This window comes from Mesorhizobium sp. CNPSo 4661, from assembly GCF_057784215.1.
Map to the genome: position 1 here is coordinate 114,493 of NZ_JBWGIO010000010.1, position 115,087 is coordinate 229,579.

General features: G+C 64.5%; 103 protein-coding genes and 2 tRNA genes (2 of these 105 running past the window's edge). 76 read left to right on the top strand and 29 right to left on the bottom strand.

Annotation, left to right across the window (positions count from 1 at the left end; all coding sequences use genetic code 11):
* The 6 genes from AC0YKC_RS16665 to AC0YKC_RS16690 all read left to right on the top strand — a co-directional run.
* On the top strand, positions 1 to 1,132 hold the 3' portion of the coding sequence (locus AC0YKC_RS16665) for a TadE/TadG family type IV pilus assembly protein (RefSeq protein ID WP_488511821.1). Its footprint begins 326 nt before the window's first position; 1,132 of the gene's 1,458 nt are visible here — the last part of the coding sequence; the start codon falls outside the window, past its left edge; the stop codon is at positions 1,130 to 1,132.
* 4 nt (positions 1,133 to 1,136) lie between these two features.
* A complete protein-coding gene (locus AC0YKC_RS16670) occupies positions 1,137 to 1,634 on the top strand; it encodes a TadE/TadG family type IV pilus assembly protein (RefSeq protein ID WP_488511822.1) in 498 nt (165 codons plus the stop codon).
* Positions 1,628 to 2,263 carry a TadE/TadG family type IV pilus assembly protein gene (locus AC0YKC_RS16675; RefSeq protein WP_488511823.1) on the top strand — a complete coding sequence of 212 codons (636 nt, stop codon included), beginning with the start codon at positions 1,628 to 1,630 and terminating at the stop codon, positions 2,261 to 2,263. Before AC0YKC_RS16670 ends, AC0YKC_RS16675 begins: the two co-directional genes overlap by 7 nt.
* On the top strand, positions 2,260 to 3,423 hold the full coding sequence (locus tag AC0YKC_RS16680; protein ID WP_488511824.1) for a CpaE/TadZ family protein: 1,164 nt from the start codon (positions 2,260 to 2,262) through the stop codon (positions 3,421 to 3,423). The genes AC0YKC_RS16675 and AC0YKC_RS16680 overlap by 4 nt, the downstream gene beginning before the upstream one ends.
* Positions 3,424 to 3,523: 100 nt before the next feature.
* Positions 3,524 to 4,042, top strand: coding sequence for a L,D-transpeptidase (locus tag AC0YKC_RS16685; protein WP_488511917.1), 519 nt, complete (start codon positions 3,524 to 3,526; stop codon positions 4,040 to 4,042).
* Positions 4,039 to 4,599 (top strand): hypothetical protein, encoded by a 561-nt coding sequence (locus tag AC0YKC_RS16690; protein WP_488511825.1) that lies wholly within the window; start codon positions 4,039 to 4,041, stop codon positions 4,597 to 4,599. The genes AC0YKC_RS16685 and AC0YKC_RS16690 overlap by 4 nt, the downstream gene beginning before the upstream one ends.
* 40 nt (positions 4,600 to 4,639) lie before the next feature.
* Here the strand turns inward: AC0YKC_RS16690 and AC0YKC_RS16695 are convergent, their stop codons facing one another.
* On the bottom strand, positions 4,640 to 5,176 hold the full coding sequence (locus AC0YKC_RS16695) for a hypothetical protein (protein WP_488511826.1): 537 nt from the start codon (positions 5,174 to 5,176) through the stop codon (positions 4,640 to 4,642).
* A gap of 201 nt (positions 5,177 to 5,377) precedes the next feature.
* On the opposite strand from AC0YKC_RS16695, the gene AC0YKC_RS16700 reads away from it, so the two are divergent.
* Together AC0YKC_RS16700 and AC0YKC_RS16705 are read left to right on the top strand one after the other, a co-directional pair.
* A complete protein-coding gene (locus AC0YKC_RS16700) occupies positions 5,378 to 6,088 on the top strand; it encodes a thermonuclease family protein (protein WP_488511827.1) in 711 nt (236 codons plus the stop codon).
* 316 nt (positions 6,089 to 6,404) lie between these two features.
* On the top strand, positions 6,405 to 7,100 hold the full coding sequence (locus AC0YKC_RS16705) for a GGDEF domain-containing protein (protein ID WP_488511828.1): 696 nt from the start codon (positions 6,405 to 6,407) through the stop codon (positions 7,098 to 7,100).
* 217 nt (positions 7,101 to 7,317) lie between these two features.
* Here the strand turns inward: AC0YKC_RS16705 and AC0YKC_RS16710 are convergent, their stop codons facing one another.
* Positions 7,318 to 7,929: a hypothetical protein gene (locus tag AC0YKC_RS16710; RefSeq protein WP_488511829.1), complete on the bottom strand. Its 612-nt coding sequence runs from the start codon at positions 7,927 to 7,929 to the stop codon at positions 7,318 to 7,320.
* Positions 7,930 to 8,407: 478 nt separating this feature from the next.
* Entirely contained in the window at positions 8,408 to 8,782 is a 375-nt protein-coding gene (locus AC0YKC_RS16715; RefSeq protein ID WP_488511830.1) for a hypothetical protein, read from the bottom strand.
* A gap of 1,178 nt (positions 8,783 to 9,960) precedes the next feature.
* On the opposite strand from AC0YKC_RS16715, the gene AC0YKC_RS16720 reads away from it, so the two are divergent.
* The gene (locus AC0YKC_RS16720) at positions 9,961 to 10,875 is read left to right on the top strand and encodes a helix-turn-helix transcriptional regulator (RefSeq protein WP_488511831.1); all 915 of its coding nucleotides are present in this window, start codon (positions 9,961 to 9,963) and stop codon (positions 10,873 to 10,875) included.
* 13 nt (positions 10,876 to 10,888) lie between these two features.
* Here the strand turns inward: AC0YKC_RS16720 and AC0YKC_RS16725 are convergent.
* Positions 10,889 to 10,963 (bottom strand) — tRNA-Thr (locus tag AC0YKC_RS16725).
* 224 nt (positions 10,964 to 11,187) lie between these two features.
* Between AC0YKC_RS16725 and AC0YKC_RS16730 the strand changes: the two genes are divergently transcribed.
* The 20 genes from AC0YKC_RS16730 to AC0YKC_RS16825 all read left to right on the top strand — a co-directional run bounded on the left by AC0YKC_RS16730 (position 11,188) and on the right by AC0YKC_RS16825 (position 27,551).
* A complete protein-coding gene (locus tag AC0YKC_RS16730) occupies positions 11,188 to 11,412 on the top strand; it encodes a hypothetical protein (RefSeq protein ID WP_488511832.1) in 225 nt (74 codons plus the stop codon).
* A 152-nt stretch (positions 11,413 to 11,564) separates the two neighbouring features.
* Entirely contained in the window at positions 11,565 to 12,857 is a 1,293-nt protein-coding gene (gene murA, locus AC0YKC_RS16735; RefSeq protein ID WP_488511833.1) for a UDP-N-acetylglucosamine 1-carboxyvinyltransferase, read from the top strand.
* Between the two features lie 341 nt (positions 12,858 to 13,198).
* A complete protein-coding gene (locus AC0YKC_RS16740; protein ID WP_320298771.1) occupies positions 13,199 to 13,633 on the top strand; it encodes a DUF2948 family protein in 435 nt (144 codons plus the stop codon).
* Between the two features lie 7 nt (positions 13,634 to 13,640).
* A complete protein-coding gene (gene hisD, locus AC0YKC_RS16745) occupies positions 13,641 to 14,933 on the top strand; it encodes a histidinol dehydrogenase (RefSeq protein WP_488511834.1) in 1,293 nt (430 codons plus the stop codon).
* Positions 14,934 to 14,935: 2 nt separating this feature from the next.
* Complete coding sequence (locus tag AC0YKC_RS16750; protein ID WP_488511835.1) at positions 14,936 to 15,421, top strand: UPF0262 family protein; 486 nt, start codon at positions 14,936 to 14,938, stop codon at positions 15,419 to 15,421.
* A gap of 121 nt (positions 15,422 to 15,542) precedes the next feature.
* Positions 15,543 to 15,995 carry an arsenate-mycothiol transferase ArsC gene (locus AC0YKC_RS16755; RefSeq protein ID WP_488511836.1) on the top strand — a complete coding sequence of 151 codons (453 nt, stop codon included), beginning with the start codon at positions 15,543 to 15,545 and terminating at the stop codon, positions 15,993 to 15,995.
* 171 nt (positions 15,996 to 16,166) lie between these two features.
* Complete coding sequence (gene infA, locus AC0YKC_RS16760; RefSeq protein ID WP_006200926.1) at positions 16,167 to 16,385, top strand: translation initiation factor IF-1; 219 nt, start codon at positions 16,167 to 16,169, stop codon at positions 16,383 to 16,385.
* A gap of 19 nt (positions 16,386 to 16,404) precedes the next feature.
* Positions 16,405 to 17,031 carry a Maf-like protein gene (locus AC0YKC_RS16765; protein ID WP_320298767.1) on the top strand — a complete coding sequence of 209 codons (627 nt, stop codon included), beginning with the start codon at positions 16,405 to 16,407 and terminating at the stop codon, positions 17,029 to 17,031.
* On the top strand, positions 17,028 to 17,249 hold the full coding sequence (gene yacG / locus AC0YKC_RS16770; protein WP_320298766.1) for a DNA gyrase inhibitor YacG: 222 nt from the start codon (positions 17,028 to 17,030) through the stop codon (positions 17,247 to 17,249). The genes AC0YKC_RS16765 and yacG overlap by 4 nt, the downstream gene beginning before the upstream one ends.
* A gap of 165 nt (positions 17,250 to 17,414) precedes the next feature.
* Positions 17,415 to 17,490: transfer RNA gene (locus AC0YKC_RS16775), tRNA-Phe, on the top strand.
* Positions 17,491 to 18,449: 959 nt separating this feature from the next.
* Positions 18,450 to 19,898 (top strand): multicopper oxidase family protein, encoded by a 1,449-nt coding sequence (locus tag AC0YKC_RS16780; protein ID WP_488511918.1) that lies wholly within the window; start codon positions 18,450 to 18,452, stop codon positions 19,896 to 19,898.
* A complete protein-coding gene (locus AC0YKC_RS16785) occupies positions 19,895 to 20,389 on the top strand; it encodes a YncE family protein (RefSeq protein ID WP_488511839.1) in 495 nt (164 codons plus the stop codon). Before AC0YKC_RS16780 ends, AC0YKC_RS16785 begins: the two co-directional genes overlap by 4 nt.
* 44 nt (positions 20,390 to 20,433) lie before the next feature.
* Positions 20,434 to 20,802, top strand: a complete 369-nt coding sequence (locus AC0YKC_RS16790) for a hypothetical protein (protein WP_488511925.1) — start codon at positions 20,434 to 20,436, stop codon at positions 20,800 to 20,802.
* Positions 20,705 to 21,031 carry a Spy/CpxP family protein refolding chaperone gene (locus AC0YKC_RS16795; RefSeq protein WP_488511840.1) on the top strand — a complete coding sequence of 109 codons (327 nt, stop codon included), beginning with the start codon at positions 20,705 to 20,707 and terminating at the stop codon, positions 21,029 to 21,031. Before AC0YKC_RS16790 ends, AC0YKC_RS16795 begins: the two co-directional genes overlap by 98 nt.
* A gap of 209 nt (positions 21,032 to 21,240) precedes the next feature.
* Positions 21,241 to 21,762: a permuted SH3 domain-containing protein gene (locus tag AC0YKC_RS16800; protein WP_488511841.1), complete on the top strand. Its 522-nt coding sequence runs from the start codon at positions 21,241 to 21,243 to the stop codon at positions 21,760 to 21,762.
* A gap of 212 nt (positions 21,763 to 21,974) precedes the next feature.
* A complete protein-coding gene (locus AC0YKC_RS16805; RefSeq protein ID WP_488511842.1) occupies positions 21,975 to 24,008 on the top strand; it encodes a YgiQ family radical SAM protein in 2,034 nt (677 codons plus the stop codon).
* A gap of 238 nt (positions 24,009 to 24,246) precedes the next feature.
* Positions 24,247 to 25,251, top strand: coding sequence for a LacI family DNA-binding transcriptional regulator (locus AC0YKC_RS16810; protein WP_488511919.1), 1,005 nt, complete (start codon positions 24,247 to 24,249; stop codon positions 25,249 to 25,251).
* A 66-nt stretch (positions 25,252 to 25,317) separates the two neighbouring features.
* Entirely contained in the window at positions 25,318 to 26,115 is a 798-nt protein-coding gene (locus AC0YKC_RS16815; RefSeq protein ID WP_488511843.1) for a 3-methyl-2-oxobutanoate hydroxymethyltransferase, read from the top strand.
* Between the two features lie 8 nt (positions 26,116 to 26,123).
* The gene (locus tag AC0YKC_RS16820; RefSeq protein WP_488511844.1) at positions 26,124 to 27,134 is read left to right on the top strand and encodes a sterol desaturase family protein; all 1,011 of its coding nucleotides are present in this window, start codon (positions 26,124 to 26,126) and stop codon (positions 27,132 to 27,134) included.
* A gap of 90 nt (positions 27,135 to 27,224) precedes the next feature.
* Positions 27,225 to 27,551: a MocE family 2Fe-2S type ferredoxin gene (locus tag AC0YKC_RS16825; RefSeq protein WP_488511845.1), complete on the top strand. Its 327-nt coding sequence runs from the start codon at positions 27,225 to 27,227 to the stop codon at positions 27,549 to 27,551.
* A gap of 132 nt (positions 27,552 to 27,683) precedes the next feature.
* Here AC0YKC_RS16825 and AC0YKC_RS16830 read toward each other — a convergent pair whose 3' ends face one another.
* From AC0YKC_RS16830 to AC0YKC_RS16855, 6 genes are all read right to left on the bottom strand, one after another.
* Positions 27,684 to 28,991, bottom strand: a complete 1,308-nt coding sequence (locus AC0YKC_RS16830; RefSeq protein ID WP_488511846.1) for an RsmB/NOP family class I SAM-dependent RNA methyltransferase — start codon at positions 28,989 to 28,991, stop codon at positions 27,684 to 27,686.
* A 117-nt stretch (positions 28,992 to 29,108) separates the two neighbouring features.
* Positions 29,109 to 29,771, bottom strand: coding sequence for a TetR/AcrR family transcriptional regulator (locus AC0YKC_RS16835; protein ID WP_488511847.1), 663 nt, complete (start codon positions 29,769 to 29,771; stop codon positions 29,109 to 29,111).
* Positions 29,772 to 29,822: 51 nt separating this feature from the next.
* The gene (locus AC0YKC_RS16840) at positions 29,823 to 30,347 is read right to left on the bottom strand and encodes a hypothetical protein (protein ID WP_488511848.1); all 525 of its coding nucleotides are present in this window, start codon (positions 30,345 to 30,347) and stop codon (positions 29,823 to 29,825) included.
* Entirely contained in the window at positions 30,340 to 33,222 is a 2,883-nt protein-coding gene (locus AC0YKC_RS16845) for a sarcosine oxidase subunit alpha family protein (protein ID WP_488511849.1), read from the bottom strand. Before AC0YKC_RS16845 ends, AC0YKC_RS16840 begins: the two co-directional genes overlap by 8 nt.
* Positions 33,219 to 33,488: a sarcosine oxidase subunit delta gene (locus tag AC0YKC_RS16850; RefSeq protein WP_320298742.1), complete on the bottom strand. Its 270-nt coding sequence runs from the start codon at positions 33,486 to 33,488 to the stop codon at positions 33,219 to 33,221. The genes AC0YKC_RS16845 and AC0YKC_RS16850 overlap by 4 nt, the downstream gene beginning before the upstream one ends.
* 14 nt (positions 33,489 to 33,502) lie before the next feature.
* Positions 33,503 to 34,756: a sarcosine oxidase subunit beta family protein gene (locus tag AC0YKC_RS16855; protein ID WP_488511851.1), complete on the bottom strand. Its 1,254-nt coding sequence runs from the start codon at positions 34,754 to 34,756 to the stop codon at positions 33,503 to 33,505.
* Between the two features lie 223 nt (positions 34,757 to 34,979).
* Between AC0YKC_RS16855 and AC0YKC_RS16860 the strand changes: the two genes are divergently transcribed.
* Complete coding sequence (locus AC0YKC_RS16860; RefSeq protein WP_434725270.1) at positions 34,980 to 35,153, top strand: hypothetical protein; 174 nt, start codon at positions 34,980 to 34,982, stop codon at positions 35,151 to 35,153.
* An 85-nt stretch (positions 35,154 to 35,238) separates the two neighbouring features.
* On the opposite strand, the gene tssH is transcribed toward AC0YKC_RS16860, so the two are convergent.
* Complete coding sequence (gene tssH, locus AC0YKC_RS16865; RefSeq protein ID WP_488511852.1) at positions 35,239 to 38,055, bottom strand: type VI secretion system ATPase TssH; 2,817 nt, start codon at positions 38,053 to 38,055, stop codon at positions 35,239 to 35,241.
* A 334-nt stretch (positions 38,056 to 38,389) separates the two neighbouring features.
* On the opposite strand from tssH, the gene tssA reads away from it, so the two are divergent.
* The 18 genes from tssA to AC0YKC_RS16955 all read left to right on the top strand — a co-directional run bounded on the left by tssA (position 38,390) and on the right by AC0YKC_RS16955 (position 59,055).
* The gene (gene tssA / locus AC0YKC_RS16870) at positions 38,390 to 39,565 is read left to right on the top strand and encodes a type VI secretion system protein TssA (RefSeq protein WP_488511853.1); all 1,176 of its coding nucleotides are present in this window, start codon (positions 38,390 to 38,392) and stop codon (positions 39,563 to 39,565) included.
* Between the two features lie 6 nt (positions 39,566 to 39,571).
* Positions 39,572 to 40,108, top strand: a complete 537-nt coding sequence (tssB, locus tag AC0YKC_RS16875; RefSeq protein WP_320298737.1) for a type VI secretion system contractile sheath small subunit — start codon at positions 39,572 to 39,574, stop codon at positions 40,106 to 40,108.
* Between the two features lie 3 nt (positions 40,109 to 40,111).
* Complete coding sequence (tssC, locus tag AC0YKC_RS16880) at positions 40,112 to 41,617, top strand: type VI secretion system contractile sheath large subunit (RefSeq protein WP_010910844.1); 1,506 nt, start codon at positions 40,112 to 40,114, stop codon at positions 41,615 to 41,617.
* Positions 41,618 to 41,666: 49 nt separating this feature from the next.
* Complete coding sequence (locus AC0YKC_RS16885; protein WP_320298736.1) at positions 41,667 to 42,122, top strand: Hcp family type VI secretion system effector; 456 nt, start codon at positions 41,667 to 41,669, stop codon at positions 42,120 to 42,122.
* Complete coding sequence (gene tssE, locus AC0YKC_RS16890) at positions 42,109 to 42,861, top strand: type VI secretion system baseplate subunit TssE (RefSeq protein ID WP_320298735.1); 753 nt, start codon at positions 42,109 to 42,111, stop codon at positions 42,859 to 42,861. The genes AC0YKC_RS16885 and tssE overlap by 14 nt, the downstream gene beginning before the upstream one ends.
* Position 42,862: 1 nt before the next feature.
* Positions 42,863 to 44,737, top strand: coding sequence for a type VI secretion system baseplate subunit TssF (tssF, locus tag AC0YKC_RS16895; protein WP_488511854.1), 1,875 nt, complete (start codon positions 42,863 to 42,865; stop codon positions 44,735 to 44,737).
* Positions 44,701 to 45,768 (top strand): type VI secretion system baseplate subunit TssG, encoded by a 1,068-nt coding sequence (gene tssG, locus AC0YKC_RS16900; protein WP_488511855.1) that lies wholly within the window; start codon positions 44,701 to 44,703, stop codon positions 45,766 to 45,768. The genes tssF and tssG overlap by 37 nt, the downstream gene beginning before the upstream one ends.
* On the top strand, positions 45,765 to 47,219 hold the full coding sequence (gene tagH / locus AC0YKC_RS16905; protein ID WP_488511856.1) for a type VI secretion system-associated FHA domain protein TagH: 1,455 nt from the start codon (positions 45,765 to 45,767) through the stop codon (positions 47,217 to 47,219). The genes tssG and tagH (AC0YKC_RS16905) overlap by 4 nt, the downstream gene beginning before the upstream one ends.
* Positions 47,220 to 47,223: 4 nt before the next feature.
* Positions 47,224 to 47,676 (top strand): type VI secretion system lipoprotein TssJ, encoded by a 453-nt coding sequence (tssJ, locus tag AC0YKC_RS16910; protein WP_320298731.1) that lies wholly within the window; start codon positions 47,224 to 47,226, stop codon positions 47,674 to 47,676.
* A gap of 36 nt (positions 47,677 to 47,712) precedes the next feature.
* A complete protein-coding gene (tssK, locus tag AC0YKC_RS16915) occupies positions 47,713 to 49,047 on the top strand; it encodes a type VI secretion system baseplate subunit TssK (RefSeq protein WP_488511857.1) in 1,335 nt (444 codons plus the stop codon).
* Between the two features lie 4 nt (positions 49,048 to 49,051).
* Positions 49,052 to 50,380 carry a type VI secretion system protein TssL, long form gene (gene tssL / locus AC0YKC_RS16920; RefSeq protein ID WP_488511859.1) on the top strand — a complete coding sequence of 443 codons (1,329 nt, stop codon included), beginning with the start codon at positions 49,052 to 49,054 and terminating at the stop codon, positions 50,378 to 50,380.
* 1 nt (position 50,381) lies between these two features.
* Positions 50,382 to 53,918: a type VI secretion system membrane subunit TssM gene (tssM, locus tag AC0YKC_RS16925; RefSeq protein WP_488511860.1), complete on the top strand. Its 3,537-nt coding sequence runs from the start codon at positions 50,382 to 50,384 to the stop codon at positions 53,916 to 53,918.
* Positions 53,900 to 54,442, top strand: coding sequence for a type VI secretion system-associated protein TagF (gene tagF / locus AC0YKC_RS16930; RefSeq protein WP_320298727.1), 543 nt, complete (start codon positions 53,900 to 53,902; stop codon positions 54,440 to 54,442). The genes tssM (AC0YKC_RS16925) and tagF overlap by 19 nt, the downstream gene beginning before the upstream one ends.
* Positions 54,442 to 55,506 carry a DUF2169 family type VI secretion system accessory protein gene (locus AC0YKC_RS16935; protein WP_320298726.1) on the top strand — a complete coding sequence of 355 codons (1,065 nt, stop codon included), beginning with the start codon at positions 54,442 to 54,444 and terminating at the stop codon, positions 55,504 to 55,506. Before tagF ends, AC0YKC_RS16935 begins: the two co-directional genes overlap by 1 nt.
* 50 nt (positions 55,507 to 55,556) lie before the next feature.
* Positions 55,557 to 56,573, top strand: coding sequence for a beta-ketoacyl synthase N-terminal-like domain-containing protein (locus AC0YKC_RS16940; RefSeq protein ID WP_320298725.1), 1,017 nt, complete (start codon positions 55,557 to 55,559; stop codon positions 56,571 to 56,573).
* Positions 56,573 to 57,523: a DUF4150 domain-containing protein gene (locus tag AC0YKC_RS16945; RefSeq protein WP_320298724.1), complete on the top strand. Its 951-nt coding sequence runs from the start codon at positions 56,573 to 56,575 to the stop codon at positions 57,521 to 57,523. The genes AC0YKC_RS16940 and AC0YKC_RS16945 overlap by 1 nt, the downstream gene beginning before the upstream one ends.
* A gap of 13 nt (positions 57,524 to 57,536) precedes the next feature.
* A complete protein-coding gene (locus AC0YKC_RS16950; protein ID WP_488511861.1) occupies positions 57,537 to 58,094 on the top strand; it encodes an SMI1/KNR4 family protein in 558 nt (185 codons plus the stop codon).
* A 67-nt stretch (positions 58,095 to 58,161) separates the two neighbouring features.
* Positions 58,162 to 59,055, top strand: a complete 894-nt coding sequence (locus AC0YKC_RS16955) for a type VI immunity family protein (RefSeq protein ID WP_488511862.1) — start codon at positions 58,162 to 58,164, stop codon at positions 59,053 to 59,055.
* A 24-nt stretch (positions 59,056 to 59,079) separates the two neighbouring features.
* Here AC0YKC_RS16955 and AC0YKC_RS16960 read toward each other — a convergent pair whose 3' ends face one another.
* Genes AC0YKC_RS16960 through AC0YKC_RS16970 form a run of 3 tightly spaced genes read right to left on the bottom strand, consistent with a single transcriptional unit; the run spans position 59,080 to position 62,928 of the window.
* Positions 59,080 to 60,162 carry a HEAT repeat domain-containing protein gene (locus AC0YKC_RS16960; RefSeq protein WP_320298721.1) on the bottom strand — a complete coding sequence of 361 codons (1,083 nt, stop codon included), beginning with the start codon at positions 60,160 to 60,162 and terminating at the stop codon, positions 59,080 to 59,082.
* Positions 60,163 to 60,169: 7 nt separating this feature from the next.
* Positions 60,170 to 60,595: a DUF6484 domain-containing protein gene (locus AC0YKC_RS16965; protein WP_320298720.1), complete on the bottom strand. Its 426-nt coding sequence runs from the start codon at positions 60,593 to 60,595 to the stop codon at positions 60,170 to 60,172.
* Positions 60,596 to 60,603: 8 nt separating this feature from the next.
* Positions 60,604 to 62,928 carry a type VI secretion system Vgr family protein gene (locus tag AC0YKC_RS16970; protein ID WP_320298719.1) on the bottom strand — a complete coding sequence of 775 codons (2,325 nt, stop codon included), beginning with the start codon at positions 62,926 to 62,928 and terminating at the stop codon, positions 60,604 to 60,606.
* A gap of 307 nt (positions 62,929 to 63,235) precedes the next feature.
* On the opposite strand from AC0YKC_RS16970, the gene tagH (AC0YKC_RS16975) reads away from it, so the two are divergent.
* The 8 genes from tagH (AC0YKC_RS16975) (at position 63,236) to AC0YKC_RS17010 (ending at position 78,317) form a co-directional block, all read left to right on the top strand.
* A complete protein-coding gene (tagH, locus tag AC0YKC_RS16975; RefSeq protein ID WP_488511863.1) occupies positions 63,236 to 64,315 on the top strand; it encodes a type VI secretion system-associated FHA domain protein TagH in 1,080 nt (359 codons plus the stop codon).
* A 399-nt stretch (positions 64,316 to 64,714) separates the two neighbouring features.
* The gene (gene tssL, locus AC0YKC_RS16980; RefSeq protein ID WP_488511864.1) at positions 64,715 to 66,247 is read left to right on the top strand and encodes a type VI secretion system protein TssL, long form; all 1,533 of its coding nucleotides are present in this window, start codon (positions 64,715 to 64,717) and stop codon (positions 66,245 to 66,247) included.
* Positions 66,247 to 69,774 carry a type VI secretion system membrane subunit TssM gene (gene tssM / locus AC0YKC_RS16985; protein WP_488511865.1) on the top strand — a complete coding sequence of 1,176 codons (3,528 nt, stop codon included), beginning with the start codon at positions 66,247 to 66,249 and terminating at the stop codon, positions 69,772 to 69,774. The genes tssL (AC0YKC_RS16980) and tssM (AC0YKC_RS16985) overlap by 1 nt, the downstream gene beginning before the upstream one ends.
* A 117-nt stretch (positions 69,775 to 69,891) precedes the next feature.
* The gene (locus AC0YKC_RS16990) at positions 69,892 to 70,671 is read left to right on the top strand and encodes a PP2C family protein-serine/threonine phosphatase (protein ID WP_320298715.1); all 780 of its coding nucleotides are present in this window, start codon (positions 69,892 to 69,894) and stop codon (positions 70,669 to 70,671) included.
* Positions 70,668 to 73,175 (top strand): serine/threonine-protein kinase, encoded by a 2,508-nt coding sequence (locus AC0YKC_RS16995; RefSeq protein ID WP_488511866.1) that lies wholly within the window; start codon positions 70,668 to 70,670, stop codon positions 73,173 to 73,175. Before AC0YKC_RS16990 ends, AC0YKC_RS16995 begins: the two co-directional genes overlap by 4 nt.
* Positions 73,176 to 73,186: 11 nt before the next feature.
* The gene (locus AC0YKC_RS17000; protein ID WP_434725248.1) at positions 73,187 to 73,681 is read left to right on the top strand and encodes a DUF1036 domain-containing protein; all 495 of its coding nucleotides are present in this window, start codon (positions 73,187 to 73,189) and stop codon (positions 73,679 to 73,681) included.
* The gene (locus AC0YKC_RS17005) at positions 73,678 to 76,119 is read left to right on the top strand and encodes a M23 family metallopeptidase (RefSeq protein WP_488511867.1); all 2,442 of its coding nucleotides are present in this window, start codon (positions 73,678 to 73,680) and stop codon (positions 76,117 to 76,119) included. The genes AC0YKC_RS17000 and AC0YKC_RS17005 overlap by 4 nt, the downstream gene beginning before the upstream one ends.
* A 578-nt stretch (positions 76,120 to 76,697) precedes the next feature.
* On the top strand, positions 76,698 to 78,317 hold the full coding sequence (locus tag AC0YKC_RS17010) for a caspase family protein (RefSeq protein ID WP_488511868.1): 1,620 nt from the start codon (positions 76,698 to 76,700) through the stop codon (positions 78,315 to 78,317).
* A gap of 78 nt (positions 78,318 to 78,395) precedes the next feature.
* On the opposite strand, the gene AC0YKC_RS17015 is transcribed toward AC0YKC_RS17010, so the two are convergent.
* Positions 78,396 to 78,926, bottom strand: a complete 531-nt coding sequence (locus tag AC0YKC_RS17015; RefSeq protein WP_434725245.1) for an OmpA family protein — start codon at positions 78,924 to 78,926, stop codon at positions 78,396 to 78,398.
* A 353-nt stretch (positions 78,927 to 79,279) separates the two neighbouring features.
* Here AC0YKC_RS17015 and AC0YKC_RS17020 point away from each other — a divergent pair, with 353 nt between their 5' ends.
* Positions 79,280 to 79,771 carry a DUF6931 family protein gene (locus AC0YKC_RS17020; protein ID WP_434725244.1) on the top strand — a complete coding sequence of 164 codons (492 nt, stop codon included), beginning with the start codon at positions 79,280 to 79,282 and terminating at the stop codon, positions 79,769 to 79,771.
* A gap of 41 nt (positions 79,772 to 79,812) precedes the next feature.
* On the opposite strand, the gene AC0YKC_RS17025 is transcribed toward AC0YKC_RS17020, so the two are convergent.
* The 4 genes from AC0YKC_RS17025 to AC0YKC_RS17040 form a co-directional block, all read right to left on the bottom strand.
* Positions 79,813 to 81,051: a caspase family protein gene (locus AC0YKC_RS17025; RefSeq protein ID WP_434725243.1), complete on the bottom strand. Its 1,239-nt coding sequence runs from the start codon at positions 81,049 to 81,051 to the stop codon at positions 79,813 to 79,815.
* Positions 81,052 to 81,058: 7 nt separating this feature from the next.
* Positions 81,059 to 82,144, bottom strand: coding sequence for an OmpA family protein (locus AC0YKC_RS17030; protein ID WP_488511871.1), 1,086 nt, complete (start codon positions 82,142 to 82,144; stop codon positions 81,059 to 81,061).
* A 152-nt stretch (positions 82,145 to 82,296) separates the two neighbouring features.
* Complete coding sequence (locus AC0YKC_RS17035) at positions 82,297 to 82,431, bottom strand: hypothetical protein (protein ID WP_320327897.1); 135 nt, start codon at positions 82,429 to 82,431, stop codon at positions 82,297 to 82,299.
* A gap of 144 nt (positions 82,432 to 82,575) precedes the next feature.
* Complete coding sequence (locus AC0YKC_RS17040) at positions 82,576 to 85,125, bottom strand: caspase family protein (protein WP_488511872.1); 2,550 nt, start codon at positions 85,123 to 85,125, stop codon at positions 82,576 to 82,578.
* 330 nt (positions 85,126 to 85,455) lie between these two features.
* Between AC0YKC_RS17040 and AC0YKC_RS17045 the strand changes: the two genes are divergently transcribed.
* From AC0YKC_RS17045 to AC0YKC_RS17080, 8 genes are all read left to right on the top strand, one after another.
* Positions 85,456 to 88,191, top strand: coding sequence for a winged helix-turn-helix domain-containing protein (locus AC0YKC_RS17045; protein ID WP_488511873.1), 2,736 nt, complete (start codon positions 85,456 to 85,458; stop codon positions 88,189 to 88,191).
* A gap of 206 nt (positions 88,192 to 88,397) precedes the next feature.
* A complete protein-coding gene (locus AC0YKC_RS17050; RefSeq protein ID WP_488511874.1) occupies positions 88,398 to 89,498 on the top strand; it encodes a class II histone deacetylase in 1,101 nt (366 codons plus the stop codon).
* Positions 89,499 to 89,522: 24 nt separating this feature from the next.
* On the top strand, positions 89,523 to 90,872 hold the full coding sequence (locus AC0YKC_RS17055; RefSeq protein WP_488511875.1) for an ABC transporter substrate-binding protein: 1,350 nt from the start codon (positions 89,523 to 89,525) through the stop codon (positions 90,870 to 90,872).
* Positions 90,873 to 90,876: 4 nt separating this feature from the next.
* Complete coding sequence (locus AC0YKC_RS17060) at positions 90,877 to 91,677, top strand: ABC transporter ATP-binding protein (RefSeq protein WP_488511876.1); 801 nt, start codon at positions 90,877 to 90,879, stop codon at positions 91,675 to 91,677.
* Positions 91,670 to 92,380: an ABC transporter ATP-binding protein gene (locus AC0YKC_RS17065; protein ID WP_488511877.1), complete on the top strand. Its 711-nt coding sequence runs from the start codon at positions 91,670 to 91,672 to the stop codon at positions 92,378 to 92,380. The genes AC0YKC_RS17060 and AC0YKC_RS17065 overlap by 8 nt, the downstream gene beginning before the upstream one ends.
* A gap of 3 nt (positions 92,381 to 92,383) precedes the next feature.
* Complete coding sequence (locus AC0YKC_RS17070; protein ID WP_488511878.1) at positions 92,384 to 93,262, top strand: branched-chain amino acid ABC transporter permease; 879 nt, start codon at positions 92,384 to 92,386, stop codon at positions 93,260 to 93,262.
* The gene (locus AC0YKC_RS17075) at positions 93,259 to 94,233 is read left to right on the top strand and encodes a branched-chain amino acid ABC transporter permease (protein ID WP_488511879.1); all 975 of its coding nucleotides are present in this window, start codon (positions 93,259 to 93,261) and stop codon (positions 94,231 to 94,233) included. The genes AC0YKC_RS17070 and AC0YKC_RS17075 overlap by 4 nt, the downstream gene beginning before the upstream one ends.
* Before the next feature lie 283 nt (positions 94,234 to 94,516).
* Entirely contained in the window at positions 94,517 to 94,954 is a 438-nt protein-coding gene (locus AC0YKC_RS17080; protein WP_488511881.1) for an acyl-CoA thioesterase, read from the top strand.
* A gap of 25 nt (positions 94,955 to 94,979) precedes the next feature.
* Here AC0YKC_RS17080 and AC0YKC_RS17085 read toward each other — a convergent pair whose 3' ends face one another.
* The 4 genes from AC0YKC_RS17085 to AC0YKC_RS17100 form a co-directional block, all read right to left on the bottom strand.
* A complete protein-coding gene (locus AC0YKC_RS17085; RefSeq protein WP_488511882.1) occupies positions 94,980 to 96,080 on the bottom strand; it encodes an alcohol dehydrogenase family protein in 1,101 nt (366 codons plus the stop codon).
* Between the two features lie 22 nt (positions 96,081 to 96,102).
* On the bottom strand, positions 96,103 to 97,482 hold the full coding sequence (locus tag AC0YKC_RS17090; protein ID WP_488511883.1) for an aminotransferase: 1,380 nt from the start codon (positions 97,480 to 97,482) through the stop codon (positions 96,103 to 96,105).
* A 35-nt stretch (positions 97,483 to 97,517) separates the two neighbouring features.
* Positions 97,518 to 99,011 carry an NAD-dependent succinate-semialdehyde dehydrogenase gene (locus tag AC0YKC_RS17095; protein WP_488511884.1) on the bottom strand — a complete coding sequence of 498 codons (1,494 nt, stop codon included), beginning with the start codon at positions 99,009 to 99,011 and terminating at the stop codon, positions 97,518 to 97,520.
* A gap of 360 nt (positions 99,012 to 99,371) precedes the next feature.
* Positions 99,372 to 99,860 (bottom strand): Lrp/AsnC family transcriptional regulator, encoded by a 489-nt coding sequence (locus tag AC0YKC_RS17100; protein WP_320298693.1) that lies wholly within the window; start codon positions 99,858 to 99,860, stop codon positions 99,372 to 99,374.
* 83 nt (positions 99,861 to 99,943) lie between these two features.
* Here AC0YKC_RS17100 and ehuR point away from each other — a divergent pair, with 83 nt between their 5' ends.
* The 10 genes from ehuR to doeB all read left to right on the top strand — a co-directional run bounded on the left by ehuR (position 99,944) and on the right by doeB (position 109,990).
* Positions 99,944 to 101,329, top strand: coding sequence for a MocR-like ectoine utilization transcription factor EhuR (gene ehuR, locus AC0YKC_RS17105; RefSeq protein ID WP_320298692.1), 1,386 nt, complete (start codon positions 99,944 to 99,946; stop codon positions 101,327 to 101,329).
* A gap of 137 nt (positions 101,330 to 101,466) precedes the next feature.
* Entirely contained in the window at positions 101,467 to 102,252 is a 786-nt protein-coding gene (gene ehuA, locus AC0YKC_RS17110) for an ectoine/hydroxyectoine ABC transporter ATP-binding protein EhuA (RefSeq protein ID WP_140844064.1), read from the top strand.
* 163 nt (positions 102,253 to 102,415) lie between these two features.
* Complete coding sequence (gene ehuB / locus AC0YKC_RS17115; protein ID WP_434725628.1) at positions 102,416 to 103,216, top strand: ectoine/hydroxyectoine ABC transporter substrate-binding protein EhuB; 801 nt, start codon at positions 102,416 to 102,418, stop codon at positions 103,214 to 103,216.
* Between the two features lie 202 nt (positions 103,217 to 103,418).
* Positions 103,419 to 104,078, top strand: a complete 660-nt coding sequence (ehuC, locus tag AC0YKC_RS17120; protein ID WP_488511885.1) for an ectoine/hydroxyectoine ABC transporter permease subunit EhuC — start codon at positions 103,419 to 103,421, stop codon at positions 104,076 to 104,078.
* Positions 104,079 to 104,094: 16 nt separating this feature from the next.
* Positions 104,095 to 104,754: an ectoine/hydroxyectoine ABC transporter permease subunit EhuD gene (ehuD, locus tag AC0YKC_RS17125; protein WP_488511886.1), complete on the top strand. Its 660-nt coding sequence runs from the start codon at positions 104,095 to 104,097 to the stop codon at positions 104,752 to 104,754.
* A 5-nt stretch (positions 104,755 to 104,759) separates the two neighbouring features.
* Positions 104,760 to 105,536, top strand: coding sequence for an ectoine utilization protein EutA (gene eutA, locus AC0YKC_RS17130; protein WP_488511920.1), 777 nt, complete (start codon positions 104,760 to 104,762; stop codon positions 105,534 to 105,536).
* Between the two features lie 5 nt (positions 105,537 to 105,541).
* Positions 105,542 to 106,528, top strand: coding sequence for a hydroxyectoine utilization dehydratase EutB (gene eutB / locus AC0YKC_RS17135; protein WP_488511887.1), 987 nt, complete (start codon positions 105,542 to 105,544; stop codon positions 106,526 to 106,528).
* A 232-nt stretch (positions 106,529 to 106,760) separates the two neighbouring features.
* Positions 106,761 to 107,753, top strand: a complete 993-nt coding sequence (locus tag AC0YKC_RS17140) for a cyclodeaminase (RefSeq protein ID WP_488511888.1) — start codon at positions 106,761 to 106,763, stop codon at positions 107,751 to 107,753.
* Between the two features lie 37 nt (positions 107,754 to 107,790).
* Complete coding sequence (gene doeA / locus AC0YKC_RS17145; RefSeq protein WP_488511889.1) at positions 107,791 to 108,981, top strand: ectoine hydrolase DoeA; 1,191 nt, start codon at positions 107,791 to 107,793, stop codon at positions 108,979 to 108,981.
* 4 nt (positions 108,982 to 108,985) lie between these two features.
* Positions 108,986 to 109,990, top strand: coding sequence for a N(2)-acetyl-L-2,4-diaminobutanoate deacetylase DoeB (doeB, locus tag AC0YKC_RS17150; protein ID WP_488511890.1), 1,005 nt, complete (start codon positions 108,986 to 108,988; stop codon positions 109,988 to 109,990).
* A 16-nt stretch (positions 109,991 to 110,006) separates the two neighbouring features.
* On the opposite strand, the gene AC0YKC_RS17155 is transcribed toward doeB, so the two are convergent.
* The 3 genes from AC0YKC_RS17155 to AC0YKC_RS17165 are packed head-to-tail and all read right to left on the bottom strand — an operon-like array spanning position 110,007 to position 112,529.
* The gene (locus tag AC0YKC_RS17155) at positions 110,007 to 110,540 is read right to left on the bottom strand and encodes a response regulator transcription factor (RefSeq protein WP_488511891.1); all 534 of its coding nucleotides are present in this window, start codon (positions 110,538 to 110,540) and stop codon (positions 110,007 to 110,009) included.
* A complete protein-coding gene (locus tag AC0YKC_RS17160) occupies positions 110,530 to 111,882 on the bottom strand; it encodes an ATP-binding protein (protein WP_488511921.1) in 1,353 nt (450 codons plus the stop codon). The genes AC0YKC_RS17155 and AC0YKC_RS17160 overlap by 11 nt, the downstream gene beginning before the upstream one ends.
* Positions 111,879 to 112,529: an SURF1 family protein gene (locus tag AC0YKC_RS17165; RefSeq protein ID WP_488511922.1), complete on the bottom strand. Its 651-nt coding sequence runs from the start codon at positions 112,527 to 112,529 to the stop codon at positions 111,879 to 111,881. The genes AC0YKC_RS17160 and AC0YKC_RS17165 overlap by 4 nt, the downstream gene beginning before the upstream one ends.
* Between AC0YKC_RS17165 and AC0YKC_RS17170 the strand changes: the two genes are divergently transcribed.
* On the top strand, positions 112,464 to 112,604 hold the full coding sequence (locus AC0YKC_RS17170) for a hypothetical protein (protein WP_488511892.1): 141 nt from the start codon (positions 112,464 to 112,466) through the stop codon (positions 112,602 to 112,604). The genes AC0YKC_RS17165 and AC0YKC_RS17170 overlap by 66 nt on opposite strands.
* A gap of 82 nt (positions 112,605 to 112,686) precedes the next feature.
* Here the strand turns inward: AC0YKC_RS17170 and cyoD are convergent, their stop codons facing one another.
* The 3 genes in view from cyoD to cyoB are tightly spaced (at most 2 nt apart) and all read right to left on the bottom strand, a layout consistent with a single transcriptional unit that may run on beyond the window.
* A complete protein-coding gene (cyoD, locus tag AC0YKC_RS17175; protein WP_488511893.1) occupies positions 112,687 to 113,061 on the bottom strand; it encodes a cytochrome o ubiquinol oxidase subunit IV in 375 nt (124 codons plus the stop codon).
* Positions 113,058 to 113,684: a cytochrome o ubiquinol oxidase subunit III gene (gene cyoC, locus AC0YKC_RS17180; RefSeq protein WP_488511923.1), complete on the bottom strand. Its 627-nt coding sequence runs from the start codon at positions 113,682 to 113,684 to the stop codon at positions 113,058 to 113,060. Before cyoC ends, cyoD begins: the two co-directional genes overlap by 4 nt.
* Positions 113,685 to 113,686: 2 nt before the next feature.
* Positions 113,687 to 115,087, bottom strand: the 3' portion of a protein-coding gene (gene cyoB, locus AC0YKC_RS17185) for a cytochrome o ubiquinol oxidase subunit I (RefSeq protein ID WP_488511894.1). The gene runs 606 nt beyond the window's last position; 1,401 of the gene's 2,007 nt are visible here — the last part of the coding sequence; the start codon falls outside the window, past its right edge — the gene reads right to left on this strand; its stop codon occupies positions 113,687 to 113,689.

Sequence of the window (115,087 nt, forward strand, 5' to 3'; positions counted from 1 at the left end):
GAGCGACAGCACCGCGCTGACAGCAGCCGGCGTAGATTCCAACGGCGTTAACTGGGCCAGCACCGATCCGAAACTTGTAAAATTCGCCGAAGTCACCGTGAACGCCTCCGGTACTACAACGGATGGCGCCGGCGCTTTCGAGTCGCTTTTTCCGGTCAACTTTTCCAACATAAGCAGGATGGACATGCGGCCGCAGGCCGTGGCGGGATTCACAAACGCGCTCTGCCAGTTCACGCCGATGTTCATCTGCAATCCGTATACGTCCCTTGGCGCGCTTCAGACAGCCGTTTCGGGGACAAGCAAGCCGATGATCCTGCTCAAGGAGCAGACCGGCGGGAACAACGCCCAATATCTGCCCGGCAATTACGGGTTCCTGTCCTCGCCGGAGGGCGACAAATCCACGGCAACCCTTACCGAAATGTTCGCCGTGACAAACCCACCGGCTTGTTATGGTCAAAACGGCGTTACAACGCGCCCAGGCAACATTCCGCCCGTCGATGCCGGCATCAACACTCGCTTCGATCTCTACGACAACAGCGGGCCTTACAAGACCGATCCGACCCTCAACCCGCCAGCGCCCAACGTCCGCAAAGGCATGGTCGTCTCGAATCCCGGTAAGAAGAATTGCGCCTATGCCGCGCCGGACAGCAATCAGGCCAGCAAATACATGGCGCTCCCACATGACACCGGCTGCTGTGCGCAGGCCGGCGTGCCCGGCAGCGGTCTATGGAACTTCTCCGGTTATTGGAGCGTCAATCACGGCAATGCGAGCACTTCCGGAGTTCTAACCGCGTGTGGCGCAAATCCCAGCCGTTACTGCGTCTACAAATACGAGATCAACAATCCGACGCTGAAAAGCGGGCAGGAGAAGACTGCCCCAGAGTGCAACACGACGACTCAGGGTGCCGACAGGCGACTCCTCTACGTCGCCATTGTCGACTGCGTTAACAATAACGTCAAAGGCGGCAATCAGACATTACCGGTGCAGGCTTTCGCCAGCATGTTCGTCACCGAACCGGCGGGAGGGCCACCCGACGCCAACATATACGCCGAGTTCGAGGATATCAGCACCTCTGTTGGCCAAGGCACGCTGAAAAAACTCCAGCGCAACGAAGCGCAGCTTTACCGGTAGAGCCATGCTGACCGCGCTCAGACAAATCCTCCACCAGTTCAAGCGCGACGACGATGGCGCCATCTTGGTCGAGATGACTCTTGTGACCCCTTTTGTGTTGCTGTTGTCGGCCGGCGTCTTTGAGTTCGGGAACATACTGAACACACGCATGCTACTCGACGCCGGCGTCAGGGACGCGGCTCGCTATATGGCGCGTTGCAGCAGCGATTGGAACACTTGTTCGGGATTGGCAAAAAACCTCGCGGTGCAGGGAGCCGTGACCGGCGGCAGCGCAAGGGTCACGGGGTGGACCGTCAACCAAGTTACCATCATCCCAGCATTATCCACTCCAGCAATCGACCTCGCTACCGGTACCGAACTTTACCTTAGCAGCACTGCCAATGTCGTTGTCGTAGAGGTCAGCACGTCATACCCCTACACTGGCGTCGGGCTGTGGTCCTATCTCGGCTTCGGTCAACTCAACCTGACCGTAGCCCATCAGGAGCGCGTCCTCGGATGGTGAAGCTGCGCCGGAAATTCTGGGCGGCAGATTCCGGTGCCGCGATGGTCGAAGCGGCGATAGTCATGCCGCTGCTGCTGACCCTTTTGCTCGGCTTCGTCGACTTCGGCTATGCCTTCTACCAATGGAACGCGGCCAACAAAGCCGTGCAGGCTGGAGCAAGGCTGGCGCAGATTTCCAGTCCAGTCGCCAGCGGGCTGGCCCTCGAGGCAAAGACACCCAGCAACTCGCTCGATGTCGGCGCCGCTGTCCCGGCCAACACCTATAATTACATCTGCTCCGCCAATACCGCGGGAACAGTCTCGTGCACCTGCGGAACGGGTGCGACCTGCCAGGATCTCACTGCAAGTCAGGCTGCCTTCGACTTCATTTTCAACGGCAGCGCCGGCCGGGCTGGAATGCATTCATACCTGCCGATGCTGACGAAGTCCCAGGTCCGGATTCAGTATCAGGCTTCCGGCCTTGGCTACTGGACCCGCCCCAATGGCCCCGTCCCGACCATCACCGTCAGCATCGTCAATCATCAATTCCAATTCTTTTTCCTGGCCGGGTTGCTCGGGTTCAACAACATCACCATGCCCTCCATGCTGAGCACGGTCACGGGCGAAGATCTAAAGAGCACCTATCCATGAACGCCATCGACACAAGAGTTCTCCCGACCAAGCGCAAGCAGGTGGCGCTGTTTTCCGCCGATGCCAATTTCAAGCGCGACGTCACCACGCGGCTCGACGCGCTGGCGATCTATGACGTCAGGATCTCGGACGCGGCGGAGTTCCTGAAGGGGCCGCCTGCCGACAGCCGGCCCGGCATCATCATCCTCGATCTCGGCAATGGCGAGCTGCTCGGCAATCCGGCGATCGTCGAGGCGCGTGCGGCCTGGGCCGCGGTGCCGCTGATCGCGATCTCCGACGAGCTCACCTCCGAGCAGACGCGCGTCCTGGTGCGCATGAACGCGTCCGACTGGCTGCACAAGCCGCTCGACGCCAAGGAGCTGCTCAACGCCGTCACCTTCCACGACACTGGCAGCCAGGGCACCAAGAGCCGTATCATCACCTTCATCGCCGCCAGCGGCGGCGCCGGCGCCACCACGCTGGCGATCTCGGCGGCGGAGCACCTTGCCTCGAAATCGGCCGAGCGGGCGGCCTCGACCTGCCTCGTCGACCTCGATTTCCAGAGCGCCAATTGCGGCGCCTATCTCAACCAGTTCAATCAGTTCGACCTCTCCGGCATCATCGGCCAGCCCGATCGGCTCGACGTCGAGCTCATGGACGTCATCAAGCTGTCGCGGCCGTCCGGCCTCACGCTCTATTCCTTCGAGCGGCCGCAATTGCCGTTCGAGCCGCACGGTTCCGACTTCGTCTTCAGGCTGCTCGATCTCGTCGCCTACCGCTTCGACGACATCGTCATCGACCTGCCCAACATCGAGACGCCGTGGCACGATTCGGTGCTGCGCACGAGCGACGAGATCTTCATCGTCTTCGAGCTCAACGTCGCTTCGCTCAGGCAAGGCAAGCGACTCTACAAGAAGATCCGCGAGTTGCGCGGCAACAAGGTCAGCATCACGCTGGTCGCCAACAAGCACAAGCGCAAATGGTTCGGCAACCACTTCTCGCGCAGCGAGCTGGAGAAGATCTTCAAGGCGCCGAACATCAAGTCCCTGGCGCTGGACAACGCGCTCTTGGCCGACGCGCTGAACCGCGCCATCCTGCCCTCCGAGGTGGACGGGCGCGCACGCTTCAACAAGGACTTGAAACGCATGCTCAAGGAGCGGCTGGACAATGCCCAGCGCTAGAGCAATTCCAGGAAAAGTGCGAAGCGGTTTTCCGTCCGGAATTGCGGCAAAGCAAGTGCGTCGCACCGCCACGCATTTTGCGGCCGCTTGCCTGATCGGCATGGCGTCGATATCGGCCTGCGGTTTGGCGGAGGCCGGATCCGGGCTGCCGCCGCTGCCGGCGATGGGCCCCAGCCTGCGCAAGGCGGTCGCCTTCCACACCGGCGAACAGCCGGGCACGATCGTCATCCGCAAAAGCGAGAAGGCGCTCTATCTGGTGACGAGCCAGGGCCAGGCGCTGCGCTATCAGATCAGCGTCGGCCGCGACGGCTTCGGCTGGACCGGAACGGTCAAGGTCGCCTCCAAGACCGAATGGCCGGAATGGCGCCCGCCCAAGGAAATGCGCGCGCGCCGACCCGAACTGCCGGCAATGGTGCCGGCCGGACCCTACAATCCGCTTGGCGCCAGGGCGCTTTATCTGTCGCGCGACGGGCGCGACACGCTCTATCGCATCCATGGCACCAACGATCCCAAGGGCGTCGGTTTCGACGGCACGTCCGGATGCTTCCGGCTGACGAACACCGATGTGATCGATCTCTTCAAGCGCGTCGCGGTGGGCGCAAAGGTGGTGGTTGAATGACAATGATCAGCGAGCCGGACGTTCCGGCAATCGAACTCGGTCTGAGGGAAGTCGCTCCGGGAAAGCCCAGCCGGGCCAAACTGATCGGCGTGTTCGTGGTTGGCGCCGCGCTCATCACCTTCGTCAACGTGACGGCCGCCGTCTATCTCTATCGAGGCGTCAACGACCTCAAGACGATGGAGGCGCGGCTGGAACAGCTCGGCCAGTTCGAGCAGCGCATCGGCGCCCGCATCGACACCGTCAACAACGGTTTCCAGAGCCGGTTCGAGACGCTGGACCGCCAGCTGCAGGCAAATTTCGGCCAGATCAACGGCAACATCGCCAAGCTGGAGCAGGGCCAGCCCGTCGCGGCAAGCGAGCCAGCGCCGGGGGCAGTCGAGCCGGTCCTGCTCGACAACACAACGGTGGCGGATGCCTCAGCGGCCGACGTAAGCGGAGGCGATGCCGCAAACGCACAGCCCTCATTCAAGCGCAAGGTCGCGCCTCCAGGCCCCAACCCCTCCTACCAGCGCATCCAGCAGCCCGACGGCAAGGTCTATTACAAGAAGATCAACTGAGCCCGCGGGCCATCCGGCTGCTTGAGCCGAGACCGGCGGATTACAGATCGCGCTGCAGCGAAAGCATGCGCACCGTGCGGGCTTCGGCGCGCGCCCTGGCCTCGCGCAGGAAAGCGACATGGCAGTACGCGCAGGCGGCGAGACCGAGACACAGCACCAGGCAGTTCTTCAAGCTGAAGTCGAGCATAAGTGAAAAGTGCCAGCCGTTCGGTACGGTGAAGGCGGCGATCGTGCTTGCCGTCTCCGCATGGCTGCTGAGCGCCATCATCTTGCCCGCAAAGAGCAGCGCGGCATGATTGGCGAGGAAGAATCCGGCGGACCTTTTTGCCTGGCAAATCATCCAGCAGGCGCCTGCCGCGAAGACGATAATGGCCGCATCGAGCGCCATCGACCCGCCGAGATAGACGTGCGCCTGCTGCCAGAACATGGTCGAGAACGGGCGCAGTTCGAGCCAGGCGTGCCACACGGCGGGGCTGGCCGGGTAGAAACCGAGCAGCAGCGCCGCCACCCGCTCCGCCGCCAGCAGCAGCAGCATCAGGGCCGGAAAGGCAAAAAGCAGTATCGGCTTGCGCATCATGTCATCCCCTCGACATCCGATGACCGATTCTACGCCGCATTGGTTGCTCGACACTTAACGCAACGCCTTGCTTTTCAAGGAATGTCGCTCATGTCTAATGTGTGATCCGGTTCAATGGGGTGGCGCCGTGTCGACAGGAGCTAACGGGTTGGGCCCGGGTGGCAGCATCGACAGTCGCCGCTATCCCGCGAGGTTCCGCGCGTGAGCCAGGCGAATCCGCCTGGACGTCCGCTGCTGGCGTCGGCGCTCGGCGGCCTCGGGCTGCTCGCAGGCATGGTGCTGATCGCCGAGGGCGGGCGCCGGCTGCCGCCCGATCCGCCGTCGATCGCACCGGCTCAGGGCGCCGGTCATCTGAACGCGGCTTCCCATGCCCCTCTGCATGACGCGCGGCCGGGCCGGTCGGCGCGCAGGATCGCCGAGGATCTCATTGCGCCGCCGCCGCTCGACCCCTCAGGGATCGAGCGCACGGAGCCGCGTCCACCGCTTGGCGAGCTCGGGCTTGCGCCGCGACCAAAGACACCGATGCCGCGGGATTGGCGCGAGACGCTGCTTTTCCGTCCGGTCGCGACCTCCTCGGCGGTCTTCGAAGCGATGGGACGAACGGTCGCCATCAGCGGGACGGTCGACATAGACCCAGACAGGACCTGCATGTTCGACCATACCGCATGGCCCTGCGGCCAGCGGGCGCGGGCAGCCTTCAACGCCTGGCTGCGCGGCCGGGCGCTGAAATGCTTCCTGCCGCCAGATGCCGACCGTTTCGCCATCGCGGCGCCCTGCGCGCTCGGCAAGCAGGATGTCGGCGCCTGGCTGGTTTCCAACGGCTGGGCGATGGCCGTTCCGACCGGCATTTACGGCAAGGCGGAGATGGTGGCGAGAAACGCCCGGATGGGCATTTTCGGCCCACCGCAATAACGCGATAGCGTGAAAGTCGGTGGCCGGTTCCGTCCCGGACCCTGCGTGAAAGCAGAATGGCCAGAGCTGTTCAGCAATTCTAAAACCTGCACTGTTCCACCGACCGGGCTGGCCATCAATGGGCGCCGCCGGCCGCGATATCCTTTGTGCTGGACCCAGCGCTTGCCATGGAGAAGATGCCGACTTGCATCAAATTGTACGCTTCGTGAAACCGAAATTGCAACGGACCTCCTGTAAGCCATTGCGTCGAACAGGAGATCGGCCCTTGACCGCGAAAACACCGACCGCGCCTATTCAGACGTGGAGGCACCTCATCTTGCTGGCCGTACTTGGCACCGCCGCCTGCGTCGGCCTTTCGCTCGCGCTGAACTACCTGATGCTTTTCAGCGACAGCCTCACGCCATTCGGCCGCGGGGCCGTTACGGCAATCGTCGTGCCGATCGTCATCGGTCTGCCGCTGTTTGCCGTGCTCGGCTGGCAACAGATCGAGATCCGCCGCTACCGGCAGGAACTCACCAAATCCGGCACCTATGACCAGCTGACCGGCTGCCTTAACGGCAAGGTGTTCACCTCGATGGTCGACAGGAGGGCGGCGAGACCGGTCGGTCCGCGCTCGGGCGCCTTTCTGGTCATCCATCCGGAACACCTGGCCTCGATCAACCTGCGTTTTGGTCTCGAATGGGGCGACGAGGCCTTGCGGCTGATCGCATCTGCCATCCGATCCGCAGTGCGCAAGGACGATCTGATCGGCCGGATCGGAACCTCAATGTTCGGCGTCTTCCTGCCGGGCGCTAGCGAAGAGGACGCCAAGGACGTTGGCGAGCGCATTCGCGGCACGGTCGGCGAGATCTATTTCGCGCCGAAAGGCGACAAGGACGTGCTTGCGATCAGTGTCGGCGGCGTCATTTTCGAGCGTGAGCTGGATTTCGAGGACATGTTCCGCTTCGCTGAGGAAGGCATGGCCGAGGCCCCGGACGAAGCCGGCCTGCGGCTATCGCATGTCACCAACTGAGCTGCAACACCGGAGCTATGAACTGCGGAGTTCAGTTCGGCCGCTACGCCTGTCTCTCCGCGGTTCCCTCTAGAGGTGTCGGTAGCTAATCAGTTGTGGGGTTCGGTAGCGCATCATTTGTCGGCTCCAGTTTTGCGTCGAAGCGGAACACTTGGTCAGCCCGACCACGCTCAGCTTGCGGGCGATGAAGTCGGCTCCTAGGCACTTCAAACTTAGATCACGCGCGCAGACAATTTGCTGCTCCCGGGGCTTCTTCCAATTCCAAAGCGGCAACGAGCTTCGCGGCCTCCTTCCAATGCAGCGCCACGTCCGCACGCGTATTAGCGCGGTCCGGTCGATAGGCTGGCAGATCGCCCGCAAGTGCCTTGAGGTCGCGCAATACGGACGCAATGTGCGGCCATGGGAAATCCGTCGGATCGCCGATGTCCCGGTCGGCGCCAACAATCATGTCCAGCTTTGCGATGATCCCAGCGAGCGACAGGGCAGCAACACTTGGGATAGCATCCTGAAATTTGAGTGCCTCGGTCATGGCAAACACCTCTGCCTCGTGAGCCGCCGCATATTCGGCGCTTGCCTCCGACGCGGCCACCGACATCCGCCAAGACGCGGATTCGCCTGAGATCAATACCGGAATTCCGGTATCGGCCATCATTCGTGCCTCCAAACGCTGCTGCACCCGACACAATAGTAAAGAGACGTATCGAGCTTGATGCCACCCGGCCCAGAGGCTCAAAGCGGGGTCCATTTCTGCCCCTGCCGGCGCGTTGCGCTTGCGGCCTTGCTGGCCGATGACGAAAGGCAAACTCGTGGTATTGTCGGAATCAGCCATGATCCGAGCTCCAGTCAGCTTGGGATGTGGTCAGGCCGGGCGACGTGTTGAAGGCACGTCGTTCGGCTGCGGGTAGTGACCACCTACGTACATACCGTACATTACGGATATTGAGATTGTCAAATACACCGAACCCATCGGAAGTAAAAAATGAGCGTTTCGAGTTGCGCCTGTCGGGCGACTTGCTAACCCGGATTGACGAATGGCGTCGCAAACAACCGGACTTGCCTACTCGATCGGAGGCGATTCGTCGGTTGGTGGAAATGAGCTTGGACCGGAAGTGATTGGAGGGCCGATGCGAAAATTGCCGGCCACGGCGGACACGCACCGACTCCCCATTCATCCGTGTTGGGCTAAACCGTCGGACCTACCTTGGCCGGATCGCAGTTCTTCGGGTGGACGAACATCCGTTAAGACTAATCAACCTCCCCCTAGCGAGTGCGCTCTTAAACGGCGCCCGAGCGAACAGCTAATTTACCTAGTCGGTATCTTTCCAAACGATGACGCCATCATCCGCACGGTCGGCGCCTCCTCCTCGAACAGAACGACCAATGGGCCGTGCAGTTGCCCGTGAGTGAACCTCGGAAAGCGTCGGCCAGTTGAGCGATGATCCGCTCAACTGATAACCTTCGTATGCGAAGTTGATGACGAAGAGCAGCGCCACATTCGCGAGGGCTTGAGCGAGGAAGGGCTCGCGATCTTCGACATTCTGACCAAGCCCGAACCGAAGCTGACCGAGACCCAGGGAGATTGAAGTGAAGAAACTGGCGCGCGAACTGCTCGCCAAAAAACGAGAAGCTCGTTCTCGACTGGCGGTCCAAGGAAACTGCAAAGGCAGGCGTGCGGCAGACAATCGGGGAGGAGTTCGACGCTCACCTGCCCGATGCCTACGATCGCAAGCTGTTCGAGGAAAGGTGCAGCGCACCTATCATTTCGTGTTCGAGCGGATGGGAGCGGCCGCCGAACGCGCAACGCAGTAGACCGGCAATAGCGTTCGCCGCTCACGCAGCCTTCGATTTGCCTTTTCGGCGCTCGCGCTGGGCTTGAGCCGGGACGGCTTCGTTCGACGGCCTCCAAGTCGTCTCCTTGAGCGACAGCTTCTTGATCTCCCTCGCAAGGGCACTGGGCCGCCAATCGTCGTACCCTTCGCGCGCATCCTCGGCGCCACTGCCAAGCATGAAGTCACGATGCTGCCCTGAAATGGGACGAGGTCGGTGAGCAGGCATAATTCCTAACAACTGGAGCGATATTAGGGCTGCTCTAAAAGCAGAACGTTTCCGCTCATTTCGAGAACGAAAAAGCCCATCGCGGCTAGTAAGCGTAAGCGATGGGCTTTCTGCGATTGGCCGAGCGGTGTCTATTGACGCGCTGATCTGGACAGGCTCCATCGGGTGTTTGACCGCTTGTGCGATGAACGCCGGCTGGCCAAAAAAGATCGGGACCAGCGCGAATTCCTGGCTATGGAAGTCCTTCAAGTTTTCGATGACGGAACGAGAGATGGAGCGGACCTTTTGCGGTCGGTTTCCAAGCGGCGAAGGGCCTAAAGCGCAGCCGGCTTTGCCAAATACATATCGCCTACCCTGCTAATTCCTGGTTGAGGTTGCAGAGCACTGTCCCCTCAGTTGGCTCCGTCGGCAGGGCGCGGCTGCCATTGGATGCTGACCTCCAAGTGCGGCCTCGTCGAGCCCACGTGGGCCCACTTAATCAGCTGCATGGTCGTCCTGGGATGGAAATCGGCGGCAAACGACGGTGAATAGCTATTTCGAATTCGAAGAGAACCAGCGAAACTTTGCGAATGTCCAAGTTGCTCAACCATTGCAGTCCTATATGTCGCGGGCATCCTCAGCGCGACGAGCTTGATCACTCTGACAATCCCGCGCCTCCATCCTGCAGCGGCCGGGCCGCCAGGTGCGACGTCTCGGGCGCATCCTGGATATGCAGGCCGAAATCGACATGGTCGCGGCCCGGCTCAGGGATTCGTTCACTGAGTTTTTCAGACCAGAGAAGTGAGTTGAGAAGGAGATATGCGCGATGACGGCCGCCCAGCTTTCGAATGGGATGCACCTTGCCCTCTGTCTTCGCGAGGTTCGGACTCGACTGGGTGTCACCCAAAAAGCTTTGGCGAAAGATATGAGAACGACCCCTCAGATCGTGTCCCGATGGGAAACAGGAAAAGAGCCCCTGAATACTGAGCAGGCGAAGGATCTCTGCGTGGCTTTAAACTGCACAACGGATCAGTTGTTTGGCCAGAAGAAACCTACTGATCATGAACTCGATAATTATTCACCAATCTCTGGTGCCAACATACGATACGGCACTTTCAAGATAAACACGACGATTGGAATACGCAAATATCCAATCACCGAGCACGCTCGTGCCCTGATTTTATGCCAATTAAGATTACTTTGTAATATTCGCGCACAACATAATAATATAAGATGGATGCATTGCCTAAGCCTCGATAACAAGATGGTTATCGTTAATCCGAAGCACATCCACTCCGTCGAGCTGATTGGGGACGACGTGATAGCAATGCCACAATATTATCGGACCGAACTGTATCGAGCGCTCGATGACTTGGATGAAGCCAACGTTCCTGAAAAAATCAGAAACGAATGCGAGGCTATCATCGCAGAGATCGGCGAGGAAGAGGCCATGCGGATGGTTTCTTATGTTCGTGTCACTTACGACAATGGAGAGGATGAGTGGAATTTTCTAGATATCGGAAGCGCCGCCACTTTGTTCGGATTGGAAGCTGCGACTTTTGACGTTCCCACACGCACTTTCGCTGAAGTTGAGGAGGAGGGCTACTACCGTGCGCGATACGCCAACCTTGACCATGTCGCAGTAATGGAAGTCCCGAGCGACCGTTACCGCAAACTGACCCGCAATCGACCAAGCGCACGTCGACTAAGGATGACGCCCCAGTCCGATTTTTCAAGCTGAGACGGCGATAAACTGGTGCTGCGAGAGAGGATTGAACTCTCGACCTCTCCCTTACCAAGGGAGTGCTCTACCACTGAGCTACCGCAGCCTATGATGGCGGCGCTTCTGCCATATCGAACCGGCAAGCGCAAGGCCAAGAAAAACCCAAAGCGTCGCATATGATTCCTGGCCGCCATTCCGCAGTTTAAAGCGGCATGCGCGGCTGATCCACAGCGTGAAACCCGCCTGACGGCCGGCTTTCATGACAAGCCCGCGTTAAAATGCTAGCCATTGCGGAATCGCGGCCGGCTGACCGCCGGTCAGGGATGGACGATGAACGACAAGGCAAATCCACCGAAAAAGAGTGACGGCGAGCGTAAGGACCGGCTGGCCGAGGCGTTGCGCGCCAATCTGCAGAAGCGCAAGGCGCAGGCGCGCTCGCGCCGGGTTGGCGACGTTGACAAGCAACGCGCGGGCGACATTGGCAAGCAACGCGCCGGCAGTGCCGACGAAAGGCCGGAGGGGTTGCCGGCTGCTGGAAAAATGCACAAAGGCTGACCAAAACAGCCATACTGGCCGGCCACAGTTGGCCGGGCTTGTTGGTAAGGAGTCGGGGAAATCCTATTTCTTGAACCAAGCCGGCCAATGGTCTAAGCCGGGCGCATCAACCGATTGAAACCGGCCTGTTCTGGCCGAGGGGACGTTTTCTTATGGATCGCATCAGAATTGTCGGCGGCAATAAGCTTGCCGGCACCATTCCGATTTCGGGCGCCAAGAACGCGGCATTGCCGCTGATGATCGCCTCGCTTCTCACCGACGACACGCTGACGCTCGAAAACGTGCCGCATCTGGCAGATGTCGAGCAGCTGATCCGCATCCTCGGCAATCACGGCGTCGATTATTCCGTCAACGGCCGGCGCGAAAAGCAACAGGAAGGCTATTCGCGCACGATCAATTTTTCCGCCCGCAACATCGTCGACACCACCGCGCCTTATGAGCTGGTCTCGAAGATGCGCGCTTCCTTCTGGGTAGTCGGGCCGTTGCTTGCCCGCATGGGCGAAGCCAAGGTGTCGCTGCCCGGCGGCTGCGCCATCGGCACGCGTCCGGTCGACCTGTTCCTCGAGGGCCTGCAGGTTCTGGGCGCAGAGCTCGATGTCGACAATGGCTATGTGATCGCCAAGACCAAGAACGGTCGCCTGATCGGCAATCGCTACGTATTTCCGAAAGTCTCGGTCGGCGCCACCCATGTGCTGATGATGGCGGCCTCGCTCGCCAAGGGCGAGACCGTGCTGGAAAATGCCGCGCGCGAGCCGGAGATCGTCAATCTCGCCGAGTGCCTGATCGCCATGGGCGCCAAGATACACGGCGCCGGCACATCGACCATCACCATCCACGGCGTCGAGGCGCTGTCCGGCGCCCGCGTGCGCGTCATTCCGGACCGCATCGAGACCGGCACCTATGCCATGGCCGTGGCGATGACGGGCGGCGACGTGATGCTGCACGGCGCCCGGCCCGATCTGTTGCAGACCGCGCTCGACGTGCTTGTCGAGACCGGCGCCGAGATCACGCCGACCAATGAAGGCATCCGCGTCAAGCGCAACGGCGCCGGCATTGCGCCGGTCGACGTGGCCACCGCCCCGTTCCCCGCCTTCCCGACCGACCTGCAGGCGCAATTCATGGGCCTGATGACGATGGCCAAGGGCAAGTCGCGCATCACCGAGACGATTTTCGAGAACCGCTTCATGCATGTGCAGGAGCTCGCACGCCTCGGCGCCCACATCACGCTTTCCGGCCAGACGGCGATCGTCGACGGGGTTTCCAAGCTGAAGGGCGCGCCCGTGATGGCGACCGACCTGCGCGCCTCGGTGTCGCTGGTGATCGCCGGCCTTGCCGCCGAGGGCGAGACCACGGTCAACCGCGTCTATCACCTCGACCGCGGCTTCGAGCGGCTGGAAGAAAAGCTTTCCGGCTGCGGCGCGGTGATCGAGCGGATTTCGGGCTGATACGCGCGAAGCGGGTGCACCAAAGTAAGTCTCGCGCGCGTTGGGGCCAATTTTTTGAAGCTGGCGCCGCCCCTCATCTGCCTGCCGGCATCTTCTCCCTGTAAACGGGGAGAAGGGCTGTCCGCGCCCTTGGCGCCTTTGCTGCAACGTTCGCGATTGGCGAAATCCTCGGCGAAGGCCTTCCTTCTCGCCGTCACCATACGCGGAGAAGTGCCCGGCAGGGCGATGAGGGGCGGCGCGGACCTGACGTGATTGCCCTTGGCCGGATCCGTGCCGAGGTTGCACGGACCGGAAAGACCGCATAACAGAGGCTGAAACCAACCTTCAGGTGCGCATTCGGCATGGCAGTTCTCAAGCTCATCGCGCTCGACGAACAGGATCTGAGCATCGTCTCGGCGCACGTCCAGGACGCCGTGATGAAGGTCTCCGACCTGGAATATCTGCCGGCGGCCAAGCGCTTCGTGCTGACGATGAACCGCTTCGTCTGGGAAGCGAAGTCCGGCCTGTTGCGCCAGCACAATGAACGGCGCCAGAGCGTCCTGCATTTCGATCGCGTGCTCGGCGCCAAGACCAGCGGCATTCAACGCGACAAGCCGGCCGAGGTGCTGTCGCTGCTGGCGATCAGCTTCATCGCCATCAGCAAACCGGCAGGCATCGTCGAACTGGTGTTTTCGGGCGGCGGCACCATCATGCTCGACGTCGAATGCGTCGAGGCACGGCTTGCCGATGTCGGCGGCGCCTGGGAAGCCACCTCGCGACCCGTGCACAGAGGCTAAAAGCGCAATGGCGATTACGCTCCGACAGCAGGACGCCGATTTCGAACAGCGTTTTTCGGCCTTCCTCACCACCAAGCGCGAGGTGTCGGCCGACGTCGAGGCCGTGGTGCGCGGCATCATCGAGCGCGTGCGCGCCGAGGGTGACAAGGCGCTTATCGATTACACGCTGAAGTTCGACAAGGCCGATCTCAGCGCGCTCGGCATCGCCGTCTCGAAGGACGACATCGCCAAGGCCTATGAGGCAGCCGATCCGGCGACCGTCGAGGCGCTCAAATTCGCGCGTGAGCGTATCCATTCGCATCACGAGCGGCAGAAGCCCAAGGACGACCGCTATACGGATGCCGCCGGGGTCGAGCTCGGCTCGCGCTGGACGGCGATCGAAGCGGTCGGCCTTTACGTGCCGGGCGGCACGGCCAGCTATCCGAGCTCGGTGCTGATGAACGCCGTGCCTGCCAAAGTCGCCGGCGTCGAGCGCATCGCCATTGTCGTGCCGGCCTCGGGCGGCGGCGTCAATCCGCTGGTGCTGGTGGCCGCCGACCTTGCCGGCGTTTCGGAGATCTACCGCGTCGGCGGCGCGCAGGCGGTTGCAGCACTTGCCTACGGCACCGAGACGATCAGGCCCGTCGCCAAGATCGTGGGGCCGGGAAATGCCTATGTCGCGGCCGCCAAGCGCCAGGTTTTCGGCACCGTCGGCATCGACATGATCGCCGGGCCGTCGGAAGTTCTGGTGGTGGCCGACGCCGACAACGATCCGGACTGGATCGCGGCCGACCTTCTGGCGCAGGCCGAGCACGACATATCGGCGCAGTCGATCCTGATCACCGACAGCGCCGAATTCGGCAAGGCGGTGGAGCAGGCGGTCGAACGCCAGCTCAAGGTGCTGCCGCGCGCCGAGACGGCGGCCGCGAGCTGGCGCGACTTCGGCGCGGTTATCCTGGTGCCGACGCTGGAAGCCTCGCTGCCGCTGGTCGACAGGATCGCGGCCGAGCATGTCGAGCTCGCTTTCGACGATGCCGAGGGCTTTCTTTCGAGGATGCGCAACGCCGGCGCCGTGTTCATCGGTCGCCATACACCGGAGGTCATCGGCGACTATGTCGGCGGCTCCAACCACGTCCTGCCGACGGCACGCTCGGCGCGTTTCTCGTCGGGTCTGTCCGTGCTCGATTTCGTCAAGCGCACCTCGATCCTGAAGCTCGGGCCGGATCAGCTCAAGACGCTGGCGCCGGCCGCGATCGCGCTCGCCAAGGCGGAAGGCCTCGATGCCCATGCCCGCTCCGTCGAGATCAGGTTGAACATGTAGCGATGTCTGGCCACAACCAAACCCGTGACAGGCTGATCGACGTCGAGCTCGACGAATCGATCGGGCGTTCGACGCCCGACGTCGAGCACGAGCGGGCCGTGGCGATCTTCGACCTCATCGAGGAGAACAGTTTTCGGCCGGTCAATGATGGCGGCGCCGGTCCATACAGGCTGAAGCTTTCGCTGGCCGAGCAGCGCCTGGTCTTCGCCGTCAGCCGCGAGAACGACGCGGAGGTGGTCACCCACATCCTGTCGCTGACGCCGCTGCGGCGCATCGTCAAGGACTATTACCTGATCTGCGAAAGCTATTACGAGGCGATCCGCTCCTCGACGCCCAGCCATATCGAGGCGATCGACATGGGCCGGCGCGGCCTGCACAACGAGGGCTCGCAAACGCTGATGGACCGGCTCGCCGGCAAGATCGAGATCGACTTCGACACGGCGCGCCGGCTGTTCACGCTGGTCTGCGTGCTGCACTGGCGGGGCTAGATCAGGATGACGTTTCGTTGAATCGCCATCCTGATCTAACTCTTTGTTGGAGCATGATCTTCTCCGAAAACCGGCTCCCACTTTTTGCGTGCGCTGACCTCCGGTTCGGGACCATGCTCTAGTGCTGGCCGCCCTGCCGCATTCGATCCTGTTCCTGTGCGGCATGAACGCCGTGCGCTCGCCGATCGCGGAACAGTTGGCGCGCCGCATGCTTCCCGCCACCACCTTCGTCGCTTCGGCCGGCGTGCGCGCCGGCGAGCGGGACCCGTTCGTCGACGCGGTGTTGGCCGAAGAGGGCCTGTCGCTCGGCGAGCGCCAGCCCAGGACATTGGACGAGCTGGAAGACGACTATTTCGATCTGATCGTCACGCTGGCGCCTGAAGCGCACCACGCGGCGCTCGAGCTCACCCGATCGCTGGCAGTCGAGGTCGAATATTGGCCGATGCCCGACCCGACCGACACCGGCGGCACGCGCGAGCACATCATGGCCGCCTATCGCGACGTGCGCGAGCGGCTGAAAGCGCGCATAAGCCGACGTTTTGCGGCACCAGGGGCTGAAAGCGCCCCGGATTAAGCTTGTTCACAAGCGGACGATTATCATATAGGTTCCGCGCAAATTCCGGTTGGAGTCGGAAATCATCCGACTCCAGATCAAGAGTAGAGCATGATGTCGTCCGAAAACCGCTTCACACTTTTCGGCATCATGCTCTAGGCGCCGGAACGCCCATCCAAGCAAAGGTATCGAATGCCGAAGGAAGAAGTCCTCGAGTTTCCAGGTGTGGTCACCGAACTGCTGCCCAATGCGATGTTCCGGGTGAAGCTCGAAAACGAACACGAAATCATCGCCCACACGGCCGGCCGCATGCGCAAGAACCGCATCCGCGTGCTGACCGGCGACAAGGTCCTGGTCGAGATGACGCCTTACGACCTGACCAAGGGCCGCATCACCTACCGTTTCAAGTAACAGCCTGGCGCCGACCGCGATGAGCATCCTGCAGAAGCTCGTGCTTGCCTCGGGTTCGCCGCGCCGCATCGAACTGTTGCAGCAGGCCGGCATCGAGCCGGACCGGGTGCTGCCCGCCGATGTCGACGAGACGCCGCTGCGCGCCGAGCATCCGCGCTCGCTGGCCAAGCGCCTTTGCAAGGACAAGGCCGAGAAGGCGCTGGCCTCGCTGAAGAGCGAGGAGGACTATGCGCCCGCCTTCATCCTCGCCGCCGACACGGTGGTGGCGGTCGGGCGGCGTATCCTGCCCAAGGCCGAGACGATCGACGACGCCATCAACTGCCTCGGCCTGCTTTCCGGCCGCTCGCACCGTGTCTATTCCGGCATCTGCCTGATCACGCCCGGCGGCAAGCTGCGCCAGCGGCTGGTGGAGACAAGGGTGCGCTTCAAGCGGCTGCCGCGCGAGGAGATCGACGCCTATGTCGCCTCGGGCGAGTGGCGCGGCAAGGCCGGCGGCTATGCCGTGCAGGGCCTGGCCGGTTCCTTCGTCGTCAAGCTCGTCGGGTCCTACACCAATGTGGTCGGCCTGCCGCTCTACGAGAGCGTGGCGCTGCTTTCCGGCGAAGGCTTCAAGGCGCACCAGAACTGGCACGCCGCGCGCTCATGAGCCTGGACGACAAGGTGACGCCGCTGCGGCCGAAGCGGCCCTGCCCCGAATGCGGCAAGCCGTCGGCGCGCGAGCATTATCCGTTCTGCTCGGCGCGCTGCAAGGACATCGACCTCAATCGCTGGCTGAAGGGCGCCTATGTCATTCCCGGCCGCGACGGCGAAGAGGAAGAAGACGACAGCCCGAAGCCGGGCCCGACGTCCAAGGACGAGCCGTGAGCGCAGCCGGCGACCGACCGTTTCCCGGCGATTTTTCTTTCCTGACGAAATCAACACCTAGGCGCTGGACAGGCAGAATTCCCGTGCTATAACCCACGCGCTTTCAAGGGGCGCCGCCTGGTGCCTTCGTGAAACCCGGCGGGCGCATCCCGTTAGCCGGCACAGGCCCAGATAGCTCAGTTGGTAGAGCAGCGGACTGAAAATCCGCGTGTCGGTGGTTCGAATCCGCCTCTGGGCACCAAGCCCTCTTGGTCCGTTCTGGACACATAGGTTAGGTCCGTTCCGGACACATAGGCTACGGGTAACACTCTTGGCCCGAAATTGAACTTGTTATTCCCTGATTGCCGCAGATATCCCACACCCAGGCAACTGAGTTGAGCGCATGGCTATCGGCGATTCAGCCCGCGTCCTCGCCTTCAGGCCCGATACATCGACGTCAATCGGGAGTTCTCGCGTTGTGCTAGGCTATGGGCTGGCACTCTCTGGTTCAGGCCTCTGATGCAGGTGGCCTCGCGGCAGCGGGCCTCGCCGCGCACGAGTGGCTCGGGTTGCTGACCTATCGGTCGACGGGGAAGACCACAGAACTCTTTCCAGAGCCCTGGACTCTTTGATCTAGGACAAATCGCTGTCCAGGTCTCCAGGGTATGATCAGTTCCAAGATGGCCTCTGCTGCCGCTATGGAAGGGTATGATCGTGGATCGGCATAGCATCCGATCAAGGCTGGACCGTACAATGAAGCGCTCGTCACGATTGGGCGGGTCGCGTTGGGTCTCCGTCTGCCTCGCCCTGCTGGTGGCGTTCACCACGGCCTTTTATGGCCATGCCAACGCGGCCGCGGCTCCGGGTGGCACCCAATGGACGGTGGAGCACATTCATGGCTCCGCGGCGGTCCGACATGATGGTCATCGCGCTCCATGCAAGGACGTTGGCCACAACCACGATCAAGGAATATGTTCCGATTCCGCTTCGAGTTGCTCGTTCTGCGTTCCGGTTGACGCCCAGGCATTCGTAGCGACGTCGCAGGCCCAGCCAGTCGCGACTGCGCCGCCCTTCGTTTCCTCTCCCGCCGACATACCGATGCGCCTGCGCCCCCCAAAGCTCGCTGTGACCGCCTGAGCGCACGGGCCCTCGCGTTCGTGCGCTTCGCCGCCGGTCAATCCGGCCTCGAGTCACGAACATGAGAGCTTTGTTATGCAATCCATATCCCGTCGCCAGTTCCTGGCGTCTGCTGCGGCTATTGGTGCGGCGAGTGCCGTACAGCCGTTGATCATTCCACCAGCCGCCTGGGCAGCTGCACCTAAAATCATCCGGGCCGATACGCGCGTCATCGAGGTCGCCGGCCGCGCCGCCAAGGTCTTTGGTCTCATGCAGCCCGACGGCACGCATGGGCTTACCATGTCGGCAGCCGATGGCTTCCAGGTCCGGCTCGAGAACGCGCTCGCCGCGCCGACCTTGATCCATTGGCATGGCCTGACGCCGCCCTTCGGGCAGGACGGCGTGCCGGACCTGCCGCAGCCCTTGCTTCAGCCCGGCCAATCCTATGACTATAACTTCCCGATCGCGACGCCGGGCACGCATTGGATGCATGCGCATACGCTGCAAGAGCAGCAACTGCTTGCCGCGCCGCTGATTGTCACCGACCCCGCTGAAGATGGCGCGGACGAGCAGCCCGTCGTGGTGTTGCTCCACGACTTCAGCTTCAAGACGCCCGAGGAGCTGCTCGCCGGACTGGCCGGATCAGCGGCTGCGTCGGGAACTGGCGGCATGGCCGGACACGCGATGTCGGGCATGCAGGGCACGGATATGCAAGGCATGTCGGGCGGGCAGACCATGACCATGCCAACGGACCTCAACGACATCGAGTACGACGCTTATCTCTCAAACGACCGTACGCTCGATGACCCTCAAGTCTTCACCGTCGAAAGAAACGGAACGGTCCGGCTGCGCCTGATCAACGGGGCGACCGCCACGGCGTTCTGGATCGATACCGGGACGCTCGAAGGCGAGGTCATTGCCGTCGACGGCAATCCCGTCGTTCCCCTCCGCGGCCGCGGCTTCCCGCTCGCCATGGGCCAGCGCATCGACATCAGGCTCAGCATTCCCGGGGACAAGGGAGCGTGGCCGATCCTGGCCCTGCGCGAAGGCGGCGTCCAGCGCACCGGGTTCGTGCTGGCGACCAAGGGAGGCGGGGTCAAGCGCATCGCGTCCGCCGGCGATCGGGCCGGGCCTCTCGATCTCTCATTCGAGACCAGGATTACGGCCGCCAAACCGCTCGCGGAGCGGGTGGCCGATGTCCATGAACCCGTCGAGCTCGGCGGAACGATGCAGGGCTACTCCTGGACCCTCAACGGCAAGACATGGAGCAACCACCAGCCGATCCCGGTCAAGAACGGCGAGCGCGTCGAACTCACGATGCGCAATGCCAGCATGATGGGCCATCCCATGCATCTGCACGGCCACCATTTCCAGGTGGTCGCCATCGATGGGCGCCGCTTCGCGGGAGCCGTGCGCGACACCGTCTGGATGCCGCCGATGCGCGAGGTGACGGTGGCGTTCGATGCCGTCAACCCGGGGACATGGGCCTTCCACTGCCATCACCTCTATCACATGGCGACCGGCATGATGACCGTCGTCGACTACATCGCGTGACCGATTTCGAGGATGAGACCATGAGAAACAATCGCAGAAACAATGCCGTCGCCCAGGCGGTCGACAACCGCTCGGGTATCGCCCGACGCATGACGCTGTTGGCCCTGATGGCAGCAGCAGCCGTCGCCGCGGCTGCGTTGATCGTCAGGCCAGCGGGAGCCGAACCCGCTGCTTCAGGCTTCGTCTACACTGCCGACGAACATGGTGGCTTCATCAGCCGGACCGACCTCTCAGCTGGGAAGGTCGACTCCTTTCCGGTCGCCATTACGCCGCACGACGCGGCCAAGCGCGGCAAGGTCGTCAAGACAATCCGCACTGGGCTGGGTGCTCATGGAGTCGCCGTCAGCAACGACGGTGCCTTCGTCTTGGTGACCAACATCGTCGACGGCACCGTGTCGCTGATCTCGGTCCTGAAATCCTATGCAGTCGGCAAGGGGCCGAACGGCATCACCTTCCAGTCCGCGAGCCCAGCATCGGGCGATGCAGGCTGAACGAGGCGCTGATGAAGCCGCAATACCAACAAGGAGACATAGTCATGAAAACCCTCTTTAGTGCCCTGGCGATCGGGACGATGCTTGTATTCTCGGTGCCTGTTCTCGCGAACGAAGCCCATCATAAAACCGGCGGCGGAGACGGCTCGCCGCCCGCCGCCGCGACGGAGAAGGCGGAGGAGGCAGCCCCCAGCTCGGCCATGCCCATGATGATGGGCAGCTCGATGTCCAACAACATTGTGTCGAACGGCATGATGAAGATGATGATGGACTCGGGCGACGATAGCCCCATGGGGCAGATGATGTCGCCCGAGCATGTCGAGGGACGAATCGCCTTTCCTCTCGACCGAACTGAAGCTCACCAAGGCCCAGCGGCCCTTATGGGACGCCCTCGCCGAGGCGCTGCGGGCTAACGCCAGCTCGGCCAAGGACGCGATGGCGAAAATGCCGGCCGGCATGATGAGCGGAGATTCCGGAACGCCAGTGAAGCGGATCGAGCTTCAAGAGCGAGTGCTGTCGACGCGACTCGAAGGACTGCGACGGCTCAAGGTCGCGCTGGAGCCCTTCTACGCGTCGCTGGATGATGCCCAGAAGGCGGTGGCCGACAAGCTGCTCATGCCTGCGCCAACGGGCATGATGTAAGCGTCAATGCGGCTGTGGCCGACGGCGTTGTCACAGCCGCATCCCTGGATCTCGACAGTCGTACAGGGTCCCTGAGCACCTGGAGAAAGCGATCGTGCCATGAAGGCGGCAGCGTTAGCACTACAAGAACCGGCTCCGTTGCGCGCTCGGCGTCTCGGCATCCACACGCAACATGAAGCCGTCGTCTTCATGCGGACAGACTGCCACGTATGCCGTTCAGAAGGCCTCACCGCCCATTCGCGCGTGCTCCTCTCGGCTGGCGGCCCCGAGGTCCTTGCGACACTCTACCAAGTATCGTCGGACCTCCTGGCCACCGGCGAAATCGGCTTGTCGGAATCAGCCTGGTCCCGACTGGGCGCCGACGAGGGCGCCGCCATCCACGTGCGGCATCCCGAACCGGTCGAATCCTTCAGCCACGTTCGATCAAGGATGTTCGGCAATCGACTCGGCGACCAGAATTTCGCGTCAATCCTTTCCGATGTTTCCTCCGGACGCTATTCGGATATCGAGCTGGCCGCCTTCCGGTGGCGGCCCTGTTTCGAAAGGGTGATGACTGGGCCGTGTATCTCCTCGAGAACGGACGAGCGCGCACGACCGTGGTCAAGATCGGTCACCGGAACAACAGGGTGGCCGAGGTCGAGTCGGGCCTGTCGGAAGGCGACCGGGTTGTCCTGCACCCGAGCGACCGTGTGGGCGACGGCGTAGCCTTACGTGAGCGGAACGCGGAATAGACCACGGCTCTTTCGCCCCTAGTCTAGCCTGCGATCGATCGCGCCGCCCATGGCGGTTCCAACGCCCTGCGAAGCCCCCCGTGATCTGCAGGCGCTATTTGCACAATTTGGATTCCGCCTCCGGTACCATACTTTCAAGCTGCCCAACTCTTTCCGCGGCCCAAATCGAGCTTAATTGAATTCGCTTTGGCGGCGGCCTATACGTCGAGGCCATGGAAACCATAGCCAGCGCCCAAAAACAAATCATCCCGCCGTCCGGCAGCAAGCCTCGTGCCGGACGGGCAGCGCCGTTCCTGCCGATGAGCCGCGCCGAGATGACGGCGCTCGGCTGGGACGAATGCGACATCGTGCTCGTCACGGGCGACGCCTATGTGGATCATCCGAGCTTCGGCATGGCGATCATCGGCCGTCTGCTCGAATCCCAAGGTTTTCGGGTCGGAATCATCTCGCAGCCCGACTGGCAGTCGGCGGAGCCGTTCAAGGCGCTGGGCAGGCCCAGACTGTTCTTCGGCATCACCGGGGGCAACCTCGATTCCATGGTCAACCGCTATACGTCGGACCGCAAGCTGCGCCATGACGACGCCTATACGGCGGGCGGTGAAGGCGGCAAGCGGCCGGACCGCTGCACGATCGTCTATACGCAGCGCTGCCGCGAGGCCTACAAGGACGTGCCGATCGTGCTGGGCGGCATCGAAGCCTCGCTGCGCCGCATCGCCCATTACGACTACTGGTCCGACAAGGTGCGCCGTTCGATCCTGGCCGATGCCAAGGCCGACCTCTTGATCTACGGCAATGCCGAGCGCGCCGTCGTCGAGGTGGCGAACCGGCTTGCGGCCGGCGACACGCCACGCCAACTCGATTCGATCAGGGGCGTCGCCTTGTTCCGCCGCGTGCCCGAGCACTTCACGGAGCTCCATGCCGACGATCTCGATTCCGCCGACGAGGGCGCGAGCCGCAAGCCCGGCGACACCGTGATCCGGCTGCCATCCTTCGAACAGGTCGAGGACGATCGCGACGCCTATGCCCGCGCTTCGCGCGTGCTGCACCGCGAGGCCAACCCCGGCAATGCCCGCCCGCTGGTCCAGCGCCACGGCGACCGCGACCTGTGGCTCAATCCGCCGCCCATCCCGCTGACCTCCGACGAGATGGACACCGTCTACGACCTGCCCTACGCGCGCGCGCCGCATCCGTCCTATGGCGATGCCAAGATCCCTGCCTGGGACATGATCAAGTTCTCGGTGACGGTGATGCGCGGCTGCTTCGGCGGCTGCACCTTCTGCTCGATCACCGAGCACGAAGGCCGCATCATCCAGAACCGCTCCGAGGGCTCGATCCTGCGCGAGATCGAGAAGATCCGCGACAAGACGCCGGGCTTCACCGGCGTGATCTCCGATATCGGCGGACCGACCGCCAACATGTACCGGATGGCCTGCAAGGACCCCAAGATCGAGGCGGCCTGCCGCCTGCCGTCCTGCGTGTTTCCCGACATCTGCCCCAACCTCAACACCTCGCATGACGACCTGATCCGGCTTTACCGCAAAGTCCGCGAGGTCAAGGGCGTCAAGAAGGTGATGGTCGCCTCCGGCGTGCGTTACGACCTGGCCGTCAAGAGCCCCGAATATGTCAAGGAACTGGTGACCCACCATGTCGGCGGCTACCTCAAGATCGCGCCCGAGCACACCGAGCGCGGGCCTCTCGACAAGATGATGAAGCCCGGCATCGGCACCTACGACCGCTTCAAGGAGATGTTCGACGCAGCGGCCAAGGAAGCCGGCAAGAAATACTATCTCATTCCGTATTTCATCGCCGCCCATCCCGGCACGACCGACCAGGACATGCTGCAGCTGGCGCTCTGGCTGAAGAAGAACCGCTACCGCGCCGACCAGGTGCAGACCTTCCTGCCTTCGCCCATGGCCACGGCGACGGCGATGTACCATACCGGCGTCAACACGCTGAAGGGCGTCCGGCGCGGCGCGACCGACAAGGTCGAGACCGTACGCGGCGGGCGGCAGCGCCGGCTGCACAAGGCATTCCTGCGCTACCACGACCCCGACAATTGGCCGCTGCTGCGCGATGCCCTGAAGGAGATGGGCCGCGCCGACCTGATCGGTCCCCGCCCCGACCAGCTCGTGCCCGCCCACCAGCCTCCCGGAACCGGCAAGGCCGCCGCCACCAAGCGCCCCATGCGCCCGATCGGCAAAGGGCAGCGGTTCACCACCAAGGGCGTGCCCTTTCCAAAGAAGTGAGGCGATGGGGGCCGCCGGTCTCCCTATAGCACACCCTCAGCTGCCGGGTGTCGGTCGAGCCACAAGCAGATCCGATTTAGCTGGCAGCTAGGCGGCCGTTACCGCCCCCGAAAGCCGACGTTTTGGCCGACTATGCTGAGGGTCGCACACGCGCATTCGATGCCGAAGGGAGGCACATGTCTTGGAAAAAGCATGTGCAGCCGGCTAGGCTCCGGCGTACGGACAGCGGAGGATCAAGATTCCTAAGCCCACCTTCCTTGAGATTGCGCGGCGGGCCGGTGTTGGCACGGCCACGGTCGAGCGTGTCCTGAACGACAGGGGCGGAGTGCGGCCGCAGACCGTCGAGAAGGTGGTCGCGGCGGCGCGTTCGCTCGATTATCCGCGCCGACTGCCGGAGGCGCATCGCGGCGTCATTCGCATCGAGGTGATACTGGTCAGGCCGGACGCGACCTTCTTCGCCCGTCTTTCCGATGCCTTCGAGCGCATCGCCGCGACGCTCGACCGCTCGATCGCCGTGCACCGTACCTTTCTCGACGAGGCGAAGCCGGCGGCGATCGCCAAACGCATCCTGGAACCCGATCTGCGCCGCGCGGCGCTCATTCTCGCCGTGCCCGACCATCCGCTGGTCAGCGACGCCTTGCGGAAACTCGAGGCGGAGAACATTCCGACGGTGCAGATCGTCACCCAGATCTCCCGTACCAAGAGCACCTATGTCGGCATTGACAATTACGCCGCTGGCCGCATGGCGGGGCTACTCATGGCCAAGATGCAGCGGCGGCCGGGCAAGGTGATCGCGATCTGCCATAGTCAGATCTACCGCGTGCACCGCGACCGCGTGCGCGGCTTCTTCGATTACCTGATCGAGGAAGGCAGGGAATTCGAGCCGGTCGCGGCCCTTTTCGGCTTCGACGACGGCAACCGTAATGCCGAGCAGTTGCACGAGGCGTTGAAACGCTGGCCCGACCTTGCCGGCCTCTACAATGCCGGCGGCGCCAACACCGCTCTGAACAAGGTGTTGCGCAAGCACGGCAGAGGCCGCGATATCTTCTTCGTCGGCCATGAACTCACCGAGCGCAGCACCAAGGCCTTGCGCGAGGGGACGATGGATGTCGTGCTCGACCAGGCGCCAGACGCGCAAGCGCGCCGCGCCATTGACCTGGTGCTCGCCGCGCTCAACCTGCATAACTTGCCCGTCGGAAACCCGCCGATCCGCTTCATCACCTTCACGGCCGAAAACGTTTGATCTGATTTGATCAAGGAACAAGCGGCGCCAGCGAGCACGCGGTGCTATTCCTTGCGAAACGGGAGGATGACAGTGGCAAGGCGGCTGACGACATACGACCTGCAGAGCGCCAAAGGCAGCCGTAAATGGCTGCAGCTCCATGTCGACACGCCGGCCGAGGCCGCTGCCGCAGCGGCATGCGATATCGTCATCCTCTCCTGCGAGCCCGATCACAATCTGGAAGCCATCCGCCAGGCGGCACCTTACGCGTTCCTCTCCGTCGGCATGCCGCATGGCGCGGTCGCCTCGCCTGAGGAGGCCGTGCGGTTGGGCTTCGCTATGATGAAGCGCGGCGCCGATGCGGTCTATTCATCACACTCGCCGCGCTTTATCGAGGCAATGGCGGCGGAAGGCATTCCCGTCACCGGCCACGTCGGCCTGGTGCCTAACCGCGCCACCTGGACGAATTTCCGCGCCATCGGCCGCACCGCCCAGGAAGCGCTCAACGTACTGCGCGCGGCGAAGGACCTCGAGAATGCGGGCGCCGCCTGCATCGAGGTCGAGGTCGTACCGGTGCGACTCGCGGATCACATCACGCGCTCGACCCCGCTGATCACCATGGGCATGGGTTGCGGCAGCGCCTGCGACACGCAATACCTGTTCTCCTGCGATGTGCTGGGTACCCACACCGGCCACTATCCGCGCCACGCAAAGCGCTATGCCGACTTCGTCACGCTGGAGGCCGAGCTGCAGGAAAAGCGCATCAGCGCCTTCCGCGCCTTTGGCCGCGACGTCGCCGAAGGCAGCTATCCCGAAGCGAAGCACCAGGTGGACATGGACGATGCCGCCTATGACCGCTTCCTCACCCTCTCTCAGTCCTTGTGAGGCTCATCATGGATGACCTGCAATTCGGCACACGCAACAAAAGGGGCGACTGGGCTCCTAACGAACCGGCCGGCACCGCGCCGCTGTTCGTCTTCCCGCCGCGTCCGCTGGCGGTGCTGAAATGGCTGCCGAGCTATCTCCTGCCCTATAATCTGCTTTTCGCCGTCTCGGCGGTGGCATGGTGGCGCTTCGTGCTGCCCGACGTCGAGGTGATGAAGACGCTCTCCGCCGGCTGGATCCTGCGCCTGTTCATCGTCAACTGCGTGGCGCTGCTCGTCTTCTTCGGCGCCTTCGAGCTTCGACTGTACATTTTGAGAGCCCAGGGCAACCGTTTCAAATACAACGGCAAATGGCCCTCGGAACAGAAGAACAAGGCCTTCTTCTTCCAGAACCAAAACATCGACAACATGCTGCGCACCTTCGGCACCGGCATGCCGATCTGGACGGCGATCGAGGTGGCGATTCTCTATGCTTACGCCAATGGCTATGTGCTGTGGCTGACCTTCGCGGAGCATCCGGTCTACCTGTTCTGCCTGGCGCTGGTGGTGCCGATCATCCACGAAACGCATTTCTTCCTGCTGCACCGGGCGATCCATTGGGGTCCGCTCTACAAATGGGTGCATTCGGTGCACCACAATTCGGTCAACCCGTCCCCCTGGTCGTCGCTGTCGATGCACCCGGTGGAGCAGCTCGGCTATCTTGGCGTCGCTTTCTGGCACCTGATCATCCCGTCGAACCCGCTCTTGGCGCTCTACCAGCTCCATTATGCCGGCTTCGGCGCCATTCCCGGCCATGTCGGCTTCGACAAGATCGAGCTTACGGAAGACACGTCGGTCGATAGCCACGCCTATATCCACTACCTCCACCACAAGCATTTCGAGGTGAATTACGGCGACGGCCTCATCCCGTTCGACCGCTGGTTCGGCACCTTCCACGACGGCAGCAAGGAAGCCGCCGCGCGCATGGACGCCCGCTACGAGAAGAAGAAGGCCCGCGCCAATGCGGCGGCCATCAAATGACATCTGCACGCACAGCCGCTTGCGGGGCCTCCGGGCGGCTATGAAGGCTATGCGGAGGTGCGCCGCGATCGAATTTTACGGATGGGAAAAATGACCGATTGGATCAGGGCTTGCGGCCTCGATGACATCGAACAGGAGGGAGCCCGACGTTTCGACCATAAAGGCCGGACCTACGCCGTCTTCCGCTCGCCCAACGACGAGGTGTTCTGCACTGACGGCCTGTGCACGCATGAGGCCGTCCATATCGCCGATGGGCTGGTCATGGACTACGAGGTCGAATGCCCGAAACATGCTGGCGCCTTCGACTACCGCACCGGCGCGGCCACGCGCCTACCGCCATGCATAAATCTGCGAACCTATCCTGCAAAGGTGGAAGGCGGCTCCGTCCTGGTTGCGATGCCGGTGGCAGCTGTCTGAAGACTTCGCGGACCGATCGACTTGCGCCTGACTGCCTTGGGTCTGTTCGCTGGTAAGCAAGCGGCGTGCCTCATCGTCTCTGGCTATTTATACCTCAAGCTGCCGGCCCGCTATTGGCCCCATTCGGGTGGGTCATTCAGGAAATGGATCGCGAATGGCTGTGGGCGGCCCGCCTGGGCGTGGACCTTCTCGCTGCATGACGGCGGCGAAGAAGCCGTCGGTGCCGTTGCGCGCGGGCGTCAGCGACAGGTAGTCGGAATGGGCTGAATTCGTCAGTTGCGGCGCGGCCTCGTTGAGCGGCACGGCGCGAAAAGCGGGATGCGCCGCCAGGAAAGCGGCCACCTGCTCCTCATTCTCCTCCGACAACATCGAGCATGTCGCGTAGACCAGCCGTCCGCCAGGCTTCACCAGACGCGCCGCGCTGGCCAGGATCCGGGCTTGCAGCGACACGAGATTGTCCAGGCCCTGCTCCTCCGGCGCGCGCCAGCGTGCGTCGGGATTGCGTCGCCACGTGCCGGTGCCGCTGCATGGCGCATCGACCAGCACGCGATCGAAACCACCCTTGTGGCGCTTGACCCAGCGGTCAGTCTCGCTGGCTAGGAGCCGGGTCTCGATATTGTGCAGTCCTGCCCGGCGAAAGCGCTCGGCGCCTCGCTTCAAGCGGCCGTCCATCACATCGCAGGCGACAATATGGCCCTTGTTGTTCATCTGCGCGGCGATGGCCAGCGTCTTGCCGCCGGCTCCGGCGCAGAAATCGACCACGCGCTCGCCCGGCCGGGCATCGACCAGCATGGCGACGAGCTGCGAGCCCTCATCCTGGATCTCGACCTCACCGGTTCTGAGCATCGGCAGGCTGGCCAGCGAGGGGCGTTCATCCACGCGAATGCCGTAGGGAGCCATGGCTGACGCCTGTGCCCGCAAGCCGTGATCTCTCAACGCGCCAAGCATGGCCTCGCGCGTCGACTTGATCGGATTGACGCGCAAGTCGAGCGGCGCCGGCGTCAGATGCGCTGCCATCTCTTGCCCAAACGCTTCCCTGAAACGGCGCCGCAACGGATCGACCGCCCAGGACGGACATTCGAGGCGCACCTCTTCCGGCATGCCGGGATGGTCGATCGTGGATCCCTGCAATTTGACCAGCAGCGCGTGCTCGTGATCCGTCAGCATGGCGGGCGCGAATTTCGCGCCATTGAACAGGCGTTCGATCTGATCAGGCGTCTTGCCTTCCTTCAGCGTCAGCCATGCGAGCAGCCGGGTGCGGGGCACATCCTGGCGCCCGTGCCTGGCCAGCCACCAGCCAAGCCGCGCATGATGCCGCAGAAGCGCATAGAGCAGATCTAAAATCTGACCACGGTCCTTGTCGCCGATATAACGTCGGGCGCGAAACCAGGCCGAGACGACAGCATCCGCGGGGCGCGGAGCACTATCGACTTCATGCATAAGTTCGAGGGCGGCTTGCAGACGGATGGCAGGGGTCACGGAACGACGATCAGGCTGAAAACGCCTATATAGTCGACAGGGCTGCTCCTGACCATTGATCGCGGATGGCGGGACTGCTCAGCCAGGACGCCTCGGCAGCATTTTTTTGGCGAAGGCCTCCACCTCGCCTTCGCGAGGCGCTTCGCCCGTATGCGTGAGCAAATAAGCCGGCGTCAGGAAGAGACGGTTGCTTACCGGCTCGACGATCTCTAGCGAGTAATAGCCGATCTGCGTGAAGTAAAGCACGCGCGCGCGCACGAACGCTTCCGTGGCTTCGTAGCCATGGCGTGAAAACATCGCCCGGATGGCTTCGACGCGCGCGTCGTCCTCCTCGGTCACGACCCGGTGCACGTCGGCGGACTGGCGCGACCAGGCGCGCACGGCGAAGTCCAGCCGCGGATTGAAGAGCGATTCGTCGAGCCAGCACTCAAAGATATTGAGCACGGCCTGCGTGATCGACGCGGCCGGCCGGCCGGCCTGCTCGACGATGAAACGGGTGTTGTTGTTGCGCCAGTAATCCAGCAGCTGGTCGAGCAGGTCCTGACGGCTCTTGAAGTACCAGTAGAAACTGGAACGGGAGACATTCAGCTTCTGCCCGAGCGCAAGCACGCGCACCGCCTCGACGCCCTCGGAGATCAGCGTCTCCAGCGCGAGGTTCATCCAGTCCTCGCGCATCACCTTGGTGTTGCCGATCAGACCGGACCGCCGCACGACGTCATCAGCACTGGAATCGGAGAGCATAGCGGTCCGGCCAAGATTGAACGCCGGCTAGATAGACCCGAACCATCCGCGCTACAATACTTGCGCTTGTCCGAGCCATTGCCAAAGATACGGAGCAAGGCCCCGGTCGACATGGAGCCGCGCCCGATCGGATTTGCCGAACCGGTAGAAGAGAACGCCGACGCCGGCAAAAAGGATCGAAGCCGAGGGGCTTGCCGCTCCTGGATCGAGCGCCGTGCCCCTGGCGATCAGGCGTTCCATGTCCGGCCCCTCGATCTCGAACACGTGCAATCCGGCATCCATGACCGTGACCGCGAAACCGGCCGCGTGCCAGCCGGCCGCAATGGGGAACGGCTGTTCGCCAACCGCAAGAAGGCGGTCGCGCGCGATCCGCACCATGTATGTGTCGCCGCCGGCAATTGCGCCGGCTCCGACGCCTTCGCCGGCAAGCCCGGAAGCCTTCGACCAGGCCGCAAGGTCGCCGCTGACCAGAAGCTGGTTCAGCCCGCCAAGCGTTCGCACGCTGACGCTGCCTTTGCTAAGCGTGGCGGTGGCCCACTCGAGCGGTGCCGGCCACTTTTCGGCAAGGTTATGCATGGAGCCGCCTCCCTTCCGGATCGAAGGCGCAAGGCGCGACGATCGTTGCCTGCCGCACGACGCCCAGATGTTGAATGTCGATCGTTTCGCCATGCCGCGCCGCGCCGCGTTCGATGAGCGCCAGCGCGACAGGGCGTCCCAGGGTCGGGCTCTGATAGCTGGAGGTGACGAAGCCGATGCTTTTGGGCCGGCCCTCGCGCTTCTCCACCCCATGCGCGCCGGTCGCCAGCGGCGCCTCGCCTTCGCGGACAGCCAGGCCAACGAGTTGATTGCGGTCCGTGCTGTTGCCCGCTTCCGTGAAAAGCGAGCGCCGGCCGACGAACTCGCTGGCGCGTTTGGTCCGCGGTCCGGCGACGCCCAGATCGTGCGGCATGGTGGTTCCGTCGGTGTCCTTGCCGATGACGATGTAGCCCTTCTCGGCGCGCAGGATCATCAGCGATTCAAGCCCGAGCAGCACGGCGTCGAAGGCGCGGCCCTCCTGCTGCATCCTGGCCCACAGCACCTCCGCCCGATCGGCGCGGATGGAGATTTCGTAGCTGCGGTCGCCGGTGAAGGAGACCCTGGCGATGCGCACCTCGTTGCCGGCGAAACGGCCAACGGCTACTCCCATATGCGGCAGGCTGGCATCGTCAAGTGTTGCACCCAGATCGAGCGCTTCCACGACCTGGCGCGCGTTCGGACCCGAAACGGTCAAGGTGGCGTATTGCGCGGTGGCGTTGTGGATATAGACCGCATCGCGGCCGAAACGATCCTGCCGCCATTCCTCGAGGCGCGCGTGGACCGCGGCGACATGCGACGACGAGCAGGAAACGATGAAGCGATGCTCGTCCAGGCGGACCAGGACGCCATCGTCGAAGACGACGCCGTTTTCCGACAGCATGAAGCCGTAGCGGCAATGGCCCGGCTTCAGGGTCGACATGGTGTTGTAATAGATGAAGTCGACGAACTCGGCCGCGCGGGGGCCGATCACCTCGATCTTGCCCAGCGTCGAGCCGTCGAAGAGCGCGACCGACTGCCGGGCGCGCCGCGCCTCCTCCTGGATCGAGGCGTGGGCTTCGCCGCCGCCATAGTAAGCAGGCCTTAGCCAACCGCCATATTCCTGGAACACCCCGCCGGCGGCGCGGTGGTTTGCCTCCAGTGGCAGGCGGCGGACCGGATTGTGCATGCTGCCCCGGCGCGAACCGACCAGGCTGGCGAACGGGACAGGCGTGAATGGCGGCCGGTAGGTCGTGGTGCCGACCTCCGGAATGCCGCGCCCGGTGATATCCGCCAGCAGCGCCAGACCGTTCAGGTTAGAGGTCTTGCCCTGGTCGGTCGCCATGCCGAGCGTGGTGTAGCGCTTCAGGTGCTCGACCGAGACGAAGTTCTCCCGCGCCGCAAGCTCGACATCCTTGGCGGTGACGTCGCTCTGGTAGTCGATCCAGACGCGGCCCTTGGCCTTGGGTTTCGGCCACAGGCTGACGACGCCGAGTGTTGCCTCCGCTCCCGAGCCGCGAGGCGCGGGCGACGAGAAGGAACCGAACGCATCAAGGGCCGCCACGCCGCTGGCTAGGGTTTCGGAAAGCGAGACCGCGCCGGCCACGGCGCCGGCGACGCCAATCCCTTCAATGGCTTCGCCGGGGATGAAAGCCGCCAGTTGATCGCTCCAGGCGAGCTTGCCTTTCGCCTGCGAAAACAGATGCACGGTGGGTGTCCAGCCGCCGGAGACGAGAACGCAATCGGCAGCAAGCGTCGTGCCGTCGTCCAGCAGGACGCCCTGGACGGCATTGCGCCCCCGCGCTGCTGCGACCGTACGGCCCGCCAGGACGCGAATACCGCCCTTCGCTTGCGCGCCGCCCTCGCGCCGGCAATCGACCACCGTCACGGAAGCGCCGGCCGCGGCCAACGCCGAGGCAGGCTCATAGGCGCTGTCGTTGTTGGTCGCGACCACGATTTCGCGACCGACAAGCACGCCATGCCGGCGCAGATAGCTGAGCGCCGCATCGGCGGACAGGATTCCCGGCAGGTCGTTGTTGGCGAACGGGACAGGCCGTTCGATCGCGCCCGTCGCCAGCACGATGCGACGAGGCCGCACGCGCCACAGCGTGTCCGGCCGACCGTCGGAGTGCCGCTGGTTGAGCGCGAGCAGATTGTGGTCGTAAAGGCCGAAGGCGGTCGTGTCGCTCAGCACCAGCTGGCCACCACTCTTCAGTCTCGCGACTGTCGCGTCGACCCACGCCTTGCCGTCGATGCCATCGACTTCGCCGGCGCGGTGGCGCAGCGATCCGCCTGGATGCGTCCTGTCGTCGACCAGGACAACCGAGTGTCCGGCCGCCGCCGCGCTGGCTGCCGCGGCAAGGCCGGCGGGCCCGGCGCCAACCACCAGCACGTCGCAATGATGGTTGACCTGATCGGAGACCTGGCGCGGCTTCCATTCGCTATCGACGATGCCAAGCCCGGCCATGGCGCGGATGCGCGGCTCGAACAGGTGCCAGTCCGGCCACATGAAGGTCTTGTAGTAGAAGGCGGCGGGTAGGAAGCGGGCGAAGCGATCCAGAACGGCGTTGCGGTCGGTCTCGGCCGTCGGCGAAGCGTTGACGCTCCTGACCTTGATGCCGTCGACGGCTTGCACGGTCGTCGCGCGCGCGTTCGGCACGCGGCCGACCACGCTCTCGACATCGACCAGCGCGTTGGGCTCCTCGACGCCGGAGCCCCAGATGCCGCGCGGCCGATGGTATTTGAAGCTGCGGCCGACCACGGCCTGGCCGCTCGCCAGAAAGGCCGACGCGATCGTGTCGCCTGCAAAACCCTCGACGCGCCTGCCGTCGAAGGTGAAGCTCAGCGGACGAGCGCGGTCGATGTCGCTGCCGCCGGTGGTGAGACGCGAAGCACTCATGCGCCGTGCTCCGCTTCGCCGAGCACGGAAGAGCCCGACACCTTGTGGTTGACGCTGTCGCGGCTCATCGCGAAGAACTCGCCGCAGGTCAGATGCACCCAGATCTCGCGGGTCGGCCCCTTCGGATTGTCGCGCATGTGGAGATAGCCGGCCCAGCGCTCGGCGGTCACATCGCGGCCGTCGGGCCTCAGATTGCCGGCCTCGCCGCCATAGTGAAACTCGCTTTCTTCGCGCGGCCCGCAGAACGGGCAGGGAAAGAGCTGCATCTTCTTCTAGACCTTCAATGGGCAATGCCGGAGCCGGCGGCCTCGTCGACCAGGCGGCCGCGGGCGAAGCGGTCGAGATCGAAGGGCCGGCTGATGTCGTGATGCCTGCCGGTGGCAAGCAGATGGGCAAGCAGGGTGCCGCCGGCGGGTATCGCCTTGAACCCACCCGTGCCCCAGCCGCAGTTGAGGAAAAGCCCGGGCAGCGGCGACTCGCCGATGATGGGCGAGGAATCCGGGACCACGTCGACGATGCCGGCCCATTGCCGCATCATCTTCAACTGGCCGAAGACCGGGAACATGTCGAGCATGCCGGCGATCACGCTTTCCAGCACCGGCAGATTGCCGCGCTGGCCGTATGACGGGATGCGGTCGAGCGCGCCGCCGATCACCAGTTCGCCCTTGTCCGACTGGCTGACATAGACGCCCGTGTCCGGCGAGATCACCACCGTATCGATGATCGGCTTGACCGGTTCGGACACGCAGGCCTGCAGCGCGTAGGAATTGACCGGCAGCCGGAATCCCGCCTTCGCCGCCAGCACCGACGAATGGCCGGCGACCGCCATGCCCGTGCGCTCGGCCCGGATCGCGCCGCGCGAGGTGACGACGCCGCGGCAGCGCCCGTCTTCGATGATGAAGTCGGTGATCTCGCAATTCTGGATGATGTCGACGCCGAGACGACTCGCGGCGCGCGCATAACCCCAGGCGACGGCGTCGTGACGAGCGGTGCCGCCGCTCGGCTGCCAGGTGCCGCCATAGACGGGGAAGCGTGTGTCCGGGCTGAAATTGTAGATCGGCACGACGCGACGCATGTCCTCGATCGAGAACAGCTCGCAATCGATGCCGTTGACCTGGATGGCGTTGACCGACCGTGCGGCGGTTTCCATTGCCGCTTCGCTGTGCGCGAGGGTGAGGATGCCGCGCGCGGAAAACATCACATTGTAGTTCAGGTCCGTCGAAAGCGTCTTGTAGAGGCTGTGGGCCAGCCCGTAGATCGCCGCGCTTTCAGGATAGAAGTAATTGGAGCGCACCACGGTGGTGTTGCGGCCGGTGTTGCCACCGCCGATCCAGCCCTTCTCCAGGAGCGCGACGTTGGTGACGCCATGATTCTTCGCAAGGTAATAGGCGGTGGCGAGACCATGGCCGCCGCCGCCGATGATGATGGCGTCGTAGCGCGGCTTCGGCTCCGGCGAGCGCCAGGCCTTGTCCCAACCGGTCTGGCCGGCGAGGCCTTCCTTGAAGAGCGAAAGCGCCGAATAATGCCTCGTCATACGGCCGGACCTTCGTCGCAGGTCGGAAGCTTTGCCCCGCCGCAAGGGCTTGGCCGCCATGTCTTCAGCTCGTGCTCGTACAACCGAAACGCCCCTTGAAATAGCTGCCTTGCCGTTGGTCGCCGAACACTCCCAAGCAGCGCCAAGTGTACATTTAACGCGAATGTACACCTGTGTCCATTCAAAGCGTATGACGCGCTCCGCGCGTTTCACAGATTTTGGGGTGTTTGGTCCGACAAGCGCCGGCACACTCATTGGAGCCACACCCTTCGACGAGATCATGATCGAGCAATGGCGCGCCGCCTTCGACGGCCCGTTCATGAGCGCGATGGATATCGTGAGGGCGGTGCTGCCTTCAATGCGCGAGAAGAAATGGAGCCGCGTGTGCTGTTCGTGACCTCCATCGCCGCGAAGGAGCCGATCAACCGCTTCGCGCTCTCCAACTCGCTGCGCGCCGGCATCCACCTCCCTACCGTGGAGGCCTATTCGAACGAGTAGGTGAATCCTTCCGGCGACGCGCCCACTGTGACTTTCGCCATCTTCTTGCCTTCGAGCGAGCGGTTGAGCACGCCGCGGCTCAATTCCGGCAGCAGCGTGTTGGTGAGGATGGCGTCGATCATGCGGCCGCCGGATTCGATCTCGGTGCAGCGCGCCTTGACCAGGTCCATCACGCCGTCGCCGATCACCAGCTCGGCGTCGTTGGTGGCCTTGAGCCGCTTGGCGATCTTGCCGAACTGGTGGCGGGCGATCGCCTCGATCATCGCGTCCGACAGCGGATAGTAGGGAATGGTCACGACGCGGCCGAGGAACGCGGCCGGGAAGACCTTCAGCAGCGGGGCGCGCAGCGCAGTGTCGAGATCGTCGATGCCGGTGCGGACCGTGCCGCTCTTCGTGCGGTCCATGATGACGTCGGAACCGACATTCGAGGTGAGCAGGATCAGCGTGTTCTTGAAGTCGATCCGGCGGCCCTCGCTGTCGTCCATCATGCCCTTGTCGAAGACCTGGAAGAAGATCTCGTGCACGTCCGGATGCGCCTTTTCGACCTCGTCGAGCAGGATCACCGAATAGGGTTTCCTGCGCACCGCCTCGGTCAGGATGCCGCCCTTGCCGTAGCCGACATAGCCGGGCGGCGCGCCCTTGAGCGTCGAGACGGTGTGTGCTTCCTGGAACTCCGACATGTTGATCGAGATGAGATTCTGCTCGCCGCCGTAAAGCGTCTCGGCGAGCGCCAAAGCGGTTTCGGTCTTGCCGACGCCGGATGGGCCGCACAGCAGGAACACGCCGACCGGCTTTTCCGGCGCGCCGAGGCCGGCGCGGCTGGTCTGCACGCGCCTGGCGATCATCTCCATCGCGTGGTCCTGGCCGACCACGCGCTCGGACAGGGTCGCTGCAAGCTTGAGCGCTTTTTCGGTCTGACTGGAGAGCATCCGTCCCGTCGGGATGCCGGTCCAATCCTGCACCACGGCGGCGACCGCATTGCGGTCGACCGACGGCAGGATGAGCGGTGTCTCGCCTTGCGCGGCGGCCAGCTCGGCCATCAGCTCGCGCAGCCGTGCGAGGTCGGCGGCGGCTTCATCCGCCGGCTCGGCGGGAGCCGTTTCGGCCTTCGCGGCCTTGGCCGCCTTGGCTTTCGAGGCCTTGGTCTTCTTGGCCTCGGCAGCCTTGCCGTCGCCAGTCTTGTTCTCGGGCGCCTTTGCCGCGCCCTCCGTGCTCTCACTCTCGGCGGCGGTCTCTTCAGCAGGCGCCTCATCGAGCGGCACGCCCTCGCCGCGCAATTTTGCACGCAGGTCGAGTATCTCGGTGACCAAAGCCTTTTCCCGGTCCCACCGCGCCTGGGCGGCGGCCAGACTGGTCTCGGTTTCCGCCAGCCCGGCATCGACGCGGGCCTGCCGATCGGCGACGTCGATGCCGATCGCCGCCTCGCGGCCGATGATGCCGCTCTCGACCTCGAGCGCCTGGCGGCGGCGCAGGATATCCTCGACCTCGGCCGGCGTCGCGTGCTGCGAGACTGCGACGCGAGCGCAGGCGGTGTCGAGCAGGCTGACCGCCTTGTCCGGCAGCTGCCTGGCCGGGATGTAGCGGTGCGAGAGCGAAACCGCTGCTTCGATCGCCTCGTCCAGGATCTGCACCTTGTGGTGCTGCTCCAGCACGCCGGCGACGCCGCGCAGCATCAGCACGGCCACGGCTTCCGAGGGCTCGTCGATCTTGACCACCTGGAAGCGGCGGGTGAGCGCCGGGTCCTTCTCGATGTGCTGCTTGTATTCGGCCCAGGTGGTGGCGGCGATGGTGCGCAACTCGCCGCGCGCCAGCGCCGGTTTGAGCAGATTGGCGGCATCGCCGGTTCCGGCCGCGCCGCCGGCGCCGATCAACGTATGCGCTTCGTCGATGAACAGGATGATCGGCACCTCGGAGGCCTGGACCTCGTCGATGACGGCCTTCAGCCGCTTCTCGAACTCGCCCTTGACGCTGGCGCCCGCCTGCATCAACCCGACATCGAGCATGCGCACGCTGACGTTCTGCAATGTCGGCGGCACGTCACCCTGGGCGATGCGTAGCGCAAATCCCTCGACCGCCGCCGTCTTGCCGACACCCGCCTCGCCGGTGAGGATCGGGTTGTTTTGCCGGCGTCGCATCAGGATATCGACGATCTGCCTGATCTCCGGATCGCGGCCGACCACGGGATCGATCTTGCCGTCGCGGGCGCGCTGGGTGAGGTCGGTGGCGTATTTCGCAAGCGCCGAATCCCCGCCCGGACCGCGCTTCATCGGCGTCTCGGCGGCTGCCGTGGCAGGAGGTGAGCCGGCTTCGAGCGAGCCTTCGGCGACATCGGCGAAGCGGGAAATGACGCCGTCCGCGTCGATCTTGTCGAACTCGGCACTGATCTTCGAGACCAGCCCTTCCAGCACCGGCGTCTTGAGGCAGGCAAGCAGGATATGGGCACTGCGCACCTCTTCGACGCCGAACTCCAGCGTCGCCAGGTTCCAGCCTTCCTGGATGGCGTGGAAGATGTGGTCGGAGAATTCCTCCACCGAGGTGGCGCCGTAGGGCAGCTTGTCGATGGCACGGGTCATGTCCGCCGTCAGCCGGCTGACATCCAGCCCGGCATCGGCGACGATCATCTGCACATCCGAGCGCTCGGACAGCACCAGTTGCTGGATGAAATGGACAAGCTCGACATAGGGATTGCCGCGCAGCTTGGCCGTGTCGGCCGCGGCCTTGAAGGCGCGCACCCCCGTGGCGTTGAGCTTGGCGACCAGTTCCTTACGCTTGAAGCTCTGCGATGACCGGCGCTGTTCCATTGAACCTGCTCCCGCAACCTGCCGACCCGTACCCTGCCATATAAGCGGCTGCTTGACAAAGCCGAGCGAGGATAGAGTGTTTTGAATCCATCCAGGCGGCACCGCCCGGTTACACAAGCCTTGCAAACTCGCTGCAACAAACACCGGATTGCCGTCCCGGCTATGCGAGCCATTTCACATACCGGGTCCGGTAATCGCGCAATGGGTTTGGCCCGAAGAGAACGGTCGCGTTTAGCTTCCGTTAGTTTTTGCGCAGGTGCTCAATTGTCGTTGCGTGAGGCCGGTGATAACGTAACGTCACATAGGGTCTCAGGGCCGCTGGCTGGGGGTTGGTGTGATTGATCTCGCACTCTGGCTGAATCCTCTGAACGGTGAGAAACCGTCGGGAGAGGACTTGCGCAACGACCCGGCTTTTCATGAGCTGGAGCGCCTGACCGAACCTCAGCTAAAAGTTGTCCACGACGGCAATGGCAAGCCCACATCGCAATCCAGCCCGGTGGACTGGGCGGCGGTGCTCGAAGAGGCCGAAGAGCTGCGCTCCCGTGGCCGGGACCTGCGCCTGCTGGTCATCGTCACGCGGGCCTTGGCCAGCGAGGACGGGCTGGCCGGCCTCGCCCAGGGCCTGACGCTCATCGCCAGAACCTTCGACCAGCATTGGGAGACGATGCATCCGGCCTTGCGGGCAAACGCGTCGCCGCGCGAGGCCGCCCTGCGCCGCATCAATGCGCTGCTCGATCTCCAGAACGCCCAGAACGGCCTGCTGGCCAGCCTGCGCGGAACGATTTTCTTTTCGCCGCGCCAGGTCGGGCCGATCAGCGGACGCGATCTGGAACAGGCAGCGCTCGACGAGCGCGTCATGCTGCAGGAAGCGGCATCGGGGCTCAACGCCGCCGAGAAGGCGGCATTGGCAAGCGCGCACAACCAGCTGCTGAACCGGGTGCGCGCCGGATGCGCGGCCCAGATCGATCAAGCCGGCGAGGCGATGACGTCGCTTTTGGCCGATGCGCGTGCCGCGATCGCCGCCCTCGACGCGGTGGACGCCGCGCTCAACGCCCGTATCGAAGGCCATGGCGCCACCGTCCCGGAATTGAAGAAGTTCCTGCAGCGTTTGCTGACGACGCTGGAGCGGAATTCCGGTGCCGGCGCCGCGGCGAACGGTGCCGCGAAGCCCGCTCCGCAGGCAGCGTCGGAACCAGCAATGCCCGCCCGCAACGGTCATGGAGCCGAGACGATGGCAAGTGTGGCAAGTCCCGTGGAAGCGAGCGCCGGCCTGCCGGACCGGATCAGCTCGCGCGACGAAGTCGTCAAATGCCTCGACCTCGTCGTCGCCTTCTACGATCGCACCGAACCCTCCAGCCCCATCCCGCATCTCGCCCGGCGCGTGCGCCGGATGGTGCACATGGATTTCGTGGAACTGATGGAAGATCTCGCCCCGTCGGGGCTGAAGGAGTTCCGGCAGCTTGCCGGCGTCCCCGATCCCAAGAAGCCGGCCCAGAAGGATGAAAGGTAGAAAAGCATGCCAGCAGAGAGCAAAGCGAAGGTCATCGAAAGAAACCGCGCGCCGCGCGTGCAGATCGCCTACGACGTCGAAACCTACGGCAGCCCGACGACGATCGAACTGCCGTTCGTGATGGCCGTGATGGCCGATCTTTCGGGCGCCTCGCAGACCAAGGAAGCGTCGAAGTCGGTGCTCGACCGCAACTTCGTCGAAACCGACGCCAACCGCTTCCCGAAATTCATGGAAGCGATGGGGCCGCGCGTGAAGGCCAGGGTGAAGAACACCCTGCCGCAGGCCGAGGGCCAGGAGCGGGACGAAGAGCTCGCCGTCGACCTCACCTTCTCCAAGATGGGCGACTTCGCGCCGGACAAGGTCGCCGAGCAGGTGCCGCAACTGGCCGAGATCCTGAAGATGCGCCGTCAGCTCGAGGAGTTGCTGGGCTTCATGGACGGCCGCGTCGACGCCGAAAAGCGCATCGCGCAGCTTCTGAACAACGAGCCGCTGCTGAGCAAGATCGCCAGCCAGGCGATGGATGACGGCAAGGGCGAGGAGTAAGTCATGGCCGAACAGCAAAAGACCGCAGCCGCCACCGCCGAGGCGGAAGCCATCGATCTCGGCGAATTCAGCGGCCTCCTTGAAAAGGATTTCAAGGTCAAGAAGGACGACAGCGAGAAGCTGCAGCAACTGGTGCGCAACCTGGCCTTGGCCGCGCAGTCGCGCTCCGAGACCACGACCATCTCGTCCAACGCGATCAAGTCGATCAAGTCGCTGATCGCCGGCATCGACAAGATGCTGACGACGCAGGTCAACGAGATCCTGCATGCGCCGGAAGTGCGTGAGATGGAAGGCACGTGGCGCGGCCTCTGGTACCTGATCAACAACACCGAGACGGACACCAAGCTGAAGATCCGGGTGATGAACATCTCCAAGGAGCAGCTGGCCGACACGCTGGAAGACTATGAAGGCCAGATGTGGGACCAGAGCCCGATCTTCAAGAAGGTCTACACGGACGAGTATTCGATGCTGGGCGGCGAGCCGATCGGCTGCATCATCGGCGCCTACGAGTTCTCGAACCACCCGCGCGACGTCGGCCTGCTGCGCAACATTTCCGGCGTCTGCGCCTCGGCGCACACGCCGTTCATCGCCGCCGCCTCGCCGCGGCTGTTCCGCATGGACAGCTGGCAGGAACTGCCCAATCCGCAGGACCTGCAGATGATCGTGAACAACCCGGCCTATGCGTCGTGGCAGTCGCTGCGCGAAAGCGAGGACGCCCGCTATATCGGCCTCACCATGCCGCGGGTGCTGGCGCGCCTGCCCTACGGCTCCGAGACCGTTCCGGTGAAGGGCTTCACCTTCGAGGAAGAGGTGGGCGGCGACCACAACAAGTATGTCTGGATGAATGCCGCCTTCCCGATGGGCGTGAACATCAACCGCAGCCACAAGCTGTATGGCTGGGGCACGCAGATCCGCGGCGTCGAGAATGGCGGCACGGTGCTCAACCTGCCGGTGCACGCCTTCCCGACCGACGACGGCTCGATCGCGATGAAATGCCCGACCGAGGTCGCCATCGACGACCGGCGCGAGGCGGAACTGGCCAAGCTCGGCCTGATGCCGATCCTGCACCGCAAGAACACCGACCTTGCGGCCTTCATCGGCGCGCATTCGCTGCAGGACGACGAGACGCGCGCCGGGCGCCTGGTCGACCCGGACGCGCAGTCGAACGAGCGGCTGTCCGCCAACCTGCCCTACCTCTTCCCCGTCTCGCGCTTCGCGCACTACCTCAAGGCGATCGCGCGCGACAAGATCGGCTCGTTCAAGGAACGCACCGACATGGAGATCTGGTTGACCGAATGGATCAACCGGTACGTGCTGGCCAATCCAGCCTTTGCCGACGACAAGGCGCGCGCCAAGCGCCCGCTTGCCGCGGCCGAGGTCCAGGTCGACAGCGTCGAAGGGCGGCCAGGTTACTACAATGCCCGTTTCTATCTGCGTCCGCACTACCAGCTGGAAGGCATCAACGCCTCGCTCCGGCTGGTGTCGGAACTGCCGTCGGTGAAGGGCTGAAATTGCAGAAACGTCATCTTGTTTCATTTGAAAGCGGTGGAGAAAGACAATGGCAGTGAAGATCGATGGTTTTTTGAAAGTTCCGGATATCAAGGGGCCCAGCAAGCGCGACGGCCACGAGGACGAGATCGAGGTATACGGCGTCGACTACAAGATGATCGCGCCTTACGATCCCAATTCGCTGTCGCGCCGGGGGCGCGTGTCGATGGGGATGATCAAGTTCACCAAGCACTACGACAAGTCGTCGCCCTATCTGAAGAAGGCCCTGTTTGAGAACAAGGCGCTCGACGAGGTGAAGTTTTCGGCGCGCCGCACCATTGACGGCGAGACCAGCGACTATCTGGTGGTGACGCTCACCGACGCTTCGGTCATGGAATACGACATGCGGCAGGCCCCCGACGAGGCAGACCTGATCGAGGAAGAAGTCAGCTTCGCCTACAAGAAGATCAAGTTCGTCTACAACAAGGACGACGAGATCGAAATGGACGTCTATGTCGGCAAGTGAGGCCAAGCGGCCTGGCGCGAAGGCGCAGCTTGCCGGCAGTTCCCGGGCAAAGCGCGAGGCGGTCCAGCCCTCCCTCTGGGACCGCCTCGTCAACGACTTGCCCGGGCTGACGTCGGAGATCGACGGGCTGCGCCGCCTGCTGGAGGACGAACTCGGCGCCGAACGCGTCGAGGTTCTTCTCGCCGCCAGCGCGCGCGCCATCGATGCCGACGCGGAATTGACGGCCGAGCAGAAGCGACGCCTGCATCGGCTGGTCTTCCAGATCGAGCATCGCACCGAGATCGAAAGCCGGGGCGTGGTGGTTTCGGCACGCGTGCTTCGCGAAGCCGTCCGGCGCGACATCGAGGCATTGTTCAACACCGAGCGTTTTGAATCCGTTCCAATGCTTTCCGACGCCGAGCACGAACAGCCTCTGGACGAATTGCCGCCGCTCGCCGACTTTCCGGAAGTGCGCCGCAGTGTCGTCAATTATGGCGTGCCGTCGTTCTCCGGCCGCTCATCGCGGGATTTCGACCGCGACGCGCTGGCACGCGAGATCCGCGCAGTGCTCGCCACCTTCGAGCCGCGGCTCAAGGAAAGCGCCACGACGGTCAACGTCACGCTCGGCGACAAGACTGTCGGCCTCAAGATCGAGATCGACGCCGTGTTGATCATGACGCCGACGCCCGAACGCATGCGGCTGCGCACCACGATCAATCTCGACAACGGGCTGGCGCGAACCGAATTCCGGGAGACCTGAGATGGATAGGGTCTTCGTGGAGTACTACGAAGAAGAACTGACCCATATCCGGGCGCTGGCCGCGGAATTCGCCGACATGCATCCGGCGGTCGCCCGCAACCTTTCCCTCGACACCGTCCCCTGCCCCGATCCCTATGTCGAACGGCTGCTCGACGGCGTGGCGTTTCTTGCAGCTCGCACGCGGCTCAAGGTCGACGCGGAGCGTTCGCGCTTTTCGCGCGCCGTGCTCGACGTGCTTTATCCGGACCTGGTGACGCCGGCGCCGGCGACCGCAATGGCCGTGCTGAAACCTGGACAGCAGGTGCAGTCGATGATCGCCGGCCACGCCGTCGCGCGCGGCACGCGGCTGGTCTCGGGCCTGCATCCAGGGTTGTCGACGCGCTCGACCTTCACCACCGCGCAAGAGGTCACGCTGTGGCCGATCGCCATCGCTTCGGTCAGCTATTTCCAGGACCGCAGCGCGCTGGCGGCCGCCGGCATCGCCCAGGTCGGCGGCGTGCGCGGCGAAGCGGCATTCCGCATCGCGTTCGCCCGAACCGGAAAAGGCAAGCTCAGCGAATTGTCGCTCGACAGTCTCGACCTCTATTTCGCCGGACGCACCAAGGCGCCGCTCATCTTCGACGCGATCTTCGGCGCCTGTTCGGTCGTCGGCGCACGGGCGGAAGGCAAGACCAATCCGCTCGCGGCGCTGCCCGAGCCCGAAATGATCGGCATCCACGACGACGAAGCGCTGATGCCGCGTACCCGCCCGACCTTTGAGGGATATCGGCTGCTGCGCGAATATTTCATGATCCCCGAGCGCTTCCACTATGTGCGGGTCGCCGGGCTGCAGCCCGTGGTGCGCAAGTGCGATGGGGGATTGGAGATCATCTTCCTGTTCCGGCGTCCGGTGCCCGAGCTCGCCGATGTGGCCGTGGCCGATTTCGAGCTGTTCGCAACGCCGATCATCAATCTCTTCGAACGCGAGTGCAACGTCATCGAGATCGATCCGCGCCGGACGCGCCAGGTGCTGCATGCCGATCGCACGCGGGCGCGCGACTTCGAGATATTCCGGGTCACCCGGGTGGAAGACGCCGAGGCGGAAGGCAGCGAGGCGATAATCCCCGAACTGTTCAGCCTGGGACAGAACCGCGGCAGCGGCTGGGTCTATTCGACGGAGCGGCGCCCGCGACGGGCCACGGAGGACGAGCGGCGCGACGGCCTGACCCGCACCTCCTATACGGGCGACGACGTCTTTCTCACCGTCTCACGGCCGGCCGGCAGCCAGCCCAACCGGCCGCTCAAGCGGCTCGACATCATGGCGCTCTGCACCAACCGCGACCTGCCGATCCTGGACGACACGCCAGCGCTGACGCTGGAGACCGCCGATCCCGTGGAAGCGGTGCGGTTGCTCGGCGCGCTGCGGCCGCCGCAGCCGGCGATCCCGGCAGCGCTGCCGGCCGGCGCCGAAGGCGAATCCCGTGCCGACAACCTCGCCTGGCGGCTGGTGGCGCAGCTCTCGCTCAATTTCCTGAGCCTGGCCAAGGAAGGCCGCGGCGTCGATCCGCTGCACGCCTTGCTCGACCTCTACGCCGATCGCGGCGATCCAAGCGTTGCCCGCAACGTGCACTCGATCACCCGCATCGACTCGCGCCCGGTGATCGAGCGGCTCAAGATCGACGGGCCGATGTGTTTCGGACGCGGCACAGAGGTGACGCTGCATGTCGACCAGTCGGTGCTGGCGGGGCAAAGCACGCTGCTGCTTTCGGCCTTGCTTGCGCGGCTGTTCGCCCGCCATGCCGGGATAAATGGTTTCGTGCGGACGCGTACGCGGCTGCTGCAGAAGCAGGAGGATGTGCCATGGCCGATGACGCCCGGCAATCGCTACCTGATCTAGCGCAGCCGGCCCCAAACGAAGCCGAGGCGCTTTCGGAAGGGTACGACTTCTTCGAGTTGCTGCGCCGCCTGGAGCAGCGGCGCGGGCTGTTCGGCCATTCCGGAACCGCTGACCGTGAGCCGGCAAGGATCGGCCAGCATGTGCGCCTGAGCTTTTCGGCCAGGGACGTGGTCAAATTCCAAGACGCCAGGGACAAGGCTCCGGCGCGGGTGACGGTCGCCAATCTCGGCCTGCTCGGGCCGGAAGGGCCGATGCCGCTGCATCTGACGCGCTGGGTGCTCGACCGGCTCTCGCAGCGCTGGTTCACCGGCGCCGACGCCGAGCAGACCAGCGATACGACCTTCGTCGACTTCGTCAACATCCTGCAGCATCGCATGATCGCGCTCTATTACCGCGCATGGGCGGATGCGCATCCGGCGGTGCAGGTCGAACGTTCGGTCGACGGACGCGTACGCGCCATGCTGGAAGCCATGGCCGGGATCGGCCTTCCCGGCACGCAGGATCCGGAGCTGGACACGGTGCGGCTGCGCCAGGCCGCATCGCTGGCCAACCAGGTCGACGGCGCCGAGCGGCTGACGCTGTTTCTCGCCACCGCCTTCAAGGTGCCGGTGCAGATCAAGGAATTCGTCGCCGCCTGGATCACGATCCCCATGGCGCTGCAGAGCCGCATCGGCAAGGCCTATGCGTCGCTCGGCGGCGGCGCGACGATCGGGCCGCGCGTCTTCAGCCGCCAGAGCCGGATCGAGCTGCGCGTCGGACCGCTCAGCCTCGACGACTTCAAGTCCTTCCTGCCGGGCGAACGGCGCTTAGCCCTGTTCAAGAAGGCGGTGCGCGACATGATCGGCGAAGCGCTCGACGTCGATCTCAGGATCGTGCTCGCGCGCGACGCGGTGCCTGCGCCGAAGATGGGGACCATCCAGCTCGGCCGAACCTCCTGGCTTTCACGCCCCGCCGAAAAGGGCGACGCCGACGATCTCAGGCTGCGCACCATCGTCGGCTGGCGGCCGGAAATGGCGGAGGCAGCCGCATGAGCCTGCTTCTGACCCTGGAACAAGGCCCGCGCTCGCAGGTGGTCAGGCAGGCCCGGCTGGACGAGGGCGAGCTGGTGATCGGCCGCAGCGCCGATGCCGGCTGGCAGATCGACGATCCGGACATGTTCGTCTCGCGGGCGCACTGCAAGATCAGCGGCGGCCGCGACGGCTATTACGTCACTGACACGTCGAGCAGCGGATTGTTCATCGACGATTCCGAGAACCCTCTCGGCACCGGCAGGTCGGCACGACTGCAAAGCGGCATGCGGCTGCGCATGGGCGACTATGTGTTGCATGTCGAGGTCCAACCCAGCGCCGGCCATACGTCGATCGGCCAGGCGCCGATCGCCAACGCCGCACCGGCATGGTCGCCGCCGCAATCGCGCACGCCTCCCAGCATCGGCGGCGACGATTTCTTCTCGGCGAAGGTCGAGGAAGAGCCGCAGCGACCGCGCCCGGCCGGCCTGCCCAATCCGTTCGAACAGCCTGTGCCCGGAGCTTACGACCGCGCCTCGAGCCAGCGCAGCTCGCCCGCCTTCGACGACCCGTTCAGCCTCGATCCGGTGGCGACGCCGGTCTCGGGCGACGAGCCCGCCGCCGGCCGGTCGGATCCGTTCGGCTTCGGCGAGATGCCATCGCGCAACGATGCGCCCGAGCTTGCGCCGAAACCGTCCGGCTTCGACGATTTCAGCTTCGGGCCAGCCGCGACGCCCGCTGCCGGCAACAGCGCCAACGCAGCCGGCCGCGACGAGCGGCCCGCCGAGAAGTCGAAGGCCGCCCGCCCATGGGAGGTACCGGCGCAGGTGGCCGCCCCCCCTGCCCCGCCGTCTCGCCCTGTCGCCGCGCCAAGGCCATCTCGTTCGACGCAACCGGCGCCGAACGACATGGCGCTGCGCGCCGCGTTCCTGCGCGGCATGGGCGTCGAGGAGGCCGATTTCCCCGGACGCGACGCGATCGCCGAAATGGAGAAGTTCGGGCGGGAATACAGGCTGATGCTCGATGGCCTGATGCAGCTTTTGCGCAAGCGCACCGAGGAGAAGGGCAGCGCGCGCGTCGCCCAGACCATGGTCGGCGCCTCCGAGGTCAATCCGCTCAAATTCCTGCCGACGGTCGAGGATGTCATCGTCACCATCATCGCGGAACGCAGTCCGGGCTTTCTCTCCGGCGAGGCGGCGATCGGCGACGCGGTCAAGGATCTCGCGCAGCATCACGTGCGCGCGTGGCGCGGCGTCCAGGCGGCGCTGCGGCGCATGATCGACCGTTTCGATCCGGCCGCGATCGAGGAAGAACTCAAGTCCAATTCGGCGATCGGCAATCTGCTGTCCGGCGGGCGCAATGCCAAGCTGTGGGAGCTTTACCAGAAACGCCATCGCGACATCGCCCAGAGCGCGGAATCGAGCTTCCTGGGCGAGATCGGCGCAGACTTCAGGGATGCATATGAAGAGGAGTAGGGACATGATCGACAGACGCGAATTCATCATTGCCATCGGCGCCACGGGGCTGCTTGCGGCTTGCCAGAGCGGCCCGCCGAAACCGTCGGTCATCTCGGTCAACGTGACCGGCGGCGCCGGCATGAACCCGGGACCGGGCGGCGGCGACCGGCCGGTGACGGTGTTGGTGATGCGGCTTGCCAGCACCGGCAAGTTCAATTCGGCCGATTATTTCGCGTTGCAGGGGGGCGCCAGCGCGGCGCTCGGGGCCGATCTGATCGGCATGGACACGATCTCGGTGGCGCCGGGCAAGACCGCGGCCAAGACCATCACGGTCGAACCGAATGCGACGGCGCTCGGCTTCGTCGCGTTGATCCGCGAACCCGGCGGACGCAACTGGCGCACGACCAAGTCGGTTTCGCCGGGGTCGAAGTTCACCATCAATGTCGGCCTCGGCAAGGGCGGCATTTCCGCCTGACGGCGAGACAACCACGGCAGTGCAGAGAGTGGCAGCATGAGCGACGCAAACAGGGTGCTGTGGTCGGAGGGCCTGTTTCTCAGGACCCAGCATTTCCAGCAGCAGGACCGGTTCTTCGAAGGCATGGTGCGCGGCGCCTTGCAGGCCGGCCAACTCCATACGTTCGGCTTCCAGCAGCTGACGCTCGACCAGTCGCTGCTCGATGCCGGCCAGGTGTCGATCGTGTCCGCCCGGGGCATCTTCCCGGACGGCACGCCCTTCTCCATCCCGGAGCTGATGGATGCGCCCAAGCCGTTGCCCGTCACTGCCGACACCGGCGCCGGGTCGGTGCTGGTGGCGCTGCCGCTCGAGCCGCCCGGCGGCGTCGGGTTCGATCCGGCGCATGCCGCATCGACGGGCGCGCGCTACCACGGCAAGATCGTCCCGGTGCGCGATGCCGTGCAGGGCGGCGCCGACCCGGAGGAAATCGAAGTCGCCCGGCCGCAAGCGGTGCTGCTGGCGCCCGGCAAATCGGTCGGCGGCTACACGGCGCTGCCGGTCGCCGATGTCAAAGGCGTGCGCGCCGATGGCGGCGTCTCGCTCGACCCGACCTTCCTGCCGCCGACACTGATCACCGGCGCCGTGCACTGGTACCGGCAATTGCTGCAGGAGGTCGTCACCGGCCTCGACCAGATCGCCGAGGCGCATGGCAAGATGGTGATGGGCGGGGCCGGCCGCAGCGTCGAGGACCTCTTGATGCTGCACCTCGCCAACGCCGCGCGGCCACGCCTTGCCCATATGCTCGCGCAGGACGTCTTCCATCCGGCCGAGCTCTATCTCGAACTTGCCGGCCTCGCCGGCGAGATGGCGACCTACGGCTCGAGCTCCAGGCGGCTCGGCGAATTGCCGGCCTACGACCACATGGCGCCCGGCCCCGCCTATATGGCGCTGGCGGACGCCTTGCGTTCGCTCATCCTCAGCCTGCGCTATATCGAGCCGAAGTCGCGCGCGCTGCCGGTCATGCGGCACGCGACCAATGTCTGGAAGGTGCGCATCGACAACCCGAAGCTCCTGGTCGCCAGCCGCATCGTCATCCGCGTCGGCTCCGAGCTTTCGGAGGATGCGCTGCGCAAGATCTTCGTCAACCAGGCGACGGTCGGCTCGGCAGACCAGTTCGAAGGCCTGTGGAAGTCGCGCCTGCCGGGCATACCGCTGAAACCGCTTCATTCGCAGCCGCGCGAGATTCCTTATGACGGCGACCGGCTGTGCCTCGAGCTCGACCAGAAGAGCGAGCATTGGGCCTCGCTGCTCGACGCCCCCGGCTTCGTCATCGGCGTTTCCGGCGTGCTGCCGAGCGAGCCGCAGGTCGACTGCTATTCGGTGAACAGGTGAGGCCATGAGCCGGGATGATCCTTTCGGACTGTCGGAGGATCGCGAGCGCACCCGCATCCGGCTGACCGGTGCCGCGCCCCGGCCGATGGCGCCGCTGGCGCCGGGCGCGCCGGTGAAGCGGGCGCGCGCCCATCCCAACACGCTCATCAACATCTTCGCGCCGCTGCTTGAATTCGCGCCGGAGCTCGAAAGCGCGCTGGCGCCGGAGAACCCGGAGGTGATGCGCACGCGCCTGCTCGACGAGCTGGTGCGGGCGCGCGACGCCTCCGTCGCCGCGGGCTCCTCGCTGGAACGCGCCGACCAGGCCGCATGGGCGGTAGCGGCGCTGCTCGACGATCTCGCGCTCAACACGCCATGGGGCGGCGCCAGCGCCTGGCCGCGCCAGCCGCTGGTGGTGATGCTGCGCGGCGACGTCGATGCCGGCACCCAGTTCTTCACCCGCCTCGACGAGCTGGAGCGACATCCCAACCGCGACCGCGAAATGCTGGAGCTGCAATATTACTGCCTGGCGCTCGGCTTCCGCGGCAAGTACCGCGTGCCCGGCCGCGCCGGCGACCGTTCGCTCAATGCCGTGCGCGTGGCGGCGGCGCGCTTCCTGCGCAATGCGGACGCCGAGGACGCCCCGCTGTCGCCGAACTGGAAGGGCGTGATCGCCTCCGACGAGCCGCGGCGTTTCATCGTTCCGATCTGGGTGATGGCGCTGGCCGCAATTGTCGTCGCCGCGGCTGCCTATATCGGCCTGTCGATGGGCTTGAGCAGCCAGGCGGTCGAGCTCTCCGCGCTGGTGCGCACGCTGCCGCCTGCCTCGCGCGGCGACGTTACCCGCGCCGCGCCCAAGCAGGATGCGCCCGAGCCCGAGGCGCCGCAGCCGGTCGATTTCGCGCTGCTGCCCGAGTTCAAGACCGCGGCGCCGGACGAGCTGAAAGCTGCGCTCAGCGGCACCGAGAGCGTCTCGCTGGCCAAGCTGATCATCCAGTCCTCCAACCCCGAGCTGTTCCAGTCTGCGCGGCCGACGCTGACTGAAGGCTACGAGCCGCTGATAGCGTCGATCGCCAAGGTGATCCTGGACAACAAGGAGCTGATCGGAAAAATCACCGTCGTCGGCCATACCGACAATGTGCGCCTGCAAAAGTCCAATCCGTTTGCCAGCAACCAGCGGCTGTCGGAAGCCCGCGCCGAAACCATAGCCAAGCTTCTGGTGCAGGCGGGCGTGCCGCAGGAGAGCATCTCGTCCGAGGGCCGCGCCGAAACCGATCCGGTGGCCGACAACTCGACACGCGAGGGCCGCGCGCTCAACCGGCGCGTCGAGGTCCTGGTCGAGAAGAGGCTCTGAGATGTTCATCCTGCGCTTCCTCTGGGCCGTCATCACCTCGCGTTTCCTGTGGACGCTGATCGGCATCGCGCTGCTTTCGCTGCTGATCTGGGTGTTCGGCCCGATCGTGCAGGTCGGTCCTTACGCGCCGTTCGAATCCGACAATGTCCGCATCGCCATCATCGCCGGGCTGATCATCCTGTGGCTGATCTGGCTGATCGTCGCACAGCGCCGCGCGATCCGCGCCAACCGCATGTTCGTCGCCGAGATCGCGGCGCCCGTCGCCGAGAAGCAGCTCACGCCCGGCGAGGAGAGCGTCGCGGCGGTCGGAGCGAAGTTCGGCGAGGTGATGGCCGAGCTCAAGCGCCGCAAGCTCGGCGGCCGCAAATTCCTGCGCGAAATGCCCTGGTATGTGATCGTCGGGCCGCCGGCGACCGGCAAGACCACGGCGCTGCGCCAGTCAGGGCTCAATTTCCCGATCGACCTCACCGACGATCTGCAGGGCGTCGGCGGCACGCGCAATTGCGATTGGTTCTTTTCCGAGAACGCGGTGCTGATCGACACCGCCGGCCGCTACGTTCAGCAGGAAAGCCAGCCGGATGTCGACGCGGCGGAGTGGTTGGGCTTCCTCGATCTTTTGAAGAAGCACCGGGGCCGACGCGCGCTCAACGGCGTCATCGTCGCGCTGTCGATCGACGCGCTGTCGGAGGGCGACGAGGCGATCAAGGCGCATGGCAGAAAAATCCGCCGCCGGCTGGCGGAGTTGAACGATCGGCTCGAGATCCGCCTGCCCGTCTACCTGATGCTGACCAAGGCCGACCTGATCAAAGGCTTCGAGGCCTTCTTCGGCGGCTTGTCGACGGCGGCGCGCGAGCAGGTGTGGGGAACCACGTTCCCGCTCGATGCCCGCGTCAACGCCGGCACGATCCAGACCGAGCTTGCCAGGCTCGCCGCCGAGCTTGAGCGGCGGCTGGTGCCGCGGCTCGAAGACGAGGACAAACTCGGCCAGCGCGCCGATATCTTCCGTTTCCCGGCACAGCTGGCGAGCCTCTCCGAGCCGATCCAGGTGCTGGTCGAGGCGATGTTCGGCGAAAGCCGCTACGAGGAGGCCGCCTGGCTGCGCGGCCTCTATCTGACCTCGGCGACGCAGGAAGGCGCGCCGATCGACCGGCTGACCGCCGCCCTTTCCTCGTCCTTCGGATTGCCGCCGCGGCGCGCCATGCCGGCGGCGCGCGTCGAGAAGCGCAGCTTCTTCCTCAGGAACCTGCTCACCGAAGTGATCTTCAAGGAAGCCGGCCTCGGCACATTCGATCCGCTGGCGCAAAGGCGCCGCGCATGGATCTGGCGCGGGGCCGCCGCCACCTGCGCGCTCGCCGCCCTGCTCGCCGGCGGACTGTTCACCTGGTCCTATCTCGACAACCGCAATGCGATCACCGAACAGGCTGGCCAGTTCGAGGCGCTGCAGCAACCGCTAACGGATGTCGCGGCGATGCCGGCCGCGGTCGAGCAGCCGACCATGGACGGGGCGCTGGCGGCGATGGACGCGGTGGCGACGGCCCGCACCGCGCCGCCGGACGCGATCCATAATCTGCTCGGCCCGACCGCCTCGGCAGAGCTGGTGCGCGCGCAGACAGACACCTACGACCACGCGCTGCGCAACGTGCTGGAGCCGCATATGGTCGCGCTGCTGGAGGCCACGATGTGGCGGCAGATCCGCGATCCGGATTTCATGCTCGGCGCGCTGAAAACCTACCGGATGATGACCGGCCTGTCGCAGATGGACACCGATTTCGTCCAGAACTGGTGGGTGAACAGCCTGCCGCAATTTGCGCCGGCTGCGCCCTTTCCGACCCCGGATGCCGAAGAGCACCAACTTGCCGCGATCCGCCGCATGGCGGTCGACGACAGCTACATCGCGCCTGACAAGGAACTGGTCGCCGAGGCGCTGAAGACGGTGTGCACCATCTCGCTGCCGGAGCGGGCCTACAAGCAGCTTCTGGCCGACCCGGAAGTGGCGGCGGTCAAGGAATGGGTGCCGGCCAATTTCGCCGGACCGAACGGCGCGAAGGTGTTCGCGCGCCGTTCCGACAAGACGCTGCGCGTCGGCGTTCCAGGCCCCTATACCTATGCCGGCTTCCACGATGCGATCCTCGACCGGGTCGAGGACGTCGCGGGACAGGCAGCACTCGACCGCGCCGTGTTTGCCGGCGGCTGCTCGGAGAATTCGGAGACGTCTGTCTCGGCGCTGTCGGAAGACATACTGAAGCTCTATTACGACGATTACATCTCGCAGTGGGATAGCTTCCTGCGCGACATGCGGCTGGCGCCGCTGACCGACCTCAACGTCGCCAGCGAGAACCTCAAGGATCTCTCCAGCGCCGACTCCGCATTGAAGCGCCTGCTGACCGCGGTGGTACAGGAGACCGATCTGACCCGCTCCGACGATGCGGCGGCGAACGACAAGAACGCCGCCAACACCGGCTCGAAGCTGCTCAGCAAGCTCGGTAAACTCGGCAAGGTGGTAAAGACCGGCGCAAAGCTCCTGCCACGCGCGGGCTCGGCCGATCAGGTCGACATGACCGGCAGCCTGGTGGCCGAGCATTTCAAGCCGCTCAAGGGCACGATCGCCCAGGTCGACGGCCAGCCGCCGGCGCTCGACGCCGCCGTCGTGGCGCTGACGGCTCTGTCCAACGTGCTGCAGACGGTCACCGCCAACCCCAATCCGCAGGACGCCATCAAGAAGCAGGGCGGGCTTGCCGAACTGACTGGCGCGGTCGCGAGACAAGCGCAGATCCTGCCTTCGCCGATCAACGACTGGCTGGGCGGCATTGCCGGCGACACGAGCGGCCTGTCGCAAAAAGCCGTCACCAATGAGCTCAACGCCATCTGGCGCGCCGATATCCTGCCGTTCTGCCAGGCTGCGCTCAACAACCGCTATCCGTTCAGCCCGGACAGCGCGGTCGACGTCAACGTGCGTGACTTCCAACGCCTGTTCGGGCCGACCGGCCTGATCGATGCCTTCACCAACGACCATTTGATCAACTATGTCGACACCGCCAGCGAGCCGTGGAAATGGCGCGCCGATTTCGGCCTCGATCCTGCAGCGCTCGCGGCCTTCGAGCAGGCGCGCCATATCCGCGACGATCTCTTCCCCGGCGGCACCGGCCCGGTGATGAATTTCACCCTGGAGCCAAAGGACCTGTCGCCCAACGTGGCTCGCATGACGCTCAACCTCGATGGCCAGACCATGGAATACTACAACAACGCGACCAGGCCGCAGCCGATGACATGGCCGGGCAAGGACGGCACCGGCGTGATCTCGCTGGCCTTCCAGCCGGTCGACGGCTCCCCCGAAGTGATGCTCAACGAGACCGGCAGCTGGGCGTGGCTGAGAATGCTGCGCGGCGGCCGCTTCAACGCGACCAAGCTCACCGACGTCTACAGCCTGCGGCTCGGCACCAAGGGGATGTGGGCCGATTTCGAGCTCAAGGCGGCCAGCGTCGAGAACCCCTACACGCTTGAAATGTTCAAGAAGTTCACATGTCCGCCGCAGATCTGATCCTGCCCGGCTTCTACGGCAAGATGCCGGCCGCCGGCGATTTCGTGACGCGCCGGCTGCCGGGCGATTTCGTGCGCGTGTGGGACCGCTGGCTGGCGCAGCACATCGTGCCGCTGTTCGGGCTCGAAGCGTGGCCGACAAGCACGGCGCTGCGCTTCCTCAGTGGCCCTGGTGCCTTCGGCGGCTCGGCGGGCATCGTGCTGCAAAGCGCCGACAGGGTCGGTCGGCAATTTCCATTGAGCGTCGTCGCAAGGCTCCCGGAGGCGCCCCTCAAGCTGGCCTATGCGGACGCGTGGTTCGAAGGGGTCGAGAATGCGGCGCTTGCCGCGCAACGCGGAGAGTTGACGCCCGACCAACTCGACGCAGCGCTGGGCGTGCTGCCGGTTCCGCTTGTCGATGGCGAGGGCGATGTCATCGACGGGCTGGCGGCGTGGACGGGGCATACGGATATTTTCGACATTGATCCGCAGGCACCGCAGCCGACGCTCGAGCGGATATTTGCCGCAAGCTGGGAGACCAGCTGATGTGGCAGGTCGAGAACGATACGCCGTTTATGGCAAGCGGGATCTGGACCCGAGGTCGGGACGGAGGCGAGGTCTGGATGGTCGCCGTAAGATGCAGCCTTCGCATCAATCCGGATGGGACAACGGCTGTCGCCGATGAACAAGAGCCCCCGGTCGTGGCCCCCAAATTCGGCAGCGGGCCGGGCGCCGGCAGTCTGGTGTACGATTCCGATTTCTACCTGACGAAACCGACGACCGACGTGCTGCTGCGCGGCCATGCCTACGCCGCTGAGGGCAAACCGGCGACGTCCGTGGACGTGAGTTTGAGAATAGGTGACCTGCAAAAATCTCTCCGAGTCACCGGGGATCGCGTCTACCAGCACTCAGTCTCCGGTGTCAGTGTCGGATCGCCGCAGCCTTTCATGCGCATGCCGCTGGTCTACGAGCGCGCGTATGGCGGGCGCGAGCCCGATCCGGTCAAGGATCCGGCGCGGCCCCACTTCGACCAATACAACCCAGTCGGGACCGGACTGGTGCCCGTGCCCGGCAAGATCGCTCCGAATATCGAAACCTTGGGCTCTAACGGCGGCAGCAAGGCGGCCGGTTTCGGACCGATCCCCGCGCATTGGCGCCAGCGTGTCCAACATGCCGGGACCTATGATGAAGCCTGGCAGAAAAATCGGTTCCCGCTCTATCCGTTCGACTTGGATGACCGCTTCTTTCTTTGCTCTCCCGAGGACCAGCGGCCGAAACATTTCTTCCGGGGGGGAGAGCCTGTGGAATTGCTGAACCTGACGCCGACCGGGCGCATGGCATTTCTTTTACCTCGCCTCGCCTTCCGGTTTGAGACGGACATCAAGGGCAAACCACGCATTACGCACCGGGGGACCCTGCACACCGTCGTAATCGAGCCTGACGTGCCGCGGGTGGTGCTGGTCTGGCGAACGTCGTTGCCGGCGCATGCCGATGTGCAGCGGCTGGACCGGACGCGCGTGAGCCTGTTGTCGGTGACGAACGCACACCCACGCTCGGTCCCGTCCGGGATCGATGAGGCTTGGCGCGATCCTGATGAAGAAGGTGGTTAAGGGCGATGAGAGTGGCGCTTATCGGATCAGGAGCCCGAACGGCCGTTGGCATGACAGCGGCGGCGACAGCGGCCGCGGTGCGTGCCGGTATCGCCGGTTTCGGCGAACATCCTTTCGTGGTGGACACTGCCGGCAAGAGCATGATCGTGGCCCTGGCGCCATACCTCGACATAGATGTGAGGGGAGCGGCCCGGTTAGCGGAACTGGCGGCGCCCGCCGCAGTAGAGGCCGTCGGACCTTCATCAGCGCCTTGGTCCGGCGAACTGCCGGTCTCCCTGTTCGTCGGCTTGCCGTCTGCCCGGCCGGGCCGCGCAAGCGACGTTGCGACCATCGTCGTTGACCGGCTGCGCGAGGAACTGGCTCCTCTGTGCCGCATCGAAAAAACCATCGTCATCGAATCCGGGCACGCTGCCGGAACGATGGCGATCGAAAGGGCGTGGCAGGCGGTGCGGTCGGGCGCCTGCGAGTTCGCGCTGGCAGGTGGCGTCGATTCCTATCTGGAGCCGGAAACGTTGGAATGGCTGGAAGAAAGCGATCAGGTTCACTCGGCCGGGGCGGAGAACAATCCCTATGGTTTCATCCCCGGTGAGGCCGCCGGGTTTGTTTTGCTGACGACCACAGCCGCGGCGCAAAGGTATCAACTCTCAGCGGCGCTAGAGCTCATGTCGGTTGCCATCGCTCGCGAAACCAACCTGATCAAGACCGATACCGTGTGCACCGGCGAAGGCCTGCTGGCGATGTTTCGAAACCTGGCCGGCGACCCGCCCGCAATTAAGGTAGACCATCTGTATTGCGACATGAACGGCGAGCCTTACCGTGCTGACGAGTTTGGCTTTGCGAGCATCCGCGCGGCCGAGCTGTTCCGCGCGCCCGACGCCTTTACGGCGCCCGCAGATTGCTGGGGCGACGTGGGCGCGGCTTCCGGTCCACTACTGCTCATGCTGGCCGAGGCGGCTACCAGGAAACGTTATGCCGAGGGACCTGTCCTGGCGGCATTCACGAGTTCGGAGTCGGGCGAACGCTGCGGGTTCCTCGTCCACGACCGCACGGAGGCGCGGACGCACTGATGTCGGTAACCGTCAAGATCAACGGCACGATGAACGGAATCGTTCACAAGGGCAGCTCCGACTTCGCGATGAGCACGGCTCCCGACGTGTGCAAGACACCCAGCCCCGGCGGACCTGTGCCCATCCCGTATCCCGTCATCATTTCGAACGCCAGCGACTTGGCCAATGGCACCACGACCGTCACGGCGGACGGGAACTCCTGCGCCATCAAGGGCTCTGAACTCAGCCGCTGCTCGGGCGATGAGGCTGGAACCGCGGGCGGTGTCGTGTCGAGCACCTTTATGAAGGAGGCGACATGGATCACGTATTCCTTCGATGTGAAGATGGATGGGGCGAACGTGTGCCGGTTCAGCGACAAGCTGAAGATGAACCACGGCAACACGATCTGCATGGCGGGCATTATCCCCGACGTGTGTAAGGCCGGCAGCAATCCGCTGATTATCAAATGCTCCGACTACAAAGAGGAACGGAACAAAGAGAAGCGTGAGTGCGACATAAAGTGCATGTGCGCCAAATGTCTGGCGATGAACAAGCAAGGCGATTTTCGGCGTCAGGCCTCGCACGCGCCGCGGTCGGGCGGGCGAAAAAGCTTGCGCAAGCTCGGCAACGCGGGGGCCAACGCCTACCGCAAGGCGCTGACCGACCAGCTCCCCCCCAAAGGCACCGCCAAGCCCGACGACATCAAAGACAACTTCGTCCACAAATGCGCGCATGACAGATGGAAGGATCAGGGAGCCAAACCCAACCTGCCGGGGATGAGCCCTGATCACATGAAGGAAATCCAGGTGGGCGGTGCGACCAAGGACTTCGCGAACCTTAGGATGATGCCGTCCAAACCGAACGAATGGATTGGTTCGAAGATGAGGGCCTTCAAGACCACCGATTTTACCTACGCGAACGGGAAAAAGGTCAAGGCACACACGGGCGTCACGCTCGATTGCTGCAAATAGATGGATGGGAACGATGGCCAAGGATATCCGTGCACGGCTACAGGCTCTGGTCTCGAAACTATATCAGGCCCGGGAAGAGTTCTACCAGGTGGCGTTCGGTCAGTCCGCCGACCAGGTCCTCGGGCCGCCTGCCTCTGAGCAACAGCTACAGGCCTTCGAACGCAGCCTTGGTTACGCGTTGCCTCCAAGCTATCGCGAGATGCTGCTGCTGCACGATGGCTGGGTAGCCCTGGAGGACGAAGCAGACCTCTTGTCCCTGGCGCAGCGCCGTGAGGAGGAAATTCGTGACCGCGTCAAAAGCTTCAAGAAAATGATGCGCGAGGGAGAAGACCCCTACAATCCGGATAATCTGCTGATCGTCGGCGGCGCGGATACCACCTTTGTCGTTTACCTCGACATCGACGCCCGCCGGGCCGACGGCGAAATGGACGTCGTGGAATACACCTACGAAGAAGGAGAATTGGCCCGGCATAAGGATATGGCTGCATATCTCAAGAGCAATTACGACGAGGTGCGCGCGTGGATCAAGGACGAGAAGGGGGCGGACACCGGTCCGGACCCTAAAGAGTAACCAGGGATTCCAGATGACGTCTCCCGCACTCCTGACACTGCCCTCCCCCGGAGATCTCGACTCTCCCTTGCTGGAGATCGGGCTCGACCTCACTATCTATGCAGAACGCCTATCGGTACCTGAATGGGAAGCGGTTCTCGATATCTACCGAAAATACGCGCCGGCAGACGTCTGGACGAAGGTTAAGGCTTCACCGGATATCGGCTTCAACAGGCTGCCGGCCGGCGACTATATCAACGCTCCGCTTTCGGATGACGCAACATTTCCGTTCCTGCACCGTATCCGTCATCGGACCATCCGAGGATGGCGCACGGAATTTCGCATCTGGGACGGCAAGCTCTCGCAAGGCTGGAGCGCCTGCATATACCGTCTCGCGCATCAGGCCAACGAGCCGGAGCACGCCTTCTACCGGTTTCTCTTTCCCTGGGACACGGCACCGGCTCTGGTGGCAAGCCTAGCCAACGAATTGGGAAAACACATCCAATATCTGTCCGGCCATGCCGGATTTTGTCACCTGTACGATCCCTACTTCAAGACAGCCGCTTTCGCCCAGATTTTCCCGTGGGCGAAACGCTACTGGGCTGTCGATGTCGAGGATTTGAACGCGGCCTTGCCGTTCATGCACAATGGCATGAAGGCAATTTCCTGGCTCACCTTCATCGGCGCCAAGTTCCTGGCCGATCCAAAACTCGCGCCCCAGCGACAGTCGTTGAAGACGATACCCGGCGCGGTGCTCAAGCCCTGCGGGTCCGGCGCACTGCTTCAGCTCGGGGAGAAACCCATCCTGGGCGACCGACACCGCCGGGAGCCTGAACTGGCCTCCTATTTCGCGGCCGGGTCTCTCCTCGATCCAGTATTGCTGACGGACATCACCGAATTCGAAGGACCGTTCGCCGAGAGGGCCTGCACGGTGGACTGGATCCATCGATTTGCCGCGCCGAAGGCCTGGACGTCCGCATAAACCTCGTGACCGTGCCCGGTTCAGTCAGCCAAGCAGGGCAGCCGCCCTTCCCCAGGCCTCCACCTTGTCGGCCACGGGCAAATTCGGACCGAAATCTCCGAAATGGGCTTCGAATGCCTGGCCGATTTCCGCTGGGTCGAGCGTGAAGAGATCCGCGTTGCGCGCCTCCGGAAAAAGCTCGAGCAACGCGCCGCCCGCCGCCACGGCGAGCGCCGGATCGCGCATCTGGTGAATAAGCCAGTTCAGGATCGTGCGGTCACCCAGCATGCCGGCCCCGCGCACGGCAAGCGACGCGGTGTCGGGCGACTTCAGCAACCCGCCCATCCAGGCCCGGACATCCTTGTCCGGCCCGATCTTCACAATGGTGCGCAAGGCAATCAGCGCGTCGGGTCCGTTCGCCAGGACCTGCTTGTGCAGTTCGGGCTTTGCCAGAGCGGCGTGACCGAGTTCGTTCAGCGCCAGGGCGCTGGAAAGGCGCACCGCCTCGTGTTGCGATTCCAGGGCGGCAGCGATCTCGCGCACCAGGTCGGCGCGCCTCACCTTGCCGGCAAGGCGCAGGCTTGTTGCGCGCACGCGCATATCAGGATCGCGGACAAGGCGGACGAGGAGGTCCTTGGGATCCACGCCGTGCTCCAGGCATGCGGCAACCGCGAGATAACGCTTGAACCCATCCTCGGAAGCGATCCAGTTGCGCACCAGCGGTCCGATCGCCTTAGCGTCATGCCATCCAAGCGCGCCGACCAGCCCATGCACTTCGTCGTCCCGCGTGCGGCCCAGTTCCACGGCTTCGAGAATACGTCGCCCATCCGTCTGTTCTATTGCCGTCCAGCCATAGAGGAACAGTTCGCCCCTCTCGGGAAAGTCATCATAGGCGGCGATGATGAATGGCCAGGCGGCAGCTCCGGCAACGCGCACACCGTCCAGATTGGCCTCCAATCGCCGGTCGATACCCGCGATAGCTTTCTCGTCCGGCGGCTTCTGCGCCGCCAGCATGTCGCGCTGCGCCCAGAGGAATGCGGCCTGCTCGACGTGCTGGCGTACGATGTCGGGGACGATCTGCTCTTGCGCCGCGATAGGCGGCCGGTTCAATTTCACCGCGCCCGCCATCTGATCGTCAATTCAGGCTGATCGACCCGCCGCGCATGCGGTTGGTCGCGGTCGCATGGCTGGCGACATAGGTGCCGCGGATAGTGATGCGGCCGTCCGCCTCCATCAGAATCGTAGCCTTGCCACAACGCAGTTCAAGCCGCTCCTCGGCATGGATCCGCACGCGCTCGCCATCGCGAAAGACCTGAGCTCCTGTTGGCTTTTTGGCGGGCTCTACGATACGGCCGACGATCAGCGGCTTTTGCGGATTGCCGTCTTCGAACAGCAGCGCGACCTCCTGTCCGATCATGTCGGAACTCAAGGCGGCCAAGCTGCGTGCCGGCAACGCTGTTTCCCGGGGATTGCCGGGAAAAACGACCAGCGGCTTGTCGTCGTCAAAGCCAAGAAACTGGCCAATGACGACACCGTCGATGCGATTACGCAGCTTTGCCATGCGCCCTCCTAATTCTCCGCAATCTTCGAGCCCTTCATGGTGATGTCGCCCGATGCCTTGATAACGATCTTGCCCGATCCCTTGACCGAGATATCCTTGCCCTCGATCGCGATCGAGCCGTCCTTCTTCATCATGATCTTGGCCGACCCGGTCTGGATAAGGATCTCGTCGCCTGCATTGATCACCAGCTTCTTGCCGACATTGATCGCGCTGTTTTGGCTAATGCCGATCGAACTGTCCTTTGCGACACTCAGCGAATGGGCGCCTCCGACATTCGTCGAGTCATCCGCGCCGATGCTTGCGCTGCGCGCAGCACCGACGTTGAACGATTGAGCGCTCCCAATGGTGACGCTTTGATCCGCGCCGATATTGACGGTCTGCCCGGCTCCGACATTCCAGCTGTCGTCAGCCCCGATATCATGGCTTTGGCTGATGCCGACACTGACAGCGCGGGTCGCGCCGATGGTGTTAATCTGCGCCGCGCCCACGGTTCTGGTTTCGGCGGCCCCCACCGTATCGACGCGCGCCACGCCCACCGTGACCGTCTGATTGAGCCCCACGGTCTGCGAATGATTGGCGTCGATGTTCTCCGTCGAATTGGCGACGACGTGTATCGTCTCGTTGGCCATAACCGTCAGCGACCGGTTCGCGCCCACCGTTTCGGTATCGTTCGAGCCGATATTCGTCGTCTGGTCGACGCCGATCTTGACCGTCTTGTTGTTGCCGACGTCCTCGTCGAGGTTGTGGCCGACGGAGTGCTTGGCGTCGTGGTCGATGCGGTCTGACTGGTCGTGCTGGACCGTCTTGTTGCGGTCGTGCTTGATCAGCAAATGGTGGTCCTTCTGGGCCTGGAAATTGACCAGCTCGGAGCCCGCCTTGTCCTCGAACATCAGCTCGTTGTAGCCGCCACCGCCTTTCGAAGAATTCGACTTCCAGCCCGATTGCGTGGCGTTGCCCGGCAGGCCGTAAGGCGGCATCTGAGACGCGTTGTAGACACGGCCGGTGATGATCGGCAGGTCAGGGTCGCCTTCGATGAAGTCGACGATGACCTCCTGGCCGATGCGCGGGATCTGGATGAAGCCCCAGTTGCTGCCGGCCCAGGTCTGCGAGACGCGCACGAAGCAGGATGAGTTCTGATCTTTCTTGCCGAGCCGGTCCCAGTGGAACTGCACCTTCACCCGCGCATATTTGTCGGTGAAGATTTCCTCGCCCGAAGGGCCGACGACGGTCGCGGTCTGCGGACCGCGCATGATCGGGCGCGGCGTGATGCGCGGCGGCCGGTAAGGCAATTTGGTCGGCGCCACGCCGAGCACCACCTTGAAATTCTCGTTATGGGCCTCGTTCTGGGTCCGGTAGCCCGGGTCGAACAGCCGGTATTCGGCGCTGACCACCAGATAGTCCTGGTTCTGGTCGTCGCGCGGAAAACTCTCCAGCGTGAACTTGCAGCCGGAGAAAAGACCGCGAACCGTGCCCACCGCCGTGCTGTGCTGGTGCACGGCCTGGAGTTCCTCGCGGCGGATCCCGGCGATCTTGTCGCCTCGCCCGACATCGAGATGCGCGCCAGGCTGGCGATAGTTCTCGCCCGAGGCCTCCTTGTGGCCGAAGGGTTGCGAGGACTTCGCCATCAGATCGGCGCCGGGCTTCTCGAAATCATAGTCCGTATGGGCATAGGCGCCCGGGCGCACCGCGCTGCCGGGAATCCATTCGGTGATGTATTCGACGTCGCGCCGCGAGGCCTGGCCCTCGAAATTGTAGAGCACCTTCTCGTAACCGGGCGCCGGCTTCAGCTTGCTCATCGCATCGCAGAGGATGAGCGTGTGCTTGCCCTCGTCATGCTCGAAGAAATAGAAGATGCCTTCGTGCTCGAGCAGCCGCTGCACGAAATCGAGATCGCTCTCGTCATACTGAACGCAATATTCGCGCGAGGGATAGGACCCCTGCAGCCGCTTCTCGAATTTGGCGATGCCATATTTCGAGAATATCTTCTCGACGATCTCCACCGCCGTCATGTTCTGGAAGATGCGGCAGTCGGTGGTGTTGCCGAGGAACCAGAGCCAGGGCCTGACGGTCGCCTCGTAGAAGGCCAGCCGGTCCTCGATGCGGGTCAGCTTGAAATCCGACACGAGGCCGCTGAACCAGCGCTTCGGATCGGATTCGCCCTCGACCGAAACGACGCCGCCCAGCATCTTCAGCGGATCGACGTCGCGGTTCTTCGAGACGAAGCCGACGGTATAGGCGAAACAGCGGCTGATCTCATCGCGGCCGATGAGATGGGTGAAGGTCAGGTCGGCGCCAGCCGGCGTCTGTACAACCGTAGCACGTTCGTTCGGCATGGGTCGTGCCCCTCCTCGACGCGGCCGCCAGTGTGATGGTTTGAAACCCCCGTTCTATTAACTGCATCACGTTCGGGAGCGTTCGAATTCACCGCACCGTAAGGGGTCAGCCTAGCACATGTTTGGAGGAGGCCAAATAACAGCGGCGGCTAAACCGCACCCGGGCACCGGTGTGAAACGTTCCTCTCCCGCTCCGCTTGCAAGCTGCTAGAATACCGAAGCAATTCCGAGAAGGCGCCTGGCGGCTTTCCACCCGGAATCGCACGTAAGATAAGCATTTGTTGACCAAGTTCGGCGACGCTTCCGGATGTTCATCTCTCTGCAGATCAGCAATGTCGACAGGTTGCCGGCCGGCACCGCCGCCAGCTATGCCGCCCGCGACCGCAGTTTCGAGATCGGCCGCGAGAATTGCGACTGGACGCTGTCCGACCCGGACAAGTTCATCTCGGGCCGACACTGCGAGGTCCGCTACCAGGCAGGTTCGTTCTGGCTCTACGACCTCTCGCGCAACGGCACTTTCGTCAACGGTTCGAACCAGCGCATGGCCGGGCCGCATCGGCTGGCCCAGGGCGACCGGCTGCTGATCGGCCGCTATGTCGTCGGCGTTTCGATCGAAGACGAACGGGCCGCGACAGGCCATCCGCAGACCAGGACCGGGTCGACACAACGCGAGCTGCCGCCCTCGACCGGCCGCCCGATGGATCCCGGCCGCGAGCCATTCTTCAATCCGGCGGAGCAGCGCCCGATTGGGGCAGCGCCCGTCTCGACATCCTCGGCGTTGCAGCCCGGTCCGGCGGCCCCGGCCAATCGGCCGGCCGAAGCGGACGCGATGTTGCGGGAGATCGCCAGGGCGGCGGGCATCGCGCCTGAATTGCTGCAATCGCGCGACCCGCACGACATCGCAGCAGAGATCGGCGCGGTGCTGAGGACCACGGTCGAGCAACTGTCGCTGCTGCTCAAGGCGCGCGCGGCGGCGAAGGTGCTCGCCAAAACCGCGAACCGCACGATGATCGGCGCCGAGGACAACAACCCGTTGAAATTCGTGCCGGGTACCGACGACATTCTGGAGATCATGTTCGCCAAGCGCAGGGCGGGCTATCTCGATGCAAAGCACAGTGTCGAGGATGCGTTCCGCGACCTGAAGGCACACGAAATCGCAACCTACGCCGCCATGCAGGCCGCGCTCTCCCGGCTGCTCGACGACCTGTCGCCGGAGGCGATCGCCAAGAAAATCCCGCCCGCGTCCTTCTCGTCCAGGAAAAGCCAGGCCTGGGATGCGCTTGTCGCGACCTGGCGGGCGATGGAGGACAAGCACGAAAACGGCATGCTGGATGTCTTCCTCGCCTATTTCGCCGAAGCCTACGCCAAGGCCGGCAAGCAGAAATAGCCGCACGGGCACTGGGGCATTTCACCGTTTCACGGAAACGGTGAAATGCCCCATCTTCTTGTTTTCGCGCAATTCCGGACGGAAAACCGCTCACACTTTTCCTGGAATTGCTCTAGCCGCGCCGGCCGTATGTGACGGGTCTCATAGAAGAAGCCGCTTCTTCGAGCATCTTGCTCTCCGATTTCAATCGGCGGCCCCGTTTCAATTGGGTATCCGGGCGACTAGAATGCGCAAGGAAGCTTGCCTGGCGGGCAAAGCGGCGTGGCTTGGGGCGTTTGCAGCAATGTCATGTTTCGGCGAGATGTGCCTTTCCATGCGGCCCGCCGCCGAAGCCCAGGCTGAAATGCGTTCCCGCGGTCGAAGGCATGCCTGTCGCGTTGCGACGATGGGTCGTCGCCGATGAGCTCGAAGGACGATCCCTCCAAGCCGGCGGACAAAACCGTCATCCGTGCACCGCGGCCGAAGCAGAAGCCGCTTGCGGCTCCCGAGAGATCAAGTCCGGAAGCCGCGCGGCCTGCCCCATCGCCTGCCCGCGAAGCGACAGTTTTCGACCCCGGCGATGGCCGGCAGATCCCCACCGGCTGGTCGTCTGGAACCGTGCTCTTTCAGGCGCCAACTCCGGGAGCGGCCGCAAATGCGGCGCCGGGGTTGCAGCAGGATGCCCTTCTCAACGCCGCCGGCGGCGTCAACTACCCTGCGGCAAATCCGATCCTCGCCGCTGCGGCACCGCTGCTGATGCTCTTCGGCCAGTTGCGGCTGATACCGGTCGAACGGCAAGCCGCACTCTTGGCGGAGCATATCGCCGACGCGATCGAGAGTTTCGACCGCGCAATCGCAAAAGCCGGCATTGGCGAGGAAGACGCGCGGATCGCCAAATTCGCCCTTTGCGAAACCGCCGACGACCTCGTCGGCAACCTGCCCTGGCCAAGCAAGGACAGCTGGCTTCAGCACAGCCTGGTGGCCCGGTTCTTCCACAGCCAACCAACAGGCGCCGGCTTCTACGGAGCGCTGAACACGATCCTCGCCAAGCCGGAAGCGCATTACGACCTGCTCGAACTGATGCATGCCTGCCTGTCGCTGGGCTTCGAGGGCCAGTATCGGGGGCTGACGGGCGAACGAAACACGCTCGAGCGCGTCCGGCGCGACGTCTACGACACGCTGCGCTACTTCAAGCCACGCGCCAATGATGACATCTCGCCCAGTTGGCAAGGCATGGCGGCGGCGTTGCCGAAGCCAAGGGCGCGGCTGCCGCTCTGGGCGGTCGCGGCCGCCGCGGCGACGCTGGTGACAGCGGCCTTCTTCGGACTGCGGGTGCTGATCACCGACGAAGGTGACGCGACCGCCGGCGAATTGCTGGCGCTCAACCCGTCGACGCCCGTCACCATCGAGCGCGCCAGCGTGGCGGCACCCGCCGAACCGGTGCAACCCAGCCCGCCACCACCCACGGTTCCAGACACGACCCAGATCGATCGCATCCGCGCGGCACTTGCCAAGGAAATCGCCGGCGGCGGACTGAGCGTCGGCGAGAAGGGCGAATTCATCGTCGTCGAGATCAACAACCAGCTCTTGTTCGCGTCCGGCCAGGCGGAACTGAAGCCGCAGTTCCAGCCAATCGCGGCCGATATCGCCACGGCGCTCGATGCCGAACCCGGGCCGATCCGGATCGTCGGCCACACCGACAATGTGAAGCCGAAGAAGTCGAGCCAGTTCAAATCGAATTTCGACCTTTCCGTCGCCCGCGCCAAAGCCCTCCAGGCGATGGTGGCCGAGCAATTGAAAGACCCATCACGGCTGAGTGCCGACGGCAAGGGCGAGGACGAGCCGATCGCCGACAATGGGACGGCGGACGGCCGCGCCAAGAACCGCCGCGTCGACGTGATGATCCCCAAACAGGAGACCTTGCAGACCAGCGCGGCGGAGAACGGCGACTGATGCGCTGGATGCTGCGGATCTTCAGCTTGGCTGCGCTTGCCGGTTTCTCGGCGGCGGTCTGGTATGCCGGGCCGCTGATCCGCTTCGCCGATACGCACCCGCTCGGGCCCGTGTGGCTCAGGGCCACGATCATCGGCGTCACGGTTGCGGTGCTCGCGCTGTTCTACGGGGTCCGCTTCTGGCAGCGGCGCAAGGCGCAAAAGGCGCTCGAAACGGCCATCGTGCGCAGCGACGAGCGCAACGACGATTCACGAGTGCTCGAAGCGCGCATGGGTGAAGCGATCGCGACGCTGAAGCGGACGAGCGGCAAGCGCAATTTCCTCTACGACATTCCCTGGTACATCATCATCGGCCCGCCCGGCGCCGGCAAGACGACGGCGCTGGTCAATTCCGGGCTGAAGTTTCCGCTTGCAGGCTCCGGCAGCGCGCAGCCGGTGGCCGGCGTCGGCGGCACGCGGTCCTGCGACTGGTGGTTCACCGACGAGGCGGTGCTGATCGATACGGCCGGCCGCTACACGACGCAGGAATCGGATCGCGAGCGCGACAAGGCAAGCTGGCTCGCCTTCCTGCGATTGCTCAAGAAACAGCGCACCAGGCAACCGATCAATGGCGTGATCCTGGCCGTCAGCCTTGCAGATCTGGTCGGTTTCGACGACCGGCAGCTCGACGCGCATGTCACCGAGATCAGAAGCCGCCTGCGCGAATTGCACGAGACACTGAAGATCCAGTTCCCGGTCTATCTGCTCTTCACCAAGGCCGACCTCGTCTCCGGTTTCATGGACTTTTTCGGCGATTTCGATGAAGCGCGCCGGCGCAAGGTATGGGGCGTGACATTCCAGACCGCCGACCGCACCAAAAACATGGCCGGCGAGGCGCCGGCGGAATTCGACGGGCTGGCGAAGCGGCTCGCCGAAGAGGTCGCCGACCGCCTGCAGGAAGAGACCGACCCCGTAGTGCGCATCGCGCTGTTCGGCTTCCCGGCGCAGTTCAGTGCGCTGAAGAACCGGATAGCGCAGTTCGTCGGCAGCCTGTTCGATGCCTCGCGGAGCCAGGTCAATGTCAGCCTGCGCGGGCTCTATTTCTCATCGGGCACCCAGGAAGGCACGCCCTTCGACCAGGTGCTCGGCGCGATCGGCCGCAGTTTCGGCAGTGCCTCGCAAGCGCATCTTTCCGGCGCCGGCAAGAGCTTCTTCCTGCATGATCTGCTGGCCAAAGTGATCTTCCCGGAATCGGGCTGGGTGTCGTTCGACCGGGCGGCCGAGCGGCGCGCCAGGCTCGCCAGGTTCGGTAGCCTGGCCGCGATCGCGCTGGCGGCGTTGGCGGCGCTCGGCGTATTGGGCCTCAGCTTCTTCGCCAACAAGCAGCTGATCGCCTCCACAAGGCAAGCCATGGCGCATTATCGCGACAGCGCCGATACGCTGCTCAAGGGCACGACGGTGACCGACGTCGACCTCGAAAACGTCATCGGTCCGCTCGACCAGTTGCGCAACCTGCCGGCCGGGTTCGAAAACGGCGACCAGGCAAGGCCGATCGAGGAGACCTTCGGGCTCAGCCAGCGCGAGAGGCTGCTGTCCGCCTCCAAGACCGCTTACCGGCAAGCGCTGGAGCGGACCTTCCGCTCGCGGCTGCTGGTGCAGGCGGAGCGGACGATCCAGGCAAGGATGGCCGACCCGGTGGCGCTCTACGAACCGCTCAAGATCTATCTGATGCTGGGTGGCAAGGCGCCGAAAGTCGACGACGAGCTGATCGTCTCCTGGATGAAACAGGACTGGGAAGAGAACCGCTACCCCGGCGAGAACAACCGCGAGGGCCGCGCACAGCTCGAAAGGCATCTGCGCGCCATGCTTGCCCTCGACGACGCCTATGATCCAACCTTCGAGCTCAACCAGCCGCTGGTGGAGGCCGCGCAGCGCTCGCTCGGACGCATGAGCCTCGCCGACCGCGCCTGGGCGCAGATTAAATCGGCGGTCTACGCGGCAAGGCTGCAGGATTTCTCCGTCGCCGCGAAAGCCGGTCCGGAAGCGCAGCTGTTGTTCGAGCGCGCGGACGGCAGCGAACTTGCCGATCTTCAGGTCCCAGGCCTTTACACGCGCGCCGGGTTCAATCGCTTCTTCCTGCCGCAGCTCTCGCGCATCGCGCAGATGCTCGTCGACGACCAATGGGTGCTCGGCGGCGGCGGCGAGCAGGGCGGCATCGACCAGGACCTGCCCAAGCTCGGTCCCGAGCTCATCGACCGGTACGGCAAGGAATTCGCCGCCGCCTGGAACGGCGTGCTCGACCAGCTGAAGCTCAAGGCGATGCTGAAGGACAAGCCGCAATATCTGGCGCTCTCCGCCCTCGCCGCGCCGGACTCGCCCCTCGACCAGCTCTTCACCGCAATCGCCGATGAAACCGCACTGACGAAGGACAGCGCCGACGGGGGCGAGACCGGCACGGCGCAGCAGGACCCGGCCAGCATGGCGAAAGGCCTCGCCCGTATCGGCCTGCAGATCGCCGGCGGCAAGTCGCAAAGCCGCGCCGGCGCAAGCTCGGCCGTCGCGCAGAATGCCGGCGCGAGCGTCGAGGCGCAGTTCCGCTCGTTCCAGGCACTGGTCGGCGGGGCCGCCGGGCGCCGGCCGCTCGATGCGCTGACGCAGAACTTCCACGACATCTTCCAGAGCCTGAAGCTCGCGGCCGATGTCCCCACGCAGACGGAGCGCGTCAACGCCAACCTGCAACTGCAGATCTCGACATTGCGCGCCAATGTCTCGCGCCTGCCCAAGCCGCTGGCGCGCATGGTCAACGCGGCGGCGGACGAGCTCGAAGGCAATGTCGCGGAAACCTCCGTCGCCAACCTCAACCAGACCCTCGACCAGACGGTGACGCGCGCCTGCGAGGAGGCCGTCAATGGCCGCTATCCCTTCACCCGCGACGGCACCGACGAGATCTCGATGGCGGATTTCACCAAGCTGTTCGCGCCGGGCGGCCTGATGGACCGCTTCTTCGCGCAGAACCTTGCGCCGCTGATCGACATGACCGGCCAGGAATGGGCCTGGAAGCAGGATGCGCGTTCCAGCAAGGACCTTGCAAAATCGACCTTGAAGGCGTTCCAGTCGGCGGCGGAGATCCGCAGCGCCTTTTTCCCCTCCGGCGGCTCGGTGCCCTCGGTCTCGATCACTATCACGCCGGCGTCGCTGAACAGCGAGGTCGACAGCGCCGTGCTCGACGTCGACGGTCAGACGGTCCAGAGCGCGCAGGCCGGCAACGCGCCGAGCATCGTGACATGGCCGAGCGGCGCCGCTTCCGGATCGGCGAGCCTCAGCCTCGTGCCGGAAATGCCTGGACGCGAGTCCGCGCTCAAATTCGAAGGGCCGTGGGCGTTGAAGCGGCTGTTCGACAAGGCGACCATCACCGGCGACGGCGCCAACACGGAAGCCCGCTTCGTGATCGGCGGACGCGATGTCGCCTATACGATCCAGACCGGCTCGGGCGCCAATCCGTTGCTGCTGCCGGCCTTGTCCGGCTTCAGCTGTCCGAAGGCGTTCTGAGATGACTGGATCGAGCCTTCATTTCGGTACTCTAATGTACACGCTTATGGCAGAGTGGCCTGGGCACGCGGCCCGTGGCTGGTCACAGAGGACGCTCGTGAAGCGCTTGGTGGCAAATTGAGCACTGTCGCCCTCCCCATCGAAAGCTTCGGCGTGAGCCACCAGGGCTGCGTGCGCGATCACAACGAGGACAACTACCTCATCGAACCGCAGACCGGGCTCTGGGTGGTGGCCGACGGGATGGGCGGGCACGAGGCCGGCGAAGTCGCCTCGGCCAGCATCGTCGATCACCTGGCGACGATCGGCATTGCGAGTTCGGCGCCAGATCTTCGCGCCCGCTTCGAGGACCGGCTCAGCCGCGCCAATGCGGAGATCCGCGACATATCGCGCTCGCGCGGCATCACCATCGGCTCCACTTTCGCGGCGCTGCTTGCCATGGATGGACGGTTCGCCTGCCTGTGGGCCGGCGACAGCCGCATCTATCTCGTCCGCAACGGCTCGATCTTCCAGGTTTCGAAGGATCATACCGAGGTGCAGGAATTGCTCGACCGTGGCATGATCAGCGCGGAGGAAGCGCGCACCTGGCCGCGCCGCAACGTGATCACGCATGCGGTCGGCGTCAACGACGAGCTCGAGATCGATTTTCAGCAGGGCGAGCTGATGGCGGGCGATGTTTTCGTCCTCGGCACCGACGGACTGACCGCGCATGTCAGCGACGCCGAGATCGAGGCCGCGGTCAGGTCCGCTACGCCGCGGACGGCATGCCAGACCCTCCTGGATACCGTGCTTGAGCGCGGCGGAACCGACAATGTAACCATCGTACTCGTGAAGATCGGCGGCGGGCATAGCGGCGCGCAGCATTCGGATCGCTCCGGAGCGGAGGCCCTGGCCAGATGAGCGACGACGACAAGACGCGCATATCGACTGGTGTCACCTATACCGGGGTCGGCACGCAGCTCAGCGGCATCTACGAGCTCGATGAGAGGATCGCCTCCGGCGGCATGGGCGAAGTCTATCGCGGCCACAACATCCAGACCGGCGACCATGTGGCGATCAAGATCGTGCTGCCCGAATTCGCCCGCGACCAGACGATCCTGTCGCTGTTCCGCAAGGAAGCGTCGATCCTCAACCATCTGTCGCATGATGCGGTGGTGCGCTACCACGTCTTCACCATCGATACGGGAATCGGCCGCCCCTATCTTGCGATGGAGTTCGTGGACGGCCAATCGCTGTTCGACGTCATGCGGCGCGGGCCGATGCAGGGAGAGGACGTGCGCCGGCTTTGCCATCGCCTCGCCTCGGGGCTCAGTGCCGTGCACCAGGCCGGCGCGGTGCACCGCGACCTCTCGCCGGACAACATCATCCTGCCCGGCGGCCGGGTCGAGCGCGCCAAGATCATCGATTTCGGCATCGCCCGCTCGGCCACCGTCGGCGGCGAAACGCTGATCGGCGGAAAATTTGCCGGCAAATACAACTACGTCTCGCCGGAACAACTCGGCCTCTATGGCGGCGAGGTCAGCGAGCAATCCGATATCTATAGCCTCGGGCTGGTGCTGGCCGCGGCGCTGCGCGGAAAGCCGCTCGATATGAGCGGCTCGCAATATGAGGTCATCGAGAAACGCCGGACCGTGCCGGACCTGTCGGATATCGATCCCGACTTCCGTGAACTGATCTCGGCCATGCTGCAGCCGGATCCGCGCGACCGGCCGGCCAGCATGGCCGAGATCGCCAGGGCGACGCGCGGCGAGGACCTCGAAGCGACATTGCCGCCGCCGGTGCCGTTCGGCGCGCGCGACCGCTCCGGCCTGCCGCGCGCCGGCTGGACAGCGCCGCCGGACTCCAAACCGCCGCCATCGGCGCCTCCAGGCGAGCCGCGCTTCGTCGAGCATGTGCGCCCCGCATACCTGTCGGAGCCAAAGCCCGCGCCGGCTGCCGCTCCGCCCAGCGCGCCCGCACCGGCTGCGCCCAAAAAGGCTTCGCGGATGCCCGCCATCGCCGGAGGGGTCGCGGCGCTTGCTGTCCTGGCTGGAGGCGGCGTCTATTTCAGCGGCGTCCTGGCGCCGTCGCCGGTGACGGAAACATCGAAGCCGCTGACGCCGAAGCCGGTTGCGGAAGCCACCAAACCAGTGGCGGAAGCGCAGCAACCGGAGGCCCCGAAACCCCAACCAACGGCCACGCCTCAGCCGGAACCGCCGAAACCTGACACGGCGAAGCCACCAGCCCAACCCGACGCGGAGGCCAAGACGCCCGTCAAGCAGCCGGCCTCGCCAGCCACCCAGCCACAGAGCGAGGCCAACAGCCAGGCGCATCTCCCACCGGTCGAGATCAAACCCGTGCAACCCCCGGCGCAACAGTCGCCGACGCCTGCGCCGGCTCCCGCACCGGAGGCGGTGGAAAGCCCGAAGCCGCCTGCAAGCGAGCCGGCGGCCAAGACGCCGGAACCGAGCCAGGCGGCTGAGAACAAGCCGGCGCAGGAGGCAAATCCGCCGGCGGCCAAGCCCAGCGTGAAAGACCTCGTGGACATGCTTTCCAAGCTGCCCAAGCCGAACGCTTCCCCGCCCCCCGCTTCGGAAAACCAGGCACAAGCGCAGCCGACCACCCCGCTGCCCGAGCCGAAGGCACCTACCCCGAAAGCCAGCCAGCCGGAAACGCCGGCCGCGCCGACTGCGCAGCAACCGCAGCCGCCGGCGACCAAGCAGCCGGGTAACACCGACGTCGTCATCAATGTGCCCAAGCCGGCGCTTCCGTCAGCCGATGACAACATGGCCAAGTGGAACGACCAGCGCTCGTGGGTGCGCGATTTCAGCGGCGGCAATTGTTTTTATGCGAACGTGACATCGGGCCCCGGCGGCGCCCCGACGATCGAGGGATACGGAACCGCGGTCCAGCCCTTCGAACAATTGCTCAACGATTTCCAGACGCGGTTCCATATCGAGCCGGATATCAGCGTGCGCCTCATCACCCTGTCCCAGTGCGGAGTGCCCACGTTCCTGCGCTTCCTCGACCGGAGCTCGGCCGCGAAGCCGCAGCTTGTGCTGGACCGGACATCCATCCCGGACGGCTCGCCGGTCAGCGGCGCGCTGTATACGGGCGGGGGGCTCGTCTCGAACGTCATGCTGATCGACCACAAGGGCGTCGCCTTCAACCTCGACGACCGCATGGTGCCGCAAACCGACAAGGTGACCTTCAACATCCCGATCGGCCTCGCCGCCGCGGACAAGGCGGCCGGCAAGGCGGTGCCGCAGATCATGCTGGTGATCACCGGACCCAAGGACATCCAGGCCGCCATGTTCTCCAGGCCGACGCCGGCCTCGGAGCTTTTGCCAAAAATCCTCGAGGAGATCGAGGCCAATGGATCGCAGTTCTCCGCCACGGCCACGTATTTCCGGCTTGGCGGATAGCATGAACGCCGATGGATCTTCGTCGCTCGCGTTCTCTGTACCAGCCCTCGCCACGCAAGCAGCGTAGCCGGCTCCGATTGCTGTTGCCGGGCCGCGTGACGCTTGCCACGCTGCTCGGCGCGGCGCTGCTCTCGATCCTTTCGCCCGGCAGAGCGCGTGCCGAATTCACCGTCTGCAACCAGACGCTCGACGTCGTCAATCTCGCGGTGGGACAGAAGGTCGACAATGCCGACCAGACGGACGGCTGGTGGACGATCGGCGCCAACCAGTGCGTCAACGTCATCCGCGAGGAGCTGACCAACCGCTACATCTATCTCTACGCTACGGATGTCTTCGGCCATGCGATCCTCAACGGGTCGACCGAGATGTGCATCGACCGGAGGCGCTTCTCGATCCGCGGCATCGAGGAGTGCTGGCAGCGCGGCCATATCGCGGCGCGCTTCGTCGAGGTCGACACGCTCGAGCAAGTGCGCTGGACCTATTTCCTGACCGGGAACAGCCCTTGACGCACTCGATCGACACGAGCTTCAAGGCAAAGAAGCGGGCGCGCCAGGCCGAGCGCCGGCGCAAGCTCTGGCGCCGGGCCCTTGCCGGCCTTGCCACGCTCGCCGTCGTCGCTTTAGCCACCGGCTTCTATCTGACCAGGGACTACTGGTCGTTCGGCGACGAGGATGAAGAGCTGCATCCGGTCGAGGGCATGGAAGACGTGCCGCCCGACGCCTCGGTCTATGTGCCGGCGATCATCGATCTCGCCGGCGATCCGATGTGGATCACGCTGGCGCCCGATGCCGACACAGCAACGAAGGGCAAGACCGTCGCGCGCCCGGCCGAGCTCGACAGTTCCGGGGCTTCGCCGCAGATCGAAATCCTCACCGACGTGATGCTGAGCGCCAGCGAAAAGTTCATGACGACGATTCCCTCCACGCAAGAGGATTTCGCCTTCTTCCAGGCGCAGCGGCAGGCGGCTCCGAAACCTTCGGCAACGGCGCCCGACGATCAGCAACCTGCCCCTCCCGCACCGACCGCGGCGCCGGAGGACCGACAGGGCGATCCGCAAGGCGACCTGGAGAACGACCTGCAGGCGGCGCCGGACGAGAGCGATGCCGGCTCGACGCCCAAGGCCGACGCCGACGACCCGGAGGCCGGCTGGGGCGAGACCATCGACCAGGGCGAAGCAGCACTCCCGGCTTTCAAGAAAACCGCAATCGAGAACAACACGACTGTCGCGACCGTCGCCAGCGAATATCAGCGCTTCGAGGCGACCGAGGACACTTTCGTGAAGATCCTCAATGACCGCAGCCTGGACAGCGTGGCACTCGACGCGCATTTCTCCGCCGACGACGCGAAGCTGGCGGGCGAAGCGCTGAAGGCGCTGTTCAACCGCGACGGGCTGGAGTCCGGCTTTGTCGTGGCCATGCGTGGGTTCCGGCCGAACCGCGAGACGACGACCATGTCGCTGATGCAGGTCTCCATCTACGCGAGAAACGTCTATGTCGGCACGCTGACGCGCAATGCGGCCGGCGCCTTCGTGTCGGGCGTCGACCCCTGGGTCCGCGAGGACCTCTTCAACTATTCGGGCGCCTCGGACCAGGGCGGGCCCAAGCGTCAGTACCGGCTGCTCGACGCGATCTATTCGACGGCGGCGCGCAACAAGGTGCCGACCAGCGTCATCGGCGAGGCGATCATGTATCTGTCGCGAGGACAGGACCTCGACGCCTTCGCCAGCGAGGACCAGCGCTTGGTGCTGATCTACTCGCAAACGCCGCGCGGCCAGGGCGAAATCTCCGGACGGGTGCTCTATGTCGGCGTCCAGGGCGCGGACAAGAGCCTCGACTGCTTCGTCTTCCAGCAGAGCGACGGCCAGTATGCCTGCGTGACCGGCGACGACCAGGTCCGCTCGCTGACCGTCACCAACGGCATGGTCACGCCGGTCGCCGGGGTGATGACCTCGACTTTCGGCCCGCGCAAGCATCCGATCCTCGGCACGGTTCGAATCCACAAAGGCGTCGACTGGGCGGCGCCGGTCGGCACGCCGATCATGGCCGCCTTCGACGGCGAAATCTCGTTCCAGGGCGATGGCGGCAGCTACGGCAATCTGGTGAAGATCACGCATGCCAATGGCCGCGAGACGCGTTACGCGCATATGCAGAAATTCGCCATCGCCAGCGGCGTCGGCACCAAGGTGAAGGCCGGCGACGTCATCGGCTATATCGGCACCACGGGGCTTTCGACCGGCCCGCATTTGCATTTCGAGCTTTACCAGAATGGCGAGGCGATCGACCCGCTGGGGACGGTCACCACGGTCGCCACCGCCGTGTCAGTCAGCTCCGGCGGCTCCGGCGATGCCGCGGTCGAGACGCTGACCGAGCGGATCGTGCATGTCGAAAGCGGCGGCAGTTCCCGCGCCAAGAACCCGCTTTCCTCGGCAACCGGCGCCGGCCAGTTCATCTCCAAGACCTGGATCCGGATGATGAACACGTATCGGCCCGACCTTGCCCGCTCGCTGTCGACCGCCGACCTTTTGGCGCTTCGCTACGACGCGACGCTGTCGCGCGAAATGGTGCGCAACCTGGCGCGCGAGGGGGAAGCTTATCTGCGCGCCCGCGGCCACCAGATCACCGCCGGCCGCCTCTATCTTTGCCATTTCCTCGGCATGGAAGGGGCGCACCAGGTGCTGGCGGCGCCGGGTTCGTCGCAATTGAGCGCCGTTCTTGGGTCGGCCGTCATCCAGGCCAATCCGTTCCTGACCGGCAAGACCGCGAGCTACGTCGTCGACTGGGCCGAGCGGAAGATGGGACAGAAAGTGCCGCGCTTGGTTACCGACCAGGGCCAGCCGACGGCAACCACGACCGAAGTCCGGCAGACCTCCCCGGAATTTGAGAAGTACAAGCAGGCGATCACCGCGCTGATAGGCTCTATCCAGGATACGCTGGAGCCTGGTTAGTTCCTTAACACAGAAGTTTTGACCGATTGGCTATGTGTGCGTTGGCATGCCTTGGCGATTGGCCGAGACGCCTATCGCGATCGTCATCCACGGGCGGAGCAAGGAGCGTAGCGACGCGCGCAGCCCCGAGTATCCATGCCGTGACTTGGAAGCGCCGCGGCGGTCCAGAAATTCTGCACCGTTGCACACTTCGGTCCAGGTAACGGCATGGATTCCAGGGTCCGCGCGCGTCGCTACGCTCCTTGCTCCGCCCTGGAATGACGAGGTTCAGGAGCCTTCAGCTCATCGCCAGCGTTGGGCTGACTACCCCAACGGACGTTGATGCCTTGCCCGACAAGCCTGCAATCTTTCAAAATCACTGTGTTGAGGAACTAACCGGTTCACCAGACCTCGCGTTTTGGATGGGCCGATTGGTTTTAGATATTCACGGAGGAAATTTCAGGCCCCTCGTGAACCAAATCTGTGGCCGAGATCACAGACGCCTAAGAGACGATTTTGGCAGAAGCGACGTTGTCGCTTACGAAATTCAGCATGCGCAGACATCGATAACGCGCCCCAAAGGGGCGGAGGGCTAATCCATGAAAGCGTTCGCCATCCTTTTGGGCGGGTTGATCCTGCTTTTCCACGCAGCGTTCGGCGCCCAGGCCGCCACGCCCGACAACAAGCGTGTCGCGCTGGTCATTGGCAACAGCAAATATGTCAATGCCGTCGCCTTGCCCAACCCGGCCAACGATGCCCACCTCATCGCGTCCACGCTGCGCAACGCGGGCTTCGAGGTGATCGAAGGCGTCGACCAGGACAATGCCGGCATGCACAGCTTGATCAGCAAATTCACGGAGGAGTCCTACAATGCCGACCTCGCCGTGATCTTCTACGCAGGGCACGGCATGCAAGTCGACGGCAAGAACTACCTCATCCCTGTCGATGCCGAGCTGACATCGCCGGCCTACCTCAAGACCCGCACGGTGCAGATCGACGAGTTCATGGCGGCGCTGCCGGCCGATCCCGCGGTCGGCATCATCATCCTCGACGCCTGCCGCGACAATCCGCTGGCGCGCACGCTGGCCGCATCATTGCCGAAGAGCCGCTCGCTCGGCGCCGGCCTCGCGCCGATCGACGCAAAGGCCGACGGCATGGGCTCGGGCGGCGTCCTGATCGCCTATGCGACCGACCCCGGCGCCATCGCGTTCGACGGCAACGGCGTCGACAGCCCCTATTCGCTGGCATTGGCCAAGCACCTGACCGAGCCGGGCGTCGAGATCCAGAGCGCCTTGACGCGCGTGCGCGGCGAGGTGACCGAGGCCACGCAGGGCCGGCAGCGGCCATGGCACAATGCTTCGCTGGGGCGCGAGGTGTTCCTCGGCAAGCCCGTGGCACAAACATCCTCGCCCGCCGCGACACCGGTAGCCGACGCGTCCAAGGCGACGGCAGCGCCTGCTCCCGTGGCCGCCGAGGCGCCGTCCTGGGAGGTCGAGCAGCGGCTTTGGGACGAGGCTTCGAAGAAGAACGCCATTCCCTATTACGAAGCCTATCTCGACCAGTTCCCGAACGGCCGTTTCGCCACGGTGGCGAAGCTCAACATCGACCAGCTGAAGGACCCGACCGCAGCCAAGCAGGTCGCGGCGCTCGGCGCGGACGATGCGAACACCAATCCAGGCTCGGCCGTTCGCACCTCGGTCGGCATCAGCGACGAGATGAGAAAGACGCAAGGCACCGAGCTCACGGAAAGCGCCATCGGGCTCGACCGCAACGGCCGCATTGACCTACAATTGCGCGTCGAAGCGCTGGGCAACGAGCTCGGCCAGGTCGACGGCAATATCGGCCCGAGGACGCGCCAGGCGATCGGCGTCTGGCAGGGCCAGAACGGTCTGCCGCCGACCACCTATCTGACGCGCGAGCAACTGGCCTTGCTGGTGATCCAGACCGACCCGATGATGGATGCCGTGCGTACCAAGAACGCCGCCGACCAGGCGCGCGCCGCGCCGCCCAAGAAACAGGTCGTGCAGAAGACCCGCACGCTGAAGCCGGTGGCGCAGCAGAAGCCGCGCCGGAACCAGACGCAGGTCGTTCAGCGCAGGCGCAACAGCGAGACCGTGGTTCGCGAGGACGCGCCGCCGCCGAGGGACAACAACGACTTCCTCACCAAGGCATTGATCTTCGGCACCGGCATTGCGGTGGGCGGCGCGCTCAAGAACTGATCGAGGACAAACGCCTGGCCGGTCGGCGGCTCCCGCCGGCCGTTTCGCTGCGAGCTGCCCGGAGACAGCGCCGGCGGCCTATTCCGTCCGGATCCGCATTTCCACCCGGCGGTTGACCGGGTCGTAGGGATTGGCAACGCGCGGGTGCGACTTGCCGAGGCCGATCGCTTCGAGCCGCGCCGATCCAACGCCGTTCGCTTCGAGGAAGGCGGCTACCGATTGCGCCCTTCGCTGCGACAGGTCCTGATTGTAGCGATCCGTGCCGGTCGCATCGGTGTGGCCCTCGACGACGAAGCTGAACGTGCTCAGTCGGTTGTCCTTCAGCGCCTTGGCGAACTCGTCCAGTTCGGTGCGCGCGGTCTGGTCGAGCTGGGCCGAATCCAGGGCGAAGTTGATCATCATGTCGAGGCCGGCCTTCTGGGGGGCCCCGTTCTTCTCGGCCTTGCTCTTGCACTCTTCCTCGGTGCCGACGCAGATGCCGCGTGAGGCGCCAAGATTCTGGCCGGCGAAGAACTTGACGATGTCTTCCGATTTCTGAAGCGGATCGGCGTAAACGTGCGTTGAAAAAAGCACGGTCGCCAAAGCCAAGGCTGAGCTGCCCCACCGCATGACCGTCACTCCTGTTTGATTGAGCGGGTTTTCGCTGGCGCGGACTATATCAAATCTCGAAACGATTGTCTGTGAACAAGCGCACGTTGCCAATGGCCGCCGCCTGTTAAAGGTTAAGGCTTGACCGGCAATCAGCCGCGGGTTTGAGTGCTAGAACGGTTCGCCGTTCCGCTGAAACGGCGAACCGTTCTAGCTGTTTGCGTTTACGCAATTCCGGGCGGAAAACCGCTTCACACTTTTCCTGGAATTGCTCTATTTCTGCCTGTGCTCAGGGTGTGGCAGCCATGGCCAATGAACTCGGATACAGAACGGCGAGGGATCTGTTTCTTGCCTGTCCCGCGATCGGCCGGGACATGAAATCGCCGGCCGCCGTCCAGCCGCCGCTCGATTTTTGCCGTGCCCTGCTTGCCGGGCGCGTGCCTGAGGAAGCCGTCACGTTCTGCGCCTATCTCCTGCCCGAGCGCGCCGCGGTCTGGTGGGGGCATGAATGCCTGAGCCATCTCACCGAACTCCTTGCGGACAGGGATCTCGAACTGCTGGCGCTCGTCAATGACTGGGTGCGCGAGCCCGGCAATCCCCGCCATCGGGCGGCGCTCGGCAGTGCTGTCGATCCGTCGCCGACGACGCCGGCTGCATGGATCGCGCTGTCGGCGGCGTGGCGCGATCCGGCCTTCGACATGATAGCAACCGGATACCCTGCCGCCCACGCCGTCAATGCCGGGATCCTGGCGGGGCTCGCCCGCGTCTCGACCGCGGACCGCTTTGGCGTGCTTTCGGCCTTCGTCGAAATGGGCATCCAGATGGTGGAGATGGAGGCGCAGCGGCAATCGGTCGATGCGTATTAGGGCCTCCCGCCAGGCAAGACTGCCAAGGCCCTAATCCAGAGTCATTTGCAGCCGCCTTGCGCCCACCGGGCGAGCGCGACCTTGAAGCGGGTGCCGAGCGGATGCTGCAGGCGCAGGACCGAGACGTCGTTGGCGGCGAAATTCTTTGCCTGCTCGCAAAGGCGGGTCTCGTTCCACTGGTGACAGCCGTCGCAGTGCTTGCCTTGCCAGACCGATTTGTCGAGGCCTTCGACCGGACTGAAAAGCGGTTCTCCCTTGATCAACTGGGCTATGCTCTTGCCGTCGATCGCAGGGTCGCCGAACTCGACCGGGCGATCGAAAAGGATCGGCCCGTCGGTCGCCAGCTTCGGGATCTTTTCGCGCAGCGCATTGAGCGCAAGCTGGTCGTCATTCTGGCTTGACGACGCGCCGGTGTTGCGCGTCTCGGAGCCCGCTTCGGCCTGCGGCGCGGTCGCCTCGCCGACGATCAGCGGCGCATTGAGATCGACCTTGTGCAGCACGACCTCGGTGGTCAGCGAGACATTGATCCAGGGGCGCTGCTTGCCGGCGGTCACCTTGAAGACGTCGCTGGTCACCCTGTTCATGGCTTCGGTGATGGAGACGTTGGATTCGCCGATATGCTGGAGCAGCGCCGTGGTGAAAGGCGAGTGGTCGCCGGACCCGTCATAGGCAAGCTGGTTCGGGCTGGCGGCGAAAGCGACCAGGGTGCCGGCGCCGCCATTCTCGATCGGGATTTCGGCAAGGCCGCTGCTTGCGCCCTTTATGCCCGCGCTCTTCGCCAGCACGTCGGCAAGCGGATTGTCCCGGCATGCATCCAGGAAGACGAGCCTTATGCTGGTCTCGCGCGACATCTGGCGCAGGATGAAATCGACCGAGACGGCCTCGAAATCGAGCGAGGTCTCGTCCTCGAGCGCGGCGTCGACCGGCAGCAGATAGTTCTTGCCGGAGACCTGCAGGCCATGGCCGGCATAGAAGAAAAGCGCGATGTCGGCGCCGCGCACCTGCTTGGCGAACTGGGCGACCGTGGCTTGCGTCTGCTGCTTGGTGAGGTCGAACCCGGAGACCACCTCGAAGCCGAGGTCCTTGAGCCGGTCGGCCATGGCCTGCGCATCGCGCGCCGGATTGGCGAGGGGTGCTGCGTGCTGATACTGCGAGTTGCCAAGCACAAGGGCGATGCGCCGCTCGGCGCTCGCGGCCGTCAACGTCAAGAGCAGAAGCAATGCGGCCAGCCCCGCAGCGCGAAGCATGCCGCCGCAAAAGGCGATCGGAATGGAGCTCACCGCCACCTCAGTTGGCAAGCTTGCTGGCGGAGAATTCGATCCGCCGGTTGAGCGCCTTGTTCTTGGGCGTGTCGTTGGCGGCGACCGGCTTGTCCTCGCCATAGCCGGCGGAGCTGATCCGGCTGCGCGAAACGCCGTCGGCAACCAGCGCGTCGGCGACCGCCTGGGCGCGCCGTTCGGAGAGCGCCTTGTTCGCCTCGGGCGATCCGTCGGAATCGGTGTAGCCGGACACCTCGACCTTGAGGGCCGGGCATTTGCCGACGACGCCTTCGACCTCCGCCAGCAACGGGCGGCTCTTCGCGTCGAGCCTTGCGCTGGCCTGGCGGAAATAGATGGCGCCGGTGCGCGAAAGCACGGCAAACCTGTTGAGGCACTCCTCGTCGCTGAAGTTGGCTTTCGCGGCATCGGTGGCGACGGGACCGACCTCGGCGGCGGCGACGGTCTGCACGGCGGCCGGCTTGCCGCCGTCGGCAGTGAAGACGAAATCGAACGACACCGAAGCGGTCGGCACGATGTTGGTCACATTGGCGGCCTGCTGCAATTTGTCGATGTTGGGCAGCAGGCCGAAATCCTCGACATGGACGGCGACTGGCGCCTCAGAAGCGACGGAAACCTGGGTGTCGCTGATCATGGTGACGACGACGCTCGCCTCGAGATCCTTGTCGACGCCATGCAGGCTGAGGCGGAACGGCAAGGTCGTCTTCACCCGACGCTTGGTCGGCAGGTCGGCGAACGCCGCCGGGTCCACCTTCGCCGTCACCTCGGCCGTCGGGTAGGTGAAGGTCTCGAAGAACAGGAAGCGCATGCGCACGTTGCGCAGGTCGACGCCGGTGTCGACGGAATTGAGGTCGAAGCTGATCCTGGCGTCGCCGGCGGAACTCAGCGTGCCGGTGATGTTTCTGATCTTGTTGGTCTCGACGATCGTGTTCTTCTTGACCGACTGGTAGGTAAGCACGGAGGCGGACGGGTCGAGCGTCCAGTTCGGCGCGGCACTTGCCGTTTGCGGCCCGAAGACCAGCAGCACGGCAACGATCAAGCCAAAAACCGCGGCCTTGGCACGCGCTTTCCGCCACAATGCAACGACTTCGAACATGGAACGCCCCCGCCAGGACAACCCGATCTCGATACCGGCACGAGCGCGGAGCATAGAGCACTTGCCATCGCTTGGCGAGCGGTTACGGCGGCTTCGAAAAACGACCAATGCGATCGCCATGCGCCGGGAAAGAACGGTTGTCGGCGACGTTACTACCACCCACCGCCGCCACCGCCGCCGCTCCCACCTAAGGGCGCAATGACGGGCGTGGTCTCGGTCTTGACTGGTTTGATCAGTTTCTTGGCGGTCACCTTCTTCTGCTTGATGACCTTCGGCGTCGTTGTCACGCTAACCTGCTTGGTACGATGTTTCGCTACCGGCGCCGGCTCGACCCTCGGCGCCATGGTCGTGCACCCAGCGACCGTGAGGGATAGGAATGTTGCGATGAACGCCTGCTTCAATGCCCTGCCCACCATTGCCTCCTTGTTTGATCAAAACAGGTCCCGACGCGGATTGGCCTGTTCCCAAAGGGCTCTGGCAGTCTTGACCAATTGGTCGTCGACCGAGCCACCCGTCGGGATTTTCGATTTGAGTTCGGAGCGCAGCTGCTTGAGGGCAGCCGCCTTCGGCTTTGCCCCGAACTGCGCTAAGGTCGACCGAGCGACCGGCAACTCGTTGCGCAGATCAAGTCCTACCGCGAACGCCAGATAGCGGACGGCGAGGGCCTGATCGGATTTGTCGCCTTTCTGCATTTCGATAGCCGCGCGATCATATGCCGCCGAGTAGTCGCCACGGTCCGTCGCCAGTTCGAAGAGCCTCTGCGCCTCGGCAAGGTTCCGGTCCACGCCCTCACCATCCCGGTACATGCGCGCCAGGCTGCCGGGCGCATAAGGCTGGCCGAGATCCATCGCCTTCTGGAACAACTCCTGCGCCTGCTTCGGATCCTTCCCGACGCCGCGTCCGCTGAGATAATTGCGGCCGAGGATGTTCATCGAATACATGTCCTGGCGCTCCACGCCCGCCTTGAGGAAGGCGACGGCACGAGTGGGGTCGGCCGGCACGCCATTGCGCCCTTCGGTGAAGATCGCGGCGAGATCGTTCATGGCATAGGTGTGGCCCATGGCCGCCGCCTTGAGCAGCAGGTCGAGGCCTTTGCCGGTGTCGCGCTGGACCCCCAGACCGTTGAACAGAGCGCGGCCCCAGGCGGTCATCCCATAAGGGTCGCCTTTGTCGGATGCCTTGGCATAGAAGCCATTCGCCTTCGCGGGGTCCACCGCCGTTCCTATGCCGGACGAAGCGATGTAGCCGAGCTCGAACACCGCGCGGACATGTCCCTGGTCGGCAGCCTTTTGGATGGCCTTCTTGGCCTCGTCGACCTTGCCGGCGGCGAGCAGCGCGCGCCCGAGTTCGTATTGGAAGCGGGCGACATCGGGATAGGCCTTTACCGCCGCCTGGCAGGCCTCCACTGCCCCGGCGCCGATCTCGTTCGGCAGCAGGCCGGGGACGACGCCCTGCAGGTCCAAAGGTTCGCCTGCCTTCTCGTCGCACGGATCGACGCTGGGCGACAGCTTCATCGTCGCCGGCTTTGACGGTGTGTTGTCGGCCCTGATCTCGACGCCGACGATCAATGGCTGGACCGTGCCTATCTGCGGTTCGTAGCGCAGTTTATCGACTTCGTCGGCCATCAGGCTCGATTGCGGCGACAGGGTCCGATCCGGCAGGGACAGTGTCCCGGTTGCCGGATAGCTCGCAAGCTTCACGCTTACGGCCGGATCCTTGGTCGGGAAATCCAGTTTCAGTGGCACGGGGCCGACACCGACGGGAATCTTGACATCGCGGTTCTCGATCGCCTCGGCGGCGCCGGCGATGTGGATGCCGCGCTCCACCACTTCCTGCTTCTGCTCGGACTCCAGCGAGGCCACGAGCTGCTTGCCCGCGGCGTCTTCGCCGTTCTTGACCCGGAACACCAGGATGCCCTGCGATCCGCCGCCCCATTCGTCATGCGTGGCGTAGGCCAGCATATCGACCTGGTCCTCGGCGTCGGCGCCCTTCGGCACGTCCATCGCGAGCCGCGGCAGGTCCTTGCCCTCTATCGGCTCGCCCGTCGCGACCGGCTTGCCGTCCAGGATCAGGTGACCCAGCGCCGGCGACCTTTCGATGCTGATGGTGACCGCGCCGCCGTCGACATCGACCGGCACCGGCAGGTCGAGCGCGACCGGTCCGACCCCCGACGGCACGGTCTTTTCCAGCACCGGCGGCAAAGCCGGCCGGTTGGCGCGGCGCATCAGCACCACTTCGTCGATCAGCGAGGAATTTTCCCAAGGAACCTGCGCGCCCTTGGTGGCCTCGACCACGTCGCGGCGCACCGCCGCCATCACGGAGCGTATCTCCTGGTTCGGCGCCAGCGCGCGGCGGGAGAAGGCGGATGAAAACGGACTGAGCTCGCCGGAGCCGTCATAGGCGACCGCGCCCGGCTCGGTGGCGAAGGCAATCAGCGTGTTCAGCGAACTTTTCACCTGCGCAAGGCCGGTGCCGCCGGCCGCGATCAACTGGTCGCGCAGCCAGTAGTCCTTGCGCGGGAACGGGTTGTTGCGGCAGGCATCGAGGATGATCACCTGGATCTTCGATTTGGCGCGCAGCTGCTGCAGGACGTCGTCCAGCTTGACCGCCTGGACCTCGATGTCGGCCGCATCCTTGAGCGACGCATCGACCGGGATCAGGAAATTCTCGCCGCCGATCTGAAAGCCGTGACCCGAGTAATAGACAACCGCGAGATCGGCGCCGTCCGCCGCCGCGAGATAATTGCGGAACTCCTTCTCGAACTGGAGCTTGGTCAGGTCCTTGGCGACGAACACGTCGAAGCCGGCCAGCCGGAATGTGTTCGAAACGTCCTCGGCATCCTTGTCTGGATTCTTGAGAGCCGGGATTTCGCGATATTCGGAATTGCCTATGACGAGAGCGACCCTTCGATCGGCATGCGCCTGCACCGTCGTGAAGGCCACGAGGATCAAGGCTGCAATCAGCGCGCAGCGTCGCAGCATGGCAAAATCCCTAACCGCTATCACCTGTCGGCCACAAGAACGCAGCTTGCGGCATCGTGGTCTGTTAAAGACTTCACAATCTGCCAAGACGGCAAGGCAAGGAACCGCGCCGGCTATGGCAAGGCGGATCGCGTATCCAACCAACTGCTAAAATAGCTCAGAGGCGCGGATGCCGCAATGACCTGGGCAAGTTTGGCGCCGCCTGTCGCGCAAGACCGTCATCAGAGGAACCACGCCCCGCCCAGGCGAGCACCGGCCGACCTTACCCGGCCATTGCCTCCGCGCCTCACTCCGCGTTTACTAAGCGCCGCAGCAGCAGTTGAGAACCGGATGCTCATAGAAACGAAGCTCCAGCCGCCTTATTTGCGCGATGCCCTGGTTCAGAGACCTCGGCTGCTGCGCACCCTGGATGCCGCGACGGCGGGCAAGCTGACGGTGGTGACGTCGCCTGCCGGTTTCGGCAAATCGACCCTGCTCTCGCAATGGGCGGCCGGCATTTCCGGCGGCATCGCCCAGGTCGCCTGGCTGTCGATCGACCGGCTCGACAACGACCTCGCCCGCTTCCTCAAATATCTCGCCGCCGCCTTTCACCGCGTCGACCCCGACATTGCCGGCAACGCGGAATCGCTGATCGACTCCAGCCCGGTGACGCCGGTCGATTCCATCCTCACCGCCATCATCAACCAGCTATCGCGCCGCGCCGCGCCGATCTACCTCGTTCTCGACGACGCCCATCTGATCGTCTCCAGCGAGATTGCCGCCTGCATCAACATGCTGGTCGCCTATGCGCCGCCGGCCTTGCGCATCGTGCTCGCAACCCGCGGCGAGCTGCCGCTCGAGCTCGCCCACATGAAGATGAAGGGGCATGTCGTCAGCCTCGGCGACAGCGACCTGCGCTTTTCGCTCGAGGAGACCGAGGATTATCTTGCCAATGTCTGCGGCCTCGACCTCGCTGTCTCGGCCGTGGTGGCGCTTCACCACAAGACCGAAGGCTGGCCGGCCGGCCTGCAACTGGCCGCCTTGGCGCTGGCGCATGAGGGTTCGAGAGAAGCCTTCATCGCCGAATTTTCCGGCAGCCAGCGCGACGTGGCGATGTTCCTGACCCACGATGTGCTCGCCCGGCAGGTGCCCGACATCCAGGATTTCCTGCTCAGGACCTCGATCCTCGATCGCTTCTGCCTGGGCCTAGTCGAAGCGGTTTGCCCGGGACGGGACTGCGCCGCCGCGCTCGCGACCATCGAGCATTCGAACCTTTTCCTGATCGCTCTCGATTCCTCCGGACAATGGTTCCGCTATCACCATTTGTTCTCCGAATTCCTGCGCAACAGGCTGGATGCCTGGGCGCCGGAGGCACGCAGGGACCTGCATCGCGCGGCCGCCGCCTGGCTGGCGGCCCGCGGCCATATCTCGGACGCGGTCGACCACGCACTTGCCAGCGGCGATGCCGACCATGCGGCGCGCCTGGTAGAGGAATGCGCCATGCCGCTCACCATGCAGGGCCACATACCCAAGCTCACCGAGTGGCTGAACCAGCTTCCTCCGGACCTCATTGCCGCCCGCCCTCGCCTGCTGCTGGCGCGAGTCTGGGCGCAGTTCCACATGAGCCGGCCGCGCCAGGCCGTCCGCATCCTCAAACAGGCCAAAACCCTTGTCGGCCAGCTTTCCGAACGCGGCGAGATCGACCGCGCCACCACCCGATCGCTCAAGGCCGAGTTGCAGACGCTGACGGCCGGCGTCATCAGCGCCACCGACCGTTCGCGTACCGCGACCCGCGTCGCCTCGCGCTGGCTGGCGGATTTTCCCGAGGACGAGCCCTTCGCGCGCGGCACGCTCGCCAACATCTGCGCCTTCAGCCACTATTCGCTCGGCGAGCTGGACGCCGCGCGCCTGCGCAGCCTCGCGGCGCGCGACCATCATGCCGCCGCCAATTCGGTCTTCGGCATCGTCTATTGCGACCTGTTGCTGGGACTGGTCGAGATTTCCGCCGGCAACCTCGCCGAGGCGCACCAATTGCTCGACCGAGCTTGCCGATTGGCCCGCGAGCGCCTGGGCTCCGGTTCCTACACGGAGGCGATGACGGCGATCTTCCATGTCGAGCTCGCCTATGAATGGAACGACCTGCAGGGCGCTGAGCGCATCCTGCACCAGCACCGGCAGATCATCGAGGAATGCGGGCTCGTCGTGCACGAAATGGCCTGCAAGCTGCATCTGGCGCGGCTCTCCGCGGCGCATGGGCGGCACGACGAGGCGATCGTCTTCCTCGAACGCGCCGAACGGCTGGGCATCGAAAAGCGCTACCGCCGGCTGACGGCCGCGGCGCTGAACGAGCGGGTGCGGCTGCTTTTGTCGCGCGGCGACGTCCGCGCCGCCCGGCTGGCGCTGCGTTCGCGCGGCATCGAGCCTTCGGCCGAAAGCCGCCCCACCCCGATCCATCCGCTCGACGAATACGCCCATATCGGCGCCGCGCGCGTGCTGATCGCCGAGGGCCATCCGGCGAAGGCCATCGCCGTGCTCGACCGCATCGCCGAACGCATGCGTCGCGACGGCCGCCTGCGCGGCTTCATGCAGGTGCGCGCCCTTGTCGCGATCGCCGCGCACAGCGCGGGCGAAACGCTGCTGGCGCTGGCGGCGGCGGTCGACGTCGTCACCCTGGCGCTGCCGCAGAACGCATTGCGCTCGCTGATCGACGAGGGCCTGCCGATGCGCGAGGTGCTCGAATTCGCCCGGGCGCGCATTCCGGCCTGGTCGCGCAATTCCAACACCGCCACCTTTGTCGACACGCTTCTGCGCGAACTGGGCAAGACCGCGCCCGAACGCACGCGGCCGATAGCGATCGCCGCGAAGAAGCAGATGCTGAGCAGCAAGGAAACCGATGTCGCCGCCCTGCTGCTTCACGCCTACACCAACCGCCAGCTGGCCGAGACGCTGTCCATGGCGCCCGACACGGTGAAATGGCATTTGAAGAACATATTCGGCAAGCTCGGCGTCTCGAGCCGCACGGAAGCCGTGCTCAAGCTGAAGGAAATCGGGCTCGACGCCGCCACCGAACGCCAATTGGTTGGCTAGGGCGGTTCACCCTTTCATGGAAACGGTGAACCGCCCTAGCTCTTTGTTTTCACGCAATTCCGGACGGAAAACCGCTCACACTTTTCCTGGAATTGCTCTAACCACCCGAATGGGTGCTCAAAAAAACCACCCATTACCCGAAGGTGTCGGGACAGCGCTAATGTAGCGGGCCATCATCCAGCCGACATACGCTGGGTGGGAGCCGCATGGCGACTGGTTTCGTTTTCCACGAACTTTATCTTTGGCACAACACCTGGAACTGGAACCAGGTTTTTCCGCCGAGCCTGACGGTTCAGCCCGGCACCCATGCCGAAAATCCCGAGACCAAGCGTCGCCTGCGCAACCTCCTGGAAGTGAGCGGCATCCTCGACCATCTGGTCACCATCAAGCCGAGGCGCGCCACCGTCGAGGAATTGTCGCGGGTCCACTCGCCAGCGCATATCGCCAGGATCAGGGAGATCAGCGACCGTGGTTACGGCGACGCCAGCTCACTGACGCCGCTCGGCGCCGGCAGCTATGAAATCGCGCTGCTGGCGGCTGGCGGCGCCATCAAGGCGATGGAAGCCGTCATCACGGGCCAGGTGGACAACGCCTATGCGCTGATCCGTCCGCCCGGCCATCACGCCACCGCCGATGTCGGCATGGGCTTCTGCCTGTTCTCGAACGCCGCCATCGCCATCCGCCATGCTCAGCAGTTGCACGGCCTCACCCGCATCGCGACCGTCGACTGGGACGTGCATCACGGCAACGGCACGCAGGCGATCTTCTACGACGATCCGAGCGTGCTTTCGATCTCGCTGCACCAGGACAATCTGTTCCCGGCCAATTCCGGCGCGATCGCCGAGAACGGCGAGGGCATGGGCAAGGGCTTCAACATCAACGTCCCGCTGCCCCCGGGGTCCGGTCCGGGCGCCTATGCCGCGGCGTTCGAGCGCGTGGTGATCCCGGCGCTGGCGCGCTTCAAGCCGGAGCTGATCGTGGTGCCCTCGGGCTTCGACGCTTCCGGCGTCGATCCGATGGGACGCATGCTGATGAATTCCAGCGGCTACCGCAGGCTGGCGCGCATGCTGCTCGACGCGGCGCGCGAGCTATGCGGCGGGCGCCTGGTGATGACGCATGAAGGCGGCTACTCCGAAATGTACGTGCCTTACTGCGGCCTTGCCGTGATCGAGGAGCTTTGCGGGCACCGCACGGGCGTCGAGGACCCGTGGGACCAGCTGATGGGACAATGGGGTGGAATGTCGGCGCAGCCGCATCAGACGGCGATCATCGACCAGGCGGCCGAACTGGTCAAAAACATAAACTGACAAAAACTCAACAGGGGAATCGAGATGAAGCGCAGTTCGAAACTCACCACGCCGAACGTGATTGCCGGCTCGCGCCGCAATTTCCTGATAAAGGGCGGGCTTGCGACCGCCGCAACGCTGACCGGCATGCCCGCCATGCTGCTTTCGATGAACAACGAGGCGCGCGCCGAAGGCGATCCGATCCCGGTCGGCCAGTGCGGGCCGACCACCGACTTCGCCGCGCCCGACGGCATCGAGTTCAAGAACGGCCTGACGCTCGCCTGCGAGGAGATCAACGCGCTGGGCGGCATCCTCGGCCGGCCGCTCGAACCGTCCTTCGAGGACACCGCGCAGATGGGGGACGCCACCAACGTGCAGGCGGCGCAGCGCCTCGTCGACCGGCATGGCGTGCACGCGATCCTCAACGGCTACAACATCGGCTCGGGCGCCGCGATCCAGGAGGTCGCCGCCGACAACGGCATCATCTACGTCCACTACGACACCACGATCGGCCACAACAACCTGGTGAAGTCCAACCCGGACCGCTACTGGGGCTCGTTCCAGGGCGATCCCGCCGAATACTGGTATGGTCCTGGCTTTCTGAAGTTCCTGCAAGGCCTGGAAGAGAACGGCGAGTGGAAGCGCAAGAACAACAAGATGGCCGTGATCCTGTCGGCCGGGGTCTACGCCTCCAACATCGCCAACGCCGTCAAGGAGCAAGCCAAGAGCTATGGCTGGGACATCAGCCTGTTCGAGACCGTCAGCGTGCCGGCTTCGGAATGGGGACCGACGCTGGCCAAGATCCGCCAGGATCCGCCGGCGGTGATCTGCATCACCCACTTCCTGCCCGCCGATCTCGGGCAGTTCGCGCTGCAGTTCGCCTCGAACCCGACGCCGAGCCTGGTCTACATGCAATACGGCCCGTCGATCCCGGCCTTCCGCGACATCGCCAAGCAGGCGGCCAACGGCATCATCTACGCGACCGTCGTCGGCGCGCTGCAGGACGAGATCGGCACCGCCTTCGAGAAGCGCTACAAGGCAAAGTTCGGCCCGAACGCCGGCCACAATTCCGGCGCGCAGCCCTATGACGGCGCCTATGTCTGGGCGACCGCAGCAGCGCTTGCCGGCGGCACGGGCGAACCCGGCAACAACGACCAGAACCGCAAGGTTGCGGCCCGGATAAGCGCGATGATATGGCGCGGCGTCACCGGCACGACCCGCTTCATGCCGCTCGAGAACGCCGCCTACACCTATCCGACCCAGGTCAACGATTCATCGCTCGGCATGCCGCATCAGTTCCTGCAGATCCAGGACTACACCAAGGGTCCCGGCCTGATCGCGCCGGCGCCATACGGCACGACCAAGTTCATGACGCCGCCATGGATCAAGGCCTAGCCGGATGACGCAAGACGCCGTCGCGACGCCATTGCTGTCGTGCAGGCATGTCGGCAAGTCCTTCGGCGCGCTCGCGGCGGTCCGCGATCTGTCCTTCGATGTCGGGGCTGGAGAAATCCTCGGCATCGGCGGGCCGAACGGCGCCGGCAAGACGACGCTGTTCGAGGTGATATCGGGGCTGAACCCGGCCACCACGGGCGCTATCGTTCTCGACGGCCAGGACATCACCGGGCATGCGCCCGAGCAGATCTGCCATGCCGGCGTTGCCCGCACTTTCCAGCTCAACGCCGGCTTCGACAGCATGACGGCGCGCGATAACGTGCTGGTCGGCGCCTATTTCGGCCGGAGCAACCGGGCCGTGCCGACGCTGCGCGCCGGACGCGCGGCGCATCAGGCGGCCGATACCGCGCTTGAAATGCTCGGCATTGCCGACCGTGCCGACGAGGTCACCGGCAAGTTGCCGGTGCTCGACCGCAAGCTCTTGATGATGGCGAGCGCCATGGCGACGAAGCCGAAACTGCTTTTGATGGACGAGCCCGTCGGCGGCCTCACTGCGCGTGAGGTCGACCGTGTGATGGATGCCGTGCGCGCCATCAAGGCTGCGGGCGTCACCATCATCCTCATCGAGCATGTGATGCGCTTCCTGGTGCGCCTCTCCGACCGCATCATGATCATGCATCACGGCGAAAAGATCTTCGAAGGCCTGCCGACAAAGCTTCTCGACGACCGCACCGTCGTCGACGTCTATCTCGGCCAGGGCGCTTCCGAGCGGCTGCGCTCCTTCATGGAAAACACGCATGGCTGAGGCAGCGCTCGAGATCGTCGACGCCAGCGCCGGCTATGCCGGCCGCATCGTGCTCGACGCCATCAAACTGTCGGCCAGGAAGGGTGAACTCACCGCCATTGTCGGTCCCAACGGCCATGGCAAGAGCACCCTGCTCAAGGCGATTTCCGGGCTTGTCCCGGTGACGTCGGGCGAGATCCGCCTCGACGGCTCACGCATCGATCGTCTGCGTCCCGACCAGATCGTCGAACGCGGCGTCATCCAGGTTCCGCAGGGCGACCTGCTCTTTCCGGCGATGACCGTGCACGAGAACCTTCTGATGGGCGCCTACGCCAACCGCAGCGGTTCCGCCGAACGGCTCGACTTCGTCTTCACGCTGCTGCCCAAGCTGAAGGAGCGCCGCAACCAGACCGCCGGCACGCTTTCAGGCGGGGAGCGGCGCATGTGCGGCATCGGCCGCGGCCTGATGGCTGGCGGCGAGGTGCTGATGCTCGACGAGCCTTCGCTCGGACTGGCGCCGATCGTCATCGAGCAGATCTACGAGGTCATCTTCAACCTGAGACGCGAGGGCCGCACCATCCTTCTCGTCGAGGAGAATGCCGAGCGGATCGCCGAGCATGCCGACATGATCCACCTGCTCGACAATGGCCGCATCGCCTGGTCGGGCCTGGGCGCCGAACTGATGGCGCGCCCCGAAATCGTCGAAACCTATCTCGGAGTGTGAGCGATGGACGTCCTGATCCAGATCGTCGCTTCCGGCCTGACGCTTGGCGCCATGTACGCGGTCGCCACCATCGGCCTCTCGCTGGTCTACGGCTCGCTCAACATGCTCAACATGGCGCATGGCGCCATCCTGACGCTCGGCGGCTATATCTGCTACGCGGCCATCGTCCATACCGGCCTGCATCCGGCGCTGGCCCTGCTCGCCGCAGCAGCCGTCTGCGCGCTGGTCGGGCTGCTGATCTATTTCAGCGCGGCGCTGCCGCTGCTGAGGGCCGAGAATTTCGAGACCAACATCTTCATCGCCACCATAGGCATCGGCAGCGTCATCGAGAATTTGATGCTGAAGGGGTTTGGACCTTATCCGATCCCGCAGCCGCTCGCGGTGGGCGGCCAGGTGGTCATCGGCAATGTGCACATTCCGTTGCAGAACGTCTTCATCCTCGGCGTCGCCATCGTGCTGATGGCGGCGGTCGCCATCCTCATGCAGCGCACCAGCGCCGGCCGCGCCATTCGCGCCACCTCGATGAACCGCGAGGCGGCGCAGCTCATGGGCGTCAGGGTCGGCCGGATCTACGCGCAGGTGCTGGCGCTCTCCGGCGCGCTTGCCGCCGTTTCCGGCATCATGATCAGCTCGATCGCCACGCTGACGCCCGTTATGGGCGGCGACCCGATGCTGAAGGCCTTCATCGTCTGCGTGGTCGCGGGGCTCGGCAATGTCTACGGCGCCGTCATCGCGGCGATCGCGCTCGGCCTGCTCGAAGCCGCCACCCAATATGTGCTCGGCGTGCGCTGGAGCTTCGCCACCTTGCTGCTTCTCGTCATCCTCGTGCTGATCTGGCGACCCTACGGCCTGTTCGGCAAACAGCAGGTGGTGCGCCTATGACATCCATCCGCCGCGACATACTGATCGGCCTCGTCTGCCTGGCTCTCGCCGCCGCACTGCCGCTCGCCATGCCCGGGCGCTACGTCATCACCCAGTCGACGCTGTTCTTCATCTGGGCGATCGTGGTGGTGCAGTGGAACCTCGTGCTCGGCATGGGCGGCATCTTCTCGCTGGCGCAGATGGCGCTGTTCGCCACCGGCGCCTATGCCACCGCGATGCTGGGGTTCTACTGGAAGGTGCCCATGCTCGCCGCCATCCCGATGGCCGGCATCGTCACCGTCGCCATGGGCATGCTGATCGGCCTCGCCTGCCTGCGCCTGCGCGGCCCCTATGTGGCGCTGCTGACGCTGGCGATCGCGCAGGTCATGTATGTGCTGATCGTCAACGACACCGACTGCTTCACCACCGTCGGCGGCTGCATGCCGCTGTTTGGCGGTGTGCGCGGCATCGGCCAGTTCGGCGATATCGGCCTGCGCGCGCTGTTCCCGTCGAAATGGTACATCGCCCACTATTATGTCGGGCTGGCGCTGCTGGCGGTCGCGGTCGCGATTTCGATCGTCGTCATCAGGGGACCTCTGGGCCTTGCTTTCCGGGCACTCCGCGACAATCCGGGCTACGCCATGTCGCGCGGCATCAGCCGTTTCAAATACCAGCTCTGGATCTTCGCGGTCTCCGCCTTCTTCACCGGCATCGCCGGCGGCTTCTACGCCGTGCATTTCCGCGTCGTCGGCCCGACGGTCTTTTCCTTCTCGATGCTCTTGTTCCTGATCGCGATGATCGTCATCGGCGGCCTCGGCTCGATATGGGGCCCCCTGCTCGGCGCCGCGGTGCTGATGCTGGCCGACGAAGGCATGCGGGAACTGTCCGACTACCGCAACATCGGCCTTGGGCTGCTGCTGGCGGTCTTCGTCATCGCATGGCCGAACGGGCTGAACGGCTGGCTGCAGCGAAGCCGAACCAGCCGCCATTGACGACGGTCTTCATCGCCGCCGTGGGCGAGGGCAAACGCAGGCGGTCCGGCGAGAACGCCGGATCTTGACCGGGCAAACAAGGCCGGGCTCTTGCCTTTAAAGCGCGTCGCGCTGAAACGGATTCAGGCGACGCGCTTTAAGTCTTTGTTTTGATGCATGTCGTTGTCCCAGAACCGCCGCACACTTCTGGGCGACATGCATTAGGCTCTCTACAGCGATGACCAATTTCCCGTTAGATATGCCGGTGCGATAATCGAGATCAATTGAATTGTCGGGAGCAAAAATGATCCTACTGACGAGAGCTGTGGTTCAGCCCTGGAATTGCGACATGATGGGCCACATGACGACGCGGTTCTACGTCGCCTTTTTCGACGACGCCATCAACATCCTGCTGGGACAGGCGACCGGCTGGGCGCCGACGACGCCCGAATGGGCCGACAGGGGATGGGCCGACGTCCGGCATGAGATCGACTTCGTCGGCGAAGTGCCGTCGGGGGTCATCGTGGAAATCTACGGCACGGTCCGCACTGTCGGCCGCACGTCCATCCAGACGGATTACGAGATGCGCAGGCTGCATGGCGGCGAACTCGCGGCCAAGCTGGCCGCCAAGACGGTCTTCTTCAATCTCGCGGAGCGAAAATCCACCCCGCTGACGGAGCCGATGCTCGAGCGCCTGAAATCCTGGATGGCCGCCGCTCCCAGTCACGGCAGCGAAGCCTGAAGACCCTTCGGCGCTCTTTCCAGGGTCAGGCGCCTCTCCACATCGCGTCCGGCACCACCACCAGCTTGCCGACGAAATCCTTGCCCATGAAATCGGTCTGGGCGCGGTGGAAATCGGAGAGCTTGTAGACGCCGCCGACCAGCGGCCTGATCTTCTTTTCCTCGATGTAGCGCACGATGCGGCGGAAGTCCTCCCGCGTGCCCTGGCTCGAGCCGTGGAGCTGCAGCTGCTTCAGATACATGGTGCGCAGATCGAGCTGCACGACCGGCCCGGCAATCGCTCCGGCGGTCGTGTAGCGACCTTCGGGCCGCAGGATGCGCAAGAGGTCGTTGAAGATGGCGCCGCCGACGAGGTCGGCCACCACGTCGATGGGCTCGCCGCCAGTCGCTTCATTGACGGCGGTAAGCAGGTCGGCCACGCCGCGCGTGATCACCTTCTCGGCGCCGATGTCGAGCACGGCCTGCTCCTTGCCCTTGCCGACGACGGCATAGGGGATGGCGCCGCGCGCCCGTGCCAGTTGCACGATGCCGGAGCCAACGCCGCCAGAGGCGCCGGTGACCAGCACCCGCTCGCCGGCCTTCAGCGCCGCGCGCTCCAGCATCTGCTCGCCGGTGAGATAGGCGCAACAGAAAGTGGCGAGCTCGACATCGCTCAAGTCGGTGTCGACGACATGCGCGTTCTCGGCCGGCAGGGACTGGTATTCGGCATAACCGCCATCGCGGCCGTGGCCCATATAGTCGATGTCGGCCAGCGAATCGTCGTCGCGGTTGTAGATGGAGAAGTCGACCATGACGCGTTCGCCGATGCGGTTCGCTGGCACGCCGTCGCCGACAGCGACGATCGTCCCAACAGTGTCGGTGCCCTGGATGCGCGGGAAGGTCAGCGTGTTGCCTTGGCGGCGCCAGGTCGAAACCGCCCCGGCGTCTTCCTCCGTGCCATAGGCGCCCTGGCGCACCCAGACATCGGTGTTGTTCATGCCGCAGGCGCTGACCTTGACCAGCACTTCGCCGACGGCCGGCGCCGGCACCTTCGCGTCGGTGCGGTAGACGAGCTTCTCCAGGCCGCCATGGCCGGTAAGCTGCACGGCGGCCATGGTGGCGGGAACGGTTCTGGTCATGGCATTCATGTCGCCTCTCAAATGTCGCTTCTCAGATATTGGCGAGGACGCTGTTCACGGCGTCGGCTGTCTTCGCGACGACGATGTCGGCCTCCTCCCGCGTCAGGCAAAGCGGCGGCGCGAAGCCTAAGATGTCGCCTTGCGGCATCGCGCGGCCGATGACGCCACTAGCGGCCAGCGCCGTGGCGATCTGCGGCCCGACCTTCAGCGCGGGGTCGAAGAAGACACGATCATCGCGGTCCTTCACGAACTCGACCGCCGCCAGCATGCCGTCGCCGCGCACTTCGCCGACATTCCGGTGACCGCCGACGGCCTTGGCGAGCTCGGCGCGGAAGTAGGCGCCGGTCTCGTCGGCGTTCCGCACCAGGTCCATCTCGTCGATCAGCTCGAGATTGGCGACACCCGCGGCAACGCAGATCGGGTGCGCCGAATAGGTCCAGCCATGGCCGAGCGAACCCAGCTTGTCGGAGCCCTTGACCAGCACCTGCCAGACCTTGTCGGAAACGATGACGCCGGACAGCGGCGCATAGGCCGAGGTGAGCCCCTTGGCGATGGTGATCAGGTCCGGCTTCATACCGTAATGGTCGGAGCCGAACATGGTGCCGAGACGGCCGAATCCGGTCACCACTTCGTCGGCGACGAGCAGCACGTCATACTTGTTCAGCACGGCCTGGATCTTCTCCCAATAGCCGGCCGGCGGCGGCACGATGCCGCCGGTGCCTAGGATCGGCTCGCCGATGAAGGCGGCCACCGTGTCCGGCCCCTCGGCGAGGATCATTTCCTCCAGCTTGTCGGCGCAATGTTGCGAGAACTGCTCCTCGCTCATCGAGCGGTCGGCGCGGCGGAAATAATAAGGCGCTTCGGTGTGCAGGATCGGCGCGCGCGGCAGGTCGAAGGCGTTGTGGAACAGCTCGAGCCCGGTCAGCGACCCGGTCATCACGCCGGAACCGTGATAGCCGCGCCAGCGCGAGATGATCTTCTTCTTTTCCGGCCGTCCGAGAACGTTGTTGTAGTACCAGATCAGCTTGATGTTGGTTTCGTTGGCGTCGGAACCGGAGAGACCGAAATAGACGCGGCTCATGCCCTTCGGCGCGCGGTCGATGATCATCTTGGCAAGGGTGATCGAGGCCTCAGTGCCGTGGCCGACATAGGCGTGGTAATAGGCCAGGTTCTTCGCCTGCTCGGCGATGGCATCGGCGATCTTCTGGCGGCCATAGCCGACATTGACGCAATAGAGACCGGCGAAGGCATCGATGCTCTTCTTGCCGGTGTTGTCCCAGACGGTGACGCCTTCGCCGCCGGCCATGATGCGCGCCGGCGATTCGCCGCGCGCATGTGTGCCCATATGCGTCGAGGGATGGAAGAAGTGGTCGCGATCCCAGGCGGAGAGTTCGTTGGACTGTTCGAGCATTTTTTGACTCCTGACGAGAATGAGGCCTGCGCAGCTTACGCTACATCGAGGCAGAGATATTTGAGGTCCGTAAAAGCTTCCAGGCCGTGGCGCGAGCCCTCGCGGCCGATGCCGGATTGCTTGACGCCGCCGAACGGGATCGGCGCGCCGGTGATCTTGACCCGATTGATCGCGACCATGCCGTAGTCCAGCGCGCGGCCCATGCGCGCCTGGCGCGCGCCATTCTCGCTAACGACATAGGCGACGAGGCCGTATTCGGTGGCGTTGGCGCGGGCGACGACTTCCGCCTCGTCGTCGAACGAGGTGACGGCGGCGACCGGGCCGAACGTCTCTTCACGCATGATCAACGCTTCGTCCGGCACATCGACGAGCAGCGTCGGCTGGTAGAACAGCGGGCCGGCCGCGTCACGCTTGCCGCCGGCCAGGCAGCGCGCGCCATGGGTGAGCGCATCGGCGACTTGCTCCTCGACCTTCTTGACCCCGCGCTCATGCATCAGCGGCCCGATCTCGGCGTCCGCGGAGAGACCGTTGCCGGTGCGGAGCTGCTCGATGCGGCGCGCGAATGCCGCGCAGAAGCGATCATAGATCGGCCGCTGCACATAGATGCGATTGGCGGCGAGGCAATCCTGGCCGGAGGTGGCGAACTTGGCATCGAGCGCGATCGTCACGGCCTTGTCGATGTCGGCATCGTCGAACACGATAAGCGGCGCATGGCCGCCGAGTTCCATGACCAGGCGCTTCATGGTCGCAGCACTCTGCGCCGCGATCAGCCGGCCGACCTCGGTCGATCCGGTGAAGCTCATGGCGCGGACCCTGGCGTCGGCGCACATCGCGCCGACGATGGTGCACGCATCGCCGGTGACGACGTTGAAGACGCCGGCAGGCAGGCCGGCGCGCTCGCCGAGTTCGGCCAGCGCCAAAGCCGAGAGCGGTGTCCCGGACGACGGATGCGCCACCACCGTGCAGCCGGCGGCCAAAGCCGCGGCCGCCTTGCGGGTGAGCATGGCCGACGGAAAATTCCACGGCGTGACGACCCCGGCCACGCCGAGCGGCTCGCGGCGCACCGACATCTGAGCATTCGGCAGATGGCTGGTGACGCTTTCGGCATTGAGGCGTTTCGCTTCCTCGGCATACCACTCGACGAAGGAAGCGGCGTAGTCGATCTCGCCCAGCGATTCCTTCAGCGGCTTGCCCTGCTCAAGCGTCATCAGCAGCGCCAGATCGTCCTTGGCGGCGACGATCAGATCGAACCATTTTCGCAGGATCTTCGAGCGCTCCTGCGGCAGGGCCGAGCGCCAGCCGTGAAATGCACGCGACGCGGCGTCGATCGCCTTCGTCGTCTGCGCCGCATCGAGCGCGGCCACAAAGGCGACGGTAGCGCCGGTCGCCGGATCGGTAACCTCGAAACTGGCCGCAGCATCGCTCGCCGTCCAGTGGCCGTCGACATAAGCGAGAGCGCGCAACAGCCGGCGGTCGGCGAGCCGGTCCAGCGCTTCATGGTGGTTGGTGCGGGCAAAATGCGCGGACATCGGCGCCTCCATTCGATGCCGAAGCATCGGCCGTGTCGGGCAAAGAATGGGACTGTTTCAGCGGCTGTTGGTAGAGAGATTGTCTCTATTGGCGCGCCGACACAGATGATCTCTCTAGTTGGCCGGCCGGCAGGCGCAGCCGAACCTCGAAAATTGGCCGAGCCTTCTCAACTTCGTCATCCACGGGCGAAGCAAGGAGCGAAGCGACGCGGCGTAGACCCGAGGATCCATGCCGTGACGTTGAGGCGCCGCTACGCTGCAGAATTCTGCTCTGCTGCGCTTTCGATCAAAGTCACGGAATGGATCCTCGGGTCTACGCTCCGCTTCGCGTCGCTCCGCCCGTGGATGACGATGGCGTTTTCATTGTTCCGGCAACAGGTCGGCCACCGGCAGCACGGTCTCGTCCTTGACCGTCTTGGTGACGATGTAGGTGAAGTAGCGGTCGATGCCGATCTCGCGTTCGAGCAGGCTGTCGACCAACCGCTGATAGGCATCGATGTCGCGCGCCATCACCTTCAACACATAGTCGACGCCGCCGCCCACCGACCAGCAGGCGACGATCTCCGGAACATCGCGCACGACCCGCTCGAACCTGTCGAAGTCCGCCTGGCGGTGGTTGGCTAAAGTCACCTCCATCAGCACCGTCGCCACCGGCGCGATGACGCGCATGGCGATCGTGGCGTGATAGCCGGACACGATGCCGGCCTTTTCCAGCTTGCGCAGCCGCATCCAGCACGGCGTCGGCGACAGGCCGACCTTCTCGGCCAGCGCCAGCTTGGTGATGCGCCCATCGCGTTGGATGGCGTCGAGAATCCTGAGGTCGATCGGGTCGAGTTTCGCTGCCGCCATGCGGGATTCGCCTTTCGTTGCAGACACCATGACGATGCATTATTTCGATTGTCAATTGCACTGATTTCGCTCTCTAATATGTCATGACATTATGGCAGCCAGATCCTGCTCTCATCCGCCGCCCGGCCTATCTCTCGCTGGCCGACCAGTTCGCACGCGCGATCCATGACGGGCGGCTCGCCAATGGCGCGCAACTGCCGACGCATCGCCGCCTTGCGGACGACCTGAAGCTTTCGGTGCAAACGGTCAGCCGCGCCTATGAGGAACTGATCCGGCGCGGCCTGATTTCCGGGGAGGTCGGGCGCGGCAGCTTCGTGCAGACGCAGCGCCGCGAACCGGAGCCGCCTTACATCCCGGAGCGCCTCGGCGAGGTCATCGACCTCTCGATCCTGAAGCCGGTCTGCGAGCCGATGCATCTGGAAAAATTGAAGCAGGCGCTGGGGTGGCTGGCCGAGAATCTGCCGTCGAGCTCGGCGCTGTCGTTCCGGCCGAACATGGTGTTTCCGCGCCATCGCGCCGTCGCGGTCGAGTGGCTGAAGCTTTGCGGGCTCGAAGCGTCGCCGCAGAATATCAGCCTGACCAACGGCGCCACCGCCGGCATGACGGTGGCGCTGATGAGCGTAGCGCCGCCCGGCTCGACCGTCGCCACGGAGGCGATCGGCCACCACACGCTGGTGCCGCTTGCCCGCTATCTCGGCTTCAACCTCGAGGGCCTGCCGATCGACGGCAACGGGCTGATCCCCGAAGCGCTCGACGAGGCTTGCCGGCTGTCGGACATCCGCGCCGTGTTCGTCCAGCCGTCGGTGATCAACCCGACGGCGACGTTGATGGACGCCACCCGCCGCGAGCAGATAGCCGCCGTTGCCCGCAAGCATGACATCGCGATCATCGAGAACGACGTGCTCGGGCCGCTGGTTGAAGGCCGGCCGGCCGCGGTTGCCGCCTTTGCGCCGGAGCGCACGCTCTACGTCACCTCCTTCACCAAGATCACCGTGCCTGGCCTGCGCATCGGCTATCTCGCGGTGCCGGACCGCTACGTCGCCGCCGTCGCCAACCGCCACCTCGTCTCGAACTGGATGGCGACGCCGATGGTGGCGGAGATCGCGACGCGCTGGGTGACCGACGGCACGGCGATGGAACTGGTCAACTGGCAGCGCCAGGCGTTGAAGCGGCGCCAGGAGATCGCAGCCGAAATGCTGGCCGGCGTCGATTATCGCGTCCACCGTGACGGGCTGCATCTATGGCTCGAACTGCCGGGCGACCGCGCCGAGGAGAGTTTTGTTTCGCAGGCGCGGCTGCGCGGGGTGGCGATCGCGCCGGGCACCTCGTTCCGCATCGCCGACACGCCCTGGCATCCGGCCGTGCGCATCTCGCTCGGATCGACCACAGAGGGGGAACTGCGCGCGGGCCTGAGCGTTGTCGCCAAGCTGCTGCTCGGCGATCCGGAGCATCTCCTGCTCGCCATCTGATGCACAAAGGCAGCTCAGATTGCCCTGAAATTGTGCTGCGCCGGAAAATATTGTCATGATATTATTTTACCAATTGACATGATTTGACGCGTTTCGCATCGTTAAGGGCATAGGCTTCTCCAAAACGGGGAAATGGATTGCCCGCGCCCATCATCAAGGTTGATGCGATTTCGAAGAGCTTCGGCGCCTTCAAGGTGCTGGACGGCCTGTCGATGCAGGTCATGCCAGGCGAGAAGCTGGCGCTGATCGGCCCGTCCGGCTCCGGCAAGACGACGATCCTGCGCATCCTGATGACGCTGGAGAAGATCGACGGCGGCCACATCCAGGTCGACGGCGAGCAGCTCTACCACATGGAACGCAACGGCCAGCTGCTGCCGGCCGACGAGCGGCACCTGGCCAGGATGCGCCAGAAGATCGGCATGGTCTTCCAGCTCTTCAATCTCTTCCCGCACAAATGCGTCATGGACAATGTGACGCTCGCGCCAATGCTGACCAAGGGCGTCGCCCGCGCCGCCGCCGAAAAGCGGGCGATGGAGCTGCTCGACATGGTGGGCCTCGCCGACAAGGCGAAAGCGATGCCGGCGCAGCTTTCCGGCGGCCAGAAGCAGCGCGTCGCGATCGCCCGGGCGCTGGCGCTGTCGCCCAAGATCATGCTGTTCGACGAGGTCACCTCGGCGCTCGACCCTGAGCTCGTCGAGGAGGTGCTCAACGTCATGCGCAAGCTCGCCGCCGAGACCGACATGACCATGCTTCTGGTCACCCATGAGATGGGCTTCGCCCACGATTTCGCCGACCGCGTGCTGTTCTTCGACCGCGGCCGAATCGTCGAGGAAGGCAAGCCCGATGAGATTTTCCGCCATCCCAAACAGGAAAGAACGCAGAGCTTCCTGAAGAAGATCATCGCGGCCGGACATCGCGTCTGACCGCAATGCAAACGAGCGACGTAGTCGTCTCGGGGCGACCAGGTCGTCCACGGGCGGCCAAAGGCCGTCCCGAGCCGAGCAAACCAAGAAGAGAAACAAGGAGTTGGGAACAATGAAGAAACTTGGCATTCTGGCTGGCGTCGCCGGCCTCGCAGTGAGCGCAATGCTGCTCGCCCCCGGTGCGCGTTCGGCCGACGACGCCAAGCTGGAGCAGCTCAAGCAGCAGGGCTTTGCCCGCGTCGCCATTGCCAATGAGCCGCCCTATACGGCGGTGGCAGCGGACGGCAAGGTTTCGGGCGCGGCGCCTGACGTGGCACGCGAGATCTTCAAGCGCCTCGGCGTCAACGACATCGTCGCCTCGATCTCCGAATATGGCGCCATGATCCCGGGCCTGCAGGCGGGCCGCTTCGACGTCGTCACCGCCGGCCTGTTCATGAAGCCGGAACGTTGCGCGGCGGTCGTCTATTCCGAGCCGGTGCTTTGCGATGCCGAGGCGCTGCTGGTGAAGAAGGGCAATCCGAAAGGCTTCAAGAGCTATGAGGACATCGCCAAGGATGCGTCGGCGACCGTCGGCGCGCCTGGTGGCGGCACCGAGGAGAAGCTGGCGCTGAATGCCGGTGTGCCGCGCGATCGCGTCATCGTCGTGCCGGATGGCCAAAGCGGCCTGAAGATGGTGCAGGACGGCCGCATCGACGCCTATTCGCTGCCGGTGCTCTCGATCAACGACCTGGTCAAGAAGGCCAACGATCCGAACCTAGACGTCATCGCCCCGGTGGTCGGCGCTCCGGTCTATTGTGACGGCGCCGCCTTCAAGAAGGGCGACGAGGCGCTGCGCGATGCCTATGACGTCGAGCTCGCCAAGATGAAGAAGTCGGGCGAGTTCGCCAAGATCATCGAGCCCTACGGCTTCTCCGCCAAGGCGGCCATGTCGACGACGCGCGAGAAGCTCTGCGCGGCGAAGTAGCTCCCTCCCTTCTCCCCGTTCACGGGGAGAAGGTGGCCCGAAGGGTCGGATGAGGGGCGTTGCCAAGTTCTGCAAGGCTGGCTCCGCCCTTCATCTGCCTGCCCGTCCTTCGCAGCAGCTGCGCTGCAGCTACGGAGGATAAACCGGCATCTTCTCCCGTTGAACGGGGAGAAGGACCCAAGAACGCAAACGTTGGAACCCTATGACCCAGTGGTCCGGCTATCTCGGCCTGATATTGCAGGGAGCGCTTGTCACCATCGAGCTGACGCTGATGGGGTCGGTGCTTGCGCTGATCATGGCCTTCCTTGCCGGCATGGGGCGCGTGTCGCGCTTCTTCATCGTGCGCGCGATCGCAACCGTCTATATCGAATTCTTCCGCGGCACCTCGATCTTCGTCCAGCTGTTCTGGGCCTATTTCGTGCTGCCTTTCGCCGGCCTGTCGCTGACGCCGCTGCAGGCGGGCGTGCTGGCGCTGGGCTTGAATGTCGGCGCCTATGCGGCGGAGGTGGTGCGCGGCGCCATCCTGTCGGTCGGCCGCGAGCAATACGAGGCCTGCACGGCGCTCAATCTTGGCCGCTGGCAAGGCATGCGCCACGTCATCCTGCCGCAGGCGCTGCTGGTCATGCTGCCGACCTTCGGCAACAACGCAATCGAATTGCTCAAGGCGACCTCGGTCGTGTCGCTGATCTCGCTCGCCGACCTGACCTTCCAGGCGCAGGTGGTGCGCTCGCAGACCGGCAGCACGCTGATGCCCTTCGTCTCCGTGCTGGTCATCTATTTCGCGCTGGCGCTGATCATCTCCTGGGGCGTGCGGACGCTTGAACGCCGCATGGCGCGCGGCCTCGACGGAGTGCGTGTGTGATGGACTGGGCCAAATAATGGACTGGGATTGGAACTTCGTCCGGGAGATCATGCCGGTGCTGCTCCAGGGCGTGAAGATCACCATCCTGGCGACGGTGCTCGGCTCGATCCTGGCGGCGATCGTCGGGCTTGGGATAGCGCTGGCGCGGCGCTCGGAGAACCGGCTGGTGTCGCGCAGCGTCGGCTGGTTCGCCGAATTCATCCGCGGCACACCGCTTTTGGTGCAGCTTTATTTCATCTTCTACGTGCTGCCCGATATCGGCATCCTGCTGCCGCCGCTGGTGGCGGGCGTCATCGGCCTTGGCTTGCATTACGGCACATACACGGCCGAGGTCTACCGCGCCGGCATCGACAATGTGCCGCGTGGGCAGTGGGAAGCGGCCAAGGCCTGCAATCTCAATGGCCGCCATACCTGGACGCATATCATCCTGCCGCAGGCGATCCCGCCGATGATTCCGGCCTTGGCCAACTATTTCATCGCCATGTTCAAGGAGACGCCGCTGCTTTCGGCGATCACGGTGCTTGAGCTGATGAACCAGGCCAAGAGCGTCGCCAATACATACTACCGCTACATCGAACCGATGACGCTGGTCGGCGCCTTCTTCCTCGTCATCAGTCTCTGCTCCGTCGTGCTCTTACGCTGGCTGGAGCGTCGCTACGGCAGGATCGAAAGATGAAGGTCATGAAAGCATTGCCCGAGATCCGCCTCGAAACGGCGCGCCCCGCGCTGGATGCGCGCCCGCTGCAAAAGCGCGTCGGACTGATCGCCCTGGCGACCGACCACACCAGCGAGGTGGACTTCCGCCGCATGGTGGCGAGCGAGCGGATCGGCGTCTATGTCGCGCGCATTCCCTATGCCAATCCGACGACGCCGGAGAATTTGCGCAAGATGCAGCCGTCGCTTTCGGCGGGCGCAGCGCTCATCCTGCCGGACGAGCCGCTCGATGCCGTCTGTTATTCCTGCACGTCCGCTTCGGTGGTGATCGGTGACGCCGAGATCGAAGCTGCCATCCAGGCGGCCAAGCCCGGTGTTCCCGTCGTCACGCCGCCGATGGCCGGCATGCGCGGCCTGAACGCTTTTGGGGTCAAGCGCATCAGCATCCTCACCCCCTATACCGTCGAGACCAGCCGGCCGATGGCAGCCTATTTCGCGTCGCATGGCTTCGACATCCAGAGTTTTACTTGCCTCGGCTTCGAGGACGACCGCGAGATGGCGCGGATCGCGCCGTCGTCACTGGTCGAGATGGCGCGCAAGGTCATGCATCCCCAGGCCGATGCGCTGTTTGTCTCCTGCACCGCGCTGCGCGCCGCGCTCGCCGTTCCCGGCATGGAAGAGGCGATCGGCCGTCCGGTCGTCACCAGCAACCAGGCCAGCGCCTGGAACTGCCTGCGGCTTTGCGGCGACGACACGCCGCGAACCGAGTTCGGCCGGCTATGGACGAAGTTGCTGGCCGCGTGATCGAAATGACCGTTGAACTCCAGCATATTCGCATCGCGCGCGAACGCATTGCCGGCAAGGTCGAGCGGACACCCACTGTGCTGTCGCAAAGCCTGTCGGATCGCGTCGGCCATCCTGTTCATCTCAAGCTGGAGCACCACCAGACCACGGGGGCGTTCAAGCTGCGCGGCGCTTCCAACGCGATAGCCGCGTTGAGCGCGGAAGAAAAATCGCGTGGCGTTGTCGCCGCTTCGACCGGCAATCACGGACGGGCGCTCGCCCATGCGGCGAAGCTCGAAGACATGCGCGCGGTGATCTGCATGTCGAAGCTAGTGCCGCAAAACAAGCTCGAAGCCATCCGCCGTCTTGGCGCCGAAGTCCGTATCATCGGCAACAGCCAGGACGACGCCCAGCGGGAGGTCGACAGGCTGGTGGCGGAGGAAGGGCTGGTCATGCTGCCACCTTTCGACCACCCTGATATTATCGCCGGGCAAGGCACGCTCGGGCTGGAAATCATGGAGCAGGTTCCGGATGCCGTGGCGGTGCTGGTGCCGCTCTCCGGCGGTGGGCTGGCGGCGGGCGTCGCCGCGGCTGTGAAAGGGGTGAGTCCAGGCACCAAAGTCATCGGCATCTCGATGGCGCGTGGCGCCGCAATGAAAGCCAGCCTCGATGCCGGCCGGCCCATGCAGGTCGAGGAACTGCCGACACTGGCGGATTCGCTCGGCGGCGGCATCGGCCTCGACAACCGGCTGACCTTCGCCATGTGCCGGGAACTGCTCGACGACGTGGTCCTGCTCTCGGAGGACGAGATCGCCGCCGGCATCCGCCATGCCTACGAACAAGAGCGCGAGATCGTCGAGGGCGCCGGCGCCGTCGGCATCGGCGCGCTGCTGGCGGGGAAGGTCGAAGTGAGCGGCCCCACTGTGCTCATTCTCTCCGGCCGCAACATCGACATGAACGTGCATCGCCGGATTGTCTGTGGTGAACGTTCGGTGACGGAGCGCGCCGCATGAGAGTTCTTCGATGCCGAGTTCCCGCCCACCCCTCTCTGTCCTGCCGGACATCTCCCCCGAAAGGGGGGAGATTGGCTGTGTCGATGCCGCCGCTTTCCTTGCGGCGCTTGAGATTGGCGAAAGAAGAGATGCGGGCTGATCTCCCCCCTTGCGGGGGAGATGGCCGGCAGGCCAGAGGGGGGTGTGACGGAACGCCTTCCTTCGCGGCTAGCACCTTTGCGGAGCGCGCAGCATGAGCCGCATGACCATCCTTACAGAAGCCGAGTTACGCAAGATCGTGACGCTCGACCTGGACGCTGTCGCCTGCGTCGAGAATGCCTTCCGGGCGTTGGCCACAATGCCCGTAGCAATGCCGCCGATTTTGCGGCTCGACATTCACGAGCACCGCGGCGAGGTCGACGTGAAGTCCGCCTATGTGCCCGGCATAGACGGTTTCGCCGTCAAGATAAGTTCCGGCTTCTTCGACAATCCGACGCTGGGCCTGCCGAGCGGCGGCGGCATGATGGTGCTGCTTTCGGCAAAGACCGGCGTGGTCGAGGCGCTGCTGCTCGACAACGGCTATCTCACCGACATCCGCACCGCCGCCGCCGGCGCGGTCGCGGCCAGGCATCTGTCGCGCGAGGACTCCAAGGTCGCGGCGATCTTCGGCGCCGGTTTGCAGGCCGGCCTGCAATTGGAAGCCTTGCGGCTCGTGAGACCGATCGAGGAAGCGCGCATCTGGGCGCGCGACGCCGCCAAGGCCGAGGCAACCGCTGCTCGCCTGCGCGAGAAGCTTGGCATCATCGTGCGCGCCGAGCCGGACGCGGCAAACGCGGCGGCCGGGGCCGACATCATCGTCACAACGACACCTTCGACCGAGCCGCTGATCAAGCCCGGCTTCATCTCCGCCGGCCAGCACATCACCGCGATGGGCTCGGATGCCGAGCACAAGAACGAGATCGCGCCGGCGATCCTGCGCATGGCCGACCTCTATGTCGCCGACAGCGCCAAGCAGACACGGCGCCTCGGCGAGCTCCACCACGCCATCGAGGCGGCGGTCTTCGCCGCCGATGCGGAGATCACCGAACTGGGTGAGATCATTGCCGGCAGCAAGCACGGCCGACGTACGGCAAGCGACATCACCATTGCCGACCTCACCGGCACCGGCGTGCAGGACACCGCGATCGCCACGCTGGCTCGCGACCGTGCGCGGGCGGCGAATGCCGGAACGATTTTCGAGAGCTAGTACCGGCCGCAAGGCCCAACAAACGAGGACCAAGAAAATGCAGCCAAACCTGAAATTCTCGCGGAGCGAATTTGCCGATCGCCTCGCCAAGACGCGCAAGGCCATGGAGGTGAAAGGCGTCGATCTTCTGATCGTCAGCGATCCTTCCAACATGGCCTGGCTGACGGGTTATGACGGCTGGTCCTTCTATGTGCATCAGGCGGTGATCGTGCCGCCTTCGGGCGAGCCGGTCTGGTATGGCCGCGGCCAGGACGCCAACGGCGCCAAGCGCACCGCCTATCTCGCGCATGACAACATCATCGGCTACGCCGACCATTATGTGCAGTCGACCGAGCGCCACCCGATGGACTACCTCGCCAGCGTGCTGGCCGAGCGCGGCTGGGACAAGCTCACCATCGGCGTCGAGATGGACAATTACTGGTTCTCGGCCGCCGCCTTCGCGGCGCTGCAGAAGCACCTGCCCAACGCCCGCTTCGCCGACGCCACCGCGCTGGTCAACTGGCAGCGGGCGGTGAAAAGCCCGACCGAGATCGAGTACATGCGCAACGCCGCCCGCATCGTCGAGGCGATGCACCAGCGCATCGTCGACAAGATCGAGGTCGGCATGCGCAAATGCGACCTGGTCGCCGAGATCTACGATGTCGGCACGCGCGGCGTCGACGGCCCAGATGGCAAAATTGGCGGCGACTATCCGGCGATCGTGCCGCTGCTGCCGTCTGGCGCGGATGCCTCGGCGCCGCATCTGACCTGGGACGACAAGCCAATGAAGGTGAACGAAGGCACGTTCTTCGAGATCGCCGGCTGCTACAACCGCTACCACTGCCCGCTGTCGCGCACCGTCTTCCTCGGCAAGCCGACGCAAGCCTTCCTCGACGCCGAGAAGGCGACGCTGGAAGGCATGGAGGCAGGCCTCGCGGCGGCGAAGCCCGGCAATGTCTGCGAGGACATCGCCAACGCCTTCTTCGCGGTGCTGAAGAAATACGGCATCGTCAAGGACAACCGCACCGGCTATCCGATCGGTATCTCCTATCCGCCGGACTGGGGCGAGCGCACGATGAGCCTGCGCCCCGGCGACCGCACCGAGCTCAAGCCCGGCATGACCTTCCATTTCATGACAGGGCTGTGGCTGGAGACGATGGGGCTGGAGATCACCGAGTCGATCCTGATCACCGACACCGGCGTCGAGTGCCTGGCTAATGTGCCGCGCAAGCTGTTCGTGAAGGACTGAGCCGATGTCCGCTCTGCGTCCGTCGCCGATCGCGCCGACCGTCGACTTCGAGCGCGACGGCGTCCAGCACGGCTTCCTGCGCCTGCCCTACAGCCGCGACGATTCCGCCTGGGGATCGGTGATGATCCCGGTCTGCGTCGTTCGCAACGGCAAGGGCTCGACGGCGCTGCTCACCGGCGGCAATCACGGCGACGAGTATGAGGGGCCGCTGGCGCTTTACGAGCTCGCCCGCACGCTCGACCCGAAAAATGTCTCCGGCACGGTCATCATCGTGCCGGCGATGAACTATCCGGCGTTCCGGGCCGGCACGCGCACCTCGCCAATCGACAAGGGCAACATGAACCGCTCCTTCCCCGGCCGCCCGGACGGCACGGTGACGGAGAAGATCGCCGATTATTTCCAACGCGAGCTGCTTCCGCGCGCGGACATCGTCTTCGACTTCCATTCCGGCGGCAGGACACTGGACTTCGTGCCGTTCTGTGCCGCGCATACGCTGTCGGACAAGGCGCAGGAGAAAAAGGCCTTCGCCGCGGTCGAAGCTTTCTCGGCGCCGTTCTCGATGCGCATGACGGAGATCGACGCGGTCGGCATGTACGACACGGCCGCCGAGGAAATGGGCAAGGTCTTCGTCACCACCGAGCTCGGCGGCGGCGGCACCTCGCGCGCCGAAACCGTGCGCATCGCCCGGCGCGGCATCCTCAACGTGCTTCGCCATGCGGGCATCGTCGATGGTGCGGTCGAGAAGACTCGAACAAAATGGCTGGACATGCCGTCGGGCGATTGCTTCGCCTTCGCCGAGGATGACGGCATGATCGAGACCATGGTCGATCTCGGCGAGGCGATCAAGGAAGGCCAGGTGGTCGCGCGCATCCATCCGGTCGGCCGCACCGGGCAGGCGCCGCAGGAGATCAAGGCCAGGATGTCCGGATTGCTCGCAGCGCGCCACTTCCCGGGCTTGGTCAAGGCGGGCGACTGTGTCTCGGTGCTTGGCGTGGCCGTCGGGCAGTAGCCCCGGCGCGTCGCGCCTACTGCACCACGCGCTTCTCGAGCTTGCGGGCAAGCGTGCGCCGGTGCAGGCCAAGCCGGCGCGCAGTTTCGGAGATGTTGAAGCCGGTCTCGACCAGCGTTTCGTGGATGCGCTCCCATTCGAGGTTCTTGATCGAGGTGGGGCGGCTGGTGAGCGGCACCGAAACGTCGCCCTCGGCGCGGCCGAAGGCGGCTTCGATGTCATCGGTGTTGGCGGGCTTGGCCAGATAGTGGCAGGCGCCGAGCTTGATCGCCTCGACCGCCGTGGCGATGCTGGCGAATCCCGTCAGCACGACGATCCGCATCGACGGATTGCGGGCGCTTAGCAGCTTGACGCATTCGAGCCCCGATCCCGCTCCGAGCTTGAGATCGACGACCGCATAGCCCGGAACGGCCGTTTCCAGTGCGACCAGCAGCGCCTCGCGGTCGTGGCAGACCACAACGTCGTAGTCGCGCTTTTCAAACGAACGTTTGAGCGTTCGCGCGAAAGTCGCGTCGTCCTCGACGACAAACAGGGATCGATCAGATTTCACGATCGTCTCCATCGGTCAGTGCCGCCAGCGGCAGCGAAAGGGTAACGCGAGCGCCCTCGGCCATGTTGCGCGCCGAAACGTCGCCGCCGAGCTTGCGCACCACGTTGAACACCAGGAAGAGGCCCAGGCCGCCGCCTGGCCGCCCCTTGCTCGACATATAGGGCTGGCCGAGCGTGGCCAAAATATCCTTGTCGAAACCCGGTCCGCGATCCTCGACGGAGAGCACCAGCTTCTCATCCTGCCGCTCGGCAGTTATGTCGACCCAATCGTGCGATGCTTCCTGCGCATTGTCGAGCACATTGAAGATCACCTGCTTCAGCGCCGTGTCGGACACGATCTGCTCGTCCGGCTCGAAACCGTTGCTGTAGTCCAGCCTGAGGGGCTGGCGGCTGACACGCCACTCCTGGACGAGATCGTCGAGGAAGTCGCGGATCGTGGTGCGGATCGTGCCCTCGCCCCGCGCCTGGCCGGAGGACATGAGGATGCCCGTGACTATGCTTTTGCAGCGCTCGATCTGCACCTGCATCTCGGCCACATCCTCGGAAAGCTCGCGGTTGCGCTTGACGCCCTGCATCTGGCGCCAGTCGGACAGGATGACCGATATGGTCGAGAGCGGCGTGCCCAGTTCATGCGCCGCACCCGAGGCCAGCAGGCCCATGCGCACGATGTGATCTTCCTCGGCGGAACGCTGGCGCAGGTCGGCGAGGTAGGCATCGCGTTCGCGCAGGTTGCGGTTGATGCGCGTCATGAAGATCACGATCAGGCCGGCCGCGAGCACGAAGCAGATGAACATGCCGCGCAGATGCAGCGCCAGGAGGTCGCTGCCGCCATGATGCGGGATCGCGATCGGCTGGAAAACGAAGATAAGGAAGACGAAGCAGGCCGAGGCGGCCACCACCAGGATCCAGGTCGACCATGGCGCCAGCAGCGCGGCGCCGAGCGTGATCTGCAGGAGATAGAGCGACACGAAAGGGTTCGAGGCGCCGCCGCTCAGGTAGAGTTGCGTCGTCAGCGCCGCCATGTCGAAGATCAGCGCGACGAAGAGCTGCGCGTTGGAGATGCGCCTGTTGCCGCGCAGGACCAGCAGGCTGAAGATGTTGAGCCCGACCAGGAAAAGCACGACGCCGGCCATCTCGACGAGCGGCAGCGGGATGGCGAACCAGTATTGCGTCGCCAGGATGGTCAGCACCTGCCCCGCCACCGCCAGCCAGCGCAACTGGATGAGAAGCAGCAGGTTCTTCCTGTTCGTCGCGTCGGAATTCGAGGCGGCGCCTGCCTGGCCGGCAAGAGGAGCCGCCGCGAACGGCTTGCCGTGATGAAGCACCGGGATCGAGATGTTCATCTTGCCGAGACCCACTTCCGACGTCCGGCAAGGATCGGCCTTGCGAGGGCCAGCGCCAGCATCGCTGCCAGGGCAAACCAGGTCAAAGCATAGACGAGATGGCTGTTGCGGAAGGTGACGACGGTAAGCCCGCCGCGCGGCCAGCCAGCCGGCCCGGACGCCTCGGCATCGATGAAATAGGGCGCGACTTCCGCCAGTCCGCGCGCCTTGGCGATTGCCACGACGTCGCGCGAATACCAGCGGTTGGCCGCGGGATCGTTGCTGCGCAGGAAACCGCCGCCGGGTTCGCTAACGCGCAGCAGCCCATCGACCGTAGCCGCCTCGGTGAAACCGCCGCTCTCCCACTCGAACTCGGCCTTTCGCTCCTGCGGAACGAAGCCGCGGTTGACGAGGACCGTGAAACCGCCGTCGTCGCGCATCGGCGTCAGCACCCAATAGCCGCCACCGAGCTCGGTCACCGCCTGCACCAGCGTGTTGGCGCCGCCCTCAAAGCGCCCGGTCAGGCGCACATGACGATATTCGTAATCCGGCGCGCTCAAGCCGCTCCAGTCCTGAGGGCCGGGCGCATCGACGACGCGAGCATGGATGTGCTGGTTGACGCGGGCGATCAGGTCGAGCTTCCAGACCCGCCTTTCCAGCTGCCAGATGCCGAGCCCGAGAAAGACCAGAACGCCGAGAAGCCCGGCCAGCGCAAGCAGGATTCTCGACGCGGTGCCCTTTAACGGCGCGGCGTGGGAGCCAGACCCTGCCCGGCCGATCGTGTCCTTTGCCTCGACTTTGGCCCTCCCATGCCCGAAATGGGGCTCATGGCATCTCCCGCATCTCGTGGAGCCCGGGCATCATGTTGGCGTTGAGGTGGTACATCACCCAGAGCGAGCCACTCAGCACGATGACGACGAGGATCACCGTGAAGATCAGCGCCAGCATCGACCATCCGCCTTCCGAGGCGGGGTTCATGTGCAGGAAGAAGATCATGTGCACCACGATCTGCACCACCGCGAAGGCCATGATGATGATGGCCGTGGCCTGCTTGTTGTCGATGGCGCCGCTCATGACCATCCAGAACGGGATGGCGGTCAGGATCACCGACAGGACGAAGCCGATCAGGTAGCCCTTCAGTGACCCGTGCGCGGCGCCGCCATGCGCGTGGTCGTGACCGGCATGATCATGAGCGCTCATCGCAGCATCCCCATCAGATAGACGAAGGTGAAGACGCCGATCCAGACGACGTCGAGGAAGTGCCAGAACATTGAGAGGCACATCAGCCGGCGGCGGTTGGCCTCGATGAGGCCATATCTCGCGACCTGCACCATCAGCGTCACCATCCAGACGATGCCGAAGGTGACGTGCAGGCCGTGCGTGCCGACCAGCGTGAAGAAAGACGACAGGAAGGCGCTGCGCTGCGGGGTCGCGCCTTCATGGATCATATGCGCGAATTCGTAGAGCTCGATCGAGAGGAACGTCAGGCCGAACAGCATGGTCACGACCAGCCAGGTTTGCGTCGCGCCGACGCGCCCCTTGTCCATGGTCAGCATGGCAAAGCCATAGGTGATCGAGGACAGGAGCAGCATCGTGGTGTTGACCGCCACCAGGCCGAGATCGAACAGGTCCTTCGGCGCCGGACCGGCTGCGTAATTGCCGCCGAGCACGCCAAAGGCCGCGAACAGCATGGCGAAGATCAGGCAGTCGCTCATCAGATAGAGCCAGAAGCCGAGCATGGTGCTGCCGCCTTCGGCGTGCGCATGCTCCTCTTCCAGGTGGAAGACCGGCTCCGAGCCGGCCGTGATCGCCGTCGATGTCATGCTCAAGCCCTGGCCCCCTCAGCGGCGAGGAGCGTCGTCCTCGCCTCTTCCGTTTGCTCGACCTCGGCAGCCGGGATGTCGAAGTCGCGGTGGTAGTTGAAGGTGTGGCCGATCGCGGTGGCGATGAGGCAGACGAAGCTCAGCGCCGCGAGCCACCACATGTACCAGATCAGGCCGAAACCGAGCGCGACGCTGAAGACAGCGAGGATGACGCCGGTGCCGGTGTTTTTAGGCATATGGATCGGCTTGAAGCCGGAGAGCGGACGCCGGTAGCCCGCCTTCTTCATGTCCCACCAGGCATCGTTGTCGCGGATGATGGGGGTGAAGGCGAAATTGTAGGCCGGCGGCGGCGAGGAGGTCGACCATTCGAGCGTGCGGCCGTCCCAGGGATCGCCGGTGACGTCGACCAGTTCCGCGCGCTTGCGGATCGAGACGAAGATCTGGACCAGGAAGGCGGCGATGCCGCAGGCGATCAGCACCGCGCCGAAGGCAGCGATGACGAACCATATCTGCAGCGAGGGATCGTCGAAGACGCGCATGCGGCGCGTCACGCCCATCAGGCCGAGGATGTAGAGCGGCATGAAGGCGAACCAGAAGCCGAGCACCCAGCACCAGAACGAGACCTTGCCCCAGAATGGATCGAGCTTGAAGCCGAAGGCCTTGGGCCACCAGTAGGCGATGCCGGCGAACAGGCCGAACAGCACGCCGCCGATGATGACGTTATGGAAATGCGCGATCAGGAACAGGCTGTTGTGCAGCACGAAGTCGGCCGGCGGAACGGCAAGCAGAACGCCGGTCATGCCGCCGACGACGAAGGTGAGCATGAAGGCCACCGTCCACATCATCGGCAGTTCGAAGCGGATGCGGCCGCGATACATGGTGAACAGCCAGTTGAATATCTTCGCCCCGGTCGGGATCGAGATGATCATCGTGGTGATGCCGAAGAAGGAATTAACGCTGGCGCCGGAGCCCATGGTGAAGAAGTGGTGCAGCCAGACCAGATAGGACAGGATGGTGATGACGACCGTGGCGTAGACCATGGAGGTGTAGCCGAACAGGCGCTTGCCGGAGAAGGTCGAGGTGACCTCGGAGAAGACGCCGAACAGCGGCAGGATGAGGATGTAGACCTCCGGGTGACCCCATATCCAGATGAGGTTCACATACATCATCGGGTTGCCGCCGAAGTCGTTGGTGAAGAAGTTGGTGCCGACATAGCGGTCGAGCGCGAGCAGCGTCAGCACCGCCGTCAGCACCGGGAAGGAGGCTACGATCAGCACGTTGGTGCAAAGTGAGGTCCAGGTGAAGACGGGCATGCGCATCATCGTCATGCCGGGCGCGCGCATCTTGATGATGGTGCAGATCAGGTTGATGCCGGACAGTGTCGTGCCGACGCCCGCCACCTG

Coding starts and splice junctions, on each gene's coding strand:
- ehuR (WP_320298692.1), top strand. CDS start 99,944: ATGACATTATGGCAGCCAGATCCTGCTCTCATCCGCCGCCCGGCCTAT.
- AC0YKC_RS16675 (WP_488511823.1), top strand. CDS start 1,628: ATGGTGAAGCTGCGCCGGAAATTCTGGGCGGCAGATTCCGGTGCCGCG.
- AC0YKC_RS16805 (WP_488511842.1), top strand. CDS start 21,975: ATGGAAACCATAGCCAGCGCCCAAAAACAAATCATCCCGCCGTCCGGC.
- AC0YKC_RS17065 (WP_488511877.1), top strand. CDS start 91,670: ATGGCTGAGGCAGCGCTCGAGATCGTCGACGCCAGCGCCGGCTATGCC.
- tssJ (WP_320298731.1), top strand. CDS start 47,224: ATGATCGACAGACGCGAATTCATCATTGCCATCGGCGCCACGGGGCTG.
- AC0YKC_RS17075 (WP_488511879.1), top strand. CDS start 93,259: ATGACATCCATCCGCCGCGACATACTGATCGGCCTCGTCTGCCTGGCT.
- AC0YKC_RS16950 (WP_488511861.1), top strand. CDS start 57,537: ATGGCCAAGGATATCCGTGCACGGCTACAGGCTCTGGTCTCGAAACTA.
- AC0YKC_RS16740 (WP_320298771.1), top strand. CDS start 13,199: ATGGCAGTTCTCAAGCTCATCGCGCTCGACGAACAGGATCTGAGCATC.
- AC0YKC_RS16830 (WP_488511846.1), bottom strand. CDS start 28,991: ATGCATGAAGTCGATAGTGCTCCGCGCCCCGCGGATGCTGTCGTCTCG.
- AC0YKC_RS17140 (WP_488511888.1), top strand. CDS start 106,761: ATGAGCCGCATGACCATCCTTACAGAAGCCGAGTTACGCAAGATCGTG.
- hisD (WP_488511834.1), top strand. CDS start 13,641: ATGGCGATTACGCTCCGACAGCAGGACGCCGATTTCGAACAGCGTTTT.
- AC0YKC_RS17045 (WP_488511873.1), top strand. CDS start 85,456: ATGCTCATAGAAACGAAGCTCCAGCCGCCTTATTTGCGCGATGCCCTG.
- AC0YKC_RS17080 (WP_488511881.1), top strand. CDS start 94,517: ATGATCCTACTGACGAGAGCTGTGGTTCAGCCCTGGAATTGCGACATG.
- tssM (WP_488511860.1), top strand. CDS start 50,382: ATGTTCATCCTGCGCTTCCTCTGGGCCGTCATCACCTCGCGTTTCCTG.
- AC0YKC_RS17170 (WP_488511892.1), top strand. CDS start 112,464: ATGGATGTGCTGGTTGACGCGGGCGATCAGGTCGAGCTTCCAGACCCG.
- infA (WP_006200926.1), top strand. CDS start 16,167: ATGCCGAAGGAAGAAGTCCTCGAGTTTCCAGGTGTGGTCACCGAACTG.
- AC0YKC_RS16710 (WP_488511829.1), bottom strand. CDS start 7,929: ATGGCTGATTCCGACAATACCACGAGTTTGCCTTTCGTCATCGGCCAG.
- tssL (WP_488511864.1), top strand. CDS start 64,715: ATGAGCTCGAAGGACGATCCCTCCAAGCCGGCGGACAAAACCGTCATC.
- AC0YKC_RS16690 (WP_488511825.1), top strand. CDS start 4,039: ATGACAATGATCAGCGAGCCGGACGTTCCGGCAATCGAACTCGGTCTG.
- tssK (WP_488511857.1), top strand. CDS start 47,713: ATGAGCGACGCAAACAGGGTGCTGTGGTCGGAGGGCCTGTTTCTCAGG.
- AC0YKC_RS16970 (WP_320298719.1), bottom strand. CDS start 62,928: ATGCCGAACGAACGTGCTACGGTTGTACAGACGCCGGCTGGCGCCGAC.
- tssG (WP_488511855.1), top strand. CDS start 44,701: ATGGCCGATGACGCCCGGCAATCGCTACCTGATCTAGCGCAGCCGGCC.
- AC0YKC_RS17060 (WP_488511876.1), top strand. CDS start 90,877: ATGACGCAAGACGCCGTCGCGACGCCATTGCTGTCGTGCAGGCATGTC.
- ehuC (WP_488511885.1), top strand. CDS start 103,419: ATGACCCAGTGGTCCGGCTATCTCGGCCTGATATTGCAGGGAGCGCTT.
- AC0YKC_RS17040 (WP_488511872.1), bottom strand. CDS start 85,125: ATGCTGCGACGCTGCGCGCTGATTGCAGCCTTGATCCTCGTGGCCTTC.
- ehuD (WP_488511886.1), top strand. CDS start 104,095: ATGGACTGGGATTGGAACTTCGTCCGGGAGATCATGCCGGTGCTGCTC.
- AC0YKC_RS17070 (WP_488511878.1), top strand. CDS start 92,384: ATGGACGTCCTGATCCAGATCGTCGCTTCCGGCCTGACGCTTGGCGCC.
- AC0YKC_RS16850 (WP_320298742.1), bottom strand. CDS start 33,488: ATGCAGCTCTTTCCCTGCCCGTTCTGCGGGCCGCGCGAAGAAAGCGAG.
- tssL (WP_488511859.1), top strand. CDS start 49,052: ATGAGCCGGGATGATCCTTTCGGACTGTCGGAGGATCGCGAGCGCACC.
- AC0YKC_RS16995 (WP_488511866.1), top strand. CDS start 70,668: ATGAGCGACGACGACAAGACGCGCATATCGACTGGTGTCACCTATACC.
- AC0YKC_RS16935 (WP_320298726.1), top strand. CDS start 54,442: ATGTGGCAGGTCGAGAACGATACGCCGTTTATGGCAAGCGGGATCTGG.
- AC0YKC_RS17160 (WP_488511921.1), bottom strand. CDS start 111,882: ATGAACATCTCGATCCCGGTGCTTCATCACGGCAAGCCGTTCGCGGCG.
- tssC (WP_010910844.1), top strand. CDS start 40,112: ATGGCCGAACAGCAAAAGACCGCAGCCGCCACCGCCGAGGCGGAAGCC.
- AC0YKC_RS16840 (WP_488511848.1), bottom strand. CDS start 30,347: ATGCATAACCTTGCCGAAAAGTGGCCGGCACCGCTCGAGTGGGCCACC.
- AC0YKC_RS16790 (WP_488511925.1), top strand. CDS start 20,434: ATGAAAACCCTCTTTAGTGCCCTGGCGATCGGGACGATGCTTGTATTC.
- AC0YKC_RS16670 (WP_488511822.1), top strand. CDS start 1,137: ATGCTGACCGCGCTCAGACAAATCCTCCACCAGTTCAAGCGCGACGAC.
- AC0YKC_RS17050 (WP_488511874.1), top strand. CDS start 88,398: ATGGCGACTGGTTTCGTTTTCCACGAACTTTATCTTTGGCACAACACC.
- AC0YKC_RS16940 (WP_320298725.1), top strand. CDS start 55,557: ATGACAGCGGCGGCGACAGCGGCCGCGGTGCGTGCCGGTATCGCCGGT.
- tagH (WP_488511863.1), top strand. CDS start 63,236: ATGTTCATCTCTCTGCAGATCAGCAATGTCGACAGGTTGCCGGCCGGC.
- AC0YKC_RS16835 (WP_488511847.1), bottom strand. CDS start 29,771: ATGCTCTCCGATTCCAGTGCTGATGACGTCGTGCGGCGGTCCGGTCTG.
- AC0YKC_RS16720 (WP_488511831.1), top strand. CDS start 9,961: ATGACGGCCGCCCAGCTTTCGAATGGGATGCACCTTGCCCTCTGTCTT.
- AC0YKC_RS16885 (WP_320298736.1), top strand. CDS start 41,667: ATGGCAGTGAAGATCGATGGTTTTTTGAAAGTTCCGGATATCAAGGGG.
- yacG (WP_320298766.1), top strand. CDS start 17,028: ATGAGCCTGGACGACAAGGTGACGCCGCTGCGGCCGAAGCGGCCCTGC.
- AC0YKC_RS17015 (WP_434725245.1), bottom strand. CDS start 78,926: ATGCGGTGGGGCAGCTCAGCCTTGGCTTTGGCGACCGTGCTTTTTTCA.
- AC0YKC_RS17000 (WP_434725248.1), top strand. CDS start 73,187: ATGGATCTTCGTCGCTCGCGTTCTCTGTACCAGCCCTCGCCACGCAAG.
- tssB (WP_320298737.1), top strand. CDS start 39,572: ATGCCAGCAGAGAGCAAAGCGAAGGTCATCGAAAGAAACCGCGCGCCG.
- eutB (WP_488511887.1), top strand. CDS start 105,542: ATGACCGTTGAACTCCAGCATATTCGCATCGCGCGCGAACGCATTGCC.
- tagF (WP_320298727.1), top strand. CDS start 53,900: ATGTCCGCCGCAGATCTGATCCTGCCCGGCTTCTACGGCAAGATGCCG.
- doeA (WP_488511889.1), top strand. CDS start 107,791: ATGCAGCCAAACCTGAAATTCTCGCGGAGCGAATTTGCCGATCGCCTC.
- AC0YKC_RS16965 (WP_320298720.1), bottom strand. CDS start 60,595: ATGGCAAAGCTGCGTAATCGCATCGACGGTGTCGTCATTGGCCAGTTT.
- AC0YKC_RS16815 (WP_488511843.1), top strand. CDS start 25,318: ATGACAGTGGCAAGGCGGCTGACGACATACGACCTGCAGAGCGCCAAA.
- AC0YKC_RS17085 (WP_488511882.1), bottom strand. CDS start 96,080: ATGAATGCCATGACCAGAACCGTTCCCGCCACCATGGCCGCCGTGCAG.
- doeB (WP_488511890.1), top strand. CDS start 108,986: ATGTCCGCTCTGCGTCCGTCGCCGATCGCGCCGACCGTCGACTTCGAG.
- AC0YKC_RS16825 (WP_488511845.1), top strand. CDS start 27,225: ATGACCGATTGGATCAGGGCTTGCGGCCTCGATGACATCGAACAGGAG.
- eutA (WP_488511920.1), top strand. CDS start 104,760: ATGAAAGCATTGCCCGAGATCCGCCTCGAAACGGCGCGCCCCGCGCTG.
- tssE (WP_320298735.1), top strand. CDS start 42,109: ATGTCGGCAAGTGAGGCCAAGCGGCCTGGCGCGAAGGCGCAGCTTGCC.
- AC0YKC_RS16960 (WP_320298721.1), bottom strand. CDS start 60,162: ATGGCGGGCGCGGTGAAATTGAACCGGCCGCCTATCGCGGCGCAAGAG.
- AC0YKC_RS16800 (WP_488511841.1), top strand. CDS start 21,241: ATGCCGTTCAGAAGGCCTCACCGCCCATTCGCGCGTGCTCCTCTCGGC.
- AC0YKC_RS16765 (WP_320298767.1), top strand. CDS start 16,405: ATGAGCATCCTGCAGAAGCTCGTGCTTGCCTCGGGTTCGCCGCGCCGC.
- AC0YKC_RS17095 (WP_488511884.1), bottom strand. CDS start 99,011: ATGTCCGCGCATTTTGCCCGCACCAACCACCATGAAGCGCTGGACCGG.
- AC0YKC_RS16730 (WP_488511832.1), top strand. CDS start 11,188: ATGAACGACAAGGCAAATCCACCGAAAAAGAGTGACGGCGAGCGTAAG.
- AC0YKC_RS16750 (WP_488511835.1), top strand. CDS start 14,936: ATGTCTGGCCACAACCAAACCCGTGACAGGCTGATCGACGTCGAGCTC.
- AC0YKC_RS17020 (WP_434725244.1), top strand. CDS start 79,280: ATGAAATCGCCGGCCGCCGTCCAGCCGCCGCTCGATTTTTGCCGTGCC.
- AC0YKC_RS16845 (WP_488511849.1), bottom strand. CDS start 33,222: ATGAGTGCTTCGCGTCTCACCACCGGCGGCAGCGACATCGACCGCGCT.
- AC0YKC_RS17100 (WP_320298693.1), bottom strand. CDS start 99,860: ATGGCGGCAGCGAAACTCGACCCGATCGACCTCAGGATTCTCGACGCC.
- AC0YKC_RS16685 (WP_488511917.1), top strand. CDS start 3,524: ATGGCGTCGATATCGGCCTGCGGTTTGGCGGAGGCCGGATCCGGGCTG.
- ehuB (WP_434725628.1), top strand. CDS start 102,416: ATGCTGCTCGCCCCCGGTGCGCGTTCGGCCGACGACGCCAAGCTGGAG.
- cyoC (WP_488511923.1), bottom strand. CDS start 113,684: ATGACATCGACGGCGATCACGGCCGGCTCGGAGCCGGTCTTCCACCTG.
- AC0YKC_RS16695 (WP_488511826.1), bottom strand. CDS start 5,176: ATGATGCGCAAGCCGATACTGCTTTTTGCCTTTCCGGCCCTGATGCTG.
- tssF (WP_488511854.1), top strand. CDS start 42,863: ATGGATAGGGTCTTCGTGGAGTACTACGAAGAAGAACTGACCCATATC.
- tssM (WP_488511865.1), top strand. CDS start 66,247: ATGCGCTGGATGCTGCGGATCTTCAGCTTGGCTGCGCTTGCCGGTTTC.
- cyoD (WP_488511893.1), bottom strand. CDS start 113,061: ATGAGCGCTCATGATCATGCCGGTCACGACCACGCGCATGGCGGCGCC.
- AC0YKC_RS17030 (WP_488511871.1), bottom strand. CDS start 82,144: ATGTTCGAAGTCGTTGCATTGTGGCGGAAAGCGCGTGCCAAGGCCGCG.
- AC0YKC_RS17010 (WP_488511868.1), top strand. CDS start 76,698: ATGAAAGCGTTCGCCATCCTTTTGGGCGGGTTGATCCTGCTTTTCCAC.
- AC0YKC_RS16795 (WP_488511840.1), top strand. CDS start 20,705: ATGTCGAGGGACGAATCGCCTTTCCTCTCGACCGAACTGAAGCTCACC.
- tagH (WP_488511856.1), top strand. CDS start 45,765: ATGAGCCTGCTTCTGACCCTGGAACAAGGCCCGCGCTCGCAGGTGGTC.
- AC0YKC_RS16855 (WP_488511851.1), bottom strand. CDS start 34,756: ATGACGAGGCATTATTCGGCGCTTTCGCTCTTCAAGGAAGGCCTCGCC.
- tssH (WP_488511852.1), bottom strand. CDS start 38,055: ATGGAACAGCGCCGGTCATCGCAGAGCTTCAAGCGTAAGGAACTGGTC.
- AC0YKC_RS17090 (WP_488511883.1), bottom strand. CDS start 97,482: ATGCTCGAACAGTCCAACGAACTCTCCGCCTGGGATCGCGACCACTTC.
- AC0YKC_RS16945 (WP_320298724.1), top strand. CDS start 56,573: ATGTCGGTAACCGTCAAGATCAACGGCACGATGAACGGAATCGTTCAC.
- murA (WP_488511833.1), top strand. CDS start 11,565: ATGGATCGCATCAGAATTGTCGGCGGCAATAAGCTTGCCGGCACCATT.
- AC0YKC_RS16820 (WP_488511844.1), top strand. CDS start 26,124: ATGGATGACCTGCAATTCGGCACACGCAACAAAAGGGGCGACTGGGCT.
- AC0YKC_RS16680 (WP_488511824.1), top strand. CDS start 2,260: ATGAACGCCATCGACACAAGAGTTCTCCCGACCAAGCGCAAGCAGGTG.
- AC0YKC_RS17055 (WP_488511875.1), top strand. CDS start 89,523: ATGAAGCGCAGTTCGAAACTCACCACGCCGAACGTGATTGCCGGCTCG.